The organism is Kitasatospora sp. NPDC048715 (assembly GCF_043198905.1).
Taxonomy (GTDB): Bacteria; Actinomycetota; Actinomycetes; order Streptomycetales; family Streptomycetaceae; genus Kitasatospora; species Kitasatospora lactacystinica.
On record NZ_JBICVH010000001.1, the window covers coordinates 268682 to 381221 of the forward strand.

Below are 112540 nucleotides of genomic sequence, written 5' to 3' on the forward strand. Positions count from 1 at the left end.
GCTGATGGAACAGCTGCTGGTCGCCTTCGTCGCCCCGGCCGGAGTGGCCGCCTCGGTACCGTCCCCGGCCGCCCGCGCCGGGCGGAAGGAAGGACGACCCGCATGAGGATAGCCACCGGCGCGTACGCCGAACCCGCCGTCACCATCGGCTCAGGCGGCCCCGACGGTGATCCCGGTCTGATCGGCTTCGAGGAGCGACTCGGCAGCATCCCCGCGATCGCGGGCTGCGGCTGCCCGAACTGCGTCGTCCGGCCGCGCACCGCCCGCTCCGCGGCGGCGGCCGGCGGCAGCCGAATACACCGGGCCGTGCGGAGCACCTGTCTGGCCACCACCGTGCTGGCGGGCGCCGGCGTCGTCGGCCTGACGGCCGGCGCCGGATCCGCGCACGCCGCGGCCGGGAAGCAGGGCTGGGACGGGTCCAAGTACTGGTTCAAGAACGGCTCCGGCGAGTGGCGTTGGACCAGCCACTACGACGTCTACACGAGCCGCACCGGGCAGTCCGCCGGCTCGGCCGGCGCCACCGCCCAGGCCGCCTCCAACGGTTCGGCCTCCTCCGCCGGGATGCGCCAGGGCTGGGACGGGTCGAAGTACTGGTTCAAGAACGGCTCCGGCGAGTGGCGTTGGACCAGCCACTACGACGTCTACACGAGCCGCACCAGGCAGTCCGGCGGCTCGGCCCAGGCCCCCGCGCAGCCCGCGGCCCCCGCGAGCCGTCCGTCGGCCAAGTCCTCGCCGGCCCCCGGAAGCATGGAGGCGGCCATCGACTACGCGCTCGCCCAACTGGGCAAGCCGTACGTCTGGGGCGGCAACGGCCCGTCCGGCTACGACTGTTCGGGGCTGGTCCAGCAGGCCTACCGGCGCGCGGGGATCAGCCTGCCGCGGGTGGCCGACGACCAGTACGCGGCGACCACGCCGATCAGCGCCGGGCAACTGCGCCGCGGCGACCTGGTGTTCTGGTCCGACAGCGGCCGGGCCTCGGGGATCCACCACGTGGGGATCTACCTGGGCGGCGGCACCTTCGTGGAGGCGCCCCGGCCGGGGACGACCGTCCGGATCTCGACCCTCAGCCCGGGCTACTACCCGACCCACTTCGGCCGGCCGTAGCCGCGGAACCCGAACGCGGTCCGGGCCCCGACAGCGCGCCGCTGTCGGGGCCCGGACCGCGTCCAGGGCGGCTGCGGGGCGGAGCAGCCGTGGCGCCGGGCGGGCTCAGGCGGAGGCGGCGTCCAGCAGGGCGGTCTGCTCCGGGGTGAGCTCCAGGGTGGCGCCGGCCAGCAGCGGCGGGAGCTGCTCGACGGTGCGGGCGCTGGCGATCGGGGCGGCGACCGTCGGACGGGCGGCGAGCCAGGCCAGGGCGACGGAGGCGAGCTCCACCTCCAGCTCCGCGGCGACGGAGTCCAGCGCCTCCAGCACCTTGGGGCCGCGCGGCTCGGCCAGGTAGCGGGCGGCGCCCTCGGCGCGGGCGCTCTCCACGCCGTCGACCCCGGGACGGTACTTGCCGGTCAGGAAACCGGAGGCCAGCGCGTAGTACGGGACGGTGGCCAGACCGTGCTCGGCGACCACGTCGGCCAGCGGGCCCTCGAAGGTGCCGCGCGAGACCAGGTTGTAGTGCGGCTGGACGGCGACGTACTTCGCCAGGCCCTCGCGCTCGGCGAAGGCCAGCGACTCGGTGAGCCGCTCGGCGGAGATGTTGGAGGCGGCGACCGCCCGGACCTTGCCCTCGCGGACCAGCTCGTCCAGCGCGGTGACGAACTCCTCGACCGGGGTGTCGTCGTCCCGGTGGGTGTAGTAGAGGTCGATCCGCTCGACCCCCAGGCGGCGCAGCGAGTCCTCGGCCGCGGCCTTGACGTTGGCGGCGCCCAGGCCGCTGCGCTCGGCGTGCATGCCGACCTTGGTGGCGATCACGATGTCCTCGCGGTTGCCGCGGCTGCGCAGCCAGTTGCCGAGGACGGTCTCGGACTCGCCGCCGGTGTTGCCCGGGGCCCAGGCGGAGTAGACGTCGGCGGTGTCGACGAAGTTGCCGCCGGCTGCCGCGTAGGCGTCCAGGACGGCGAAGGACTGCTGTTCGTCGGCCGTCCATCCGAAGACGTTGCCGCCGAGGGAGAGCGGGAAGACGGACAGGTCGGAGGTGCCGAGGCGGACCCGGCTGTGGTTTCCGGTCATGGGAGAAGTCAACCGGATTGCGCGGCTGGGCATTCCGTGAACCGCGCGGTCTTCACGGAGCCGTCGTACCGCTGTCGCACGTGGGGGTGGTGTGTTCCGCGCGACGGGGGTCCGGGGTGTGCCCGAGGTGGGCGGATTCGTTAGAGTCCGTGCCATGGCTGACAACGACTACGACCCCGCCGGCAGCACCCAGATGTTCCGGGCGTTCGTCGACGAGAGCCCGGCGCCCCAGGCCCCGGGCAACGTTTCCACCTACGGCAGCAGCAAGAGCGGCAGCCGCACCGGCGTGATCGCGCTGATCGCCGTCGTCGTGCTGGTCGCCCTGGGCGGCGTGATCTGGCTGGCGGTCAAGTGACCCTCGCGCGGGTGACCCTCGTCCGGGTCACCCGCGCGACGGGAGCCGAGCTCCTCAGCAGGGCTTGCGCCAGGCGTCCAGTTCGAGCTTCTTGCGCATCGAGCTGAACCCCAGCGACTTGGCCTTGCCGCAGAACCGGTCCGTGTCGAGCTTGTACTCGACGTGGAAGACCGCCTTGCCCGCCTTGACGAAGGGGGCGACACGGTCGCACTCGTCGAACTGCGAGCACTCCTCGTTGACCGCGAAGTCGAAGTCCGCGAGCAGTGCCGGGATCTGGTCCAGGTCGTTCTTCAGGCCGATGGCCAGGCCGCGTTCGTGGGCGAGCTGCGCCAGCATCCGGTTGTACTTGAGCTGGTCGTCGGCGGTCAGCGGGAAGCCGCTGTTCTGGTTGTAGGCCTCGATGGTGTCCGGCTCGATGGCGTCGAAGCCCTTGCTCCGGCACATGTCGAAGCGGGCGGCCATCAGCGGCCTCAGCTGGTCGAGCTTGCGGATGTCGAACCACTTCTCGCCCTTCCAGCCGGTGTCCGAGCCCTGGAGGGACTTGGCGAAGGCGGCGGAGTCGGGGCGGAAGTTCTCCCAGGAGCCGGCGTTGATGTAGCAGATCACCTTGCGGCCCTTGGCGTGCAGCGCGGCCACCACCGAGGCGTCGTTCTCGAAGCCGTCGATGTCGTAGACCGGGACGTCCACCGACTGGTCGACGGCGCCGCCGAGTTGCCACTGCCAGGCCAGGCCGGGGGTGGGCTGCCAGCGGGCGCCGGCCGGCGGCGGTGCCGGGTTGCCCGGCGGGGTGCCGGTGCCCGGAGGGGTCCCGGGCGGCGGGCTGCCGGCGGGCGTTCCCGGGGCCGGCGCGCCGGGACTCGGGGTGGTGGGCCCGGGGGCCGGGGTGTCCGGGGCGGTGGTGGCCGCGTCGGGGGTGCCGGGGGTGCCGGGGGTGCTCGGCGCGGTGGCCGCGGGGGAGTTGCTCGGGGTGCCGTCGGCCGAGTCCTGGTCGTCCTCCGATCCCGAGCTGCTGCACGAGCTGACCAGCAGGGCGGTGGCGGTGGCGAGGGCCAGGGTGGCCGGAAGCAGCCGGTTGCGACGGTTCACGGTAGTCGAACTCCGGATCGGGTCAGGTCAGTTCAGCGGCGTTCAGGCCGTACGGCAGGGTGCGCCAGGGGTTCTCCCCGGCCCCCGGTACGGCGCAGCCGACGCCGGCTCGCCGGGCGGCGATCAGGGCGGCGGCGTCCTGGGCGTTCTCGGTGGGGACGTCGTAGACCAGGTGGCAGAAGCGGGAGGCCGCGTGCCGGCCGGTCCACAGCGGCAGCGTCATGTCGCGGTAGGCGTCCCAGTCGCCCTCGAAGGTCACCAGCAGGTCGGCCAGGCCGACCTCGGCGTAGCCCGGGTCCGGGTGCTCGCCGTGGCCGAACACCACGGTGCCGCAGCCGGCCGCGCGGGCGGCCGTGGCCAGCCGCCGGTAGTGCGCGAGCGCGCCCGGGTGGGTGGTGACCTGGTCGAAGTAGACGCCGGTGATGCCGTGGCGCTGACGGTACGTCAGGATGTCGGCCACCACGGCCGCGTGCGGGCGGCGGCCGTAGTCGGTGTCGGTGTAGCCGACCAGCGGCAGGCCGGCGGCGCGCAGTCGGTCGGCCGCCTCGGCGAAGACGTGGTCCGGGACCTCGCCCGGACCGTCGGCGAGGTTGAGCACGACGGCGGCGATCCGGGCGGGGTCGGCGGCGGCGACCGCCTGCCAGGCAGCCGGGTCCACCGCGGGGTGGACGTACAGCGGCACCAGCAGGCGGCCGTCGGGGGTCTGCCCGGTGGTCATGCGACCACCGGGTCGGGCGTGGGCCCGGCGGTGCCGAGCCACAGGTCGCGCAGGGTGTCGGCGAGGTCCGTCTCCGGGCGCCAGCCGAGTTCCCGGGCGGCGGCCGACACGTCGGCCTGCTGCCAGGAGACCGCGGCCGAGCGTTCGGAGCCCGCCCCGCTCTCGTCGATCCGGCCGGTGAAGCCGGCCGCGGCGACCAGCCCGTCGGCGATCGCCCGGACCTGCCGGGCCCGGCCGGAGGCCAGGTTGAGCACCCGGGGCAGCGGACGTCCGGCGGTGACGGCCAGGCCGACCGCCCCGGCCACGTCCCGGGCGTCGACGAAGTCGCGGTAGGCGGAGAGGTCGCCGACCGTGATCACGCCGTCGGCGCCCTCGGGCGCCACCCGGCGCAGCTCGGCGGCCAGCCGGCCGGGCAGCGAGCCCGCCGGGGCGCCCGGGCCGACCGGGTTGAACACCCGCAGCACCACGGCGTCCAGCGGCGAGCCGGCCACCGCGAGGGAGCCGGCCAGCTTGGTCGCGCCGTACACGCCGACCGGGCGCGCGTCGGCGTCCTCGGTCAGGGACTCGCCCTGCCCGCAGACGCCGTACTCGCCGGCCGAACCGATGTGGACCAGGCGGGCCTTCGGGGCGCCGAGGGAGAGCGCCTCGCAGAGCACCGCCGGGCCGCGGGCGTTCACCTCGGCGAGCTTGACCGCGCTGCCGGCCACCGCGCCGGCGAAGTTGACCACCGCGTCGGGGGCCAGCGCGGACAGTTCCTCGCCGAGCGGGCCGGCCTGGGCGGTGGCCAGGTCCAGCCGGAGATCGTGGGCGGGCCGCCGCCCCGCGGTCAGCACGGTGGCACCGGGCAGTGACCGCAGGACGGCGGTGGCGTGACGGCCGAGGAAGCCGTCGCCGCCGAGGAGCAGAATTCTCACGCGGCCCGTCCGTCGCTCTCGGCGCCCGCGGTGGCGGGCTCGGCGTGCTCGTCGTCCGGGGCGGTGCGGGCGGCCGGGATCGGCAGTTCCGCGACGCTCGGCGTGGTGGCGGTCGACTCGAAGGGCATCAGGACCGGGCGGATGGTCGAGAACTCGGCGTTGGCCCGGTCGTAGTCGTCGGGCCGGCCGATGTCCAGCCAGTAGCCGCCGAACTCGTACGCGGACGGCGGGGTCCCGGCGGCCAGCAGGTCCAGCACCAGCTCGTCGAAGCCCAGCGGCAGGCCGGGGGTGTACTTGGCGAGCGCCGAGCGGGAGACGCCGTACACGCCCATCGAGACGCGGTAGTCGATGCTGGGCTTCTCCTGGAAGCCGGTGATGGTGCCCTCGTCGGCGGTCAGCACGCCGAAGTCGATCTTGACCTGGCGGGCATAGGTGGCAATGGTCAGCGGGGCGCCGGACGCCTCGTGGTGCTTGAGCACCCCGGCGAAGTCCAGGTCGGTCAGGATGTCGCCGTTCATCACCAGGAAGTGCTCGGGCAGGCGGTCCTGCATGGTGAGCAGCGGGCCCATGGTGCCGAGCGGGCTGTCCTCGACGGCGTAGCCGACCCGCAGGCCCCACTGGGAGCCGTTGCCGACGTAGGCGCGGATGATGTGGCCGAGGTGGCCGATGGCCAGGGTGACGCTCTGGAAGCCCGCGGCGGCGAGCTGGCGCATCACGATCTCCAGGATCGCGTGCTGGTCGCCGATCGGAACGAGCGGCTTGGGAAGCGCGGTGGTGTACGGGCGGAGACGGACGCCCTTACCGCCGGCCAGGATCACTGCGTGCATGGTGTTTCCCCCACGGAAAGGATGTGCAGGACACGAACCTTGGTTACCAGGACGAGCAAGATCGGTTACGGCGGGTCAGACGTTGTAGATGTCGGTCTTGTAGCGGGCCAGGTTGGCCGGGTCGCGGAAGAACTCGATGGTCTGCTCCAGGCCCTGCTCCAGGCTGAACTGCGGGGCCCAGCCGGTGGCCGCGCGCAGCCGCGACGCGTCCGCGACCAGGCGCATGACCTCGGAGTTGGTCGGACGGATGCGCTGCTCGTCCTCCTTCACCACCAGCTCCACGCCCATCAGCTTGCCGACCAGGGTGACCAGGTCGCCGACCGAGATCTCGCCGCCGGTGCCGGCGTTGAAGGTCCGGCCGACCACCGACTCGGCGGCCGCGGTGCCCACCGTGCGGAAGGCGTTGGCGGTGTCCTTGACGAACGTGAAGTCGCGGGTCGGGCGCAGGTCGCCGAGGGTGATCTCGGTCTGGCCGGCCGCGACCTGGGCGATCACGGTCGGGATGACGGCGCGCATCGACTGGCGCGGGCCGAAGGTGTTGAACGGGCGCAGGGTGACGACCGGGGTCTCGAAGCTGGCGTGGTAGCTGTCGGCCAACCGGTCCCCGCCGGCCTTGGAGGCGGCGTACGGGGACTGGGTGTTGATCGGGTGGTCCTCGGTGATCGGCACGGTCTGCGCGGTGCCGTAGGTCTCGCTGGTGGAGGTGTGCACCAGGCGGGGGATCTCCAGGTGGCGCACCGCCTCCAGCACGTTCAGGGTGCCGGTGACGTTGGTGTCGACGTACGAGTGGGGGGCGCGGTAGGAGTACGGGATCGCGATCAGGGCGGCCAGGTGGTAGACCGCCTCGGTGCCCTTGACCAGGCCGTTGACCGAGCCCGGGTCCCGGACGTCGCCGAGGACGATCTCGACCGAGTCCAGCACCTCCTCGGACAGGGTCTCCAGCCAGCCGAAGGACGAGAAGGAGTTGTACTGGACCATCGCGCGGACGTGGTGCCCGTCGGCGACCAGGGTCTCGACGAGGTGGGAGCCGATGAAGCCCTCGGCTCCGGTAACCGCGACGCTGCTCATGCGGATTTCGCTTTCTCGATCTGCCGGGGCGGCCGGACGCTCTGCGGTGGCCGGCCGCCGCAGGCCCGGTGGGTGTCTCAGGTGAAACGGGTACGGCGGTGCACGCGAATGGAGGCGTGCGGGATATTCGATGTGTTCAGCGGTGCTGGGTGGTGCGGCCGAGCGCGGGCCCGGCGAGTGCGGTGAGGACGGTGGCGGCCGCCCCGCAGCCGATCAGCTGCAGGACGATCGGGTCCGCACCTGTCAGCAGCCCGGCGCTCTCGGCGACCGCGGCGGCCAGACAGACGAGGGCGGTGCTCCAGCTGAACCCGAAGGCGTTCAGCAGCAGCGCCAGCCAGAGCGAGCCGCCGAGGAGCAGCATCGCGCCGAGCTGCGGCACGCCGAGCGCGGGGGCGCCGGGCCACAGCACGGTCGCGGCGGCGTCCAGCGCGGCCACGGTGGTGAGGTAGATGAACAGGCAGCCGAGCAGGATCGCGCCGGTGCGGCGGGAGAACTGGCCGCTGGTGTGGCTGGTGCGCAGTGCGGCGACCGCCAGTGCCCGGTAGCGGAAGAGCAGCCACTCGGCGAGGCCCAGGCTGAGCGTCAGCGCGATCATGGCCGGTCCGGTCGGGGTGGTCGAGGTCTCCTGCGCGGGGTGGCCGCCGGACTGCACGGCCTGGTGGATGGTCCCGCCGAGGCCGGCGATCAGCGTGAGCGCGCCGCAGGCCAGGCCGAACAGCAGGTGCGGGACCTCCTGGCGGACCGGCAGCCTCAGCTCCACGGACTCGCGCTCGCCGCCGCGGATGCAGACCAGCAGCTCCCGGGCGGCCAGTCCGACCGCCAGCGCCACCGAGGCGAGCAGCACGACCGTACGGACCAGCTGCGGAACGTCCACCGCCAGCACCACGCCCGCGCCGACCGAGGCCGGGGCCAGCGCCAGCAGCAGGAACTTCTCCCGCCCGAGCACCAGCAGCACGGTGGCCGCGCCCAGGTAGCAGGACTGTCCGGCGGCGAAGGACAGCGCGCCGAGCGGCCCGCCGACCACGTACGCGGCGGCGGACGCGACCAGCGCGCCGACCGGGGCGCCGACGGCCAGGCAGACCGCGGCCTCGCGGCGGCGCATCCGGCCCAGCCAGCGGTAGGAGCGGTGCGCCAGCGCCTGGTTGAAGCCCCAGCTGACCAGCGTGGCGACGGACAGCGCGAGCATGCCCGAGGGCAGGCCGAAGCGCATCCGGGTGGTCGCGAACAGGCTGGCGCCGAGCAGGTAGCCGAGCCCCGGCAGGGCGAACACCAGGCCGCGCACCACGCAGCGCCAGGGATCGGCCCGCCAGGGGTTGGCGAACTCGGAGCTCGGGCCGGGGTAGCGGCGCTGGACCTTCTCGAACAGCTCCTCGGCGACGGTGAACGCGTCGGGGCGGCCGTACAGCAGGGCGGCCTGCTCGTCCGAGAGGCCGTCGGACTCCAGGAAGGCCGCGATCTCGTACGGGTGGACGGCGTCGGCGCAGACGTCGCGCAGGCGCTCGGCGAGTTCGTCCAGCGGGTCCGCGGAGAGGTAGAGCGACTCCTCGGGCTCCGGCTCCTGCTCCGGCTGGGCGGGGCGGCGGCGCTTGAGCGGCAGGGTGCGCAGCTGCATGGTGTGCTCGGGTCCGGCTTCGTCCGGAACGAGTCGCAATGGACCGCTCATGCTCCGACCTCGTTGTGCTCGGCGGCCGCTTCGCGGGACACGCGCTTCTCGACGGTTCTCTCTCCCCCGGCCGCCGGCCGGGGGTGCTCCGGGCGCCGGTTCACGCTCCGACCTCGCTCGGCTCGGGGCGGGCGGCGGAGGCCAGCTGCTGGTCCCAGTCGGGGCTGGGGACCTGGTCGGTGACGGCGACCATGCCGCCGGGCATCCAGCGGGCGGTGCCCAGGAGTTCGGTGTAGATCCCGCGGAAGCCGTCGATGTTCTGGCGGAGGGTGAACTGCTCGATCACCCGCAGCCGGGCGCCCTCGCCGAGCCGGGCGCGCCGTTCGGCGTCGCGCAGCAGCTCGATCGCGGCGGCCGCCATCGGCTCGGGCTCGCGCGGCGGGACGACCAGTCCGGTGTCGCCGACGGCCTCGCGCACGCCGCCGACGTCGGTGGAGACGGTCGCGCGGCCGCAGGACATCGCTTCGATCAGGGTGAACGGGAAGCCCTCGCTGATGCTGGAGAGCATGACCACGTTGCCCGCCGCGTACGCGTCGGTGATGTCGGCGACGCGGCCCTCGAAGGCCACCGACTCGGCTATGCCGAGCTCGGCGGCCAGGGCTATGCAGCGGTCCCGGTACGCCTCGCCGCCCTTGGGAGTGCCGCCGAAGAGCCGCAGCCGCGCCTCGGGGATCTCGCGCTGCACGATGGCGAAGGCCTGGATCAGCGTCTCCAGGTCCTTGATCGGGTCGACCCGGCCGGCCCAGCTGAGGGTCGGCGTCTCGGGCTCGGGACCGGCCGGCGGGAAGGCGGCCGGGTCCACCCCGTTGTAGACGGTGCGGATGTGCGAGGACGGCGTGCCGCCGCGTTCCTCCCAGCGCCGGTTGTACCGGTTGCCGGGGGTGACCAGCGCGGCCTGCCGGTAGCTCTCCTCGGCGAGCATCCGGTAGAAGCCGAGCAGCAGTGCCTTGACCGGCCAGCGGTACGGGCCGGTGCGGTAGCCGAGGTAGCGCTCGCGCAGGTAGATGCCGTGCTCGGTGAGCAGAAACGGTACGCCGTACTGCTGGGCGGCGATCAGCCCGGGCAGGGTGGCGAGCCCGCCACTGGCCGCGTGCGCGACGCCCTCCTTCGGCGGCTCGACCGAGAGCGGCCGCAGGGCGTGCTCCAGCAGGTCGGTGGCGTTCAGGGCGTCGTGCAGGGTGGGGCGGGAGACGGCGGTCGGCAGGTAGTCGCGGGTCCAGACGTGCTGGAGGGTGCGCAGCGCGCGCTCGCTGCGCAGCGCCGGGCTGAGCAGCCCGTGCCGGGCGAGGTCGGCGAAGTTGTACAGCTCGGTGCCGAAGTGGGTGGTGTAGACCGGGTCGAGGATGGAGTGCAGGAAGCGCTCGTACGCGTTGAGGAAGCGCCGCATCTCCTTGCCGCGGGGCGGTCGGCCTTCCGAGGCCGGCCCCCACAGCGGTGCGGTGGTGACCGACCGCACGTTGGCGGGCAGCTCCCAGGCCAGTGGTTCGTGCCCGGTTCCGGTGACGGCGATGACGTCGAACTCGACGTCCGGCATGCCTTGAACGAGCTGGTCGCACCAGACGCTCACGCCGCCGTGCTGGTGCGGATACGTCCCCTCGGTGAGCAGGGTGACGCGCATTCCTGTCCCCCCTCCTGTTCTTGCGTCGGTTCCGGCCTGGATGGCCGGAACGGGAGCCGTGGCGGGGTCGGGCCGGGTGACCGGCCCGACCCCGCCGGCGGCGGATCGTACCGGTTACCGGTTGCCGGAGCGTCCGGTGGTGCTGCTCGGCGTGGCCGTCCCCCCAGACGGCTTGCCGTTCTTCGTCGCAGCGGTGTTGCCGTGGTGGCCGTCGCCGCCCTGACCGATGGTGCCAGCGGTGACGTCCTTGCCCGGCACCGGGGTTCCGCTACCCGGGACCAGGGACGGAGCGGGCTTGCGCGTGGTGTCGCTCGGGCCCACCGGGACGGGGGTCGCGACGCCCTGCGGCACGACCTTCTTGTCCGCCGGCACCGGGGCCGGGACGGACTTGGCCGCGACGCTCGGGGCGACGGCGGCCGGGGCGGCCGGCGCGGACGGCAGCTGCAGGGTGACGCTGCTCTGCAGCGCGCCCGGGGACACCCAACCCGAGAGCGTACCGGCGTAGGACGAACCGAACCCGCCCGTTCCGATGGCCAGCTTCTGAGCAGTTCCGGTCGGCATGGTGGCCTGGACCTGAACGCCCGACGGCGCGTTCACGGTGATGGTGCTGCCGACCCGGTAGGCGGTGACCTGGCCGGCGGCGAGCGCGTTGTTCCAGGCCGCGCGGCGCTGGAACTCCTGGCCGATCTCGCGCTGGCTCAGGTTCACGATCGGGGCGCTGTCCGCGTGCAGCGAGCGGTAGGTGCCGAGGATCTTCTCCAGCACCGGGTACAGGATGCGGTCCTCGGACAGGTTCGACTGGTGCACGAAGTGCGGACGCGGGTCGTTGTTCAGCACGTGGCCGAGGTCGATCCGGGCCTCCAGCGGCACGATGTACGACTGGTAGCCGGTGTTGACGTCGAGCGGCTGCGGCAGGCAGGTCGAGTTGGCGTTGTTCTCGCAGACGCCGCTGCCGCCGTTGGCCTTGCTGGTGTAGATCCAGTTGTACTCGTCGGTCTCCTCCTTCGCCGTGGCGGCGTTGTAGAAGACGTTCATCGGGTACCGCGGCACGGTCAGCACGGACGAGCCGACGGCCCGCTGGCCGGTCTCGCGGGAGGCGTCGCTGGCGGTGAACTTGATGCCGTTGGCGGCCAGTGCCGGGGCCAGGTACGGGTTGTCGCTGGTCTCCTGCGGGGCGGTCAGCAGCCCGGAGTGCTCACCGGTGACCAGGGTCTGCGCGTCGAACTGGAGGCCGCGCGCGGTGGCCCAGTCGGCGTTGTTCTTGATCTGGGTGGAGATGGTGTTCTGGTCGACCCAGACGGTGCCGCCCGCGCTGTTCTTGGAACAGACCCACGGCACCACGGTGACGTTCTGGACGCAGCCCAGGTACGGGTGGGTGTAGGTGTGGTTGACCCACCGGTAGCTGCTCTGGTCGGCGATCATCCGGTCCGCCGTGGGGTCGGCGGTGGTCTCGTGGTCGGCCTTCCAGTCCTCGCTGCCGCCACCGTTGAACACCATGTCCAGGGTGAAGTTGTTGGCGGCCTGCCACTGCTTGAGGTGGTCGGCGTCGTCGACGGTCATCCGGATCGGGCTGGCGGTGTCCGGGGTGCCGGGCGGGCAGGTGACGTCGCCGGGGGTGCACTTGAGCGTGGTGTCCCAGCGGTCGTCGGCCAGGAAGACGTCGTCCACGTGGGTGGCGAAGTAGTTGCGGTCGTAGCCGAGGTGGACGCCCTGGGTGAGCCAGTCGACCATGCCGCGGGCCAGCAGCCGGTACTGCTGCTGGTACTGGTTGTAGACGAACGTGACGACCAGTTCCTTGCGGCCGTCGTGGGTGTACTCGCCGACCAGGGAACCGCGGGCGGTCGCATTGGGTATCGGCGCGTCGACCAGCGGGACGAACGAGGCGCCGGCCGGCAGGCTGGCGAGCGGGGTCGCCAGGTAGCCGTAGCTCTCGCTGACGTTCGTGTCGTTGTCCTCGAACGGGACGCTGCCCTTGAGGTACCCGAACGGGCCCGAAGTGCCGGCCGCGGTGGTGGCGCCCTGGAATCCGTCGAGAGTGCCCACGAATCCGGGATTCTGAGCGTAGTTCAGACCCACTGCGGGGTTGGCCCACGTGTACGCGTCGATCTGACGGACGTTGAATGCGGCTTCGTAGCTCGCGATCGCCGTCATCTCGGCGGCACTGTTGGGGAAGGGGTTTTCGTTGGGCAGCACGATGCCCTGGAACTTCCCCCGGGGCAGGCCGTTCACCGTGTCGCTCAGGAAAGCGGAGTTGATCACGGGACGGTTGGGGTCATTGAGGCTGACGACCTTGTAGGGCGTGCCCTGGCTCTTCAGCTCGGCGGTGATGGCGGCGACGGACGGGCCGCCGTCGTCGACGACCAGGACGGTGAGGTCGATCCTGGGCGGCGTGGTGTCGCCGTGGGCCAGGGTGGTCTGCAAGCCGCTGGCCAGCAGGACTGCCGCCGCGCACGCGGCGACTCTTCGGGTCGCTCGACCCATGGTGATCCTCCCCTTGGGGCCGGCGCGGCGCTCCTCGGCGCTCGCCTGCCCGTGTAGCTGTTCGCGGGCAGCAGGCTGCCCGGGCCCATCCTGGTCGAGGGACGGCGGTGCGAGGGACCAATTGGGCGAGAGTGCAGCGAACCTGTTACCAACGTTCATGGCGAAGCCATGAAGGCGCTGATTGTGACCGGAACCGTACCGGCGGCGCAAATAGTGAATTGAAAATGAAAAACCGGAAGCTGAGTGCTACACGTGGTTACCGAGGGTGTGCCCGGTGGGGTGGGCGGGGCACCTACACTGTCGTCGTTGCGCATGACACTCTTGCACATCCCACCGCCCCGTTGGGCAGGTTCATGCAATATCGGGCACCGCTGTGCCATGTGACAGTCCGAATATGCAATGGAGGCGCTCGCGTGGTCGATCAGCATACCGAGCCGGAGGGATTCCTGAGCGTACGGAATGCGTCACCGAAGCCCGCCGGAACGCCGCTGGTCGGACGCAGTCTCGGTTTGCGCGGTGCGTTGAATGCCCGGGATCTGGGCGGGTACCGCGCGGCTGACGGGCGGATTCTGCGGCGCGGGGTGGCGCTGCGCAGCGATGGCCTGAACCGTGTCACCGCCGAGGACCTCGGCCCGCTCGGCGCGCTCGGCCTGCGCAGCGTGGTGGACCTGCGGAGCATGGACGAGGTCCGCGGCGCCGGACTGGACCGCCTGCCAGGCGGTGTGACGCTGCATCATCTACCGCTACTGGCAACGGACTTCGACATCTCGCTGCTGGTCCGCGACGCGCTGGCCGACCAAAGTCCGCAGCGCCAGCGGGCGTTGCTCGGCGACGGCCGGGCAGCCGCCCTGATGACCGGCCTCTACCGATGGTTCGTCACGGATCCGGTGGCGCGCGAGCGCTTCGCGGCCCTGCTGCGCCTGCTGGCCGCCCCGCAGGGCCCGCCACTGCTGTTCCACTGCTCGGCGGGCAAGGACCGCACCGGCTGGGCCGCCGCGCTCCTGCTGACCGCCCTCGGGGTGGACCGGGGGACCGTCCTGGCCGACTACCTGCTCACCAACGAGCGCTCGGCTCCGGTCGTGCGCGGGGTGCTGGGCGACTTCGCCGCCCGTGGCCTGATGCGCGAGCCCGAGCTGCTCCTGCCGGTCTTCCGGGCCGACGGCGGCTACCTGGACGCGGCCTTCGCGGAGGTCGAGGCCGGCTGGGGCGGTTTCGACGCGTTCTGGCGGGACGGGCTCGGGCTGGACGACGAGGTGCTGGCCGGGCTGCGCGCCAACCTGCTGGACGAGCCGGGGGCCGGGCGGGGCCCGGCCCCCGGAGGCGGGCTCAGCCCTCGTTGATCAGCCCCTCGCGCAGCTGGGTGAGCGTCCGGGTGAGCAGCCGGGAGACGTGCATCTGGGAGATCCCGATCTCCTCGCCGATCTGCGACTGGGTCAGGTTCCCGAAGAACCGCAGCATGATGATCCGGCGCTCGCGCGGCGGCAGCTTGGCCAGCAGCGGCTTGAGCGACTCCCGGTACTCGACGCCCTCCAGCGCGAGGTCCTCGTAGCCGAGCCGGTCGGCCAGCGGCCCGTCGCTGTCCTCCTCGCCGGTGCTGGAGTCGAGCGAGCTGGCGGTGTACGCGTTGCCGACCGCCAGGCCCTCGACCACGTCCTCCTCGCTGACCCCCAGGCAGGCCGCCAGCTCGGCGACGGTGGGGGAGCGGTCCAGCCGCTGGGAGAGCTCGTCACCGGCCTTGGTGAGGGCCAGCCGCAGCTCCTGGAGCCGCCGCGGCACCCGGACCGACCAGCTGGTGTCCCGGAAGAAGCGCTTGATCTCGCCCACCACGGTGGGCATCGCGAAGGTGGGGAACTCCACCCCGCGCTCCGGGTCGAAGCGGTCGATCGCCTTGATCAGGCCGATGGTGCCGACCTGGACGATGTCCTCCATCGGCTCGTTGCGGCTGCGGAAGCGCGCCGAGGCGTACCGGACCAGCGGCAGGTTGAGCTCGATCAGGGTGTCGCGGACGTAGGTGTGCTCGGCGCTGCCCGGGTCCAGCGCGGCCAGCCGCAGGAACAGCGAGCGGGAGAGCGTCCGGGTGTCCAGTCCGGCGCCGGGCGGCGTCTGCGTTCCCGCGGCGGGGCCGGGTGGCCGGACCGTCTCGACCCGCTGCAGCGGGACCAGGTCCTCGGCGACGGCCGTGCCGGTGGCCCGGCCGGCGTGGATCTCCGCAGTGCCCAGCTCTCCGGACATGCACCCACCCCCTTGTGACTGTCGGTTGAACGGGGGCCGTCGCGCGGTGGTTCCCGGCGAGGGCCTTCCCCCTCCATACCGGAACACGGTCCACGGCAAACCCGAACGTCGCAAGATGTCACGCCGGGGTAACTGGCTGCAATCTCACTCTTCCCAGGAGTTGCCGGTCCGAAGCCTGGTCAGGATCCGTGAGAGCAACCGGGACACGTGCATCTGGGACATCCCCAGCTCGGTGCTGATCTGGGACTGGGTCAGGTTGGCGAAGAACCGCAGCATCACGATCCGGCGCTCCCGCTCGGGGAGCTGGACCAGCAGGTGGCGGACCATGTCCCGGTGCTCGACCTCGGCCAGCGCGGAGTCCTCGTAGCCGAGCCGGTCGAGCAGGGCGAGCCCGCCCTCGTGCTCCTGCGCGGCCTCCAGGGAGGCCGCGTTGTAGGCCCGTCCGGCGTCCAGGCAGGCCCGCACGTCCTCCTCGGGGATCCGCAGGCTGGCGGCGATCTCGGGCACCTTGGGCACCCGCCCGTGCAGCACCGTCAGCTCCTCCATCGCACCGCTCACCTGGACCCACAGCTCCTGGAGCCGGCGCGGGACGTGCATGGTGCGGACGTTGTCCCGGAAGTAGCGCTTGATCTCGCCCAGGATGGTCGGCAGCGCGTAGGTGGGGAACTGGACGCCGCGGCCCGGGTCGAAGCGGTCGATCGCGTTGATCAGGCCGATGGTGCCGACCTGGACGACGTCCTCCATCGGCTCGCTGCGGCTGCGGAAGCGGGTGGCCGCGTAGCGGACCAGCGGGATGTTCACCTCGATCAGGGCGGCCCGCACCCGCTCCCGCTCGGGGGCGTCCGGGGGCAGCTCGGCGAGCCGCTCGAACAGCACCCGGGTCAGCGTCCGGACGTCCACGGCGGGGCGGCCGCCGGGGCCGCGCAGCCGGTCCGGGCGGAGCTCGCCGGCCGGGCTGGTGATCGCAGCCAGCACTTCGTCCACGGACACCTCACCCCTCCCAAAGTCGTCAACGGCGGGCCCTGCGGATCGGGTGTCGCGGCTGGCTCGGTATCTCGCCATGTCCGGCAAAACCGGTCATAGCATCACAAGGTGGGCACACATCGGGCAAGCACCCGACGGAGGTGTGTTGGTGGGGTGTTCAACCTTTCCCGGGCCGGCCGGCGAAGTGCCGCACGGATCGTTCCGGGACGGAGCAGGGGCGCCCCGCCCGGAGGACGGGCGGGGCGCGGCGGTCCGTCCGGGGGACGCGTCCGGGGCGGGTTCCGGACGGGCGGGGTGGGACGGACAGGGGCCGGACGGGTGCCGGACGGGTGCTCAGACCTCGATGTCGGCGATCACCCAGGTGGCGAACTCGCGCCAGAGGCCGGCCGCGGCCTGGTGGTCCGGGTGGGTCAGGTAGGCCTGGAGGGCGTCGCGGTCCTCGACCAGGCTGTTGATCGCGTAGTCGTACGCGATGTCGCGCTCGGTGGTGTTCCAGCCGCACTCCCACTCGCGCAGCTCGGGGATCACCGCGCCGAGCGCGTCGAAGGCCTTGGCGCCGGCGAGCACGCGCTCTTCGTCCTTGCCGACGCCTTCGTTGAGCTTGAACAGGACCAGGTGGCGGATCACGATTGCCGCTCCTCGCGGACGGGGACAGAGGGTCCCGCTCACCGTAGCCGGTGCGCCGGGGCCGGTCGCGGGCCGTCCGTCACTTGATCAGACCGGTCATGAAGGTGCCGACCGCCTTGGCGGCGTTCGAGATCCCCTCGAACCCGAGCTGCACCAGCTCCGCCGACCGGGAGGGCGAGGTGATGATCGAGTAGAGCACGAAGATGAGCAGGAGGGCCATGCCGATCCTCTTCGCCTGCGCCATCGGGTGACCTGCCTCCCAGCCGTGGGCCGCCGTCTTCCGGTCCCCGAGCGGCCTGCAGGGGGCAGCTTATCCACCCGGACGGGCTATCAAGTGTGCGACGCGTTCGGCCGGCGGGACGAAGGTCCCCGCGAGTGGGGCCTTTCTCCGGATGCCCCGTCGCGGGCCGGGCGGCAGGATGGAGGACGTACCGAGGATCTGGCAGGAATCCCCGGTGCGTGGATCCGGAGCTCCCCGCTGTGGGACCGGTCGCCGCGGCTTCCCCCGACGCGGCGCCGGTTGTGGGACTCCGCCGGGGGAGCGGTCAGTCCCCCCGAGCCGCTCCCCCTCCAGGCTCCGTACGGACCGGGCACCGGTGGTCATCGGCCCGGGGTACGGGGCCGTTTTTCGTGCCCGGACACCGGCCGGACAAACGCCGAGGGCCCGTCCGGATCGGACGGGCCCTCGGGCTTTCGAGCGGTAGCGGTGGGATTCGAACCCACGGTGGAGTTGCCCCCACACACGCTTTCGAGGCGTGCTCCTTTGGCCGCTCGGACACGCTACCGAGAGGAACTCTACCGGAGGGGTGGCGCAGTCACGAAATCCGTATCGCCACGGCGGTCGGCGGGCTCTCGGCGGCGGGCTCTCAGCGGTGGGTGTCGAAGAAGGCGCGCAGCTGTTCGCCGCACTCGTCGGCGAGGACGCCCCAGATCACCTCGGGGCGGTGGTTGAGCCGGCGGTCGCGCATCACGTCGAAGAGCGAGCCGGCCGCGCCGGCCTTCTCGTCGAGGGCGCCGTAGACCACCCGGTCGATCCGGGACAGCACGATGGCGCCCGCGCACATGGTGCACGGCTCCAGGGTGACGACCAGTGTGCAGCCGCTCAGCCGCCATTCCCCGGTCTTCTCGGCCGCCTGCCGGATCGCGACCACCTCGGCGTGCGCGGTCGGGTCGCCGACCGCCTCGCGCTCGTTGTGGCCGCGTCCGATCACCTCGCCGTCCGGGTCCAGGACGAGCGCCCCGACCGGCACGTCCCCGGTGGCCGGCGCCAGTGCGGCCTCGGCCATGGCCAGGCGCATCGGAGCCGCCCAGCGGTCGCGGACCGGGTCGGGGCGGACGGGTGCGGGCAACGGGGGGACGCGCGGAACGGTCAGCGGGGTGGATGCGGGCTGCATGGCATCCAGTGTCGGGTATCCGGCGGCGGACACCGGTACGACCGACCGCTCTACCGGACGGCCTCCAGGACCTCGCCGCAGCCCAGGGCCTCGGCGATCTCCTCCAGGGCGTCGCCCGGCACCGCGCCCTCGCCGCTGAGCGCGAGCAGGTCCTCGGAGGCGAGGCCGAACTCGGTGAGCAGATGGGCGTCGCCCAGCGGGCCGACCGGGACGCCGCCGCGGGCGTCGGCGTCCTCCTCGTCCTGCTCCCCGGCCTCCTCGGTCTCGTCCAGCAGGTGGTCCAGGTCGCCGAACTCGCTCTCGCCGGCCTGGTCGACCAACTCGTCGGTGAGGACGGACCCGTAGGAGCTGCGGGCGGCGGCGGCGCCGTCCGACACGAAGATCCGCGGGTCCTCCTCGCCGTCCACGCGGACGACGGCGAACCAGGCGTCCTCCTGTTCGATGAAGATCAGGACGCTGTCGTCGTCCTGGGCGGAGTCGCGGGCCAGGTCGGCCAGATCGGCCAGGGTTTCGACGTCGTCGAGCTCCGTCTCGCTCACATCCCACCCGTCCTCAGTGCGAGCAAGCACTGCAGCGAAGTACGCCACCAGGGACACTCCCAAGATCATCGGTCTCGGCTGCCGGCGCGCACGGGCGACGCGAAAATCTGGCCGCCCCCGCGCCAGGGGCGGTCCGCTTGTTCGGACCGTCCCATCGGAATCGTGACAGAAAGCCCGCCCTCGCGGGGGGTGTTCGGCAGCGCGTCTTTGCAGGTCGTGTCGGAAGGGCCGGGTGGCGGACGGCGAAGTCGGGCGTGGCGGTCCGAAGCCGGTCGAAATTTGCTCCGAACGCCCGCCGGGGGTCGCCTCGGGCCGTTTCCGGGTCCGCGCCCGGGGTCCGCCCCCGGGCGCGCGGCGCGGCGGCGCGGGGCCGTCCGGGCCTTGTCAGATCCGGAAGGTTCGCATCCGCATGGCCTCGCGCATCCGCCGCTCCTTGGTCCGCCGGGGCTGGACCCGCTCCCGCAGCTCGCGCGCCTCGGTGAGTTCGCGCAGGAAGACGGCCCGCCGCCTGCGGCGCTCCGCCTCGGTCTCGGGGTGGTCGTACGGCGGGCCCGGGCTCCGGCCCGACCCGTCGACGGGCTCGTCCATCGAGCCGTCCCCGGCGTTCGGGTTGCTCGTCATAAGACGTGACATTCCCAGAACGGCCCGGTTGATACCACAGGAGGCACTTCCGTCCGGACATTCGCGACAGGTCACGGCGTGTCACGGGCGTGTCACCCGACCCGCCGCCCGGCTGGGGCACGGCGGGTCGTACACCCGTCCAGACCCGGGCTAACCTCGACACATGCGTCTCCACGTCGTCGACCACCCCCTGGTCGCCCACAAGCTCTCCACCCTGCGCGACGAGCGCACCGACTCGCCGACCTTCCGTCGCCTGACCGACGAGCTGGTGACCCTCCTCGCCTACGAGGCCACCCGCGACGTCCGCACCGACGAGGTGGAGATCACCACGCCCGTCGCGGTCACGCTGGGTACCCGGCTCAGCTACCCGCGCCCGCTGGTGGTCCCGATCCTGCGGGCGGGCCTCGGCATGCTGGACGGGATGACCCGCCTGCTGCCGACCGCCGAGGTGGGCTTCCTCGGCATGGTCCGCAACGAGGAGACCCTGGAGGCCTCCACCTACGCCACCCGGATGCCGGACGACCTCTCCGGCCGCCAGGTCTACGTGCTCGACCCGATGCTGGCCACCGGCGGCACCCTGGTCGCCGCGATCAGGATGCTGATCGAGCGCGGTGCCACCGACGTCACCGCCGTGGTGCTGCTGGCCGCGCCGGAGGGCGTCGAGGTGATGGAGCGGGAGCTGGCAGGTCTGCCGGTCACCGTGGTCACCGCCGCCGTGGACGAGCGTCTCAACGAGAACGGCTACATCGTCCCCGGCCTGGGCGACGCGGGCGACCGGCTGTACGGCACGGCCGGCTGAGCCCCCCAGCCCGAACCACCCGGACCACCGAACACCGAGAGCCCCCGGCACTGCGTCTGCCGGGGGCTCTCGGTGTTCGGTGGTCCGGTGTCCGGTGGCGGTTCAGCAGCTGCCGGTGGCGGTCGGGGCGGGGGAGGGCTTGGTGGCCAGGGCGAGGGCGGCGGCCGCCTGGGTCTCGTCCAGCAGGGCGTTGTAGCTGTCGCCGATCACGAAGTCCACGGTGGTGTCGGTGCGGGCGTCGGCGGTGACGGCGGCACCGGCGATCTGCGAGCCGACCAGGGTGCCCGCGCCGGCACCGGCCGGACCGGCGATCACCTGGGCGGTGCCGGGCACCTTCTTGTCCAGTTCGGCCGGGGCGTTGCCGACCTTGCCGATGACGAAGCCGCGCTTCTTGAGCTCCTCGGCCGTCCGGCCGGCCAGACCGGCCTTGGTGGTGGCGTTGTAGACGTTCACGGTGACCGCGGTGGCCTGCGGGACGGCGTGCGGGTCGCCCTGCGCGGCGGCGGGCGCGTCGGCGGCGCCCGGGGTGGCGCCCGGCGTCGGGGCTGCCAGCGCCTTGCCGGACGGGGTCGCGCAGGCCTGGGCCGAGGCGTTCTTGTTCCTACCGGTGAAGATGTCGTACAGCTGCACGCCGCCGAGCGCGATCAGGGCCAGGGCGAGCAGGCCGGCGAGCGCGGCGATCACCTTGCGGCTCTTCTTCGGAGGCCGGCCCAACCGCGGGTAGGTGTTGCCGGTGACGCGGTACTGCTTCCCCTTGAGGCCTTGGGGAGTCAACATGCTCACGGTTTGTCTCCCCCTCGTGCCAGGGCGGGGTCGGGATGACGGATCGGCCGGGTGGGGACTTCCCCCGGTGCGGGCGGAATCCCCTGGTCGCGGCCGTAGTCAGCAGCGTAGTGCCGTACGGCCTCGAAGGTACTAAACGATCATCATCTGGCGTACCCCGGTACCCGAAAGGGGGTACCGGGGTACGCGCGGACCGCCCTCCGCCGGATGGCGAGGGGGCGGTCCGGAAAGCCCGTGGCGGCCCGACGGCCCGGTGACCGGGTCCGTCACTCCATTTCGAGGACGCGGGCGTGCAGCACCTGGCGCTGCTGCAACGCGGCCCGGACGGCCCGGTGCAGGCCGTCCTCCAGGTAGAGGTCGCCGTGCCACTTCACCACGTGGGCGAAGAGGTCCCCGTAGAACGTCGAGTCCTCGGCCAGAAGGGTTTCGAGGTCGAGTTGGCCCTTGGTGGTCACCAGCTGGTCGAGCCGCACCGGGCGCGGGGCGACGTCAGCCCACTGGCGGGTGCTCGTCCGGCCGTGATCCGGGTACGGCCGCCCATTGCCGATGCGCTTGAAGATCACACGGAAAGCCTACCGTTCGGACGGCGGATGGCGCAGCAGCCGCGACGCCGCCACGCGCGCCGGTGTGAACTGCGCATGGACGAATGCAGCTGTTTGATGGGAAATGTCGCGAACATCGCCCGGTGCCGATCGGGTTCCGCGCCGATGCAGAAGCGTTCCGAAGCGTTCCGATCCGCTCAGGAGTGTGCACCGATGTCCTCCGACCCCACCCCGCCGGCCGTCCGGGAGATCGCCGACGGGTACGCCTTCACCGGTCCCGCCCTCGACCTCGGCGCCGTGCTGCTGGACGGCACCGCGTACCCGGACGCCCAGGTGCGCATCCCGCTGGGCGTGCTCAACCGGCACGGGCTGGTCGCCGGGGCCACCGGCACCGGGAAGACCAAGACCCTCCAGCTGATCGCCGAACAGCTCTCCGGGCAGGGCGTGCCGGTGTTCCTCGCCGACATCAAGGGGGACGTCTCCGGCATCGCCGCGCCCGGGGCGCCGAGCGAGCGGACCGGCGCCCGGGCCGCCGAAGTGGGGCAGCGGTGGTCGCCGCAGGGCTGCCCGGCCGAGTTCTACTCGCTCGGCGGACAGGGCGCCGGCATCCCGGTCCGGGCCACCGTCACCAGCTTCGGACCGCTGCTGCTGGCCAAGGTGCTCGACCTGAACGAGACCCAGGAGTCCTCGCTCAGCCTGGTGTTCCACTACGCCGACGGCAAGGGCCTGGAGCTCTACGACCTCAAGGACCTCACCGCCGTGATCGCCTTCCTCGCCTCGCCCGAGGGCAAGGAGGAGCTGCGGACCATCGGCGGGCTCTCCGCGGCCACCGCCGGAGTCATCCTGCGCGCGCTCACCGTGCTGGAGAACGAGGGGGCCGGGGCGTTCTTCGGCGAGCCCGAGTTCGACACCGCCGAGCTGCTGCGGACCGCTCCGGACGGCCGGGGCGTCGTCTCGGTGCTGGAACTGCCCGCCGTGCAGGACCGGCCGCGGCTGTTCTCCACCTTCCTGATGTGGCTGCTCGCCGACCTCTACCAGGAGCTGCCCGAGGTGGGCGACCTCGACAAGCCCAAGCTGGTGTTCTTCTTCGACGAGGCTCACCTGCTGTTCAAGGGCGCCTCCAAGGCCTTCCTGGAGGCGATCACCCAGACCGTGCGGCTGATCCGCTCCAAGGGCGTCGGCATCTTCTTCGTGACCCAGACGCCGCGGGACGTGCCGTCCGACGTGCTGGCGCAGCTGGGCAACCGGGTGCAGCACGCGCTGCGCGCCTTCACCCCGGACGACGCCAAGGCGCTCAAGGCCACCGTTTCGACCTTTCCGCGCTCCTCGTACGACCTCGGCGCGGTGCTGACCTCGCTGGGCACCGGCGAGGCCGTGGTCACCGTCCTCTCCGAGAAGGGCGCACCGACGCCGGTCGCGGCGACCAGGCTGCGGGCGCCGCAGTCGCTGATGGGGCCGATCGGGGCGACGGCCCTGCAGGCGGTGGTGGACGCCTCGCCGCTGACGGCGCGCTACCGGGACGCGATCGACCGGGAGTCGGCGTACGAGAAGCTGGCGGCGCGTGCCCCGCGGCCCCAGGCGGCGCCCACCGGTCCTTCTCCCTCGGCGCCTGCTGAGCGGGCGCCGGGGCGGGAGGCGCCGAGGGAGAAGGAGGGTGCGGGCGGGCTGCTCGGATCGCTGCTGAGCAACCCGACCGTGAAGTCCTTCGCGCGCTCGGCCGGGAAGCAGCTCGGGCAGGAGATCTCGCGCAGCCTGTTCGGGACGTCCAAGCGGCGGCGCTGACCGGTCGGGCGGGGCGCCCGTCGGTGGGGCGGTGCGCCGGCCGGTCAGGCGGAGAGTGCGGCGCCGATCCGGTCCAGGGAGGACAGCCGCATCAGGCCGTAGTTGTAGAACTCCACCTCGGGGACGCCGAGTTCGCGCAGGATGGTGATCTTGGCGGCGAGGTTCTCCGGGCCGTCGCAGTCGGAGGACATCGGGCGCAGGATCACCGCCAGGGACTGCGGGCGGACGCCGTGCAGGGCGAAGGCGGCGACCTTCTCCCGGACTGCCTCCGGGGTACTCGCGTAGCCGAGGGTCTCGATCCGGTCGACGGCCCCGGCGAGGGCGGGCAGGTCGATGCCGGCGAGCCAGCCCGTGCCCGGGCCGCCGCCGTCCATGAAGGTCAGCCGCATGCCGTGCCGCCGGGCCTGCTCGGCGAGGTCGGAGGCCAGCGCGGTGACGGTGGTGGCGGAGGCGTCCACGTAGGCGGCGAAGGCGCCGTCGGCGAGGGTGCTCAGGTCGGCGGGCTCGGCGGCGGCGGACTCGTCGGCCAGCCGGCGGCGCAGCTCGGCGCGGACCGCCGCGGCCACCGCCTCGGCCGGGACCCCGGCGCGGGTGGCGGCGGAGCGGCAGTGCGGGCAGAAGCAGACCCCGAGCAGGGCCTCGGCGGTCGGGCCCAACTCCTCGAAGTAGCGCTCGTGGTGGTAGCCGTGGCGCAGTCCGTGGAAGTGCAGGGACTCGGCGCGGATCGCGTCCACGCCGTACCGGGCCAGTTCGGCGACCAGGGTCAGCGCGTACTCCCGGACCTCCGGGTGCGCCGGGCAGAGTTCGGTGAGGTGGCGGTCGCCGAAGGCGTTGGCCGGGGCGCAGTCGGGGTGGGTGAAGCCGAGCCGGTCGTTGTGGCAGAAGACCGTCCAGGCGTGCAGCTTCAGCCCGCGGCGGCGGGCCTCCTCGGCGGCCTCGGCGAAGGGGTCGCGGTCGCCGATCGCGGTGGACGGCGCGGGGGCCAGCCGTCGGCCCCGCCAGGCGGCCGGGTCGGGGCGGAAGTACGCCGCGCCCGGCTCCAGGTAGCGGACCACCCGGCGGGGGTTGTGCGGGAAGACGTCGCGGGCCTCGTGGTAGACCGAGGCGAGGGTGACGCCGCCGACCCCGGCGCGGTCGGTGAGGTTGCCGAAGAAGGTGTCGGCGCCCTCGTCGAGCAGGTCGGTGGCGAAGGCGAGGACGGACGACTCCATGGTGCGGCTCCGGAGCTGGGGGAGGGTGAGCCGTCCACGCTAGCCGCAGGGGTGGGATTGGTCTATACCTGATGGTCCGGACGGGAATCGCCGGACACGCCCTACAGGCCGAGCTCGTCCAACTGCTTGAGCAGGGCGGATCCGGGGCCGGTCGGGGCGGTCCCCTGCGGCGCGGCGGGCTTCGCGGCCGACCGGTCGCGGAGCAGGACGGCGGCGGCCAGGCCGCCGATCAGCCCGCCGAGGTGGCCCAGCCAGCTGACGCCCGGGGTGACGGGCAGGACCCCGATCAGGATGGTCGAGTAGACCACCGCGACGACGATGCCGACCACCGCGTCCAGCACGTTGCGGTCCAGGAGCCCGCGCAGCACCACGTAGCCGAGGTAGCCGTAGACCATGCCGCTCGCGCCGGCCGTCACCGTGTTCGGGCTCTCCAGCAGCCAGACCAGCAGCCCGCCGGACACCGTGATCACCAGGCTGGCCAGCAGGAACTTCCTCATGCCCCGGTAGGCGGACAGGAAGCCGAGCACGAACAGCGGCCAGGAGTTGGCCTCGATGTGGCTCCAACTGAAGTGCAGGAACGGCGAGGTGAAAATCTCCGGGAGGTCCCCGACCTGCTCCGTGCGCAGGCCGAACTCCCGCGACAGCCCGTAGTCGTCCAGCCAGTTGAGCACCTGCACCGACCAGATGACGGCCTGGATGCCGAGCATGGTGAGCAGCGCGCGGCGGGAGTCGGCGAACAGCTGGGCGATTTTGGCGGCCATGCCCCGACTCTAGGGGCGCCGGAAGCGTACGTGCACCCCATTACAGTGACTCGTGTCGTTCCGACCGTGAGATCCGATCGTGGGATCCGACCGTGAGAGGTGACCAGCCCATGAGCAAGCGCGCGCCGCTGCCGTACGAGTTCCTTCCGCAGGTGCCGTCCTTCCCGCTGAGCAGCCAGGACATCACCGAAGGCGCCACGCTGGGCCGGGAGTTCATCCACGCCGGCGGCAACCTCTCGCCGCAGCTGGCCTGGTCGGGCCTGCCGGAGGGCACCCGGAGCATCGCGGTCACCTGCTACGACCCGGACGCGCCGACCGGCTCCGGCTGGTGGCACTGGCTCGCCCTCGGCCTGCCCGCCGACACCACCGGGCTGCCGCGCGGCGCCGGCTCCTCCGACGCCGACCTGCCCGGCGAGGCCTCCTTCCACGGCCGCAACGACTTCCCGGGCAACCAGTACGACGGCGCCGCCCCGCCGCCCGGCGCCCCGCACCGCTACGTCTTCGCGGTGCACGCGCTGGACGTCGAGAAGCTGGACGTCGCCGCCGACACCCCGCCCGCCCAGGTGGGCTTCCACCTCACCTTCCACACCCTGGGCCGGGCGCTGCTGACCGCCGAGTACGGGGTCTGACCCTTGGCGATATCCGATCGTCCGGTCGAGGTCTGGCGGCTGCCCGAGGAGGAGTGGAAGGCCGGCCGCCGGGCCGTGACCTGGACGGTGGGGCCGGACGGGGAGCTGGCCGTCCTGGTGGTGCCGGAGCAGTGCACGGCACCGGCCGGGTCCTGGCCGGAGGTCCGGTTCCCGTACGAGGCCGAGGTGGTCGTGACGGGCCCCCGCGGGGAGTGGCGGGTGCCGCTGTCCGGGGTCGACCGCTCGCCGGACCACCTTGCGCTGCTGCCGGGCGGCCGGCTGCTGCTGGTCGAGGCCCGCGCCGAGCAGGACGGGGAGGAGTGGCGGCCCAACGGCTTCGTGTACGGGCCCGACGGGACCCCCGGCCGGGAACTCCTCCTCGGCGACGACACGCCCGTGCTGGTGACCGACCGGGACGGCCGGATCTGGATGGCCTACGGGGACGAGGGCATCTACGGCGACCACCCGATGTCCTGCGCGGGACTCCGGGGCGCCGACACCCACGGCCGGGTGGTGTGGAGCCCGGACCACCCGAAGGACCTGCCCGGGTACCCCCTGGAGGGCCTGGCCGGAGCGACCGAGGGACGGTGCGCCTGGCTGGCCTGGTACCCGGGCTCCTCGGGCAGCTACCTCACCCGGATCGAGGCGGCCGACGGGACCTCGTCCACGGTGCCGTGCCCGGTCCGGCTGCCGGTCGGCTTCGCGGTCCGCGCCCGGGAGGGCGTCTTCCTGTCCCGGGGCGGGGAGCTGACCTGGCACCTGCTGGTCGGCAAGCAGTGGAAGCAGACCGGGAAGCGCAGGCCGGACGTGCCCGGCGAGCTCGACCGCCGCCGTGCCTACGGCCGGGACGGCGTGCTGTGGTTCCGGTCCGGCAACGGCTGGTACCGGGTCGAGGTCTAGGACCGGCCCTGGGACCGGCCCTGGGCCGGGTCCGGACCGCCCCCGTCCGGCGCCCCCGCCGCGTGCTCGGCGCGGGCCGCCAGTTCGCGCAGGTGCTCGCGCAGCGCGGGCGGCTCGTGCACCTCGAAGGCGCAGTCCAGCGAGAGCAGCCGCATCGCCGTCCACTCCAGGGAGTCGGTGCGGGAGCGGAGCCGGCAGCTGTGCTCGTCGATCGGCTCGACCTCGGAGTCGCCCGGCCGGAGACTGCGGCGGACCCGCTCGGCCGGGGCGTGCACGGTGGCGACCACGGTGCCGCTCGGTGACGGGCGGTGCAGCTTGCCCGCCACGTAGGCGGCGGCGTCCTCGGCGGGGAGCGGGCGCGGGGTGAAGCGGACGCCGGTGGCGGCCGGGCCGCTCAGCCGGTCGACCCGGAAGAGCCGCCAGTCCTCGCGGTCCAGGTCGTAGCCCACCAGGTACCAGCGGCGGCCGACCGAGACCAGCCGCTCGGGCTCGACCTGCCGCCTGGTCTCGGCCCCGTCGTACGCCCGGTAGCCGAAGCGCAGCCGCTCCCGGGCGGTGACGGCGCGGGCGAGCACGGTGAGGTCCTCCGGGTCGACGGTCGGGCCGTCCCCGGTGAGCAGCGGCACGGTGGCGGAGTTGAGCGTCCCGACCCGCTGCCGCAGCCGGCCCGGCAGCACCTGGAGCAGCTTGCCGAGCGCCCGTACCGAGGCCTCCTCGATGCCGACCACGGCGTGCCCGGCCGCGGCGCGCAACCCGACCGCGATGGCCACCGCCTCCTCGTCGTCCAGCAGCAGCGGGGGCATCGCCGTGCCCGCGACCAGCCGGTAGCCGCCGTCCGGGCCCATGCTGGCCCGCACCGGGTAGCCGAGCTCGCGCAGCCGGTCGATGTCGCGCCGGATGGTGCGGGGGCTGACGCCGAGCCGCTCGGCGAGTTCGCTGCCGGGCCACTCGCGCGGGGTCTGGAGCAGGGACAGGAGGCTCAGCAGCCGGGCCGGGGTGTCGCTCATGGCGTCCAGCATGCCCGACCAACTGGGACAGGTTCTGACCTACACGGCCGTTACTGTCGCGGACGTGGAGAAGAGCGGCGTGGACGTGCAGAAGAAAAAAGAGGAGACCGCAATGAGCACCGCGGCAGCGGACCGGCGGAGGTGGATCGCGCTGACGATCGTGATGGTGGCCTCCTTCATGGACCTGGTGGACGTCACCATCGTCAACATCGCCATCCCGAGCATCCAGCAGGACACCGGCGCCTCCTTCAGCGCCATCCAGTGGGTGACCGGCGGCTACGCGCTGGCCTTCGCGATCGGGCTGATCACCGGCGGTCGGCTGGGCGACATCCACGGCCGCAAGCGGGTGTTCCTGATCGGGATCGGCGGCTTCACGCTGGCCTCGGCGCTGTGCGGGCTGGCCTCCGGCCCGGAGATGCTGGTCGCGACCCGGCTGCTCCAGGGCGGGACGGCGGCGCTGATGGTGCCGCAGGTGCTGTCGATCATCCACGCGACCTTCCCGGCGGAGGAGCGCGGCAAGGTGTTCGGCCTGTTCGGCGCGGTGGTCGGGCTGGGCGCGGTCTCCGGCCCGCTGATCGGTGCGCTGCTCACCGAGTGGGACCTGTTCGGTCTGGCCTGGCGGCCGATCTTCCTGATCAACCTGCCGGTCGGCATCGCCGGTCTGCTGCTCGGCCGCCGCTTCATCGACGAGTCGAAGGCCGACCAGGCGCTGAAGCTGGACCTGGTGGGCGTGGCGCTGGCCAGCCTCGGCCTGCTGATGCTGATCTACCCGCTGACGCACGGCCGGGAGGCCGGCTGGCCGCTGTGGGGCTACCTGTCGATGGCCGGGAGCCTGCCGGTGTTCGCGCTGTTCGTGGTGTACGAGAAGGTCAAGACGCGGCGGGACGGCTCGCCGCTGGTGGAGCTGGCGCTGTTCCGGGTGAAGTCCTTCGCGGCCGGCATCTGCGTGCAGCTGGCCTTCGGCGTGGCGCTCGGCATCTACTTCCTGGTCTGGACCCTCTACATGCAGGTGGGCCTGGGCTGGAGCCCGCTCAAGGCCGGTGCGACCGGCATCCCGTTCTCGATCGCGGTCTCCACGGCGGCCGGACTGTCGGTGCAGAAGCTGGTGCCGCGGTTCGGCCGGAAGGTCCTGCAGACCGGCGCGCTGGTGATGGCGGCGGGCGTGCTCGTCTACATCTGGGAGGCGGACCGGTACGGGACGGCGATCACGACCTGGCAGATGGTGCTGCCGCTGGTGGTGATGGGTCTCGGGATGGGTCTGATCGTCGCGCCGATCACCGACGCGGTGCTGGCGGAGGTGCCGCGCGAGCACGCCGGTTCGGCGTCCGGGCTGATCAACACCGTGCAGCAGGTGGGCAACGCGCTCGGGCTCGGCCTGGTGTCGGTGGCCTTCTTCGGGGCGATGGACGACGTGGTCGCGCCGCAGGCGGTCGGGGCGGCGTTCGGCGGGGCCTTCGTGAACGCGATGTGGTGGGTCGCCGGGGTGCTGCTCGCCGTCTTCCTGCTGATGTTCGCGCTGCCGCGGCGGCGCAAGGCGGCCGGGGCCGTGGCCGGCTCCACCGCCGAGGAGCGGGAGCCCGTCCTGATCTGACGGAGCGCTCCCGTTCGCGGGCCCCGGTCGCGCGGCGCGGCCGGGGCCCGCGTCGCGCTCCGGGAGGGCCCGGCCCCGACGCGGTCGGCCGGGTGGGTCGACCGTTGGCACGGGCGGCCGGGCCGTCGGTCAGCGCGCACCGGTCGGGGCGGGGGCGGCGGTCGTACGGGTGGTGGTGCGCGGCTTGGCGGCGGCCTTGGCCTCCTTCGCGACGCGCTTCATCTCCTGCTTGAACTCACGTACCAGGGTGAGGGATTCGGGGCCGGTGATGTCCGCGACCGAGCGGTGCGCCCCCTCCTCGCCGTACGCCCCGGCCGCCTCGCGCCAGCCCTCCGGCCGCACCCCGTACTGCTTGCCGAGCAGGGCCAGGAAGATCTGCGACTTCTGCTTGCCGAAGCCGGGCAGGGCGTTGAGCCGGCTGAGCAGCTCCTTGCCGGTGCGGACGTTCTTCCACAGCGCCGCGGCGTCGCCGTCGTACTGCGCGACGAGGAACTGGCAGAGCTGCTGCACCCGTTTGGCCATCGCGGCCGGGTAGCGGTGCACCGCGGGCTTCGCGGAGAGGAGCGCGACGAACTCCTCCGGGTTGTAGGTGGCGATCTCGTGGGCGTCCAGGTCGTCGTGGCCGAGGCGCTGCGCGATGGTCAGCGGGCCGGTGAACGCCCACTCCATCGGGACCTGCTGGTCCAGCAGCATGCCGACGAGCGCGGCGAGCGCACTCCGTCCGAGCAGTTCGTCGGCCTCGGGCTGTTGTGCGAGCCGAACGGTGACGTTCACGGGCTTGCCCTCCTCGGAGTTGACGTCTGGTCGGCGCCCAGTCTGGTGGACGCGGCGTTGGCGTAGAGGATCAACACGCCCGTAGCCGGGGAAGTCGTCTCTGTTCAAGGCCTTGTCAGAGCTGCATTGTTCGTTGGCGGAGCGGTTGCCGGGGGTGGCGACGGGGTGTCGCGGACAATTATTTGCCCGCGCCTGTCACATCCGGCGGATGCCCCGGGTCAGGGGAGTGTCGAACCGAACAGCCGTCGAATGGGAGCGCTCCAATGTCCGTCGCCCACACCGTCGTCACCGTCCTCGCCGCCCTCATGGTCGGCTTCTCGGCCTACTCCGTCTTCGCCGGCGCCGAGTACGTCGTGAAGCCGCTCGCCGACTACGGCGTCCCGCGCGCCTGGTGGACCTGGCTCGGCGTCGCCAAGGCGGCCGGCGCCCTCGGCCTGCTGGCCGGCCTCGCCGTCCCGGCCGTCGGCTACGCGGCCGCGGTCGGCGTGATCCTCTACTTCCTCGGCGCCGTGATCACCGTCCTCCGCGCCCGCGCCTACGCCCACGTCCCGTTCCCCCTCGTCTACATGGCGCCCACCGCCGCCTCCCTCGTCCTCGCCCTCGCGGCCTGAGCCGGGGCCGCCCGGCCCGGTGGGGCCGCCGGGCCCGCCCCGCCGCCCGGTGGAGGCGGCGTGCACGGGGAGGAGTGCGCGGGGCGGGTGTGGGGGCGTGCGTGGTGGGGGAGGGCGCTCGGCTGGGCGGGTGGCTTCGAACGGGGGGAACGAGTCATTTCATATGACTGTTTCTGTTGTGCCGGTGCGGCGAGCTGACGACGGGTCATTCTTGGTCCAATCGACGCGTCCAGAAAGGCTCGCCCGCCGTGACCCAGCCGTTCGAACTGCCGTCCTTCTACGTGCCGCACCCGGCACGCCTCAACCCCCATCTGGACGAGGCACGGGCCCACTCCACCGACTGGGCCCGGGAGATGGGGATGCTGGAGGGTTCCGGAATCTGGGATCAGGCCGACCTGGAAGCCCACGACTACGGCCTGCTCTGCGCGTACACCCACCCCGACGCCTCCGCCGAGGCGCTGTCGCTGGTCACCGACTGGTACGTGTGGGTCTTCTTCTTCGACGACCACTTCCTCGACATGTTCAAGCGCACCAACGACCGCGGTGCGGGCAAGGCCCACCTCGACCGGCTGCCGCTGTTCATGCCGGCCGACCCGGCCACCGAGCTGCCCGAGCCGGAGAACCCGGTCGAGGCGGGCCTGGCCGACCTGTGGCGGCGCACCGTGCCGGCGATGGGCGAGGACTGGCGGATCCGGTTCGCCGAGAGCACCCGGAACCTGCTCAACGAGTCGCTGTGGGAGCTCGCCAACATCAACGAGGGCCGGGTGGCCAATCCGGTCGAGTACATCGAGATGCGCCGCAAGGTCGGCGGCGCGCCCTGGTCCGCGCAGCTGGTCGAGTACGCGGCCGGCGCCGAGGTGCCGAAGGAGGTGTCGGGTTCGCGGGCGCTGCGGGTGCTGATGGACGCCTTCTCCGACGGGGTGCACCTGCGCAACGACATCTTCTCGTACCAGCGGGAGGTGGAGGACGAGGGCGAGCTGAGCAACGGCGTCCTGGTGCTGGAGCGGTTCCTGGAGTGCTCCACCCAGGAGGCCGCGGACGCGGTCAACGACCTGCTCACCTCGCGGCTCCAGCAGTTCGAGAACACCGTGTTCACCGAACTGCCGGTGCTGTTCGCGGAGACCGGGCTGGACCCGGTGGGGCGCGCCCGGGTCACGGCGTACGTCAAGGGCCTGCAGGACTGGCAGTCCGGCGGGCACGAGTGGCACCTGCGGTCCGGCCGGTACATGAACGGCGGTGGGGCGGCCGCGGGTTCGGGCGGCTCCGGAGGCGAGGTCGCTCCCGGCTCGGGCGGCGGGCCGGTGGGCCTGCCGGGCCTGCCGGGAGGGCCCGGGGGCGGCAACTGGTGGGACCAGTACGCGATCGGCGGCATCGGGACCTCGGCGCTGGACATCCTGCGCAGCACGGCCGCCGGGGTTTCGGCGGCCACGGCGGCCGTGACGGAGGGGGGCTCGACGCCGGCGGCCAAGGGCGCGGCGGGCCCGGCCGCGCGGCGGGCGCGGTCGCACGGCCACGTGCCGTACCAGGCCGTCGGGCCGTCCCTGCTGCCGGAGTTCAAGCTTCCGTACGAGCTCCGGCTGAGCCCGCACCTGGACGGTGCCCGGGAGCGCGTGATCGCGTGGGCCGAGCGGATGGGACTGCTGGCGGCTGAGCCGGGCGTTCCCGGATCCGGCATCTGGGACGCCGAGTCGATGCGCGACTACGACCTCCCGCTCTGCGCGGCCGGCCTCCACCCGGACGCCACCGCCGACCAACTCGACATCTCCTCGGCCTGGTTGGCCTGGGGCACCTGGGCCGACGACTACTACCCCCGGGCCTTCGGACGCACCCGCGACCTGGGCGGCGCCAAGGCCGCCAACGCGCGGCTGTCCCTGTTCATGCCGGTGGACGGCGCCCCCGTGCCGGAGCCCGTCAACGCGCTGGAGCGTGGCCTCGCCGACATCTGGGAGCGCACCGCCGGCCCGATGACCGTCGAGGCCAGGGGCCGGTTCCGGGTGGCGGTCGAGGCGATGCTGGACAGCTGGATCTGGGAGCTGAGCAACCAGATCCAGAACCGGATCCCGGACCCGGTGGACTACCTGGAGATGCGCCGCTCCACCTTCGGCTCCGAGCTCACCGCGAGCCTCTCCCGCCTCGGCCACGGGCAGACCGTGCCGCCGGAGGTGTACGACCACGGGTCGATGCGCGCGCTGGAGAACTCCGCGATGGACTACGCGTGCATGATGAACGACCTCTTCTCGTACCAGAAGGAGATCGAGTACGAGGGCGAGCTGCACAACGCCGTCCTGGTGGTGCAGAACTTCTTCGGCTGCGACTACGAGTCGGCGGTCCGGATCGTCGACGACCTGATGCACTCGCGGCTGGGCCAGTTCCAGCACGTGGTGCAGAAGGAACTCCCGGTCATGTACGAGGACTTCGGGCTGGAGCAGGCGGCCAGGGAGATGCTCGACGGGTACGTGGGGGAGCTGGAGAACTGGCTCGCGGGCATCCTGAACTGGCACGGGGGCTGCCTCCGGTACGCCACGGCCGACCTGGACCGGCACTTCGGCGCCGAGCGGGACCTGGTGGAGGCCTCGCAGGCCCGTCGGGCGGCCACGGCGGCGGCCGCCGAGGCTCCGGCGTCCGCCACCGCGCCGGTCCCGTCGGTCCCGTCTGTTCCGACGGTCCCGCCGCCCTCGGTGCCGCTCGGCCCGACCGGCCTGGGGACGGCCTCGCTGCGCCTGTCGGCGGGCGGCTGACGTCGGAGGGCGGCTGACGTCGGAGGGTTGCTGACGTCGGCGGGCGGGTGACGTCGACGGGCCGCACCCGCGCGGGTCCAGACCGCGCGGGTGCGCCGCATCGTGGCTAGGCTGGCGAACCGGGGGCCGGCGCGCGCCCTCCGGCGCGCGCACTTTCGCCACACACGAGGGCAGAGAGATGGCTGCGCTACCTGAGGGCACACCCTGTTGGGCCGACGCGATGTTCACCGACCTGGAGGGCGCGAAGGCCTTCTACGGCGACGTGTTGGGCTGGACCTTCGGCGAGAGCTCGTCGGAGTTCGGGAACTACACCCAGGCCTACTCGGACGGCAAGGCGGTCGCCGCGATCGTGCCGCCGATGCCGGGCGCGGAGGCCCAGTCCGCCTGGTGCCTCTACCTGGCCTCGCCCGACGCCGGTGCCACCGCGACGCGGATCCGCGCCAACGGCGGCGAGGTGGTCATGGGGCCGATGCAGGTCGGCGACTTCGGCACGATGGTGATCGCCAAGGACCCGGCCGGAGTGGTGTTCGGCGTCTGGCAGGCCGGCCGGCACGAGGGCTTCGAGAAGCAGGGCGAGCCCGGCGCCTACACCTGGGCCGAGCTGGTGACCCGCGAGCCCGCGAAGGCGGACGCCTTCTTCCCGGCGGTCTTCCCGTTCGGCGTGAAGAAGATGGCGGGCGGGGACTTCGACTACCGGATGTTCCAGGTCGACGACCGGCCGGTGCTCGGCCGAATGGGCGCGGAAGGGGACTTCCTGCCGCCCGAGGCGCCCTCGTACATCAGCGTCTACTTCGCGGTGGACGACACCGACGCCGCGATCGGCCGGCTGACGGCCCGCGGCGGCAAGGTGTACTTCGGGCCGATGGACAGCCCGTTCGGCCGGTTCGCGGCGGTCGGCGACCCGCAGGGGGCGGCCTTCGGGTTGATCGACATCGGTCGGCGGGTAGGGGAGCAGCCGGAGACGGTGGACATCTGATGCGTCCGACGGGACGACGAGCGGCAGGGGTGGCCGATGGGTGAGCGCGAGGAACTCGTCGAAACGCTGGACAAGCACCGCGAACTGCTGCGGCGCACCGTACGGGACCTCACCGACGCGCAGGCGGCCGAGCGCACCACGGTCAGCGAGCTGTGCCTCGGCGGCCTGGTCAAGCACGTGGCGGCGGTCGAGGCGCGCTGGGCGCGGTTCATGACCGGCGGCGCGGAGGCGATGCGGCGCGGGGACGGGGGCGCCGCCGACCCGGACGCCTGGGCGGCCCAGTTCCGGATGGCGGAGGGCGACACCCTGGCCGGGCTGCTCGCCGAGTACGAGCGGACGGCGCGCGGGACGGACGAGCTGGTCCGGACCCTGCCCGACCTCGACCTCGCCCACGAGCTGCCGCCCGCACCCTGGTTCCCGCCGGGCACGGCCTGGTCGGCCCGGCGGGTGCTGCTGCACCTGATCGCCGAGACCGCGCAGCACGCCGGGCACGCGGACATCATCCGGGAGTCGCTGGACGGGGCGAAGTCGATGGGCTGAGCGGCGGCTCGCCCGGCAACCGAGCGGCGGTTCGAGCGGCGCATCGAGCGGCGGTTCGCCCGGCACATCGAGCGGCCGTTCGAGCGGCGCCGGGGACGGCCGTCAGGGCAGCTCCACGCCGAGGAGCTCGCGCAGCGCCCGGCCGCCGTCCGGGGTGACCCGAAGGGCCCGGCCGGAGCCGATCCGCTCCACCCAGGCACGGTCCAGGGCGGCCCGGCAGAGTGCCGCGCCGAGTGCCCCGCCCAGGTGGGTGCGGCGTTCCGTCCAGTCCAGGCAACCGCGCACGACCGGGCGTCCGCCCCGGCGGCCCGCGCGCGGCGGCAGCTCGATCGCCTGCGCGGCCAGCCAGTCCTGGCCGTGCCCGGTGACGGCCAGCCCGCCCTCCTCGGTGACCAGGCCGCGGGCGAACAGCGCGTCCGACACGGCCACGCCGAGGCGTCCGGCCAGGTGGTCGTAGCAGGTACGGGCCCGGGCCTCGGCACTCAGCCGGGTGGCCTCGGTCAGGTTGCGCGGCGCGGTCGCGGGGCCGGTGCCGGGGCCGGTGCCGGACTCGGCGAAGACGGTGAGGTCCTCGATCAGCGTGGCCACCGCGGGCGTGGCCAGCCGGACGTACCGGTGCCGGCCCTGTCGTTCCTCGGCCAGCAGCCCGCCCGCGATCAGCCGGGACAGGTGCTCGCTGGCCGTGGACGGCGCCACGCGCGCGAGGCGGGCCAGCTCACCCGCGGTCCAGGCGCGACCGTCGAGCAGCGCCGTGCAGATGGCGGCGCGGGTGGGGTCGGCGAGCAGGGCGGCGAAGGCGGCGAGCGTCATGCCTCCATGGTCGGGGCACGAGGGTGCGGGCGGGCGCCGAGTCGCGTACCGGGGCGGAGCGGCGCACGGAGGACGGGGCGGTCGCGGCGGCGGGGCCGCGTGGGGGAGCGGAGCCGGGGACATGCCGTCATCGTCACCCCCGCACGGTTCGGCCGGGGCCGAAACGACCCGGGGCCACGATGACGGCATGAGCGAAACCACGGTGGTCTCCGGCCCCGCGACGATGACCTTCTCCCGCTACGAGGACGTGACGGCGGCGCTGGCCGACCCGGCGCTGGTCCCGCCGCCCGCCGGGCCGGCCGTGCCCGGAGCGCCCGGCGCCGCCCCCGGCACGGTGGCCTGGCTGCGGTCCGCCGTCGCCCGGTTCAGTTCCGGCGAGCCGCACGCCCGGCGCCGGGCGCTGGTGCTGGCGGACCTGGAGCGGCTGGACCCGGACCGGCTGCGGGTGGCCGCGGCCGCCGGCTTCGAGTCCGACGTCCGGCTGCGGGTGGTCCGGGTGCTCGCGGCGGAACTCGGCCTGGCCGACCCGGAGGCCGTGGCGCGGGACGTCGCGACGGTGTCCCGGGCGTACTTCGCAGATGCGCAGGCCGACCCGGTGGCCGCCGACCCGGTGGCCGCCGACCCGGCGGCGGACGCGGCGGTGGCCCGGCTGCTGTCCCTGATGGCGGACCGGGACGAGGCGGCGGGGGACCGGGACGAGGAGACGGCCGCGAACCGGATCGGCCTGCTCGTCCAGGCCTGCGACGCCACCGCCGCGCTGGTCGAGGGCGCCCGCCGGCACGAGGACGGTCTGGCCGGCGTGCTGCGTGCGGACCCGCCGGTCCGGACGATGCGTCGGCTCGCCGCCCGGGCGACCGAGGTCGGCCGGGTCGCGGTACCGGCCGGGACGCTGGTCCTGCTCGACATCGCGGCGGCCCAGTCCGGGGCGCCGGAGGGCGTCGCGCTCACCTTCGGCGCACCGCCCCGGAGCTGCCCGGGCCGCTCGCAGGCCCTGGTCATCGCCGAGGGCATCCTGTACGGCGCCTCCGATCCGGCGGACACCGGGGCGCCGGACATGCCGCCCGCGCCGGATCGGGGGAAGGTCGAACTCGCCTCCCTGGTACCGGAGATGGTCGAGCGCGTGCTCGTCCTGGCGGCCGGCTGGACGGCCTGGGGCGGTCGCCCGATCCTCAACGCCGACGGCCGAACCTACACGCCGCACAAGGCTGTTCGCCGTATCTCCGACCATCTCGTCGACCACCTCGCCGAGTTGGAGGCCCGGGTGGTCGGTGAGCCGACCGAGCCCGACCGCTGGCACGCCTCCGGTGTCACCACCCCGGCCGACCTGGCCCCGTTCACCACCGCCGACCTGGACGAGGCCCGCAGCCGGCTGACCCGGCTGGCCGGGATCTGGTCCCGGCGGATCACCGCACTGCCGGACGAGTGGTTGGACGACTCGCCGGGGACGGGCTGGAGCTTCCGGCAGATCGTCCGGCACGTCTCCGGGGCCGGGTACTACTACGCGGACTCGGTCGGCGCGCTCGGCAGCCCCGCGGGTGCGACCGACCACTCGGAGGGTGCGACCGACACCCCGGAGGGTGCGACCGACACCCCGGCGGACGCGGCCGGAAACCTCACCAACGACCCGACGGAGCCGACCCGATGACCCCCTTCGCCGCCCTGCACCACCGCCCCGGCCGTCCGCTGCTGCTCCCCAACGCCTGGGACCACGCCTCGGCCGTCGCCCTCGCCGCCCAGGGGCACCCCGCGATCGGCACCACCAGCCTGGGCGTGGCGGCCGTCGCCGGCCTGCCCGACGGTGCCGCCGCCACCCGCGCGGAGACCGTACGGTTGGCGCGCCGGCTCGGGCGGGTCGGCTTCCTGCTCAGTGTCGACGCGGAGTCCGGCTTCAGCGACGATCCGGACGAAGTCGCCGAACTGGCCGTGGAGTTGGCGAAGGCCGGAGCGGTCGGCATCAACCTGGAGGACGGTCGGGCGGACGGTTCGCTGACCCCCGTCGACCGCCATGCCGCCAAGATCGCGGCGGTGAAGGCGGCCGTGCCGGAGCTGTTCGTCAACGCCCGCACCGACACCTACTGGTGCGGGCAGGACGCCCCCGAGGCGGGGGCGCTCCGGCGCCTGGACGCCTACCAGCAGGCGGGCGCGGACGGCGTGTTCGTCCCCGGGCCGGCCGATCCGGCGGCCATCGGCCGGCTGGTCGGCGCGCTCTCCGTCCCGCTGAACATCCTCTGGACGCCGGCCGGCCCGGGCCTCGCCGAGCTGGCCGCGCTCGGGGTGGCCCGGGTCAGCCTGGGCTCGCTGCTGTACCGCGCGGCACTGGCGGCGGCGGTGGCCACGGCGGCGGCCGTCGCGGCGGGCGAGCCGGTCGGTCGGGTGCCGGGGTACGCGGAGGTGCAGGCCCTCAGCGGGAGTTGAGCGTCTCCGGGGAGCGGTCACGGGCGGCCCCGGGCCGGCGCCCCAGGGCCGGCGCCCTCAGGCCCCGTGGCGGGCGGTGCGGGCCGCCTCGATCCCGTCCAGGATGACGTTGACGCCCCGGGCGAAGCTGCTGTCCCGGCCCGCCTCGACCTCGCCCGGAACCTCGGTGGTGTACAGCCGGTGCAGTCGCGGGAACTCCTTGGTGGCCTCGATGACGGTGGGCAGGAGCCGGTTGATCCACTCCTGCTCGTCGTGGCCGCTGCGGGCCAGCGAGCTCACCCAGGAGGCCTCCACGCAGGCGGTTCCGATGGTGTAGCCCATCACGGCGCTCATCGCGTCGTTCGCGTCGCCCATCTCGAAGCCGGCCGTGTCCAGGACGGCCAGCAGGGACTCGGAGATGCGCATCCAGTTGGGGCCGAGGTAGATCATCCCGACGTCGCCGATCACCGAGACCATCCACGGGTAGCGAATGATGGTCGCGCGCATGCTCTCGGCGCACTCCATGACCTTCGCGCGCCAGACCTTCGGGTCCTCGGAGCCCTCGGCCTCCGGCTGGGGGAGGGTACCGAAGACCTGGTCGACGACCAGGGCGAGCAGTTCCTCCTTGTTGGCGACGTGGGTGTAGAGCGAGGTCGCGCCGGCGTTCAGCCGGGCGGCGAGCTTGCGCATGCTCAGCGCGTCGATGCCGTCGGAGTCCAGCAGTGCGAAGGCCTCGGCGACGATCTGCTCGCGGCTGAGGGAGGGCTGCTCCCGCCGTCGTTGGGGGCGGTTCCACGGCAGGGGGATGCCCGGGGTCGTGCCGTCCTCTGATTTGGCCGCCATCGGGCCCTCCTCGCCAGTCGTCGATCGCCGGACCCGGTCCGGTGCGGCGCAGCTTGCCACAGGTCGCTGCGAACAGTGTACGGCCCAGCGAACGGTGTGCGGAGATCGAACGGCGTACGGCATTGCGAACAGTGTGCGGTGTCCGTACAGTGTTCGGAGCGGCGCACACCGTACCCCTGGGGACGGAGGGCGGTGTGCCCGCGACGACTTCCGCGCGGCTCCGGCCGGCCACGGCCACGGCTCGCGCGCTCATTCCGAAGCCCGAAGCCCAAGCCCGAGCCCGGGTTCGCAGCGAGAAGTTCAAACCCGGGTTCGACGCGAGAAGTTCAAAGGGGGAAAACGCCGTGCAACGTCATCCGCAGCGCTGGCTCATTCTGGTCGTGCTCTGTCTCAGCAGCCTGGTGCTGGTGATCGACAACATGGTGCTCACGGTCTCCATCCCGCCGATCGCGGAGGACCTCAAGGCCGGGGCGCAGGACATCCAGTGGATCATCGACTCGTACATCCTGGTCTTCGCCGGCCTGCTGCTCACCTCGGGCAGCCTCTCCGACCGCTTCGGACGGCGGAAGGTGATGATCGTCGGACTCGCGCTGTTCGGCGCGGCCTCACTGGTCGCGGCCTACGCCGGCAGCTCCGGTGAGCTGATCGCCGGGCGCGTCCTGATGGGCGTCGGCGGCGCGCTGGTCATGCCGAGCACGCTCTCCATCCTGATCACCGTCTTCGACGACGAGGAACGCCCGAAGGCGATCGCCGCCTGGACCGCCGTGGCCATGATCGGCCTGGTCGGCGGTCCGGTGCTGGGCGGCGCGCTGATCGCGCACTTCTGGTGGGGCGCGGTCTTCCTGCTCAACGTGCCGATCGCGGCGGTCGCCATCATCGCCGCGGTGCTGCTGATGCCGGAGTCCAAGGGGCCGTGGCGCCGACCCGACCTGCCGGGCATGGTGCTGTCGATGGTCGGCATGACGGCGCTGGTCTGGTCGATCATCGTGCTGCCCCGGGACGGCTTCACCAGCGCGAGCACCCTCGGCGCGCTCCTGCTCGCGGTGGCCTCGCTGACCGGCTTCGCCGTCCGGCAGGTCCGCACCGACTCGCCGATGGTCCCGCTCAACCTGTTCCGCAACCGGGTCTTCACCGGCGCCAGCTTCTCGCTCGTCCTGCTGACCTTCGCCACCGGCGGGCTGATGCTGGTCCTCACCCAGTACCTCCAGTTCGTGCTGGAGTTCTCGCCCACCGACACCGGCCTCGCCTTCATCCCGCTGGCCATCGCCTCGCTGGTGTTCAACGCGCTCGGCGCGGTGCTCGGCAAGAAGGTCCCGGCGCGGGTGCTCACCTCGATCGGCATGCTGATCATCGCGGGCGGCTTCTGGCTGCTGGCCACCCTCTCGGTCGGCGACGGCTTCACCAAGGTCGCCCTGGCCATGCTGGTGCTCGGCGTCGGCTCCGGCCTCGGCATGCCGGCCGCCGCCAACGCGCTCATGGGCGCCATCCCGAGCGAGCACGCCGGCGTCGGCTCCGCGCTCAACGACACCATCCAGCAGTCCGGCGCGGCGCTCGGCGTGGCCATCCTCGGCACCGTGCTCTCCAGCACCTACACCGGTGCGATGCCCGACGCCGCCCCCGCCGCCGCCCGCCACGACATCACCGGCGCGCTCGCGCTGGGCGGCTCCACCGGGGACGGCGGACTGGTCGCGGCCGCCCGGGAGGCGTTCAACACGGCCACCTCCACCACCTTCACGGTGGGCGGCATCGCGGTCGTCGCGGCCGCGGCGCTCACCCTGGTGCTGATGCGCGACGGCCGGAAGACCGCCGACGGGACGGCCGGGGCCCCGACGGAGCCCACGGCCGAGCGGGCCGGCTGACCCCCTCCGGGCCGATGGCCCCGACCGCCCCGCGCGGCCGGGGCCATCGACGCCCGCGCGCTCGCCTCCCGGGACGCGTAGCCTCACGTCATGGACCCGTCCTCCCCGTACCTGGAGCGCGCGTCCCGACTGCCCGGCGCGGTCGTGTGGACGAAGCGGGCCCCCGGCCGTACGGATGCCGGACGCACGGGCGATGCCGTGGCCGGGGCCGTCCTGCCCGACGGCTGCATGGACCTGCTGTGGACGGAAGGCCGGCTGCTGGTCGCCGGACCGGACACCCACGCCTTCCGCCCCGGCCCCGGACTGCGCGGCCCATGGGTCGGCGTGCGCTTCCGCCCCGGTGCCGCCCCCGCCCTGCTCGGCGTCCCCGCCCACGAACTCCGCGACCGCCGCGTCGAGTTGGCCGACCTGCGGCCCGCCGCCGAGGTCCGGCACCTCACCGAACGCGTCGACGCGGCCCCCGACCCGGCCGCCGCACTGGAAGCCCTGGCCCTGCGCCTGGCGGCCGAGGCACCGCCCGAGGACCCGCTGATCCGCGCGGTGGCCGCCTCGCTGGCCGCAGGGCGGTCCGTCGCCGCGACGGCCGGGACGGTCGGCCTCGGCGCGCGCCAACTCCACCGCCGCTCCCTGACCGCCTTCGGCTACGGCCCCAAGACCCTCGCCCGGATCCTGCGCATGCAACGCGCCCTGGCCCTCGCCCGGGACGGCGTCCCACTGGCCGAAACGGCCGCCCGCGCCGGCTACGCGGACCAGGCCCACCTGGCCCGCGACGTACGGGAGTTGACGGGCATGCCGGTCACCGCGCTACTGCTCCCCTAGCCTCCCCCTACAGCGGCGCGAGCAGGTCCACCCCGTTGCCGTCCGGATCGTGCACCACGGCGTACCGCTGCCCCCAGAAGGCGTCCCAGGGCTTCAGCTCCCCGTGGTACCCAGCGCCGGTCAACTCCTCGTACACCGCGTCCACCTGCGCGGGACTCGCGCAGCGGAACGCCAGCGCGGAGCGCGTACCGCCGCTCGGAGGCTGCCACGCGGGATGGAACGACCGGATGGTGGCCTCGGCGTCGAGCACCAGCAACGGCCCGCCCGGCAACGTGCCCTCGACGTGCGGCTCCCCCTCGACCCCTGCCGGAAACTCCACCCCCAACCTCCGGTAGAAGGCGACCGAGGCGGCCATGTCCGAAACGGCCAGGCCGACGAAGGCGAACTGCGGTGCAGATGTGCTGTTCATGCCTGCCACGCTAGACACCCCCGCGCACCCGGTCTTGAACGAATCGGACACCCGGGGCCCGCCCGGGCCGCCCGCCCGGGCCGCCCGCCCGGGCCCGCCCCGAAGCGGCACCGACACCCCGACGCGCTCGCTCCCCGCGCGGGTCGCGGCGCCGGATCAGAATGGGTCATGCCCACACCGGACTCCTCGGGGCCGCCGCCCGAGCACCCATCGCCCGGCACGGCCCCCGCCCGGGCCGGAGAGCGGTGGTGGCCGGTCGTCTCCGCGGTGCTGATCGCCGCCCTGCTGCACGTCCTGCTTCCCGAGACCTATCGGGAGAGTCCCCCGTGGGTGCTGCCGGTGGTCCTGTTCGTCCTGCTCGCCGTGCTGGTCGTCGGTGATCCCGGCCGCATCGACCGCCGCCGGCGGTGGCTGCGCGTGGTCACCGACCTGGTGATCGCGTTCGTGACGCTGGCGAACCTGTTCGCCGCCGGGCGGCTGGTGGCCGACATCCTGACCGGCAACAAGATCTACGCCGACAACGCCACCGGCCTGCTGGCGACCGGCGGCGTGGTCTGGGCGACCAATGTCATCGCCTTCGCGCTCTGGTACTGGGACCTGGACCGGGGCGGGGCGGCCGCACGGGCGTACCGTCCGTTCGCCGACCCCGCGTTCGTCTTCCCGGAGATGCAGCACCCGCGCCACGCACCGCCCGACTGGGTGCCGATCTTCGCGGACTACCTCTCGCTGTCCTTCTGGACGGCCACGGCCTTCAGCCCGACCGACGTCTCCGCGATCCGGAGGTGGGCCAAGGCGCTGATGATGGCCCAGGCCGCCGTCTCACTGATGGTCGGAGCCCTGGTGATCGCCCGCGCGATCAACATCCTCCAGTAGCCCGCGCAGACCCGCGGGCGGTACCCGGGCGGGCCGCCCGGGTACCGGCCGAGGCCGCTGCCGGCCTCAGCCCTTCTTCCGCAGCACCATGAACTGGTCCGGCTTGATCAGGTCCATGCTGTACCGGAGGGTGTTGTCCGGCAGCATCGTGATCGCGGGATAGACCACCCCGTGGTCCTCGTCGGCGAGGCACTTCGTACCGGGGGAGGAGCCGGTCACCCGGTGCGCGTAGGTGATCCGGTTCTCGTTGGCCTGGGAGAGCGTCCACGCGCCCTCGCACCAGGTGCCGGACTGCGGCCTCTCGGTGCGGATCCTGCTCTTCTCCTCGCTCTCCGCCGACTGGACGACGGTGAGGACGACGGTGGTGACCTCCCCGCCGGCGGCCGTGCGTTCGCCGACCCACGTCCCGAGGAACTTCGCGGGGACGACGCCCGGCCCCGAGTCCGAGGGGGGTGCGCCGGGCGAGGGGCTGTCGTCGGCCGGAGCGGAGGCAGCGCCGGTCGGTTCCGGGCCCTTCGGATCCGGGCTCTTCGAAACCGGGGCGGTGGGTGCCGCCCCACCCCCGGTCGGGGCGGTCCGCCCGGCGTTCGATGCGCCGGTGTCCCCGTCGGTCTTCCGTAGTTGTTCGACCATCAGGTACCCGCCGCCCAGCAGCAGTGCGCCGACCAGCACGGCCGTCAGCGCGCCGTACCTCCGTCGGCCGCCTGGCCGCGGCGGGTGCGGCCCGTAGCCCGGCACCGCCGTCGGCGCCGTGAGCGGTGCCGGTGGCACCGGGACCGGTGCCGGGGCCGGGGCCGGCGTCCAGGGCTCGACGGGCGGGACGAGCCCTACGGGCGGTGGGCCGAAACCCGGCGGGGCCGGCATCCCGGCCCCGGCTGCACCAGCCGTACCGGGCACCCCAGCCGTACCGGGAACCGCGTACACACCGCCGCCCGGTACGACCTTCGCGGCCTCGCCCGTTTGCGCCCTCGCCACCTCGGCGACCACCGAGCGCCCGGTGGGATCCGGTGCCGCGACCACCGGCTCCGCACCGGGGGCGGCGGTCCTCTCCTCCGCGGCCGTCCCCTCCCGGGCCTCCCGCTCCCCCTCCAGGTCCAGCAGCTGCACGGCGCTGCGCCCGACCGCCGCCGCCAGGGCCGGCGGCAGCCAGTGGCCCTGCCCCAGCCGGGCGGCGGCCGTGCCGTCGCCGTCCAGCCGTTCCCGGAGCCGTTCGGGCGTCGGGCGGCCGGACGGGTCCTTGGACAGGCAGTCACGGACGATCGAGTGCAGCGGGCCGGGCAGTCCGGAGAGGTCGGGTTCCTCGTGCAGCACCCGGTAGAGCAGGACGGGCGCGCTCACCCCGGAGCCGAACGGCAGCCTGCCGGTCGTCGCGTACGCGAGTACCGCGCCGAGTGAGAAGACGTCGCCGGCCGGCCCGGCGGGCAGCGCGTTGACCTGCTCCGGCGACATGAAGCCCGGCGAGCCGAACACCTGGCCGGACTGGGTGAGCACGGTGGTGGCGTCCAGCGCGCGGGCGATGCCGAAGTCGATCAGCCGGGGGCCGTCCAGGCTGAGCAGCACGTTCGACGGCTTGACGTCCCGGTGCACCAGGCCGAGGCGGTGCACATGGGTGAGCGCCTCGGCGAGACCGACTCCGAGGGTTCGCACGGCCGGCTCGGGCAGCGGCCCGAACTCCCGTACGGCGGCGTTGAGCGCGGGGCCGGCGACGTAGCCGGTGGCCACCCAGGGGCGGTCGCCCTCGGTGTCCGCGTCCAGGACGGGTGCCGTCCACGTGCCGCCGACCCGTCGGGCGGCCGCCACCTCCTGGCGGAACCGGGCCCGGAACTCGGGGTCCCCGGCGAGGTCGTGACGGACCACTTTGACGGCGACGGTCCGCCCGCCCGACGTCCGGCCGAGGTAGACCCGGCCCATCCCGCCCGCCCCGAGCTGCCGCAGCAGCCGGTACTCGCCCACCCGCCGCGGATCGTCCGCTGCCAGCGGCTGCATGCCCACGCTCCCCTCGACGCCGGGCGCGGCCGTCCCCACCCCTCGCGTCCGGAGCAGACGCTATCGGTCCGGGACCACCCGTGGGACGGGATCACGGTCACGGAATCATCATCAGACGATCACACCGCCCCTGGCTTTCACGGCCCACGGCCCCGCGACAGCCAGCCCACCCGTCGCGCCCACCCGTCGCGCCCACCCGTCGCCCCTCTCGGGACCGAGCGCCGCCCAACCGCTGGCCTCCGCCAGGCGGGTGCGGGAGGCGCCTCCGACCGCAACCGGAACGGCAACCGCGAGACGACGAAGGCCCGGACCGCTGAGCGGTCCGGGCCTTCTGCCGGCGGAGGATACGAGATTCGAACTCGTGAGGGGTTGCCCCCAACACGCTTTCCAACTGTTCGTCCGGGCGTTCGGCGGCGGTTGTAGGCGTCCTGGCCTGCGGCGGAGCGATCCACCGGCTGGGCTCTGAACGGCGTTGGACGAGGGTGAATGCAACCAGAACTGCAACCAGGGCGACCTCAGCCACGGGGAGGATCGCTGAACCTGGCTGGACCATTTCGCGCTCTGTCTCTGCGATGGCCGCCGGTTCCGGGTCGCGGGGCCGGGCAGGTGGCAGTGCGGCCGGAGGCCATATGGTGGGGCCCGGCATGAGGGAACGTGTTTATGGGGGCGCTCGTGGATCTGCGGTTGGCTGTGGAGGGCGATGACTCGGTCGAGGGGCTGGCCGAGCTGTCGGACTGGCTGGGCCAGGAGCCTGGGCTTCGTGGTCTGGTGACGCCGGCGGATGCGGTGCCCGGACCGGGGGAGCTGGGGGCGGTGGCTGATGTCCTGGTGGTCGCGCTCGGGGCCGGCGGGGCGGTCAGCGTGCTGGCTGCGTCGTTGCAGGCGTTCCTGGCCCAGCCGCGCCGCTCCGATGTGCGGATCGTGGTCTCGGTAGCCGACGGGCGTCAGGTGGAGGTCGATGCCAAGCGGGTCGACGACGTCGAGGCACTGCTGCGTCAGGTGCTCGGCGAGACGGAGTGAGCGCTCGGGCCGTGGACCCGCAGCGGTCCCGGATCGTCCTGGTCGGTACCCCGGCCTACACCGATCCCGGGCTGCCGGACGTGCCGGTGGTTGCCAACAACGTCACCGACCTGGCCGCGGTGCTCACCGATGCCGAGTTGGGCGGCTTCGACCCGAAGCACTGTGCGGTGGCGCCGTCGACGGCCAGTGTCGAGCAGGTGGGCGATCTGCTGGTGCAGGCCGCCGAGGAGGCCGAGGACCTGCTGCTGTTCTACTACAGCGGACATGGGCTGCTCGGTCCGCGACGGCGGGACCTGTACCTGAGTCTGGCCGGCACTCGACCCGGCCGGCTGGCGTTCACCGCGCTGCCGTTCGACGCGGTGCGGGACGCCTGCCTGGGGAGCCGGGCCGCCAGCCGGGTGGTGATCCTGGACAGCTGTTTCAGCGGGCGAGCCATCGGCGACACGCTGGCCGACGACGCGGTCCTCGGTCAGCTCGAAGTCGCCGGCACTTACACGCTGACCTCAGCCCCGGCCAACCGTACGGCGCTGATCCTGCCCGGGGAGCGGCACACCGCGTTCACCGAGCGCCTGCTGCACCTGTTGCGTACCGGGACTCCAGCCGCCGGGCCACTGCTCAGCCTCGGCGACATCTACCGGCACCTGCACGCCAGACTCCGTTCGGAGGGCCTGCCCGAGCCGCAACAGCGAGGCACCGCGACAGCGGACCTGCTCGGGCTGGCCCGCAACCGCCGGTTCGGCGCAACTGCGGACACGACACTCGGAGCACCGCCTGCGGTGGACCTGGCGAAGCTTCTCGAGGGACTGCACGCCGGACTGGACAGTCGATACCCGCGGCCACGCGCGGCAGCCGTCGAAGAGTTGGCCGACTGGCTGACACTCGGCGGCCCCGGTCGGGTGCAGGCCGCCCGGATCGCACTGGAGAGGGCTGCCGCCAACGGCCTGCCGGTGGTGGCCCAGACAGCACGTGCGGCACTGGGACGCCACTCGTGTTCGCTGCCGGCACCGGACCGCTCGGCAGCAGCCCCCGCGCTCCCTCCAGACCGGCTCGGTGCCGTTCGTCATCACCAGGGCGCTGCTGTGGTGTTGGCCACCGCCGAGCGTGTCGCCGGGAGCATCACCGACGAGTCCTCCAGGGCGCGGGCATTGGCGGGCATCGCGAAGGCGTGGGCGGGTACCGACCCCGACCAGGCCGAACGGGTCGCCGGGAGCATCGCCGACGACTCCCGGAAGACGGAGGCGTTGGCGGGGATTGCGGCGTCGTTGGCGGGTACCGACCCGGATCGGGCCCAGCGGCTGAGTGGCGAGGCCGAGCGGGTCGCCGGGAATATCGGCGACGGGTCCCGGAAGGCGCAGGCGTTGACGGGGATCGCGAGGGCGTTGGCGGGCGTCGACCCGGACCGGGCTGAGCGCGTCGCCGCCGGCATCATCGCCAACGCCAAGAAGGCGCAGGCGTTGGCGGCGATCGCCGGGGCGCTGGCGGGGACCGACCCCGACCGGGCCGAGCGGGTCGCCAGGAGCATCACCGCCGAGTCGATGAAGGCGCAGGCGCTGGCAGGGGTCGCGAGGGCGCTGGCGTGGACCGACCCCGACCGGGCCGAGTGGGTCGCCAGGAGCATCACCGACGACTCCCGGAAGGCGCAGGCATTGGCGGCGATCGTGAGGGCGCTGGCCGGCACCGACCCGGACCGGGTCGAGCGGCTGAGCGGCGAGGCCGAGCGCGTGGCGGGGCGCGTCAGCAGCGAGTCGTACAGGGCGGAGGCGTTGACGGCGATCACGAGGGCGTTGGCGGGCGTCGATCCCGACCGGGCCGAGTGGGTCGCCGGAAGCATCGCCGACGGGCCCCGGAGGCGGGAGGCGTTGGCGGCGGTCGCGAGGGCGTTGGCGGGCGTCGATCCCGACCGGGCGGAGCGGGTCGCCGGGAGCATCACCGACGAGTACCACAAGGCGTGGACGTTGGCGGCGATCGCGGAGTCGTTGGCGGGTACCGACCCGGACCGGGCCGAGCGGCTGAGTGGCGAGGCCGAGCGGGTCGCCGGGAGCATCGCCGACGGGTCCCGGAGGGCGCAGGCGTTGGCGGGGATCGCGAAGCTGTTGGCCGCCACCGACCCCGACGGGGCCGAGCGGGTCGCCGGGAGCATCGCCGACGAGTACCACAGGGCGCAGGCGTTGGTCGGGATCGCGACGGTCTGGATGGGCGGTGATTGATAAGCCGTTGTCTTACCGCACTTGATCGCCGAGTTTCTGCTGGTCGGGCAGGGGTTCCGGTGTCGTGCAGGAGAGTTGACGCGTCGTGTCGTCTCGATCGAGGTGCTCGGGTGCCGTCGGTGGTGGGGCTGCTGGAGGAGCGGGAGTTGGCCGCCCGGCAGCGGATGGAGAGTCTGCGGGAGGAAGCGGACCGGATCCAGGCCGCGCTGTCGGAGGCGGAATTGGACTGGGAGCGGTGGGTGATCGCCCGGAGAGGGTCGATAGGTCCTGGCCGAGCCTGCGGGCACGAGACAAAGGTGACCGGCCTCAGCCGGGGCACGGGCAGCAATCCCCTACGCGCGGGTGAGGTCGGTCTCGGGCTACTCGTGTTCTGTGGCAAGTTCGAGCGTGTTGCCCTTCGAAGGGCATACCGCTGGCTCGGCCGCCACTGGTTGGCTCAGTCCGGAGCCCGAGTGAATCCCAGGCTGCTTGTGCAGGCGAGCGATCGGCGGCGTCGCGAATCGCAACCGAGACCAGAACTGCAACCACATAACGACGAGGGCCCCGACCGCTGAGCGGTCGGGGCCCTCGTCTGCCCTGGCGGGCGGAGGCGGAGGATACGAGATTCGAACTCGTGAGGGGTTGCCCCCAACACGCTTTCCAAGCGTGCGCCCTAGGCCTCTAGGCGAATCCTCCGTGGGAGAGCTTAGTACATGTTTCGGGGTGGTCGCGACCACCTGTCCCGCAGGCGGAGGGATGGGGTGGCCTGTGGATCGTCGGGGCCGGGATCCGGTACTGTGGGGGTCAGCCCCTCGTGTGGCGTCATCTCTCTGAACCCCCCCAGGGCCGGAAGGCAGCAAGGGTAGGAGGGCTCTGGCGGGTGCACGGGGGGTCTTTGCGTTCCCGGGGCCGGGGTGAGGGGTGAGGGGCGACGCGTTTGTCGGTCCGTCCCGATATCGTCGGGGGTGTGTCCCTAGCCCTGTACCGCCGCTACCGCCCCGAGACCTTCGCGGAGGTCATCGGGCAGGAGCACGTGACCGCTCCGCTCCAGCAGGCCCTGCGCAACAACAGGGTCAACCACGCGTACCTGTTCAGCGGGCCGCGTGGGTGTGGAAAGACGACGAGCGCGCGCATCCTGGCCCGTTGCCTCAACTGTGAACAGGGGCCGACGCCGACGCCCTGCGGGGAGTGCCAGTCCTGCCGGGACCTCGCGACCGGCGGGCCCGGGTCGATCGACGTGATCGAGATCGACGCCGCCTCGCACGGTGGTGTGGACGACGCGCGCGAACTGCGCGAGCGGGCGTTCTTCGCGCCGGTGCACAGCCGGTACAAGATCTTCATCCTGGACGAGGCGCACATGGTGACCTCGGCCGGCTTCAACGCGCTGCTCAAGGTCGTCGAGGAGCCGCCGGAGCACCTCAAGTTCATCTTCGCGACCACCGAGCCGGAGAAGGTGATCGGGACGATCCGGTCCCGGACGCACCACTACCCGTTCCGGCTGGTCCCGCCCGGCACGCTGCGCGACTACCTGGCGGAGGTGTGCGGCCGGGAGGGGATCCAGGTCGAGGACACCGTGTTCCCCCTGGTGGTGCGGGCGGGTGCCGGGTCGGTGCGTGACTCGATGTCGGTGATGGACCAGCTGCTGGCCGGGGCCGCCGAGGGCGGCGTCACGTACCAGATGGCCACGTCGCTGCTCGGCTACACCGACTCCGCGCTGCTGGACGAGGTGGTGGACGCCTTCGCCGCGCACGACGGGGCGACGGTGTTCCAGGTGGTCGACCGGGTGGTCGAGGGCGGGCACGACCCGCGTCGCTTCGTGACCGACCTGCTGGAGCGGCTGCGCGACCTGGTGATCCTGGCCACCGTGCCGGACGCCGGGGAGAAGGGGCTGATCGACGCCCCGGCCGACCGGGTCGCGGTGATGCAGGCCCAGGCGGACGCGTTCGGCGCGGCCGAGCTGAGCCGGGCCGCCGACATCGTCAACACCGGGCTGACCGAGATGCGCGGCAACGCGGCGCCCCGGCTGCAGCTGGAGCTGATCTGCGCCCGGGTGATGCTGCCGGGCGCCTACAGCGACGAGCTGTCGCTGCAGGCACGGCTGGACAAGCTGGAGCGACGGGCGGCGGCGGGCGGGTTCGCCGCGACGGTGGCGGCCCCGGTGGGCATGCCGATGACGGCCCCGGCGGCGGTTGCCCCGGCGGCGGCCGCGCCGGTGGGCGAGGTGCCGGTGGCGCCCGCCCCGGCCGCGCCCCAGACGCAGGCCGCTCCCGCCCCGGCCGCGCCCCAGACGCAGGCCGCTCCCGTCCCGGCCGCGCCGCCCGTGCAGGCCGCGCCGCCCGCCGCCCCCGCCGGGTCGGCGCCGGGTGCCTGGCCGATCCCGCGCAGCTTCCCGCCCGCCGGTGGCGCCCCCGCCGCGGCTCCGGCGACGCCCCCCGCGGCGCAGCCGCAGGCGGCCCCGGCCCCGGTCCAGGCGGCTCCCGCTCCCGTGCCCGCTCCGGCCCCCGCCCCGGCGGCGGCTCCCGGCGGGCAGCCGTCGGCGTCCGCGCAGCAGGGCGCCGCGCAGGTGCGGCAGCTGTGGCCGCAGATCCTGGAGGCGGTGAAGAACCGTCGCCGCTTCACCTGGATCCTGCTCAGCCAGAACGGCCAGGTGGCCGGGTTCGACGGCAGCGTGCTCCAGGTGTCCTTCATCAACGCCGGTGCCCGGGACAGCTTCGTCGGCAGCAACAGCGACGACGTGCTGCGCGCCGCGCTGGCCGAGGCGCTGGGTGTGGACTGGCGGATCGAGTGCATCGTCGACCCGTCCGGCGGTGCCGGCGGCCCGGGTGGCGGGGCGCCGAGCGGCGGTGCCCAGGGCGGCGGGGGCTGGGGAGCCCCGGCGCGCCCGGCGGCGGCCGCGCCGTCGATGCCCGCGCCCGCCCCGGCGCCCGTGCAGGCTCCGCCGGTCCAGGCCGCGCCGGCGCCCGTCCAGGCGCCGCCCGTGCAGCCCGCGCCGGTGCAGGCTCCGCCGGTCCAGGCCGCGCCGGCCCGTCCGGTGCGGTCGGTGGCCCCGGAGGACGACATCCCGGAGGCGGACGATCCGGACCTGAAGGAGGACGTGTTCTCCGGGCAGGAGCTGATCATCCGCGAGCTGGGCGCGACGGTGCTGGAGGAGATCCACCACCAGGGCTCCTGAGCCGGGCCCCGGACCCCGCCCGCGTGCAACGGCGCCGTCCCGGGCCTGGGCCCCGGTGCCGACCCCGGGCCTGGGCCCCGGTGCCGACCCCGGGCCGACCCTGAGCCGCCCCGGAGCCGGGCCCCGGTCCGGGCCCCGGAGCGGTGGGCAGCACGTAGGCTCGGCGGTGACGAACGAAGCACCGCAAGACAGCCGTGACAGCAAGGAGACAGCCGTGTTCCCCGGTGGTGGCCAGCCCAACATGCAGCAGCTGCTGAAGCAGGCGCAGAAGATGCAGCAGGATTTCGCCAAGGCCCAGCAGGAGCTGGCCGAGACGAAGGTGAACGGTTCGGCGGGCGGCGGCCTGGTCGAGGCGACGGTGACCGGTGCCGGTGAGCTGGTGGCGCTGACCATCGCCCCGGCGGCCGTGGACCCGGAGGACACCGAGACGCTGGCCGACCTGATCCTGGCGGCCGTCCGGGACGCCAACCAGACCGCGCAGAAGATGCAGGCCGAGCGCATGGGCCCGCTGACCCAGGGCCTGGGCGGCGGCATCCCGGGCCTGCCGTTCTAGCGTCGGCCGTTCTAACGTCGGCTCTACGTTCCAGAAGGTCTGAAGTTCAGACGACAGACCTATGTGATTTATGTGGGAGTCGGGCGTCGGGCGCTGTGTCCGACGCCCGATTCGTTGGATGATGGCACCGGAGCACCACCGGCCGTCCGGTACCACCGGTCGTCCACTACCCGGCCGTCAGGCCACCACCGGCCGCCAGGCCACCACGGACCAGCAGGCCGTCACCGGTCACCACCGGCCGTCACCGGCCACCACCGGGCATACGGCACCATCGACCATCCGAGGGAAGGCGCGACGTTGTACGAGGGCGTGGTTCAGGACCTGATCGACGAACTGGGCAGGCTGCCCGGCGTCGGGCCCAAGAGCGCCCAGCGGATCGCCTTCCACGTGTTGCAGGCCGACCCGACCGACGTGCGCCGGCTGGCCCACGCGCTGCTGGAGGTCAAGGACAAGGTCCGCTTCTGCGCGGTCTGCGGCAACGTCGCGGAGGCCGAGCAGTGCCGGGTCTGCCTGGACCCGCGCCGCGACCTCGCCGTCATCTGCGTGGTCGAGGAGTCCAAGGACGTCGTCGCCATCGAGCGCACCCGCGAGTTCCGCGGCCGCTACCACGTGCTGGGCGGCGCGATCAGCCCCATCGAGGGCGTCGGCCCGGACGACCTGCGCATCCGCGAACTGCTGTCGCGCCTCGCGGACGGCACGGTCACCGAGCTGATCCTGGCCACCGACCCCAACCTGGAGGGGGAGGCGACCGCCACCTACCTGGCCCGGCTCTGCAAGCCGATGGGCCTGAAGGTGACCCGTCTGGCGAGCGGCCTGCCCGTCGGCGGGGATCTGGAGTACGCGGACGAGGTCACCCTCGGTCGCGCCTTCGAAGGGAGACGACTGCTCGATGTCTGACCGGACGATCAACCAGCAGCCCCACACCCCCCACCAGCAGTCCCACGGGGAACCGGGGGCGCACGCCCCGCACATCCACGGTCACGGCTCGGAGCCGGACGACTTCGCCGTGCAGATCGCCGACTCGGTGGAGAGCTTCGTGCTCGCCGTCACCGAGGTCGCCAAGGGCGACGAGCCCGGCAGCGCGGTCTCGCTGCTGCTCCTGGAGGTCTCGCAGCTGCTGCTGGCCGGCGGCCGGCTGGGTGCGATCGAGGACGTCGTCCCGGAGGACCGCTTCGAGCCCGACGCCGGTCCCGAGCCGGACGGCGAGCAGCTGCGCGAGCGCCTCGCCGAGCTGCTCGCGCCGATCGACGTCTACCACGAGGTCTTCGACCCGTACGGCCCGCCGGAGAAGCCCAACGCCTTCCGGATCTCGGACGACCTGGCCGGCGTGGTCAGCGAGCTCCAGCACGGGCTGACCCACTACCGCGAGGGCCGGATCAGCGAGGCGCTGTGGTGGTGGCAGTTCTCGTACCTCTCCAACTGGGGCACGACCTGCACGGCGGTGCTGCGGGCCCTGCAGTCGCTGATCGCCCACGTCCGGCTGGACAGCCCGCTCGGCGCGGTGCCGGACGGCGCGGACACCGACGACGACGGGCTCACCGACGAGCAGCTCGAACAGCAGGCGGGCGACCTGATGGCGGCCGAGCTCGGCCTCGGGCGTTAGGCGGTCGGCGGCAGCCGGTGGGCGGTATTCCGCGACGGCCCTCTCGGATTGTGACGAATGCCTCAGCGTCCCGGCCGGAAAAGAAATCCGGCCGGATCGCCGTCCCCCGATCCGGCGATTCTTCGGAGCCGTACCGAATCGCCCGCAGACCTGACGGCGGAGCCACCCGCACGGCCGCTCACGTGCTGAAACTACCGTCTCACCATATGGAAAGCGCCGGTCGGAGCACCCCTGCTCGGTAGACTGACGACGACCGCACCCCCCTCTTCCCAGGGGGGTACGGGGGCCCGGAGCCCCCGGAAAAGACTTCGAGTCGAGGAGCGCACGTGGGCCTTGTCGTGCAGAAGTACGGCGGCTCATCCGTTGCGGATGCCGAAGGCATCAAGCGCGTGGCCCGCCGGATCGTTGACACCAAGAAGGCCGGCCATGAGGTCGTCGTCGTGGTGTCCGCGATGGGCGACACGACGGACGAGCTCATCGAACTCGCGGAGCAGGTGTCACCGCTGCCTGCCGGCCGTGAGTTCGACATGCTGCTGACCGCTGGAGAGCGCATCTCCATGGCGCTGCTGGCCATGGCGATCAAATCCCTGGGGCACGAGGCACAGTCCTTCACGGGCAGCCAGGCCGGTGTCATCACCGACTCCGTCCACAACAAGGCGCGCATCATCGACGTGACGCCCGGCCGCATCCGCACCGCCCTGGACGAGGGCAACATCGCGATCGTGGCCGGTTTCCAGGGCGTCTCCCAGACCAGCAAGGACATCACCACGCTGGGCCGGGGCGGCTCGGACACCACCGCCGTGGCGCTCGCCGCCGCGCTCAGCGCCGAGGTCTGCGAGATCTACACCGACGTGGACGGCGTGTTCACCGCCGACCCGCGCGTGGTGAAGAAGGCCCGCAAGATCGACTGGATCGCCTACGAGGACATGCTGGAGCTGGCCTCGTCGGGTTCCAAGGTGCTGCTCGATCGGTGTGTCGAGTACGCCCGTCGCTACAACATCCCGATTCACGTACGCTCGTCCTTCTCGGGTCTTCCCGGGACGATCGTCAGCAACGACAACCCGAACAAGCCCGAAGGGGGCGAGATGGAGCAGGCCATCATCTCCGGAGTCGCCCACGACACCTCCGAGGCCAAGGTCACCGTCGTCGGCGTGCCCGACAAGCCGGGCGAGGCGGCGCGCATCTTCCGCGCCATCGCCGACGCCGAGGTCAACATCGACATGGTGGTGCAGAACGTCTCCGCCGCGTCGACCGGCCTGACCGACATCTCCTTCACCCTGCCCAAGACCGAGGGCCAGAAGGCCATCGACGCGCTGGGCCGGGTCAAGGCGGGCATCGGCTACGAGTCGCTGCGCTACGACGACGCGATCGGCAAGATCTCGCTGGTCGGCGCCGGCATGCGCTCCAACCCGGGCGTCACGGCGACCTTCTTCGAGGCGCTGTCCGCCGCGGGCGTCAACATCGAGCTGATCTCCACCTCGGAGATCCGCATCTCGGTGGTCACCCGTGCCGACGACGTGCCGGAGGCCGTCCGCGCCGTCCACAGCGCCTTCGGCCTGGACAGCGAGAGCGACGAGGCCGTCGTCTACGGCGGCACCGGGCGATGACCCGGACGCGGGGCCGGGCCACCGGGTCCTGCCGGGGCGCCGGGCGATGACCCGGCGTCCGAACCTCGCCGTCGTCGGCGCCACCGGCGCGGTCGGCGAGGCGCTGCTCGGGCTGCTCTCCCTCCGCCAGGACGTCTGGGGCGAGATCCGACTCGTCGCATCCCCGCGCTCGGCCGGCCGCAAGGCGGTGGTGCGCGGGGAGGCCGTCGAGGTCGTCCCGCTGGCCGAGGAGGCCTTCGCGGGCATCGACGTGGCGGTGTTCGCCGTCCCCGACCCGGTCTCGGCGCAGTGGGCGCCGATCGCGGCGGCCAAGGGCGTCGTGGTGATCGACGGCTCGGCCGTCTTCCGCACCGCCGAGGACGTGCCGCTGGTCGTCCCGGAGGTCAACGCGGCCGCGCTGCGGATCCGCCCGCGCGGCATCGTCGCCAGTCCGGCCGCTACCGCCCTCGCGATGATCGCCGCGGTGGGGGCGCTGCACGCCGAGTACGGGCTGGCGCAGCTCGTGGTCGCCTCCTACCAGGCCGCCGACGGCGAGGGCCGCGACGGCGAGGCGGCGCTGCGCGCGCAGACCGGGCTGGTGGCGGGTGCCGCCGTCGGCCGGCAGACCGGTGACCTGCGCGCGCTGATCGCCGATCAGGGGCCGTTCGCCGCCCCGCTGGTGCTCAACGCGGTGCCCTGGACCGGCGGGCTGCGCGAGGGCGGCTGGTCCGCCCAGGAGACGGGCATCCGCGACGAGTCCCGCAAGGTCCTCGGCCTGCCCGCCCTGAAGGTCTCGGCGACCTGCGTCCACATCCCGGTCGTCCGCACCCACGCGCTGGCCGTGCACGCGCGGTTCGAACGCGAGGTCACCCAGGAGCACGCGCAGGACATCCTGCGGGACGCGCCCGGCGTGGTGCTCTACGACGACCCGGCGGCCGGCGAGTTCCCCACGCCGAACGACGTGGTCGGGACGGACCCGGTCTGGGTCGGGAGGGTCCGGCGGGCGCTGGACGAGCCGGACGCGCTGGACCTCTTCCTCTGCGGGGACAACCTGCGCAAGGGGTCGGCGCTCAACCTGGTGCAGCTGGCCGAGCTGGTGGCGGCGGAGCTGACGGCGGGCGAGCCGGTGGACGCGGAGTTGGACGTGGAGCCGGACGCGGCGGCGACGGCTGAGCCGACGGGGCCGACGGGGCCGACGGGGCCGACGGGGCCGACGGGGGCGACGGGGCCGGAGAAGCCGGAGTACTAGGTCCCGGGGCCCTCGCGCGTTCCGAAGTGCCCGCTTGTGTCCACAGCTGTGTCCATACCTGTGTTCGCTCCTCGACACAATCTGTCCGGAATCCCGGGGGAATCCCCTGGAGGCCTCTTCCGCCGATGCGGAAGAATGGGCCCCGAGCCGGGCAACCATGACAGGGGATCGAGTGTCCAACGTGCGTGGCGAACGTGATGGTGGGGGCAAGGGCGGGCATCCCGGCGAGAGCCGCGGTGCCCTTCCCGTCGCGCGCCCCGTGGCCTGCGAGTAGGCCGGAAGAAGACCAGATGACGGCGGCCGCACGCGGTGCGGCGGACTCCGGCGCCGGTACCGACGCGGGTACCAGCGAGGACCTGCTCACCGAGACCTACCAGGCGCACTACCGCTCGTTGCTGCGGCTCGCGGCACTGCTCCTGGACGACCTCTCCACGTGCGAGGACGTCGTCCAGGAGGCGTTCATCCGGGTGCACGCCGCCCGGCGAAGGGTGCGCGAGCCCGAGAAGACCCTGGCCTACCTGCGGCAGACGGTCGTCAACCTGTCCCGGTCCACGCTGCGCCGCCGCATCCTCGGGCTGCGACTGCTGCCGAAGCCCATGCCTGACATGGCCAGTGCAGAAGAAGGTGCCTACGATGCCCTGGAGCGCGACCAGTTGAAGGCCGCGCTGCGTGGTCTGCAACGCCGTCAGCGGGAGGTTCTGGTGCTGCGTTACTTCGTGGACATGACGGAGGCGCAGGTCGCCGAGACCCTGGGCATCTCGCTCGGCTCGGTGAAGGCCTACGGCTCCCGCGGACTCGCCGCCCTCCGCGTCCAGATGGAGGCCGGACATGGCTGAGGCGGACGACGGCCGTCGGCGACCGGTCGACGGGGCGTCCGAGCCGAACGTGCCCGAGCCGACGGCGCCCGAGCAGCACGCGCCCGAGCCGACGGCGCCCGAGCCGAACGCGTCCGAGCCGACGGCGCCCGAGTCGAAGTCGCCGGGTGCGCGCGCACCGAGTCCGGACGCACCGAGTCCGCACGCGTCCAGTCCGAACGCGGCCGGGAAGCCCGGTGCGAACGGCCCCGCGGGTGAGGTCCCGGAGCTCCTGGACCTGTCCGCCGACGAACGGGCGCTGCGCGAGCGGCTGCACGGCGCCGTCTCCGGCATCCAGCCCGCCGTGGGCGGGCTGCCGCGGATCCGGCGGGCCGTGCCCCGCCGCCGGGCCGCCCGGCGCGGCGCCTGGACCGGGGCGGCCGCACTCGCCTTCGCCGTCGCGATCGGCCTGCCCGTCCTGCACGAGGGGGAGCACCTCGGGCTCTCCGGCGGTCCCGGCTCGGCCGACGCCAAGAGCCCGGCCGCCGCGTCCCCCAGCGGTGCCGCCGGTACCGCCGGCGGCACCGGGGCGGCCACGCAGACGGGCGCGGGCGGCACCGGCGCCGCCACCTCGCCGACCGGTACGGCCGCGGCCCCGCATACCCCCGGCGGCGGGCTGATGCAAACCGACGGCGGCGTCGCGCCCTCCGGGACCTCCGGGGCCGGCGACGGCGGCATCGTCCCGCTCTGCACCCGGACGGACCTCGGCGAAGGCGTCGCGCAGGTCGGCACGGCCGACGGCGACGGGCGGATCTACGGCTCGTTCACCGTCTACAACGTCTCCGTGCGCAGCTGCCGGCTCGGCGGGCCGGGCTCGGTGGCGGTCACCGCCGTCAGCGGCGGCGACCGCGGCCGCATCCGCACCGCCGACCACGCGCCGGGCGACCCGGCGGCCGGCCTGCCCGCGATGGACGGGGAGCCCCCGGTGCTCGCGCCGCGGGCCGGGTACCGGGTGCCGTTCGCCTGGGTCCCCGACCGGACCTGTACCGGCTCCGGCACCCTGACCACCCCGTCGAGCGGCGTCAACCAGGCGGCCCTGCGCTCGGACGTCCCGGCCATCGAGCCCGGCGCCCCGGCCTCCGTCCCCTCCAGCGAGCCCAGCGCCAACCCGCCGGCCTCCTCGTCCCCGTCGGCGGGCCCCAGCACGGCTCCCAGCCCGACCCCGACCCCGACCGGCGGTCCGACCGCCGCACCGTCCACCGTGACCATCGCCCACACTCCCGCCCCCGGCAGTCCGGCGGCCGCCACGGCGACCCTGCCCGTGGCGTGCAGCGGCACCGTCTACCGCGGCGGCGTCCAGAACCTGGGCGGTTCGGTGCCGCAGCCGTCGGGCTCGCCGACGGCGGGGTGACCGCGGGCGGCGGCGACGCGGTGACGCCGGACAGCGGTGACGACGGGCGGCCGCGACGCCGGACAGCGGTGACGACGGGCGGCCGCGGCGGGCCGGCGGCCGCCGTGGCCGGGGCCCGGGGGCCGGGCGGGTGTGAGGAATGGTTACCGTGGGGGTGTGTACCGGTTCCTCCTGACTTCGCGCTGGCTCGGCGGCACCGTCGTGGCCGTGGCCGCCGTGGCGGTGTGCCTGTGGCTGGGCTCCTGGCAGCTCGGCCGGTTCGAGGACCGGGTGTCCACGCACCAGGAGACCAAGCAGGCGGTCACCGCTTCGAGTGATGCCCGGCCGATCGACGCGCTGCTCAACCAGGCGACTCCGCAGGTGAGCACGGAGACCGTCGGCAGGACGGTCACGGTGACCGGCACCTACGACAGCGAGCACCAACTGCTCGTCCCCAACCGGGTGGTGGACGGCAAGCAGGGTTACTACGTGCTCACCCCGCTGCGCACCGCCGACGGTCACGCCGTCGCCGTGGTGCGCGGCTGGGCGGGCGGGGACCCGGCCGCCGCCGGACCGCCGCCGGGCGGAGACGTGACGGTGACCGGGCGCCTGCAGGCCAACGAGGCCGTGGGCAGCAACGGCGCGGTGGCGGGCGGTCTGCCGACCGGGCAGCTCGGCATGATCAACCGGGCGTCGCTGCTGAACGTGCTGGAGTACGACGGCTGGTACGACGGCTGGGTGGCCGCCGACGACGCGCCCGCCGGACTGGCCCCGGTACCGACCGTGCAGCCGCAGGGCGGCGACGGGCTCACCCTGCGCGCGTTCCAGAACCTGGGCTACACCCTGGAGTGGTTCGTCTTCGCCGGGTTCGTCGTCTTCATGTGGTTCCGCCTGGTGCGCCGCGAGGCGGAGGCGGAGCAGGACCGGGCCCTCGGGCTGGACCCGGTCCTGGACTGACCGGCGCGTCCTGCTCCGACCCCGCTCTCAGCGCTTGGTCGGCGGGGCCGGTGCCGCTGTCGGCTTGACCGCCGGCGGGGGCGCTGTCGGTGTCGGCGCCGCCGGTGTCGGCGTCGGGAGCGGCTGCTGGGTCGGGGAGGACGAGCCGGTGGGCAGCGGCGTCGGGTCGCTGTGGCAGTGGCCGTTGCCGTTGCCGCTGCCGTTGTGGTCGTCGGAGTCGTAGTGGTCGATGTGGTGGTGCACGGTGCGACCGGTCTTCGACCCCTTGGAGCCCTTCGAGCCGGAGGAACCCGAGGAACCCGAGGAGCCGCCGGACCCCTTCGAACCCTTGGCGAGCTCGACGGTGCCGTCCGGGTCGGTCGACTCGTACGCCGCCGTCAGGACGGCCGTGCCCGCGACCCCGCCCGCGGTCCCCGTGCCCGGTGCGCTCGCCCTGGTCGCCGTGGCGAGCGGCGTGGCACCGGCGGGCGGTACGGCACCGGTCGGCGGGACGGCGCCGGAGGGCGGGACGGCACCGGTCGGCGGTGCGGTGGTGGTCGGCACGGCCGGCTTGGGCGCGACGACCGAGGAGCTCGGCACCGGCGGGCCGGTCGGAGGCGGGCAGGAGGCGACCTCCGGCCGCGACCCCGAGCAGCCGCTGAGCACCAGGGCCCCGGCCACCGCCACCCCCGCGAGCAGCAGCGGACGTCTCACGCCGCTCCTCCGTCTGCGTCGCTCCCGGCCGCGCCCAGGTGCCGCCGGACGAACTCGATCTCCAGCCGCAGCTGCTTGATCCGCTCCTCCACCACCAGCGAGCCGTGCCCGGCGTCGTAGCGGTACACCTCGTGCGGCTTGCCGAGCTGCTCCAGCCGCTCGACGTAGTTGTCGATCTGCCGGATCGGGCAGCGCGGGTCGTTGACCCCGGCGCTGATGTAGACCGGCACCCGCACCTGCTCGACGTAGGTCAGCGGCGAGGAGGCGGTGAACCGCTCCGGCACCTCCTGCGGGGTGCCGCCGAAGAGCGTGCGGTCCAGCGACTTGAGCGCCTCCATCTCGTCGGCGTACGCGGTGTGGTAGTCCGCGACCGGCACGGCGGCGACACCGAGGGCCCAGCTGTCGGGCTGGACGCCGAGGCCGAGCAGGGTCAGGTAGCCGCCCCAGCTGCCGCCGGTGAGCACCAGTCGGGCCGGGTCGGCGAGGCCGCTGTCGACGGCCCAGGCGCGGACCGCCGCGATGTCCTCCAGCTCGATCAGGCCGACCCGCTCGTGCAGCGCGTCCGTCCAGGCCTGGCCGTAGCCGGTCGAACCGCGGTAGTTGACCCGGACCACCGCGAAGCCGTGGTCCAGCCAGGCGGCCGGACCGGCGGCGAAGGAGTCGCTGTCGTGGTGGGTCGGGCCGCCGTGGATCTCGAACACGGTCGGGTACGGGCCCGGGGCGGCCGTCGACGGCCGCTGCACCAGGGCGTGCACCCGACCGCCGGGCCCGTCCACCCAGACGTCCTCGACCGGCACCGAACCGGGCGGCACCGCGCCGGGCGCCCGCAGCACGACCGTCCCGGCGGTGGAACGGACGGCGGAGGGCTCGGCGGCGGAGGACCACAGGTACTCGACGGTGCCGTCCGGACGGGCGGTGGCGCCGCCGACGGTGCCGCGCGGGGTGTCCAGGCGGGTCAGCCGGCCGTCGGCGAGCCCGTACGAGAACAGCTCGCTGCGCGCCTCGTACTCGTGCTCCACCAGCAGCTCACCGGCGCCGGGGCGCCACTGCGCGGAGACGTCGCCGGGCAGTTCGCGGCCCTGCTCGTCGCGCAGCGGGAGAGCGGTCTCGGCGCCCGTGGCGACGTCCCAGATCATCGGCTCCCAGCGGCCGGTGCGCTGGTGGGCGACCAGCAGCCGGGTGTCGCCCTCGACCGGCGCGAAGCCCAGGCAGGCGACGCCGCGCGGCTCGTCCCGGCCGGTGACCTCGTCCAGCTCGGCGACGGTCTCGACGCCGCCGTCCCCGGTGACGCGGACGACCCGGATCGCGGAGTGCATCGCGTCGCCGTGCTCGGTGTGGTCGATGGCGAGCAGGGTGCTGTCGTGACTGAGGTCGCCGATGCCGCCGTACTCCTCGTGCCGGTAGATCTCGACCGGCTCGGCGCTGCCGGGGCGGCGCAGGTGCAGGGTGGTGCCGTCCTCGTCGGTGGAGCGGCCGACGACCACGGTGCCGTCGCGGCCGAGCGCCAGGCCGGCCGAGTAGGAAGCGGCGAGGCCGGGCACGGCCTCCTCGTCGGGGCCGCCCGCGAACGGCTGGCGGCGCCAGACGCCGAACTCGTCACCGTCGTGGTCGTCGAACCACCAGACCCAGTCGCCGTCGGGGGACAGCTCGGCGTCGGTGGTGCCGTTCGGACGGTCGGTCACCCGGCGGTGGGCGCCGGTGGCGCGGTCCCAGGCGTAGACCTCGTAGGTGCCGGTCGCGTTGGACACGTACAACGCCCGGTCGGGGGCGTCCTCGGCCCAGTCGGGCAGGGACACCCGGGCCGCCCTGAACCGCTGCTCCCACGCCGGAACGGCGCTCTTCTCCTCGCTCATCCGACCATCCAACCCGATCGGGGGGAGGGAAGGGAACGGGCGGGTGGGCTTCGGCCACCCGCCCCGCGTGCCGGGATCCCGCCACGGCCGCTCCGGGGCGGGCGGGGACCGGCCCCCGGGCGGCGTTCCCAGCGGCAGGAACCGGACCAGGCCCACGGGCACCGGCCCCGGCGACGCCGGGGCGAGGACGCTGCGGCCTACGGCGGCGGTCGGCCGCCGGCGCCGCAGTGGACCAGGCCGATCAGCGCGATCCCGGGCGCCGGCCACCGGACACTGCCGTCCGCGGCGCCGTACGCGGCGAGGGCCAGTCCGGCGCCGAGGGGCAGTCCGGCGCCGAGGGGCAGTCCGGCGCCGAGGGGCGGGCGCGGTGGGGGCGGCCCGCCTCTCGGGCGGCGCGGCGGTCTGCGGCTCAGGTGCCCGGCACGCGGTTTGCGGCTCAGGCGCCCGGTACGCGGTCGAGGAAGCCGTACACCGCGCCGATCCGGCCGTCCGGGGTGGCCGCCAGCACGTCGAAGCCGATCACCACCGGCTCCGCGCCGGCCGGGCCCAGGTTCCAGGTGAAGCGGGCGATGTCGTGGTGGGCGTCGACCGGGCCGAGGGTGAACTCCAGCCCCGGGAACTGGGCCTGGGCGGCGCCGATCAGCGCGTCGACGGCGTCCCGGCCGGTGACGGCGGCCAGCGGGTCGGTGTAGCGGCCGTCCTCGGCCCACACCTCGTCGACCAGCTTGCGGCGGGCCGCCGGGTCGGTCTCGTTCCACACCGCGAGGTAGCGCTCGGCGAGCTGCTGGAGGGCGGCGGTGGTGATCTCGGTCATCGTCATCTCCCGTGTTCCGGTGGGTGGTTGGCCCGGTCGTTCCCGGTGCTCACCACGGTACGGACGGGCGGCGGGCGGCGAATCCGTCACGTATGGGCATGGGGTACGTAGCCTCCGCCGGGGTGTGCCGGGGTGTGCCGGTACCGGTGCCGGTAGTGGCGTCGCTGCCGGTGCCGACGGCGGTGCGGGCCCGGGTGGGTAGGGTCGGGGGCATGCTGTACGGGAGGGAAGGCGAACAGGCCGCCGTGGACGGCCTGTTGGACGCGGCGCGGGCCGGCCGCAGCGGGGTGCTGCTGTTCCGGGGCGAGGCCGGCATCGGCAAGACCGCGCTGCTGGACGACGCGGTGGCGCGGGCGGGGGAGTCGTTCCGGGTGATCCGGGCGGCCGGCGTCGAGTACGAGGCCGAGCTGCCGTACGCCGGGCTGAGCCTGCTGCTTGCACCCGGCCTGGACCGGCTGGACGCCCTGCCCGGGCCGCAGCGGCGCGCGCTGGAGGCGGCGTTCGGGCTCTCCGACGAGGGCCGGCCGGGCGGCCACGGGGCGGACGGCGCTCCGGTCGACGGCGTGCCGGTCGACGGCGGCTCGGCTGCCGGTGGCCCGGCCGCCGATGGCCCGACCGCCGGTGCAGGGCGCGCCGACCGGCTGCTCGTCGGACTCGCCACGCTCGGCCTGCTCGCCGAACTCGCCGCCGACCAGCCCCTGCTGTGCGTCATGGACGACGTGCAGTGGCTGGACCGGGCCTCACTGGACGCGCTGCTGCTGGCCGCCCGACGCCTCCAGGCCGAGGGGGTGGCCCTGCTGCTCGCCGCCCGCACCGGTGGTGCCCCCGGGGCCGACGGCGGCGCGGCGGAGCGCCCGCTGGGACTGCCCGAACGACAGGTGACCGCACTGTCCGAGGCCGACGCCACCCGGCTGCTGGCCCGGCGGGCCGGCCCCGGCCTGCCCGCCGCCGCGCGCGACCGGCTGCTCGCCGAGGCGGCCGGCAACCCGCTCGCGCTCACCGAACTCCCGGTCGCCGCGGGGCCGCACACGTCGGCGTCGGGCGGCCTGCCGCTCACCAGCCGGCTGCTGATCGCCTTCCACGGCCAGGTCACCGGCCTGCCCGCGGCCTCCCAGACGCTGCTGCTGGTCGCCGCCACCGAGGAGAGCGGGGCGCTGGACGTCGTCCTGCCCGCAGCGGCCGCCCTCGGCGTCACCGCCGAACACCTCGCTCCCGCCGAGGAGTCCGGCCTGGCGACGGTCACCGCCGACCGCCGGATCGCCTTCCGGCACCCCCTGCTGCGCTCCGCGATCCTCCAGCGCGCTCCGCACCACCAGAAGACGAGGGTCCATCAGGCCGTGGCGCGGGCCCTGCCGGACGGCGACCGCCGCACCTGGCACCTCGCGCTGGCCGCCACCGGTCCCGACGCGGGCCTCGCCGACGCGCTGGAGCGTGCCGCCGTCCGCGCCGAGCGCCGCGGCGGCCACGGCGGGGCCGCCGCGTACGAGCGCGCCGCCCGGCTCACCCCGGACCGCGACAGCGCCACCCGCCGGCTCGTCCTGGCCGCCGAAGCCGCCACCGAGGAGGGCGAGTTGGCTCGCGCGGAGGCGCTCGCCGACGAGGCCTCCGGCCGGACCGACAACGTCCTGGCGCACGCCCTGCTCGACCAGGTCCGGGCCACCGCGCACTTCTGGCGCGGCGCGCACCCGACCGCCCACCGGCTGCTGCTCGACGCCGCCGGCACCGACATCGACCCGATGTACGCCGCCCGGATGCTGCTCCAGGCCTTCCACGCCGCCTGGTACGCGGGGGAGGAGCCGGTGGTCGCCGTCCTGGACCGCCTGGCGGTCCTGCCGCTCGCCGCCGACGACCCCCTCGCCCCGCTCGCCCGCCACCTGCCCGCGGCCGTACTGCCCGCGCTCGGCCGGCCCGCCACGCCGCTCCGGCCCGTCCGGGAGGCCGTGGAGGCCGCCCGCCGGGCAGGGGCCGACAGCCCGGTCGACCTGGTCCAGCTGTGCGGCGCCACCCTGGTCCTCGGGCGCGACGAGGAGACCGTCGAACTTGCCGCCGAACTGATCGCAGAAGCCCGCGCCAAGGGCACCGTCGGAGTGATGCCCACCCTGCAGTTCTTCCTGGCCGAGGCCGAACTCTTCCACGGCCGGCACCGCGACGCCGAACTCACCGCCACCGAAGGCCTCGGCCTCGCCCGGGACACCGGCCAGCACCAGTGGGTCAGCCAACTCACCGCGCTGCTCGCCTGCCTGGCCGCGCTGGACGGCCGCGCCGACAGCTGCGCCGAACTCGCCGCGACCGCCCTCGCCACCACCGGCCCGCAGACCGCCGCCCCCGCGGCCGGCCTGGCCTGGGTCCAGTGGGCGCTCGCCCTGCTCGACCTCGGCCAGGGCCGCGCCGGCGACGCCGCCGACCGGCTGCACACCCTCACCACCGGCCCGCACCGGCACCACATCAGCGCCACCCGGGCCGTCCCCGACCTGGTCGAGGCCGCCGTCCGCCTCGGCACCCCCGAACGCGCCGCCGAACCCTACGAGCGCTTCGCCCGCTGGACGGCCGCCGCCGACCGCCCCTGGGCCGAGGCCCTCCGCCTGCGCTGCCAGGCCCTGCTCGGCCCCGACGAACTCGCCGAGACCGCCTACCGCGGCGCCCTCTCCCGGCACGCGACGGCCCACCGCCCCTTCGAACAGGCCCGCACCGCCCTCCTCTACGGCGAATGGCTGCGCCGCACCCGCCGCCGCACCGACGCCCGCCCCCACCTGCGCGCTGCCCTGGAGACCTTCGACCGCCTCGGCGCCCACCCCTGGGCCGCCCGCGCCCGCACCGAACTCTCCGCCACCGGCACCCCCGCCCCGGCCACCCCCACCGGCACCCCGCAGTCCCCCCTGACCCCCCAGGAACTCCAGATCGCCCGCCTCGCCGCCCAGGGCCTCACCAACCGCGACATCGCCGCCCAGCTCTTCCTCAGCCCCCGCACCGTCGCCCACCACCTCTACAAGGCCTACCCCAAGCTCAACATCACCTCCCGCACCGAACTGACCACCGTCCTCTGACAGCGGCCCCCCGAAACGCCGAGGGCCCTGCCGGAGAGTGCGGCAGGGCCCTCGCGCTTCAGTCCTTGGTGTCGTGCTTCCAACCTTCTGAATGGTGCTCGCGGTGATACGCCAGGTGAGTCCGGTCTATCCGATGGTTAGGTGCCTCCCGCAGCTTTCCGATCTCGGTACCCGTAGCGCGGTCAGTGATCGTCAGATCGTCTGCGATGGTCAACATGCCGAAGTCGAACAGGGTGTGGTGGTTGGGGCACAGGCACAGGACGTTCCCTGCAACATCGGGACCGTTGTGCGGCCTTCCAAGCGCGCGGACATGAGCGGCCTCCGCGTAAGCACCTGTGGGGGTAGCGAGCCGGATGCCGCACACCTGGCAAGTGAACCGGTGGGCGCGCTTGACGTGGTTCGCGACCTTGGTACTTCGGACGACCCGCTGAATCGTGACTTCCAAGCGGGTCGGGGCGTCCTGTCCGGCTGGTTCCTCAAACTGTGCTTCCTGACTACGTGACTCGTCGGTGGAGAGCTTCACTAGTCGGTAGCGCCACACAAGGAAGCCGGACTTACCGGTAGCGTGCCAAAATTCCACGACCCGAAAGAGCCCGTCATAGCGGTAGATCATGCTGCCCGAGCGCCCAGAGCCGTCTGGTTCTCCCCGGATGACCCGCACTGGAGCACCGGTAGTCATGCTGGTGACCAGGGCAGCGTTGCCACGAGTGAGGGGCTGGTCGAAGGTCTGTTTCCGTTCGTCCTTCTTGCGGCCGCCCTGCCCCGTGTAGACGATGACGTCACCGTGGTCTTCGTCGTCCTCGTAGCCGCCGGACAGGACGATGGATTCGGCTCCGAGACCTTTGGTGCCACAGATGCCCGCCTGATTCGGCCGGTGCACGAGTGCCTCGCTCAGCCCCTGCCGACTTGCGAAGACGTGACCGATCTTGATCCCTGGAACAGTCCCATAGACCTTACGACCGCGGCCAGGCCGCTTGATGTCCTTGAGCAGGGCGGTGGGCTTCTCCTCGTCGAAGAAATGGCTTACCAGTGCATCGACCACCCGCCCTCGCGCTACGGGGTCAGCTGCCATGAGTTCGTAGAAGTCGTGCTCCAACCCGCCCAGTGGGTCATGAGCATCGAGCCACTGCTTCAGCGCCGAGCCCCGGGCAGTTGGAACCTCGCTTTCGTAACCGTCCAGCTCCCACAGCCTCGACCGACTCAAGGCTACGAAGGGGTACTCCGGAGAGGGGTCTGAACCAGGACGCCCGTACTTCTTGAGCAACTGCTGGAGTCCGTCCTGTGCGACAGACCACGGGACCATCCTTGGCTCCTGCATCGCAGCCCGCTTGATTGCCCACAGCAAGGTGATGGGCTGGTGCCTGGCGGGCTGCCCGGAAGAGCGGTCAACGCGCAGTGCGGCAATCGAAGCGCAAAGATCATCTACATGACTTGTCTCTTGCATCGGGCCCCCGTAGAGCTGCTGGGTGATCTCTGTAGCCCGAAACGCACACCCGCCGGCCGCGGTTCCACCGGCTAAGGACAGGTCAGTCGCGGCCCAGGGCCCAGGAACTTCTCTCGGGACTCTCCCGAGCCCCCCCCGGAAAGCCAGTCAGGGCCGGTCTCCCTTGCGGGAGACCGGCCCTGAGCTGGTCTTACTGGGTCGGGGTGGCGGGATTTGAACCCACGGCCTCTTCGTCCCGAACGAAGCGCGCTACCAAGCTGCGCCACACCCCGGTCTTGCGGTTTGTCGCTCCGTCTCCTTCGCGACGAGTAGAACTCTACCGGACGCTCGCCGAGACACGAAATCCGGTTTCGGGCGGGCGTCCGGCGGGGGTCAGCGGGGGGCCGGGACGAGGGTGAGGAGGGTGACCTCGGGCGGGCAGGCGAAGCGGACGGGGGTGTAGCGGTTGGTGCCGCAGCCGGCCGAGACGTGGAGGTGGGAGCGGTGGCCGCCGGCGGTGTGGGTGGAGAGGCCCTTGACCCGGCGGGTGTCGATGTCGCAGTTGGTGACCAGGGCGCCGTAGAAGGGGATGCAGAGCTGGCCGCCGTGGGTGTGGCCGGCCAGGATCAGCGGGTAGCGGTCGGCGGTGAAGGCGTCGAGGACGCGCAGGTAGGGCGCGTGGACGACGGCGAGGGAGAGGTCGGCGTCGGCGGAGGGGCCGCCGGCGACGTCGCTGTAGCGGTCGCGGCGGATGTGGGGGTCGTCGAGGCCGGTGAACTCCAGGTCGAGCCCGTTCACGGTGAGCCGGCCGCGGGTGTTGGTGAGGTCGAGCCAGCCGGCCCCGTCGAAGCCGTCGCGGAGCTTCTCCCACGGGTTGTGGACGGCTCCGGTGATGCCGCGGCGGGCGGTGCCGTCGGGGTTGTTCATGCCGTGGGCGCCGCTGCGCATGGCCTGGAGGTAGCGTGCCGGGTTCTTGCGGGCCGGGCCGTAGTAGTCGTTGGAGCCGAAGACGTAGACGCCGGGGAACTCCATGAGGGGCCCGAGCGCGTCGAGGGTGGCCGGGACGCCGAGCGGGTCGGAGAGGTTGTCGCCGGTGTTGACCACCAGGTCGGGGCGCAGGCCGGCCAGGCTCTTCAGCCAGCGCTGCTTCTTGCCCTGCCCGCTCACCATGTGGATGTCGGACACCTGGAGGACCCGGATCGGGCGGGCGCCGCGCGGGAGGACGGGGACCTCGATCCGGCGGAGGCGGAAGGCCCGGACCTCGTACCCGACGGAGTAGGCGAGGCAGGCGGTGCCGGCGGCGGCGATGCCGAGGGGAACGGAGTACAGCGGTCGCATCAGCCCATGCTCTCAGACGGTGGATCAGCGGGCGCACGCCCGGAGTCGGCGGGGAGGGCGGCGGCCGGGGGCGTCTCCTCGGTCTCCCGGCGGGCGCGCAGGGAGCGGACCTTGTGGCGGTTGCCGCAGCGTTCCATCGAGCACCAGCGCCGGCGGCCGGGGCGCGAGGTGTCGACGAAGATCAGTCGGCAGTCGTGGGCGCCGCATTCCCGGATCCGGTCCGCGTACGGGCCGGTGAGCAGGGCGATGGCGTCCCGGGCGAGGGTGGAGGTCAGCTGGGCTCCGTCGGCGGGTGGCGGGGCGGCCGCGGTGCCGTCCGGGGCGATCCGGGGGACCAGTGGCGGGTGCTCGGCGGCCCGGTTGAGGACGGCGTAGTCCTCGGGTTCGCCGGGGCGGCCGTGGGCGCGGGCGGCGGCCAGGTGCCACAGGGCGTCGCGGAGGGTGCGGGTGGCGGTGAGCTCGGTGGGGGAGATCCGTACGGCGTCGGCGGGCAGCCGCAGCCGGGACGGCGGGAGCCAGGCGGCGAGGTCGGCGGGCCGGTGCAGCACCTCGTACCGGGCGTACGGGCCGGGTCCGCCGGTGGTGAGCAGTTCCAGGCAGAGGGCGCCGGGGTCGAAGTGGAAGCGGCTGCCCCCGGGGGTGGTGAGGACCAGCCCGGGCGGGGTGCGCCGTACGGCCGGGTCGGCAGGGCCGGTCGCGTTCCGGGGGACCGGGTCGTCTCCGTCGGTCATGCGCCCCAGGATAGGTGTAACCGGGAAGACGGGTTACGAAGAGGGGTTACGAAGACGGGTTACGAAGAGGGGTTACGAAGACGGGTTGCGAAGACGGGTTACGGGGCCGGAGGGGGAAGGAAGGGGGAAGGAAGAGGGGTGGGCCGCTGCGGGGCGGAAGGGCTGACCCTTGCTCAGGAGGCCCCTCCCCGGAGGCGTGGAGCACCCCGTCGCCCGGCACCCCCGTCGTCCGGAGCGGCACTCCGGGCGACGGGGGCGCGGGCCGGCCTCAGGCCGGAATGGCGTTGACGTACTCGCGCATCATCCGGGGGACCCGGTACGCGTACTGGTGGCCGCGATTCACCTGGACAACGGAGAAGTCGACCAGTTCGGCCAGGACGTCGAGGTTGCGGGAGGGCTCCCGGCCGGCCGGGCCGCCGCCGTCGACGGGCTCCTGCCGGATGTCGTCGATGGAGAACTCCTCGGGGAACCGGGAGAGCCGTCTGAGTGCCCGGCGCTGCCGTTCGTCGAGCAGTCCGTACGCCCAGGCGAGGCTGCGGTGCAGCGAGCGGTGGTGGGAGAGCCCGCCGACCTCCTCCTGGCCGAGGATCGGCAGCACCCGGCACTCGTCCACCAGGACGTGCAGGGGCACCGAGCGCATCCGCACGGCGGCGTTCTCGATCGCGAGCGCCAGGCCGCCGAGGCGTCGGCAGAGCTCGACGACCTGCGGCATCTGGTCGCCGAGGTCGAGCGTCGGGGCGACCGAGTGCACCCGGTGGCAGAACAGCTCGGCGGCCGGCGGGCAGCCGTAGGGGCCGTCCGGGTGGTCGACCGACAGCGGTGAGACCTCCCACAGGTCGGCGGGGACCCCGGCGGGCGCCCGCAGCGAGGTGATCATGATGTGGAGTGCCGGGTGCCGCGCCAGCAGTGTCCTGACCTGCCGGGCCACCGTGTCGATGACGTGCTCGGCGTTGTCGACGACCAGCAGCAGCTGCAGCTCGGGGCCGGTCCGCGGGTCGCGGCCGAAGCCCCGGAGGAGGGTGTCGAGCGCGCGCTGGGCCTGGGCCGAGGCGGCCGCCGGGTCGACGGCCTCGGGGGTGACCGAGCCGAGTTCCAGGACCACGACGCCGTCCCGGAAGCGGTCCAGCAGGTGGGCGGCCGAGTCCAGCGCCAGCCGGGTCTTGCCGACCCCGGCGGGTCCGGTGAGCACCAGCGGACGGCCCGGTCGCAGGGCGGTCACGACGTGCAGCAGGTCGGCCCGTCGGCCGACGGTGATGTCCGTCTTGGGTCGCAGTCCCCGCCACCGCGCGTTGTCCGGGAGCTCGGCGACGCGGGCCGGGAATCCGGGTTCCGGCCGGGTGGGCGGCAGCCCGGCCGGGGCGCCCGCGTGAACGACCTGGGAGAGCAGGGTGTCGTCCCGGTTGGTCGCCGCGGCGAACAGCGCGCCCACCAGGAGTTCCACGGAACTGCGGCGCGGATTCTTGATGGCTCCGGTTTCCAGGTTGCGAATGGTGCGGACGCTGACAGTGGAGTGTTCGGCTAATTGCTCCTGGCTCCAGCCGACCATCTTCCGTTGGGTCACCAACATCGATCGAAGCTGATTGTTGTCCATTCCCCCGCGCTTCCTGCTGTTGTGAGCAGAATAAAAGTCAGAACTCGATGCGATCGCTTTTACGGCGCCCATCGCTCCGAAAAGCGATCACTGTCGCCGGGCGGTCGGGCAGCCGGGCGGAGCGCGGGCGTGCGCGCTCGTTCCGGCAGGGGGCGCAAGGGACCCGGGTCGCCAGGTGTCAGGGCCGCCAGGTGCCTGGGCGGCAGTGTGCCAGTGCCGTGGAATAATGAATCGGGGACGTGATGACGGGTTGTCGCAGTTGTTCGTGGCGGTCTTCGGCGATGATTCGACGGTGATTCGAGGTGAGGTGATCGCCGCCATCGGCTGCTCAAGCGACGCGCGAACGAGTGTACTACGCGGACTATTTTCGGCGAAGCGGTCACAGCGTTCGATTTGCCCCTCCGGGACCGGCAACTTCGCTCCGGATCCGGCAATTTTCGGCTTTGCGGCCGATATTGTGCAAGCATTATCGGCCACCGTGGCCGAATCCCGTCGCTTGTTCCCGGAGCCGGGCATCGATTGTTCATGGAATCGACCGCCGCCCGTTCCCGGGTCGGATCGGCGCCGTCCGGCGGGCTGTCGGGCGCCCTCGGCCGGGGTTGTCGGGGATGCCGGCCGGGGTTCTCGGGGGATACTCGTTCAACTGCGGAAACCCCGGTGGACGCCCGGGGAAACCCGGTTGAGCCCACCCACAGCCGAAGGATAAGAAGAGGAAATGACAACGCTCAAGGAGCAGCTGCACGAGAACCTCACGGCTGCCATCAAGGACCGGGACGAGCTGCGCGCGTCCACCATCCGGCTCACGCTGGCGGCCGTCACCAGCGAGGAGGTGGCGGGCAAGCAGAAGCGCGAGCTGTCCGACGCCGATGTGCTGAAGGTGATCGGCCGCGAGGCGAAGAAGCGCCGGGAGGCGGCCGAGGCCTTCGACACGGCGGGCCGGACGGAGCAGGCGGCCCGGGAGCGGGCCGAGGGTGAGGTGCTGGCGACCTACCTGCCCAAGCAGCTCTCCGACGAGGAACTGGCCGCGATCGTGGCGGCCGCCGTGGCCGAGAGCGGTGCGAGCGGCCCGCAGGGGATGGGCGCCGTCATGAAGCTGGTGAAGCCCAAGGTCGACGGCCTGGCCGAGGGCGGCCGGGTCGCCGCGGCCGTGAAGGCCGCCCTGGCCTGAGCCGGGTGCCGGACGCCCCCGTGGGCGCCGGTCCGCCGGTCCGCTGGTCAGCCGGCCCGCTGGTCCGCCGGTCCCGACCCGTCGCCCAGGTGACGCCCCCAGGTGACGCGCCGCCCCGGTGACGCCCCGCCTCGGTCATGCGCCGCCCGGCGATGCGCCGCCCCGGCAACACGCCGAAGGGGCGCCCTCCGCACTGGAGGGCGCCCCTTCACCGTGTCGGCCGTTTCGCGGCCCGGGACGGGTCAGCCGTTCCCGTTGCCGCCGCCGTGCCGGCCGCCGTTCCCGTTCCCGTTGCCGGGGAAGGGCGGGAAGGTGAACCCGCCGGGGAAGCCGCCGGGCAGTCCGCCGGGGAGCCCGCCGGGCTGCCCGCCGGGCTGGCCGGGGTTGCCGCCCTGCTGCGGCGGCGGGGGGTTGCCGCCGGGCTGCGGAGCGTTCGGGTCGGTGGCCGGTGCGGTGGCGCCCGCCGGGGGAGTGGCCGGCTGCGGGTCCGGGATGTTGGCGGTCTGGATCGGCTCCAGCGGCGTTCCCTTGAGCGCCTGGTTCATCGCCATCGCCCAGATCGGGCCGGGGCCGTCGGCGCCGAACACCTCGGGGTAGTACTTGCCGCCGATGGTGATGTTCTTCATCTTGACGCCGCCGGCCGGGCCGCCGAGCCAGACCGCGGCGGCCAGCGACGGGGTGTAGCCGCTGAACCAGGCGGCCTTCTTCTCGTCGGTGGTACCGGTCTTGCCAGCGATCTTGCGGCCGTCGTCCATGGTCAGGGCGGCCGCGGTGCCCTTCTCGGTCACGTTGAGCAGGACGGCGTTCAGCGAGTCCGCGGTCTGCTCGGAGAAGGCCTGGCTGCACTGGGACTGCGGGACCGGGATGTCCTTGCCGTCCACCGTGGTGATCTTGTTGATCGCGATCGGGGTGCAGTACTTGCCGCGGGCGGCGAAGGTCGCGTAGACGTTCGCCATGGTCAGCGGGGAGAGCTCCAGGGTGCCGAGGACCATCGAGGGCACCTCCTGGAAGGCGTCGCCCTTGGCGGACTGGGTGATGCCCAGCTTGTTCGCCATCTGCTTCATCGCGCAGAGGCCGACCTGCTGCTCCATCTGCACGAAGTAGGTGTTGACCGAGCGGGCCATGGCCTCCTTCAGCTGGTACGGCCCGACCTCGCTGTCCTGCTCGTTCTTCACCGTCTCCTTGGGCTTGACGGTGTTCTTCCAGGTGCCCGAGCAGGTGGACATCTGCGGGTACTCGATCTTGTTCTCGGACGGGAACGCCTGGGTGTTCGACATGCCCGACTCCAGCGCGGCCGCGGCCAGGATCGGCTTGAAGGTCGAACCGGTCTGGAAGCCGTTGCCGCCGCCCATCGCGGCGTCCACGTTGAGGTTGACGACGGTCTGGTTCTTGTTCGGGTCCAGGCCGTACGGGCGGGTCTGGGCCATCGCCAGGATCTTGCCGCTGCCCGGCTCCATCATGGTCGCGGCGGCCGACACCGTGTCGGTCACGTTGACCTTCTTGGTGACGGCGTTCTGCGCGGCGGCCTGCTTGTCCGGGTCCAGCGTGGTGTAGATGTTCAGGCCGCCGGTGTTCCACACCTTCTTGCGCTCGTCGGCGTTCTTGCCGAAGGCCGGGTCCTGCTTGACCACGTGGCGGACGTAGTCGCAGAAGAAGCCCATGCCGGCCTGGGCGGTGATGCAGCCGTTCTGCGGGTCCTTGTACTTCAGACCCAGCGGGGCGGCCTTCGCCTCCTTCGCCTGGTCGGCGGTGATGTGCTTGTTCTCCAGCATCTTGTCGATCACGACGTTGCGGCGCTTGACCGTGTTCTCGGGGTAGCGCACCGGGTCGTAGGACGACGGGTTCTGCACCATGCCGGCCAGGGTGGCGGCCTCGGCGACGGTCAGGTCCTTGTTGCTCTTGCTGAAGTAGCGCTGGGAGGCGGCCTCGACCCCGTAGGCCTGGTGGCCGTAGAAGGTGATGTTGAGGTAGTTGGTGAGGATCTGGTCCTTGGACAGGTCCTCCTCCAGCTTGATGGCGACCTTGAGCTCCTGGATCTTGCGGCCCAGGGTCTTGCGCTGGGCCTCCAGGACGGCCGCCTGGTCGTCGCCGGCCTTCTCCACGTTGACGTTCTTCACGTACTGCTGGGTCAGGGTGGAGGCGCCCTGGGAGGCGGTACCGCTCTCCGCGTTCTTGCTGACCGCGCGGAGGATGCCCTTGAGGTCGACGGCGCCGTGCTCGTAGAAGCGGGCGTCCTCGATGTCCACCTGGGCGTGGCGCATGAAGGGCGACATCTGATCGGCGGTCAGGACCGTGCGGTCGCGCTCGTAGACCTTGGCGATCAGCCCGCCCTTGGCGTCGAAGATCTGGGTGGCCTGGGTGAGCGGCGGGGTCTTGAAGTCGTCCGGGATGTTGTCGAAGCTCTCCGCCGTGTCCTTGGCGGTCAGCCCGATGGCGCCGACGGCGGGCAGGGCGAGACCGGCCAGCAGGACTCCGGAGAGCACGCTGACGCCCAGGAACTTCACGCCGTTGCCGGCGTGCTCCAACGGTGATCCGCCGGTCCTGCCGCGCGGAGCTCCGGTGTTGCCTGGGGGCTGGGGTGCCTGTGGGCGCTTCGGTGCCATGGGGAGAACCCTACGTCGCGGATTCCCGCACACAGCGGCAGGCGTTCGCCTAGGCTTGTCACAAGCTTGCGACAGCTTCGGTGCGTCAACATCGCTCACTCTTGTGGGCGAGGAGACTTGCCCGAAATGCCCTGTGATGTCCGGGTTTTGAGGCAGCTGTGGCCTGCTGTACCCGTGTGTTCAGTCACGCTCCGTGGTGACTCCTGTGGCGAGAGTGCGGGCTCCGCTTTTGGCAAGGCGTGCGACCTGCGATCACTCCAACGAGTGAGCTGATCGATACCCATAGTCCAATCGGGTCATTCGAGATTGAGCCCGAAGGGGCTGTTGCAAGCTGTCGTTCTTCCGTAACGTCCTCAACTGGCAACGGTGAATATGCCGTTGCCGCCGTGGGGGAGCCTCGAAACGGGAGAGGACGGCGCCGGCATGGGCTGGGTTGACGACTGGAGTGCGCAGGCCGCCTGCCGCACGAGTGATCCGGACGAACTGTTCGTCCAGGGGGCGGCGCAGAACCGCGCGAAGGCGGTGTGCAGCGGCTGCCCCGTCCGGACGGAGTGCCTCGCGGACGCCCTGGACAACCGGGTGGAGTTCGGGGTGTGGGGCGGGATGACGGAGCGCGAGCGCCGTGCGCTGCTGCGCCGCCGCCCGACCGTCATCTCGTGGCGGAGGCTGCTGGAGACGGCACGCACCGAGTACGAGGAGTCCCTCGCGACCGGAGTGATACTGACGGACTACGCCCAGGCGGGCTGAGCCCGGCCGCACCGCGCGGTCCGGGCCGGTCGGCCCTCGGGCACGGGCTACACCGCGCCGTTGAGCCGGTCCCCGATGGCCCGGAGCCCGTCCAGGTCGTGCACGTCGCCCGGCAGCGCCGGCACCTCCACGATCGGCACGTCCGGGTACACCGAGACGAAGCGGTCGCGGGTGCGGCGTTCGCGCCCCATGATCTGCATCCGCTCGGCGTGCAGTCGCAGCAGCCCGGCCGCGAGCAGTTCCGCAGCGGGCGAGGCGTGCTCCGATCCGTTCTCCTCCAGGGCCTCGGCGGCCGCCAGCGCCCGCTCCGCGGTGAGCTGCGGTGCCCCCGTGTCGTGCACCCGGTTGAGCACCAGCCCGGCCAGCGGCATCCGGTCCGCGGCCAGCCGGTCCACGAAGTACGCCGCCTCGCGCAGCGCGTCCCGCTCCGGCGCGGCCACCACCAGGAACGCCGTGCCCGGCGCCTTGAGCAGCTGGTACGTGCGGTCCGCGCGCTCCCGGAAGCCGCCGAACATCGAGTCCATCGCGCTGACGAAGGTCTGCACGTCGGTCAGCAGCTGAGCACCGAAGATCTTGCCCAGGGTGCCGGTGAGCAGTCCCATCCCGACGTTCAGGAAGCGCATCGCGCTGCGCCCGCCGACCTTGGCCGGGGCGGTGAGGATCCGGATCACCCGGCCGTCCAGGAAGGACCCGAGCCGGTTGGGCGCGTCCAGGAAGTCGAGCGCCGAGCGGGACGGCGGGGTGTCCACGACGATCAGGTCCCACTCCTCGGCGGCGCGCAGCTGCCCGAGCTTCTCCATCGCCATGTACTCCTGCGTGCCCGCGAAGCCGGCCGACAGGGACTGGTAGAAGGGGTTCTCCATGATCGCCTTGGCCCGCTCGGGCTCGGCGTGGGCCAGCACGACCTCGTCGAAGGTCCGCTTCATGTCCAGCATCATGGCCTGGAGCTCGCCGTCGCCGGTGACCCCCTTGACCACCCGGGGGGTGTTGTCGAGCTCGGTCAGGCCCATCGACTGGGCGAGCCGGCGGGCCGGGTCGATGGTCAGCACCACGACCTTGCGGCCGCGCTCGGCCGCCCGCAGGCCGAGCGCCGCGGCGGTGGTGGTCTTGCCGACGCCGCCGGAACCGCAGCAGACGATGATCCTGGTCTTCGGGTCGTCGATCAGCTCGTCCACCGCGAGTCGCCGCCCGGTGCTCCGCACCCCGCTGTTCGAGGTCATGCCGCCCCCTGCCGCTTCAGTTCGCCCGCCAGCCGGTACAGCCCGCCGAGGTCCACGCCCTCGCCCAGCAGCGGCAGTTCGTACGTCGGGAGCCGCAGCTGCTGGATGTCGGCGCGCTGCGCGCGCTCCAGCTCGACCCGCTCGGCGTGCTCCCTGGCCTGCGCCAGCAGGGGGTCGATCAGCGGCTCCACCGCCGCCCGGACCTTCTCCGCGGCGCGCGTGCGGCCGCCGAGCCCGGCCTCGCCGAGCGCCACGGCGACCTCCTCGCGGTGGTCCCCGTCCACCGCGGCCACCGCCGCCGCGTCCAGCACCGGCGGCCGGACCATGTTGACCATCACCCCGCCCACCGGGAGCTTCGCCTCGCGCAGCTCCCCGATGCCGTCGACCGTCTCCTGCACCGGCATCTCCTCCAGCAGGGTGACCAGGTGCACCGCGGTTTCCGGCGACTTCAGCACCCGCATCACGGCCTGCGCCTGGGTGTGTATCGGGCCGATCCGGGCCAGTCCGGCGACCTCCGCGTTGACGTTCAGGAACCTGGTCAGCCGCCCGGTCGGCGGGGCGTCCATGACCACCGCGTCGTAGCGCCGCCGGCCGTCCGGGTCCTTGCGCCTGGTCGCCTCGCAGGCCTTGCCGGTGAGCAGGACGTCCCGCACACCGGGCGCGATGGTGGTGGCGAAGTCGACGAAGCCGACCTTCTGGAGCGCCTTCCCGGCCCGGCCGAGCTTGTAGAACATCTCCAGGTACTCCAGCAGCGCCAGCTCGGTGTCGATCGCCAGCGCGAAGACCTCGCCGGGCCCGCCCCCACCGGCGGCCAGCCCCAGCTGGGCGCGGGAGACCGAGGCGATCCGGCGCTCCTCGTACGGCAGTGCGGCGATCCCGAACAGCTCGGCGATGCCCTGCCGGCCCTCGACCTCGATCAGCAGCACCCGTCCGCCGTCGGCGGCGAGCGCCAGGGCCAGCGCCGCGGCCAGCGTGGTCTTCCCGGTGCCGCCCTTGCCGCTGACCACGTGCAGCCGGACGCCCTCCCAGTCGGGGTCGCGCCGGGCCGCCTGGCCGGGGGTGCGTGCCACGCTCCGTCTCCGTCCGTCTCCGTCCTACGGGCGTCCCCTCCTGACGAGGGTGCCCCTCACCAGGGTCCCCTCCCGACGGGGGTGCCCTTCACCAGGGTGCCCTCTCGCGAGGGTAACCAGGGAGCGCACCGGATGCCCGGAGCACCTGGGCCGTCAGGCCGGATCATGCCCTCTTTGTGCCCCACCTCACACGCCTCGCGGCCGTCGGAGCGGATCACCGCGACGGCTCGTCTAGAGTCTGGCCATGACCAAGTGGGAATACATGACGGCGCCCCTGCTGGTGCACGCCACCAAGCAGATCCTGGACAACTTCGGCGAGGACGGCTGGGAGCTCGTCCAGGTCGTGCCCGGCCCGAACCCGGAGCAGCTGGTGGCCTACTTCAAGCGGGAGAAGAACGCATGAGCAAGGTCGAGGAGAAGCTCGCCGAGCTGGGTCTGACCCTGCCTCCGGTGGCCGCCCCGGTCGCCGCCTACGTGCCGGCCGTGCACTCCGGCGACCTCGTGTTCACCTCCGGCCAGCTCCCGGTCGTCGGCGGCAAGCTGCCGACCACCGGCAAGGTCGGTGCCGAGGTCTCCCCGGAGGAGGCCAAGGACCTCGCGCAGATCTGCGGGCTGAACGCCCTGGCCGCCGTGAAGTCCGTGATCGGCGACCTCGACCGGATCGAGCGGGTCGTCAAGGTCGTCGGCTTCGTCGCCGCCGCCCCCGACTTCATCGGTGTCCCGGCCGTCGTCAACGGCGCCAGCGAGCTGCTCGGCAAGGTGCTGGGCGACGCGGGCGTGCACGCCCGCAGCGCCGTCGGCGTCGCGGTGCTGCCGCTGGACGCCCCGGTCGAGGTCGAGCTCGTGGTGCGCCTCAAGACCGTCTGAACGTGATCGCGGGGGCGGGGCCGGGCCTGTCCGGCCCCGCCCCCGTGTGGCCGGAGTGTGTCCGATCGATCGGTGAGCCTGGCGGGAATCGCCGGGCACGCCCTAGCATCCGGGCATGGACCATCGAGCGACGACGCTCCCGATGCCGCCCGGCTGGCCCGCCCGGATCCGGGCGGTCGCATCCGGCGCGGTGACCCCGCCGGTGCCCAGGCCCGCCGCCACCGTCGTGCTGCTGCGCGACGCCGCCGGGGGGCCGGAGGCCTACCTGCTGCGCAGGCGCACCTCGATGGCTTTCGCGGCCGGGATGTACGCCTACCCCGGCGGCGGGGTGGACCCGCGGGACGCCGAGGTCGAGCCGGGCTGGGCCGGGCCGACGCCCGGGGAATGGGCGCGACGGCTCGGGGTGGACGCCCGGACGGCGCGGGCGGTGGTCTGCGCGGCCGTCCGGGAGACCTTCGAGGAGGCCGGCGTGCTGCTGGCCGGCCCGGACGCCGACAGCGTCGCCGCGCCGCGCGACTGGTCCGCCGAGCGGGCCGCGCTGGAGGCGCACGAGCTGTCCTTCGCCGAGTTCCTCCGCGACCACGGCCTGGTGCTGCGCAGCGACCTGCTGGGCGGCTGGGCCCGCTGGATCACCCCCGAGTTCGAGGAACGGCGCTACGACACCTGGTTCTTCGTCGCCGCGCTGCCGGCCGGCCAGCGCGCGGCCCTGGAGGTCGGCGAGGCCGACCGGGTCGCCTGGCTGACCCCCGCCGAGGCGGTGCGCGGCCACCGGGAGGGCCGGTTCGGCATGCTGCCGCCGACCGTGACGGTGCTGCGCGAGCTGTCCTCGGCCCGGACCGCGGCCGAGGCACTGGCCGCGGCCGCCGACCGCCCGCTGACGCCGGTCCTGGGCCGGGCCGAGATCCGCGGCGACCGCCTGACGGTCCGCTGGCCCGGGTACCAGGAACTGACCATCGACGGGGAGTTCCCCGAGGGCTCCTGACCGTTCCACCGGTGGGGCCTCCCGGGCCCCCGTACCGGCTGCGGGTCGTACACCCCGCAGGACGCGACCATCCCGTACCGACGCAGAGAGAGGACCGACGCCCGATGACCCACAACGACGTGGCTCGCCGGACGGCGCCCGAGATGCCCGCCCGCCGTCTGACTCCCCGTGACCCCGCCTGCGTGAGCCAGGTCCCGTTCGTCGAGGTGGCGCAGCGCGCCCTCGTCCGGGCACTGCCGCTGCGGGCCCTGCACCGAGACGGCGGAGGCGGCCGGTGAGCGGACTCCTTCCGGGCGACCCCGCCGCCGCCGTCGGCGGCGAGGCCACCCCTCGGGCGCTGTGCGTGCTGGCACCGAACCCGTCGCCGATGACGCTGGACGGCACCAACACCTGGCTGCTCTCCGAGCCCGGCTCGGACCTCGCGGTGGTGATCGACCCGGGCCCGCTGCACGAGGGCCACCTGCGCCGGGTGGTCGACCTCGCGCGGGAGCGGGGCAAGCGGATCGCGCTGACCCTGCTCACCCACGGCCACGCCGACCACTCCGAGGGCGCGGCCCGCTTCGCCGAGCTGACCGGCTCCGAGGTGCGGGCCCTGGACCCGGCGCACCGGCTGGGCTCGGAAGGCCTGGTGGGCGGCCAGCGCCTGGACGTCGGCGGTCTCGACCTGCGGGTGGTGGCCACCCCGGGGCACACCTCGGACTCGCTGACCTTCCACCTGCCGGACGACGGCGCGGTGCTCACCGGCGACACCGTGCTCGGCCGCGGCACCACGATGGTCGCGCACCCCGACGGCCGGCTGGGCGACTACCTGGACTCGCTGCGCCGGCTGCACACCATGGCCTCCCAGCACGGCGTGCGCACGGTGCTGCCCGGCCACGGCCCGGTGCTCGGGGACGCGCTGGGCGCCGTCGACTTCTACCTGGCCCACCGGGCCGCCCGGCTCGCCCAGGTGGAGACCGCGGTCGAGGCGGGCTGCCGGACCGCGCCCGAGGTGGTGGCCCGGGTCTACTCCGACGTGGACCGGGCGCTGTGGCCGGCGGCCGAGCTGTCGGTGCGGGCCCAGCTGGAATACCTGGAGGACCACGGGCTGATCCCGGGCGCCGAGTGATCCCCTGAACGCTGGAACGCGGGGGTGAACGCGGAGGGGCCCGTCCGGATCGGACGGGCCCCTCCGCGTTCGCGGGCGTCAGCGGCGTTTCGCCGGCGTCAGCGCGAGCGGCGCGACAGCCGCTCGACGTCCAGCAGCACCACCGCGCGGGCCTCCAGCTTCAGCCAGCCGCGGCCGGCGAAGTCGGCGAGCGCCTTGTTGACCGTCTCGCGGGAGGCGCCGACCAGCTGGGCCAGCTCCTCCTGGGTGAGGTCGTGGGCGACGTGGATGCCCTCCTCGGACTGCACGCCGAACCGGCGGGAGAGGTCCAGCAGGGCCTTGGCGACGCGGCCGGGCACGTCGGAGAAGACCAGGTCGGACATCACGTCGTTGGTGCGGCGCAGGCGGCGGGCGATGGCCCGCAGCAGCGCGATGGAGACCTCGGGGCGGGCGTGCAGCCAGGGCTGGAGGTCGCCGTGGCCGAGGCCCAGCAGCTTGACCTCGGTCAGCGCGCTGGCGGTCGCGGTGCGCGGGCCCGGGTCGAACAGCGACAGCTCGCCGATCATCTCGCTGGGGCCGAGCACGGCCAGCATGTTCTCGCGGCCGTCCGGCGAGGCTCGGTGCAGCTTGACCTTGCCCTCCGCCACGACGTACAGCCGGTCGCCCGGGTCGCCCTCGTGGAACAGCGACTCCCCACGGGCGAGGGTGACCTCGGTCATGGAAGCGCGCAGCTCGCCGGCCTGTTCGTCGTCGAGTGCCGCGAAGAGTGCGGCGCGCCGCAGAACGTCGTCCACGTGCTTCCTCCTTCTCGGCCGTACGGCGGGTGGGCCGTCCGGCGCAAGTTCCGTTCAGTGTTCTGCATCACCAAGCATGGCGCATGTCGCTCCGATCATATGAGGAGGGGGTGTGCCGAGGTGCGCCGTGCGGGGCCATTCGTACCGGTGGGTCACCGGCCGGACCCGGTGACGGGAGCCCGGGGAAGGCCATCGGTCGAACCTTTGTCCATTCGATTCGAACAGGGAAACGGCCCCTGCCGTGCGGGCGTGTCCCGCCGCCGGACCGCCCGGCGACGAGTGCCGGCGGAGCCCCTCGGTCCGCCCGGCTCCGGGGCCGGGCGGACCGAGGAGCGGACCGGGGGCGGACCGTACCGGAGCCGGGCGATCAGCCGGTGAAGCCCAGCTCGGCGAGGGCCCGGTCGATCCGGGCGCGGTGCGCGGCCTCCCAGTCGTCCAGGGTCTCGGCCGCCTCCTTGGCCAGCTTCGCCCGGGCCGCCTCCAGGACCCGAGCCCGCTCGGCGGCGGGCACCACCACGACGCCCTCCTCGTCGGCCACCACGATGTCGCCGGCCGCCACCGACACCCCGCCGCAGGTCACCGGGGCGCCGTGGGTGCCCAGCCGCTCCTTCGCCCCGGGGATCGGGATCACCCCGCGGGCGAAGACCGGGAAGGCCAGCTCCCGCACCTCGGCGAGGTCCCGGATCAGGCCGTCGGCCACGAAGGCCGCCACGCCCCGGCGCTGCGCCACCGCGCAGACGTTGCCGCCGGCCAGCGCGTGGTCCAGGTCGCCGGACTCCACCACGATCACCGAGCCGGGCCCGGCCCGGTGGATCGCCGCGTGCAGCATCAGGTTGTCGCCGGGCGGGCACCGCACGGTGAAGGCCGGCCCGGCCACCCGGGGCATGCCCGTCCACAGCGGTCGCAGGCCGGCGTCCATGACCTGGGCGCGGCCCAGGACGTCGGCCAGGGTGGTGGTGGGGATGTCCTTGAAGTCCTCGTCCATGCTTCCTCGTCCGTCGTTGGTTGTCCGTCGTTGATTGTCCGTCGGTGGTCGTCCGCCGGTGGTCGTCCGTCGGGTGGGTGCGCGCCGGAGAGACGACGCCGGTGATCGTCGGAAGACCAGGCGGTGCCCCCGGGCCGCGCGTCAGGCGTAGAACTTCAGCAGTTCCGGCGCCAGCACCTCGGCGGACACCTCGTGGGTCTGGCCGTCCAGCGTCCGGTACTCGGCGTCCGGCACGGCCGCCGCCACCGCGCGGGCCGGGGCCCGCAGCGTCTCCGGGCTGGCGCCGCCGTCCAGGACCAGGGTCGGCACGGCGATCGTGGCCAGCAGGTCGACCGGGACGACCGCGCCGGTCCGGTCGCCGAGCGCCGCCGCGTCGTACGCCAGGGTCGGTGCGACCGCCTCGAACAGCGGCCACACCGGCGCGCCGCGCATCCCGTCCACCATCTCCGCCGGCGTCCCGGCGTAGACCATGAGGGCCGCGACCGCGTCCCCGCGGCGCCCCTCGGCGAGCGCCGCCGTCAGCTCGGCGACGTACTGGCGGAAGCGCTCGCTCTGCGCCTCCCCGGTGCTGAACGGCGGCTCGTAGACGGCGAGTCGGGTGATGCCGGTGCCCGCGGCGGCGGCCCGCAGCGCGAGTGCGGCGCCGGAGGAGTGGGCGAGGACGTGGGCCGAGCCGCCCGCCGCCGCGATGACGGCGGCCAGGTCCTCGATCTCTCGCTCCACCGCGAAGGGCGGGGTGTCCCCGCTGTCGCCGCGACCGCGCCGGTCGTAGGTCCACACGGTGTGCCGCGCCGCCAGCTGTTCGGCGATCGAGGCGCTCGGCCCCATGCCGCGGTGGCACAGTGCGCCGTCGACCAGGACGACGGCGGGGCCGGTCCCGGTGACGGAGCAGGCGAGGACGGTGCCGTCGGTGGAGACCACGGTGTTCATGGGTGTTCCTTGCTGTCGTACGAGTCGGTCGTGGAGGTAGACCGGGGTTCGCCGCAGAACTCATCGCTCCGGCCGAAATTTTCTTCCGGAGCTTCCGGACCCTCCGGGCCTCTGTGGCGGGGTGTCCGGGCGTATATGTTTCACAGGTAAATTACCTGCTAACCTTTTTTGCATGGTCACAACCGCCCAGTTCCGCCAGGCACTTCGGGTCGGTCCGGCCGGGGACGGCTGGCACAAGCCCGCGCTCAGCGCCGTGGTCACCCTCGGCGCGCTCAACCTCACCCTGCTCGGCCTCGGCCGGCTCGACCTCGCCCTCTACACCTCGGCCGGCGGCCTGGGCGCGCTGTACGGACACGGCCTGCCCTACCGGGCCCGGGCCCGGACGCTGGCCGGCGTGCTGCTCGGCACCGTGCTCAGCACCGGCGCCTCCCTCACCGCCGCCGCACTGACCCGCGACGCCGCCGTCCTGGTCGCGGTGGCGGCGGTGCTCGCCGCCCTGCACAAGCTGCTCTGCGACGCCGCCCGGATCGGCCCGCCCGGCAGTCTGATCATCACTTTCACCTCCGCCAGCTGCGCCTTCCTCCCGCAACGGCTCGCCGAGGTCCCGCCGCACCTGGCGCTCACCGCGCTCGGCGCCGCGCTGGCCTGGGTGGTCTGCATGGCCCCGGCCCTGGTGCGCCCGTACGGGCCCGAGCGGATCGCCACCGCCCGCGCCCTGGAGGCCGCCGCCCGGCTGCTGCGGACCGGGCCCGGCCGGCCGGAGCCGGACGCCACCGCCCGAACCGCCCTGGTCGGAGCGGTCGAGGCGGCCTGGCAGAGTCTTGCGCTCTCCACCCCGTCCCGGCGGCGCGCCCTCGGCGACGCGCCCGAGCGGCTGCTGGTGCGCGCGGAGGCCGCACTGGCCGGACCGGCCCGGCCCGAGGACGCCGCGCGGTACCTCGACCTGGCCCGCGACCTGCGGCGCGGCCGCCCGCTGCCGTCGCTCGACCTCACCGAGGCGGAGGCGGCCGAGCCTTCCGTCCGCCGTCCCGGCCCCCGACCGCCGCTCCGGCGGGCGCTGCGGCCCGGCTCCGCGCTGCTGCCGATCGCGCTGCGGGTCGCCGTCGGCTGCGCCGCTGCCGGGTGGATCTCGCTGGCGCTCGGCGTCGGCCGGCCGTACTGGGCGGTGGTCACCGCGGCCTCGGTGTTCCAGGCGAACAGCACGCTGTCCTGGCAGCGCGCACTGCAGCGGGTGCTGGGCAACCTGCTCGGCCTGCTGCTGTTCACCGCCGCGCTGCCCGTCGCGCACACCGGCCCGGTGGCGCTGATCGGACTCGGGCTGGTCTGCCAGTTCGGGGCGGAGGCGACGATCGCCCGCAGCTACTGGCTGGCGACGGTCTTCGTGACCCCGATGGCGCTGCTGATGACGGAGTTCGCGGGCCCGCAGCCGGCCGGGGCGCTGATCGCCGACCGCTGGCTGGACACCTGCGTCGGGGCGCTCGCCGGCCTCGCGGCCTGCCTGCTGGTCACCAACCGCCGTACCGCCGCCCGGCTGACCCGCGCGCTCGCCGGAGCGGAAGCGGCCGGCCACCGGGCGTCGGCCGCCGTCCGCGCCGCCTCGCCCGCCTCGTCCGCCCTGTCCGTCGCGGACGTGAGCACCCCGGACGCCCTCGCCGCCCGTACCGGCCTCGCCGCGGCCCTGCTGGAGCTGCGCGAGGCCACCGACACCGCCGCCGGCGAGTGGCGCCGACCCGCCATCCCGCACCAGCGCGCCACCGCCACCGAGCGGCAGGCCCACCACCTGCTGGCCGCGCTGCTGGAACACCGCGGCCACGACGGCCCGTCCGATCCCGGCCCGGCGCTGCCGGACACGGCCCGGGCCGCGACGGGCACGGCCGGGGCCGCGACGGGCACGGCCGGGGCCGCGACGGGCACGGCCGGGGCCGCGACCGGCACGCCCTAGGATCGAAGCCGAACGGCAGGCCGCAGAACGGGAGCAGCACACGTGGAGGACGTCGTCGCAGGTGTGCTGCGCCAGTGGGAGCGGGCCTACCCGGGGCTGGACACCGGTCCGATCGCCGTCCTCGGCCGGATCAACCGCTGCGCCGCGCTGCTCCAGCAGACCCCCGACCCGCTCACCCGGGCCGGCCTCACCCGCGCCGAGTTCGACATCCTCGGCGCCCTGCTCCGCCTCGACCGCGAGCTGACCCCCACCCAGCTGGCCCGGGAGAGCTTCGCCTCCGGGGCCGCCGTCACCAAGCGCCTGCGGCTGCTGGAGGAGCGCGGCCTGGTCAGCCGCCGCACCGACGACCGGGACCGCCGGGTCGCCCACCTCGCGCTCACCGAGGAGGGCCGGACGCTGGTGGACGGTCTGATCCAGGAGCTCGTCGCCTACGACCGCGCCCTGCTGGCCGGACTCACCCCCGCCGAGCAGGACCGGCTCGCCGAGGCCCTCAGCGGCCTGCTGAACAGCCTTGAGGGGACGATCGGCCGCACCCCGGCCTGAGCCGGCGAACCGTGGCGGAGCGTCAACGGTGCTGCTCCGGCGGGAAACTATGCTCGGGGTGCGGGCGTACGGGGGCGCCGGGTGCGCGGCGGGCTCCCGCTGGGCGCGCGGTGTGTCGAGCCGTCTACCGGGAGTTCCCCTTGGGCCACAGCGCGGACCGAACCGACGCCGATCGCTCCCGTCCGAAGCACCCCGGCGGCTTCGGGCGCTTCGGCGGCTCCGGCGGCTCCGGTGACCCGCTCGCGCGGCTCACCCGGGGCATCGTGGTCATGGTCGCCGTCGGCTTCTGCGCCGCCTCGGTGGTGGCCACGGTCCGCAACCACGACGGCCTGGCCTACCAACTGCCCGCCGTCGCGCTGCTGCTGGTCCTGCTCGCCCTGCAGATCGGGCACGCCGGTCCGTGGCGTCTGGCGCGGCGCTGGTGGCCGTGGAGCCTGGTCGTCCACGGGGTGCTCACCTACCTTCCGTTCCTGTTCTTCGACGGGGCGTGGGTCGGCATCCCCGGGTCGTTCGCCGGTTCGGTGCTGCTGACCGTCGCGCTGCCGCGTTCCTGGGTGCTGTTCGTCGCACTGGTGGCCGCCCAGTACCCGCTCTGCGCGGCGCTGGGCGGGAACCCCGGCCAGTGCGTCAATGCGTCGGTGTCCACCGCCGTGGGCGGCATCGTGGTCTACGGCGTGGCCCGACTCGCCGACCTGACAGCCGAGTTGAGGGCGGCCCGGACCGAGCTGGCCGAGCTCGCGGTGGACCGGGAGCGGCTGCGTTTCGCGCGCGACCTGCACGACCTGCTCGGCTCCAGCCTCTCGGTGGCGGCGCTGAAGTGCCAGCTCGCCGAACGGCTGGCCGCGGACGAGCCGGAACGCGCCCGCGCGGAGATCGCCGAAGTGCTGGCACTGGTGCGGCAGGCGATGGCGGACACCCGCCGGCTCCCCAGCGGCGACCTCGGGATGTCCCTGGCGCGGGAGGCGCGTTCGGCGGTCTCGGCGCTGCGGGCGGCCGGGATCGGGGTCGAGGCCGAACTGGACTGCGAGGGGCTGCGGCCCGAACTCGACGCGGTGCTGGCCACCGTGCTGCGCGAGGCGGTCACCAACCTGCTGCGGCACAGCGCGGCCCGGCGCTGCGGGATCCGGGCCGGCCGGGACGAGCTCGGCACGGTGCGCCTGGTGGTCTCCAACGACGGCGTGCCGCGCGAACCGGGCGGCGCTCCGGGTGAGCCGGGCGGTGCTCCGGCATGCGAACCGGGCGGCGCTCCGTGCGAGGAGGGTGGCGGGCCCGGGTCGGAGGGTGGCGGCCACGGCATCGGGAACCTCACCGAGCGGCTGCGGGCCGTCGGCGGCCGGCTGACCGCCGAGCGGGACGGAGCGGGCTGGTTCCACCTCACGGCCGTCGTCGAGGCCGAGCCCGCCCGGGAGGCGGCCCGCGCCGCCTGACCGGGGCCCGGGCCGCCTGACCGGGCCCGGGCCGCTACTCGCGCATCCCCATCGTCTCGACCGGCTTCCGGCGCAGCGCCAGCCGGGTGGTCAGCAGGACGGTGCCCATCCCCAGCAGTGCCGCCCCGCCCAGTACCGCGGCCACCCAACTCCCGGGCGGCGCGGGCCAGGCCGTCCCGGTGAGCGCCAGGCTGACCGGGACCAGGACGGCGGCGGTGACGGCCGCACCGAGGGCGAGAGCCACCGCGACCGTGATCCCGCCCTCCCAGGCCGCCATCCGCAGCACCTGCGGCCGCGTGGTGCCCACCAGCCGCAGCAGCGCGAACTCGCGCCGCCGCTCGCCGATGGCCATCACCAGGGTGTTGACCACGGCGATCGCGGTGAACAGGCCGATCATGCCGAGCAGCAGCCGTCCGACCGCCGTGGCGGACTCCTGCCGCTGTCTGCGGGCCGCGTCGTACTCGGCCCGGTCGCCGACCCGGGCCATCGGGTAGGCCGCGGTGAGGTCGTGGAGTTCCCGGCCGACCTGCCGGGGGTCGGTTCCGGGGGCGGTACGGACCAGGACGGTCGGCGTGAGCGGGTCCGGGGCGTGGGCGGCTGCGAAGGGGGCGGGCAGCAGGGCGTCCGCGAACCGCACGTCGCGGTCGTACACGGCGGCCACCGTCGCGGTGCTGCCGGTGCCGTCCGGCCATTCGATCCGGACGGTGGTGCCGACGCCGGCCTTGAGCGCGGCGGCCGTCCGCTGCCCCAGCGCGATGTCCGCGTCGCGCAGCCCGTCCAGCGAGCCGGCCGTCACCCCGGGGTCGACCAGCTCCGCCAGCCCCTGCGGCTCGACGATCCGGGCGTTCAGCCCGTACTGGTCGACGTCCCCGGCGGAGACCCGGACGGTCGTGGAGACCGTGCCGTCGGCCGCCGCGACGCCCGGCAACCGCCGTACCGCGGCGGTGAATTCCGGCGGCAGGCCGATGCCGACGGCCTGGACCACGTGGTCGGCCAGCAGCCGTCGGCCGTCCTCGGCCGCGGTGGCCCGGGCCTTGACCACCGGGACGAACAGCACCGTGCCGGTGAAGGCCACCGCCAGCACCAGCGGGGTGACGGCGGCGGCGAAGCGGCGCGGCTGGGCCCGCAGCGCGGCCGAGGCGAGGAAGCCGGCCGCCGGGAAGAGCCGGCCCACCGGCCCGCCGATCGCCACGCTCGCGACCCGGCCGATCAGCGGTCCGAGCAGGGCCACCCCGAGCAGCAGCACCAGCACCATGCTCTCGGCCGTCCCCGCCCCGCGGTGGTCGTCGGTCGAGTCGGCCAGCACCGCGCCGGACCCGGCGAGCGTCACGAGCCCGAGCCCGGTCCGGATCCAACCGATGCCGGGCGGCGGCGCCGAGGCGTCGCGCAGCGCCCGGGTGGGCTCGACCCGGGAGGCCCGGCGCGCGGCGGCCGCGACGGCCAGCTGCGCGGTGACGACGACGCCGCCGAGGACGATCAGCGGGGCGGTCGGCCCGATGTGCAGCGGCACGTCCGAGCCGACCACCCCGCGGTCGACCAGTTCGCCCCGCAGCAGCGCGGCGAGGCCGGTCCCGGCGGGGAGGCCGACGACCGCGGCCGCGAGGGTCAGCACCAGCGTCTCCAGGGCGATCATCCGCCGCACCTGTCCGGTGGTGGCGCCGACCGCCCGCAGCAGGGCCATTTCGCGCAGCCGCTGCTGGACGGAGAGCGCGAGCGCCCCCGCGACCACGAAGGCCGCGACGAACAGCGACAGCACGCCCGTCGTCCCGGCCAGCGAGGAGAGGCCGTCGCCGGGCCCGGGAGCGCCGGAGAACTCCAGCTCGCCCCGCTCGTCGCCGGTGTGCACCCGGGGCCCGGACCAGTCCGGCACGCCGGCGCGGTCCCGTGCCGCGGAGAGTGCCCGCCGGGCCTGCTCGGCCGGTGCCCGCAGGTCGGTCCCCTCCCGCACGGTGAGCCCGATCGCGTCCGCGCCGGCCGCCGTCCCGGCGAGCTCGGCGGCCTGCCCGGGGCTGAGGAAGAGCGCGCTCTGACGGGCCAACTCCTGTGGTGCCGCGGCCAGTCCGGCCACGGTGTAGCCGCGCGGCGCCTCGGTGGTGGCCAGCCGTACGGTGCCGCCGACCGTGACCCCGGCGCGGGCGGCCGTCGCGGTGTCGAGGACCACCTCGTCCGGCCCGGTCGGGGCGCGGCCGGCGGTCAGCCGGAACGGGGTGAGGGCGGCGCTCGTCCAGGAGTGCCCGAGCGAGGGGCCGCCCTGCGGTCCGGTGAGGACCTGCCCGGAGGCGGTGACCACGGCCGCCGGGAAGGAGACCTCCGGGACTGCGGCCGTGACGCCGGGCAGCCGGGCGAGTTCCGCGGTCAGCGGTCCGGCGTCCGGGATGCGGGTGCCGTCGCCGACCACCACCGGGGCCCCGGCCCAGCGCTCGGTGGGGGTGCCCGCGCGCAGGGCGGACTCCAGCAGGACCCCGCAGGCGACGGTCAGGACCAGGGCGCAGACGAGCGCGGTGAAGGCGCCGGCGAAGCCCGCCTTCCGGGCCCGCACCGTTCGCCAGGCCAGCTTCAACACGCGGCTCGACCTCCCGGTGGTTCGCCCTCGATGACATCGCGAGCGTAGTTCCGGGGGCATCGGCCGGATTTCGGTTCGTCGACGAAGGGAGGCCTCGTTGAGAGGGTCCGTGCGCCTTCCACGGGCGGATCCATGCGAAACGCACGGTCCGTCGAACCGGCGGGGCCGTACTGCCCGGGTGTCGGGGTGTCGGGGTGCCGGTCGCCGAAGCCGAAGCCGAAGCCGAAGCCGTGGCGCGGGGCGCGGGGCGCGTGGCGCGGAGAGTGCCGGGGGCTACGCCGTCGGCAGCCAGCCCATCTCCTCGGCGATCCGGATCGCGTCGACCCGGCCGCGGCCCCCGGTCTTGGCCACCGCGGCGGCCAGGTGGTTGCGCGCGGTGCCCGTGGAGATGAACAGCCGGCCGGCGATCTCGGTGGCGGAGTCCCCCTGCGCCGCGAGCCGCAGGACCTCCGACTCCCGGGGCGTCAGCGGGTTCTCCCGGGTGTCCAGGGCGGCCAGCGCCAGCTCCGGGTCGACGACGCGCTCGCCGGCGGCCACCTTGCGGATCGCCGCCGCCAGCTCCTGCGCCGGGGCGTCCTTCCCGAGGAAGCCGAGCGCGCGGGCGGAGAACGCGGCGCGCAGGTTGGCGGGTCGCACCAGCCCGGTGAGGATCAGCGTCCGGCACCCGGGGAGCTTCTCGTGCAGTTCGGCCGCCGCCCGCAGCCCGTCCAGTCCGGGCAGGGCGATGTCGAGCACCGCGACGTCCGGGCGCACCTCCAGGGCGGTCGGCACCACCAGGTCCCCGCGCTCCACGTCGGCGACGACCTCCAGGTCCTCCTCGTACGCGAGGAGGGCCACCAGCGCGCCGCGCACCATGCTCATGTCCTCTGCCAGCAGGACCCTGATCATCCGTACTCTCCCCCTGTCAGGTGACGGCCACGGGCGGACTTCATTAGACAACAGGCCTTGCCAGGACCGGTTTCCGTGCTTGATCGGCCGCGAGCGGTCCGCCGGTCGGCGTAGCCTTCGTGCATGGCAGAGAGCAAGGTCCGGAAGGCCGCGGCGCAGGAGCCGGTGGCGAAGAAGGCGGCGGTGAAGCCGAGGAAGCCGGAATCGCGCCTGGCGATGGTGCGGCGGGCCCGGCGGATCAACCGCGAGCTGGCGGAGCTGTACCCGTACGCGCATCCGGAGCTGGACTTCGAGAACCCGTTCCAACTGCTGGTGGCCACCGTGCTGTCGGCGCAGACCACCGACCTCCGGGTGAACCAGACCACCCCGGCGCTGTTCGCGAAGTACCCGACGCCGGAGGACATGGCGGCGGCGAACCCGGAGGAGCTGGAGGAGATCATCCGCCCGACCGGCTTCTTCCGGAACAAGGCGAAGTCGCTCCTGGGCCTCTCGATAGCGCTGCGCGACGAGTTCGGCGGCGAGGTCCCCGGCCGGCTGGCCGACCTGGTGACCCTGCCCGGCGTCGGCCGCAAGACCGCCAACGTCGTCCTCGGCAACGCCTTCGGGGTCCCCGGCATCACGGTGGACACCCACTTCGGGCGGCTGGTCCGGCGGTTCGGCTGGACCACCGAGGAGGACCCGGTGAAGGTCGAGGCGGCCGTCGCCGAGATCTTCCCGAAGTCGGAGTGGACGATGCTCTCGCACCGGGTGGTCTTCCACGGCCGCCGGATCTGCCACTCCCAGAAGCCCGCCTGCGGCGCCTGCCCGATCGCGCCGCTCTGCCCCTCCTACGGCGAGGGGGAGACCGACCCGGAGAAGGCACGCAAGCTGTTGAAGTACGAGATGGGCGGCCGGCCCGGGCAGCGGCTGCGGCCGCCGGCCGACTTCCCCGGCGAGGCGGCCGCCCGCGCGGACGCCGCCGGCCACCACGGGCACGTCGCGGACCTGGCGGTGGACGCATGAGCGGGCGGTGGGGCCACCCCGGGCCGGAGGCCGGGGGAGTCGCGCGGGGCATCGAGCCGGACGGGCTGCCGAGCTGGCTGGAGCCGGTCCGGGAGGCGGCCGAGCGGGTGCTGCCGGAGCAGCTGAGCCGTTTCCTGCCACCGGCCGAGGGCGGCCGGCCGGCGGCCGTGCTGATGCTGTTCGGCGAGGGACCGGAGGGTCCGGACCTGCTGCTGATCGAGCGGGCCCGCTCGTTGCGCTCGCACGCCGGCCAGCCGTCCTTCCCCGGCGGCGTGCTGGACCCGGAGGACGGTGACCCGAACGGCCCGGGCCCGATCGCGGCGGCGCTGCGCGAAGCCTGGGAGGAGACCGGCCTGGACCCGGCCGGGGTGCAGGTGTTCGCGGAGCTGCCCCGGCTGTACATCCCGGTGAGCAGCTTCGTGGTGACCCCGGTGCTCGGCTGGTGGCGCGAGGAGACGCCGGTGCGCCCGGTGGACGCGGCCGAGACCGGCGCGGTGTTCCGGGTCACGATCACGGAGCTGGCCGACCCGGCGAACCGGGTGCGGCTGCGCCACCCGTCGGGGCACATCGGGCCGGCCTTCGCGGTCGCCGGGCGGCTGGTCTGGGGCTTCACCGCCGGGGTGATCGACCGGGTGCTGCACCACGGCGGCCTGGAACTGCCCTGGGACCCGTCCCGGATCGTCGACCTCTCGGACGACGCGCTGGCCCTGGTCCAGGGAGACCTCGAACACTCCCGGGTGCTGCCGGGCGGCGACGCCGACGCTTCGTGACCGGACGTCGGCGCGTGCGGCGCGCGGACCGTGGGAGGGTGTCCGAGTGAACGTCCTGGATGTGCTGCTGATCGCCGCGGCCGTGGCATTCGCCGTGTCGGGCTATCGGCAGGGCTTCGTGGTCGGCGTGCTCTCGTTGGTCGGCTTCCTCGGCGGCGGCCTGCTCGCCGTCGAGCTGCTGCCGCTGCTGGTGCTCGACCACATCGGCCCGGGCACCACGGCCTCGGTGGTGGCCGTCGTGGTGGTGATCGTCCTCGCCGCGATCGGCCAGGCGATCACCGCGCACTTCGGCTGGAAGCTGCGCGGACACATCGGGCGCCGCCCGGCCCGGGTGCTGGACGCGAGCGGCGGCGCGGTGGTGAACGTCGTCTCGATGCTGCTGGTGGCCTGGCTGATCGGTTCGGCGCTGGCCGGGGCGTCGCTGCCGACGGTCTCCAAGCAGGTGCGCTCCTCGGCGGTCCTCGGCGGGGTGCAGAACGCGCTGCCCGGCGACGCGCCGAACTGGTTCTCGGACTTCTCCAAGGTGCTCGCCCGCAACGGCTTCCCGCAGGTCTTCAACCCCTTCGAGCACGAGCCGATCACCCAGGTCGACACCCCCGACCCCGCGCTGGCCAACAGCCCGGCGGTGACGCGGGCCCGGCAGAGCCTGGTCAAGGTGGTCGGCACGGCGACCTCCTGCGGCAAGACCCTGGAGGGCAGCGGCTTCGTCTTCGCCCCGCACCGGGTGATGACCAACGCCCACGTGGTCGGCGGGGTCAACGAGCCGACCGTGCAGATCGGCGGGGTCGGCCAGCTGTACGACGCGACGGTGGTCCGCTACGACTGGCAGCGCGACATCGCCGTCCTGGACGTGCCCAAGCTGAACGCGCCCGCACTGGCCTTCGCCGGCGAGGCGAAGACCAACGACAGCGCGATCGTGGCGGGCTTCCCGGAGAACGGGGCCTTCAACGTCCAGCCGGCCCGCATCCGCGGCCGGATCCAGGCCAACGGCCCGGACATCTACCACCGCGGCCAGGTGGTCCGCGACGTCTACTCGGTGCGCTCGGTGGTCCGGCAGGGCAACAGCGGCGGCCCGCTGCTCACCCCGGACGGCGAGGTGTACGGCGTGGTCTTCGCCAAGTCGCTGGACAGCGCGGACACCGGCTACGTGCTGACCGCGGCCGAGGTGCGCGAGGACGTCGAGCAGGGCGGCGCCGCGACCGGCCGGGCGGACACCCAGGGGTGCGCGCTCTGACGGGTGCCGGCGGGGCAGGGCCGGGGTTGGGGTGGGGTGGGATTGGGTTGGGGCTGGGGTCGGGCCGGGGCCGGGCTGTGGTCGGGCTGTGGCCGGGCTGTGGCCGGGAAGGGCGCGCCGGGCCGGTCCGTCCGATATCCGTCGCCCCGTCAGGCAGCCCTGGTAGCCTCGGCCGCGCTCACCCGTTCGGCTCAACCGGGCGCCGTCCCGGCGTGGGCCCGACGAGAGGTCGTGGCAGTCCGATGATGGGTCACTCGCACGCGGTGAGCGGGGCGATGCTGTACGCGGCCTCGGCTCCCTTCCTGCCCCCGCTGCTCCTGCACACCACCCTGCAGCCGGCGGACATACTGATGGGCACGGTGCTGTGCGCGGGCGCGGCCCTGCTGCCGGACCTCGACCACCACGACGGCTCGATCGCCAACTTCCTCGGCCCCGTCTCCAAGGTGCTCTGCCGCTTCGTGGCGTGGATCTCCGGCGGCCACCGGCACGCCACCCACTCGCTGCTGTTCGTCGCGCTGATGGGCGCCGGCACCTGGGCCGGGGTCACCTACCTGGGGCGCAACTTCACCCTCGGACTGACCTTCTTCCTGCTGGCGCTCGCGATCCGGGCCCTGCGGCTCTGCCCGCCGGGCGACGGACCGGAGGCCTGGATCACCGTCATCGGCCTGGCCGCGCTCGGCACCTTCGGGATGAACACCTGGATGCCCAACTCGCCCGGCTGGCTGCCGTACGCGGTGGCGCTGGGCACGCTGGCGCACCTGCTCGGCGACTGCCTGACCAAGAAGGGCGCACCGCTGCTCTGGCCGCACAAGGAGCGCTACGAGGTCGTGCTGATCAAGCGCAGCGGCAACAGCGTCGAGACCAAGGTGCTGGTGCCGATCATGTCGGTGGCGACCTTCGTCCTGCTCTGGTTCACCGCGCTGTCGCCGACGATCGTGAACTGAACGGGCCCTGCCAGTCGGCCGGCACCGGGCGCATCGGTGCTCGGTGCGCCGGCACCCGGCGTACCGGTGCTCGGCGTATCGGCACCCGGCGTACCGGTGCTCGGCGTACTGGTGCTCGGTGCGCCGGTGCCCGCTGTGCCGGGCGATGAGATGCGGCGCGGGGCCTCAGGTCTCGCGCCGCAGCCGTGCGCCCACCCAGCGGGCGCGCCGGCCGAGGATGCGGGGGATGCCGAGCTGCCGCCGCTCCGTGCGCCGGCGGCCGTCGGGGCCGTCGAAGCCGAGGTCGTCCGCCCGGTCGGGCCGGTGGGCGGAGCGCTGGGGGCTGTTGTGACGTCGGCCGCGCGGGGCGCCGCCGCTTTCGGGCATCCAACTCATACCGGAATGGATGCCCCTGGGCCGGTGGAGGTAACCGCCCGGGCCTCGCCGAAATTGGCCTATGCGGTTGTCATATGAGCGTCAACATAAGGGAGTTGGGCCCGATAGCCCTTCCGGTCGCCCGAGCGTCCGACCGCACGTACGGCCGCTTCCGGCCGCGTACGGGATCCCCGGCTCCGCGTGGCCGTGCGGTTGCGTCCGGCCGCTTCCGGGGTCACTCCTTGTGGCGGCCGACCCAGTCCAGCAGCTCGGCGGTGAACTCCTCCGGCGCCTCCTCGTGCGGGAAGTGCCCGACGTCCGGCAGCAGCCGCCAGCGGTACGGCGCCGCCACGTACTCGCCGCCGCCGAGCGCGGTGTGCGACAGCAGCACCGGGTCCGCGGCGCCCTGGACGTGCAGGGTCGGCGCGGTGATCGGCTTCTTCATCCGCCGGGCGAACTGGATGCCGTCCGGCCGGGCCAAGGAGCGCAGCAGCCAGCGATACGGCTCGATCGAGCAGTGCGCCGTGCTGGGGATCTGGATCGCCTGCCGGTACGCGTGCAGCGCGGCCTCGTCCAGGCCGTTCGGACCGGTCCAGGAGGTCAGGTAGCGGCCGACCTGCTCGGCGTCGTCGGCGACCAGGCGGCGCTCCGGTATCCACGGCCGCTGGAAGCCCAGCACGTGCTCGAAGGCGGCGAACTGCCGGCGGTCGGTCAGCAGCGCCCGGCGCAGGTCCCGCGGGTGCGCGGCGGAGACCACGGTGAGGCTCTGGATGACGGACGGCCGCATCACGGCCGCCACCCACGCCAGGGTGCCGCCGGAGGCGTGCCCGACCAGGTGCGCCCGGCGCTCGCCGAGCGAGCGGATCACCCCGGTGATGTCCAGGGCGAGGTTGCCCGGGTCGTACCCGCGCGGGGTGCGGTCGCTGCCGCCGATGCCGCGCAGGTCGAGCGCCACCGCCCGGTAGCCGGCCTCGGCGAGCGCGGTCAGCTGGTGGCGCCAGGCCCACCAGTACTCGGGCCAGCCGTGCACCAGCAGCACCAGCGGGCCGGAGCCCAGCTCGGCGATGTGGAAGCGGGCGCCGTTGGCCGCGAGGTCGCGGTGCGTCCACGGGCCGGCCTGCCGGATGCTCCAGGCCTCCGCGTCGCCCGCGGCCGGGGCCCCGGAGGAGGCCGCCGCGAAGGCTTCCCGACCGGTCTCCCGCTCAGGCTTTCGCCCAGGCTTCCGCGCGGGTGCCGGGCCGGTGCCCCCGGGGGCGGCGCCGGGGTCTTCGGGACCGGCGGGGCCTTCGGGGGTGAGTCCGGCGCCGGAGTCGGGGCCGGATTCGGCGGACGGCTGCGCGGGCACGGGCTTCTGGTCAAGCGGCATACCGAGAGCGTGTCACATCCCGGCGCCGGACACGTGCCCGGCACTCGTGGTCGGCGGGTTCGGAGCCCGCCCGGGCAGGCCCTCCCCGCTCACGGCGCGGCGCCGTCCCCGCCCGCCCGGGCCGGTCACCGGCGCCCCGCCGACACCGGGTCGGTTACGGGATGCGGCCGAAGGCCCGGTCGATCTCCTCCTGGGTGGCCGGCCGCGGCCGGGCGTTCTTCAGCACGTCGGCGGTCTTCTGGGCACCCTCGATGGTGCGCACCGGCTTCTCGATCTTCTTGAACGACCGCCAGGCCAGCATCCCGAGCAGCACCGCGAGCAGCAGGTAGGCGCCCGCCACGACCAGGAAGGACCAGCCCAGCGACAGGCCCAGCGCGTGGATGCCGAAGGCCGCCGCGGCGCTCAGCATCGGGATGGAGAACAGCGCCACCACACCGGCGACGATCAGCGAGACGCCGCCGGAGACGCCGCGCTTGACGTCCGCCCGGATCTCGGCCTTGGCGAGCGCGATCTCGTCGTGGACCAGCGCGGACAGGTCGGCGGTGGCCGCCGCGAACAGCTGCCCCACCGAACGCTCGCCCTCGTAGGGCACCCGGCCGTTGCTGGACGGGTCTGCGGCTCCTGCGGGCATCAGCGGTTCTCCTCTGCGGCTGTGCGGCGTGACGCCGCCGCGGGTGTGCGGTTCCGGGGCCGGCGGGGGGTCCGGAGGCGTCTGTGGGTTGTCGACAGCTCAGAATCATGCCCCTACCGGTCAGTCGGACACCACTCCGGGGCCCCGCCGGAGGGATGTGTCCCGGCGGCGGGGGTGCTCCGGGCGCCTCCGCCGGGGCCTGCCGGAGGTCGTGGTCCCCGGTCCTCGGGTGCCTCGGTCGGGCCCGCCGGACCGTTCCCCCGCCCCGGTCCTCCGGGTGCCGGCCGAAGGGCCTTCCGGGGTCCCGGCCGGGAGGCCTCGGGCGGGGCTTCAGCCGGGGCGTCTCAGCCGGTGTGGCCGGGCCGGCCCTGGTGGCCGGGGCCGGGGTCGCCTTCCTCACCGGTCGCCGGGCGGGGCGACTCGCCGACCCTGGCCTGCCAGGCCGGGTCGTCCTCCTGGTAGATGTCGGGGATGCCGTCCCCGTCCACGTCCCGGTCCTCCTCCTCGCACAGCTCGCGGTAGTGCCGGTTGCGCAGTTTCAGCAGGACCGTGGCGACGACCGCGGCGAGCACCGAGCCCACCAGCACCGCCGTCTTGGCCCGGGCGGCGAGCGCAGGGTCGTCCGGGAAGGCCAGCTCGCTGATCAGCAGCGAGACGGTGAAACCTATGCCCGCGAGCACCGAGACCGCGACCATGTCGGCCCACTTGAGCCGCGGGTTCAGCTCGGCCCTGGTGAACCGGGCGGTCAGCCAGGCCCCGCCGAACACGCCCACCGACTTGCCGACCAGCAGGCCGATCACGATGCCCAACGGGGCGGCCTGGGTGAACACCTCGCGCAGTTTCGGGCCGGAGACGGCCACCCCGGCCGAGAACAGCGCGAACAGCGGGACGGCGAGGCCGGCCGAGAGCGGGCGGACCAGGTGCTCGATGTGCTCGCCGGGGGAGTGCTGCTCGTCGCCCTCCCGGTGGCAGCGCAGCATCAGACCCATCGCGACGCCCGCCACCGTGGCGTGGATGCCGCTCTCGTGCATCAGTGCCCAGGTCACGAAGGCCAGCGGCACGAAGAGGTACCAGCCGTGGACGCCGCGCCGGTGCAGGAACCAGAACAGCGCCAGCCCGACGAAGGCGAGGCCGAGCGCCCAGAACTTGATGCCGTGGCTGTAGAAGATCGCGATGATCAGGATCGCGATCAGGTCGTCGACCACCGCCAGGGTGAGCAGGAAGGCGCGCAGCGGGGACGGCAGGTGGCTGCCGACCACGGCCAGCACCCCGAGTGCGAAGGCGATGTCGGTGGCGGTCGGGATCGCCCAGCCACTGGGATGCCCGCCGCTGCCGGAGTTCACCAGGGCGAAGAGGATCGCGGGCAGTGCCACCCCGCAGACGGCGGCGACCACGGGCAGCAGCGCGGCACTGGGCGTGCGCAGCTCACCCGCGACGAACTCGCGTTTGAGTTCGATCCCGGCGACGAAGAAGAAGATCGCCAGCAGGCCGTCCTTGGCCCAGGTGGCCAGGGAGAGGTTCAGGTGCAGCGGGGCGGAGGGGCCGACGGTGTAGTCGAGCACGCTCTGGTAGGCCTGCGGCCAGGCGTTGGCCCAGATCAGTGCGACGACGGCGGCACCCAGCAGCAGCATGCCGCCGACCGTCTCGGTGCGCAGGGCGTCGGTGATGAAGGTGCGCTCGGGCAGTGACAGCCGGCCGAGGAACTGCCGGCGGCGGGTCGTCGGCTCATGAACGGGCGGCTGGTCGGTCACGCGGGACCTCCTGGGGCTGGGAGCGGCAAATGGATGCACGTGTGGTGCAGTTGCCGACCAGACTTCCCGGCGCGCCCTGTGACGCCCGCGACTCCCGTCAAGGGATCTTGATGCGTCCTTAATAGTCTAGCGGGACGTTTGGGTGACATCCGGATTGTCCTAACAAAGGACTTAATCCCTGCGGGCTGGTTTCGCACTCCGGAGGAGCAGCGGCCCGTACGCGGAACGGCGGCCGCGTACGCGGAGCGGCGGCCTGTACTCGGAAGGGCGGCCTGTACTCGAGCGGCGGCCGCGTGCCCGACGGGCGGCCCCGTGCTCGAACGGCGGCTCGGCACCGGACGGCGGCAGGGCCGCTGGGAGAAGGTGGGATGCCCGGGTGGCCCCGCTGTCCGAACGGGTGACTGACGGGACGACTGTGCCCCGGGCGGTGATCACCGCCCGGGGCACAGTCGTCGTCTCAGTGGCGCTCGGCGGTTGCCGGCGCCGTGGGCTCAGCCGTTGTCGTGGGCTCAGCCGTTGCCGTTGCTGTTGTCGGAGGGCGGCAGCTGGGCCTGGATCTGGCTCATCACCGTGCTGTCGGCCAGGGTGGTGGTGTCACCGACCTCGCGGCCCTCGGCGATGTCACGCAGCAGGCGGCGCATGATCTTGCCGGAGCGGGTCTTCGGCAGCTCGCCGACCACCTTGATCTGCTTCGGCTTGGCGATCGGGCCGAGCGTGCGGCCGACGTGTGCCCGCAGCTCCTCGACCAGCTCGGGGCTCTCGGTGACGCCGCCGCGCAGGATCACGAAGGCGACGATGGCCTGGCCGGTGGTGGCGTCGGTCGCGCCGACCACGGCGGACTCGGCCACCGAGGGGTGGCCGACCAGGGCCGACTCGACCTCGGTGGTGGAGATGTTGTGCCCCGAGACGAGCATGACGTCGTCCACCCGGCCGAGCAGCCAGATGTCCCCGTCCTCGTCCTTCTTGGCGCCGTCACCGGCGAAGTAGCGGCCCTCGAAGCGCGACCAGTAGGTGTCGATGTAGCGCTGGTCGTCGCCCCAGATGGTGCGGAGCATGGACGGCCACGGCTCGGTGAGCACCAGGTAGCCGCCGGAGCCGTTCGGCACCTCGACGGCGTTGTCGTCCACCACGGTGGCCGCGATGCCCGGCAGACCGCGCTGGGCCGAGCCCGGCTTGGTCTCGGTGACGCCCGGCAGCGGGCTGATCATGATGGCGCCCGTCTCGGTCTGCCACCAGGTGTCCACGATCGGACAGGTGCCGCCGCCGATGTGCTCGCGGTACCAGACCCAGGCCTCGGGGTTGATCGGCTCGCCGACGCTGCCCAGCACCCGCAGCGAGGACAGGTCGAACTTCGCGGGGATGTCGTCGCCCCACTTCATGAAGGTGCGGATCGCGGTCGGCGCGGTGTAGAGGATGGTCACGCCGTACTTCTGGACGATCTCCCAGAACCGGCCCTGGTGCGGGGTGTCCGGGGTGCCCTCGTAGATGACCTGGGTGGCGCCGTTGGAGAGCGGGCCGTAGACGATGTACGAGTGGCCGGTGACCCAGCCGATGTCGGCGGTGCACCAGTAGACGTCGGTCTCCGGCTTGAGGTCGAAGACCGCGTGGTGAGTGTAGCTGGCCTGGGTGAGGTAGCCGCCCGAGGTGTGCAGGATGCCCTTGGGCTTACCGGTGGTGCCCGAGGTGTAGAGGATGAACAGCGGGTGCTCGGCGTCGTGCGCCTCGGGGGTGTGCTCGGTGGACTGGCGCGCGGTGATCTCGTGCCACCAGACGTCGCGGCCCTCGGTCCACGGGACGTCCTGCTCGGTGCGGCGGACCACCAGGACGTGCTCGACGCCGTCGACCTTGGTGAGCGCCTCGTCGATGGCCGGCTTCAGGGCGGAGGGCTTGCCCCGGCGGTAGCCGCCGTCGGCGGTGATGACGAGCTTGGCCTGGGCGTCCTGGATGCGGGAGGCGACGGCGTCGGAGGAGAAGCCGCCGAAGACCACCGAGTGGGTGGCGCCGATCCGGGCGCAGGCGAGCATCGCGACGACCGCCTCGGCGATCATCGGCAGGTAGACGGCGACCCGGTCGCCCTTGCGGACACCGAGTTCCAGCAGTGCGTTGGCCGCCTGCGAGACCTCGTCCTTGAGCTGGGCGTAGGTGATCGAACGGCCGTCGCCGGGCTCGCCCTCGAAGTGGATCGCGACCCGGTCGCCCAGGCCGTTCTCCACGTGGCGGTCGACGCAGTTGTACGCGACATTGAGCTTGCCGTCGGCGAACCACTTGGCGAAGGGAGGGTTGGACCAGTCGAGGGTCTCGGTCGGCTCGACGGCCCAGGTGAGGCGACGGGCCTGCTCGGCCCAGAAGCCCAGACGGTCCTCGGAGGCCTGCGCGTACGCGGCCGCGGTGACGTTGGCGGCTGCGGCGAGCTCTGCCGGCGGGGCGAAGCGCCGCTCCTCCTTGAGCAGGTTGGCCAGGCTCTCGTTGCTCAACGCGCACTCCTCATCGAGTCATGATCGGGGGCGTTCCCGTGCGTGGGGATTGTCCCGTGTGTCCCAGCGCACAGCTCACCAGGCGAACGGGGCAGTTGACAAGAGGCTCCTGGGAATTGGTGTAGACCTTTGACCGATGGCCGGCCGGGTTCCGGTCCGATCCACCGCGGAGGACCGGACGGCCGTTCGGGGGTGGGTGGGCCCGTGCCCCGGCCCGCCCGGCGGGACACGGACACGGCTCTCAGGCGGCCAGTCGGGGGCCCTCCCCGCCGTCCCCAGCCGGAAGCCGATCATCCGCATTCACCCGTTCGGCCGATGCTGTGTCCGGCCGGTCCTCGGAGCCGGTCCCGGTGGGGTTCTCGGCGTGGTGTTCGATTCCGTTCGTGCGATCGCCGGTGCGGGCCTCGATCGGGCTGAACGTCCCGGCGGCCCGGTCCAGGACATAGGCCTGGGCCGTCGCGAAGTCGAAGTACATCCCGACCAGTCGCAGGGTGCCCTCCTCGACCCGGCGCTCCACCGCCGGGTTCGCCATCAACTGGTCCAGCTGCTGGACCACGTTGGTGATGCAGAGTTGCTCCACGACGTCCACCGCCGGCCGGGTGGCGAACTCCGCCGGGACGCGTCGGAGCCGGTCCAGCGAGCCGCGGCCGTTGCGCAACCAGCGGGCCAGGGGGGTGGGCGGCCCGGGGCGCTCGTGCACGCCGTCCAGCAGGGCCTTCATCGCGCCGCAGCCGGAGTGGCCGCAGACCGTGATCGAGCGGACCTCCAGCACCTCGACCGCGTACTGCACCGCGGCGGCCACCGAGTCGTCGGCCGCTCCGGGTTCGTGCGGGGCCGGCACCAGGTTGCCCACGTTGCGCACGGTGAACAGGTCGCCCGGGCCGCTGTTGGTGATCATGCTGGTGACCATCCGGGAGTCCGCGCAGGTCAGGAAGAGCTGGGAGGGCGCCTGCCCCTCGCGGGCCAGCCGCGCGAGTTCCGGCCTGATCAGCGGGGCGGTGTGCAGCTGGAACACCCGGACTCCGTCCAGCAGTCGGCCGTGCGGGTCCTCCTGCTGATCGATGCAGTGGTGGCCGACCCAGGGCGTCCAGGCCCGGCACCGGTGCGGGCCCGGTGAACTGCCCGCGCGCACGGTGCCGTCCGGGTCCAGCACTTCGTCGTCCTGGCGGCGCGTCACCATCGAGACCCGGCTGCCCGCGTCCTGGTGCGCGGCCCGCCAGGTGTGCAGCGTCTCGTACGCGGCGTGGTCCAGGAAGGAGCCGTCGTGGATCACCGTGACCTCGGCCCCGGCGGGGATGCCGGCCAGCGCCCGGCTGAGCCGGGGTACGGCGGTGAAGGTGAGCGGGCCGTGCGTCCGGACGGTGACCGTCCCGTCGGGGCCGGTCTCCACGTCCACGTGGGCGCGGGTCAGCCGGTAGAGCGCGAGCAGTACGGCGGTGCCGGCGCCGATCGCGACGCCCCACAGCACGCCGGCGGCCACCACGCCGAGCACGGTGATCAGGTAGACGGGGAACTCGCGGTGCCGGTGCACCCTGCGGATGTGCGCGAAGCTCACCATCTGCAGCCCGACCACCAGCACCAGAGCGGCGAGCGCGGCCAGCGGGACGTGGCGCAGACCGCCGGTCAGCGCCAGCGCGGCGGCCAGCACCCAGACGCCGTGCAGCACCGAGGCCCACCTGGTCCGGCCACCGGCCCGCACGTTGGCGGTGCCGCGCACCGCGCCCCCGGCGACCGGCAGCCCGCCGACCAGGCCGCTCACCAGGTTGGCGAGGCCCTGGCCGCGCAGTTCGCGGTCGAGGTCGCCGGTGCGCCGGGACATCCGGTCGATCGCGACGGCGGACAGCAGCGACTCCACGCTGGCCACGGCGGTGACGGTGAGGACGGCGGCGAGCAGCCCGAGGACCGGGCCGTGCGGAAGCGCGGGCAGGAGCGACTGCGGGCGCCAGGCGGGCAGCTCGATGTGGGCGAGCCGCAGGTCCAGGGCGAGGACGAGGGCGGTGGCCAGCGCGACCCCGGCCAGCGGGCCGGGCACCTTGGTCAGCCGGGCGCCGAACTCGCCGGCACGGCCGGGGAGTCGGCCGAGCCGGGGCCAGCCGACCAGGACGGCGACGGTCACCGTGCCGGCCAGCACCGCGGCCGGGTGCGGGCCGGACAACTGGCCGGGAAGGGCCAGGATGTCGGCGATCGCGGAGCTCTGCGGGGAGCCGCCGAGGACGACGTGGAGCTGCGCGATCGCGATGGTGATCCCGACCCCGGCCAGCATGCCGTGCACGATCGCGGGCGAGACGGCGAGCGCCGTCCGGGCCACCCGACGTGCGCCGAGGAGGAGTTGGAGCAGGCCGGCGGCGACGGTGATGGCGCAGGTGGCCTGCCAGCCGTACCGGGCGATCAGCCCGGCGGTGATCACCGTCAGCGCCGCCGAGGGGCCGCTGACCTGGAGCGGTGTGCCGCCGAACAGCCCGACCACGATCCCGCCCACGGCCGCGGCGGCCAGGCCGGCGGTGAGCGGGGCGCCGGTGGCGAGCGCGATGCCGAGGGAGAACGGCACGGCGATGAGGAAGACCACGAGGGACGCGGAGAGGTCCTGGGCCCACCGGATCCGGGGGGCCGGGCCCGGTGGCGCGTGGTCGGTGGTGTCGGAGGCGATGGGGGCGCTGGAGATGTCGAGGGTCATTGTCTTCCCGTCTGTCCGGGGGAGCGAACGCAGTCAGGTCCGGCGGTGAGTCCGGGGTGGGGCTCCGGGGCGGATCGGCTGTCGTGGGTCGCGACGGTGTGGCGGGATGGCGTGGGCGCGGCGGGGGAGTGCGGGTGTCACCGGCCGGCGTTGACCATCAGGCACGCCAGGGCTCCGGGCGAGGTGCGGGACGTCTCACCGGGGGCCGCCGGGCGAACCATCAAGACTCGGTAAACCGAGGGTAATGAAAGCTTTGCACAGCGTGGTTCCGGGAGGGAAGCGGAAAACCCTCTGGTTCACCCCAATGGGTGGTGGCCGAACGGTCGGGAATCTGCTGGTGGCAGGTGTCGTGGCACCGGCCGGCCGCGGACCGGCGACGGGAGCGGGGCCGGGGTCGGGAGCGGTCCCGGAGCGGGAGCACGCACGGCGAACGGGCCACGGCCTCCCGGGGCGGGGAGGCCGCGGCCCGTCCGGCTGCGGTGGTGCGGGTCAGGCGTGGGCGCCCGCCGGGGCCGCACGCCCGCCGTCGTCCGCGAACCCGCCGAGGACGAACTCCTCGTCCACCTGTGTCGCGAGGTCGATGCCGACCTTGGAGTTGGCCCAACTCTCCGCGTTGCGGCGGTGGAAGAGCACCGCCTGCTCGGTGTAGCGGCGCGCGTCCCGCCGCCCGTACGCCGCGTCGGCCTCGAACCGCAGCTCCTCCAGCACGGCCCGGTTGGCCGGCTCCAGGGACTTCAGCGGCGGTTCGGCGCCCTGCTCCAGACGGCGCACCCAGTCCGACTGCCCGAAGGTGGTGAGCAGGTCGGCGCCGACCTCGCGGCGCAGGAAGGCCAGGTCGTCCGGGCCCTGCACCTTGTTGCCGACCACTCGCAGCTGCACGCCGAAGTCGCGGGCGTAGTCCCGGTACTGGCGGTAGACGGAGACGCCCTTGCGGGTCGGCTCGGCGACCAGGAAGGTCAGGTCGAAGCGGGTGAACAGGCCGGAGGCGAAGGAGTCCGAGCCCGCGGTCATGTCGGTCACCAGGTACTCGCCGGGGCCGTCCAGCAGGTGGTTGAGCAGCAGCTCCACCGCGCCGACCTTGGAGTGGTAGCAGGCCACCCCGAGGTCCTCCTCGGTGAACGCGCCGGTCGCCAGCAGTCGTACCGAGCCCTCGTCCAGCGCGATCGGGCGGGCGCAGGAGGCGTAGACCGGGTTCTCCTCGACGATCCGCAGCAGCCGCGAACCGCGGCCGGGCGGCGTGGTTTTGATCATCTCGTCGGAGGAGCGGATCAGCGGGTTGCTGCCGCGCAGGTACTCCTTGATCTCCGGCAGGTGTCCGCCCAGCGGGGGCAGTTCGGCGGCCTGATCGTCGGTCAGCCCCAGGGCGGGGCCGAGGTGCTGGTTGATGTCGGCGTCCACGGCGACGACCGGCCGGCCCATGGCCGCCAGGTGGCGGATGAACAGCGCGGACAGCGTGGTCTTCCCGCTGCCGCCCTTGCCGACGAAGGCGATCTTCATCTGGGGACTCCGGCTCTCGCTCAGGGCCCTCGCTGCGGGCCGCCTGCCCGGGGTGCGCGCGCCGCGACCCCTAGTTGGAAATCGTTATCGTCTCCGATAGTGGCCATGCTAGCCGGGGTTTGGGTTCCGCCGCGGGCGGGAAGTGAGGATTGCCTCTAATGGGTGATGCGGGGTTGCTGTTCCGGGAGGGGCGGCCCGTTCATTACTCTCGGGTAGGTGAGCACTGGAACTGATCCCCTCGCCCCGCTGGCCCAGCTCCCCGGGGTGCCCGACGCGGTGGCCGAGGTGCGCAAGGCCGTCGACCGCCTCTACGGCCACCGGGTGATGCGCCGCCGGGCGGCCGAGGTCACCTCCGAATCCGCGCTGCGCGGCGCCCGCGCGTCGGCGGCCCTGGCCGGGGCCGACTGGCCGCTGGAGGAGGTCCGCCGCCGCAGCGACTTCGGCGCGGACCCCGAAGCCCGGACGGTCGGCGCGGCCCTGCGGATCGCCGCCGAGGCCGGCCAGCTGCTCAGCATCTGGCGGCACTCGCCGCTCCAGGTGCTGGCCCGGCTGCACCTGCTCGCGGCGGGCGACGGCGATCCGGCGGCCGGGCGCCCGCGACGGGCCGGCGAGGGCGCCGAGGAGCTGTTCCCGCTGGCGCTGGAGCCGGTGGAGAGCGTCGAGGTCGACGCCGTGGACGGGCCGCTGCCCGTGCTGCCGCCCGCCCCGGGCGCGGAGGAGGTCGCGGCCCGGCTCGACCAGCTCTCCCGGCTGCTGGTGGCGCGCGCGGAGGGCCAGGGGGTGGGCACGCCGGCCCTCGTCGTGGCCTCGGTGGTGCACGGTGAGCTGCTCGCGCTGCGGCCGTTCGGCACCCACAACGGGGTGATCGCGCGGGCCGCCCAGCGGATCGTGCTGATCGCCGAGGGGCTCGACCCGAAGTCGATCTGTCCGACCGAGGTCGGCCTGGCGGAGCTCGGCACCGCAGCCCACCGCCGGGCCCTGGCCGGCTACCTGGCGGGCACCCCCGAGGGGATGGCGGCCTGGATCGCGCACTGCGGCCGGGCGTTGCGGCTCGGCGTCCGGGAGAGCACGGCGGTCTGCGAGGCGATGCAGCGCGGGATGGTCTGAGCGGTCGGACCGGGGAGGCGCGCGCTCCGCGAGGGGGCGCGAAGACACGGATGCGGCGGCACCTGATCCTGCCGGGTGCCGCCGCTGGTGCAGATACCGGGTGACCATGCATGCACCGGAAGTGCCGATCAGACGGGGATCCTGCCCGTTCGTCTGGTCCGGCGGCCCGACAGCGGGTCGGCTGCATGTGGGTGCCCGGATATCTGTACGTGCGGTCCGTGGGGCCTGAACTGCGTTGTCGGTTTGACCTCTTAGGTCCTGACCGGGTCTCGCGGGCCGTGCTTCATTTGTATCGCGTTTCGGGCGAAAGGGGAACCCGAAACGAGAAGTCTGTCCCGGTTGACCGTTTTGTCCAAGGGGTGCCGGGCGGCACGGCCTCAGGCGGCGGGGCGCCGCCGGCGGGCCAGGTACCAGATCACCCCGGCGGTCACCGCGGCCGTCCCGACCGCCACGGCGGTCAGCACCGAGCCGCTCGGGGCGGAGAACTCGGGCAGCCGGCGCCGCAGTTCCACCGGCTTGTCGAAGACCAGCACCGGCCACTCCCGCGCCTGCGCCTCCTTCCGCAGCGCCCGGTCGGGGTTGACCGCCGACGGGTGGCCGACCGCCTCCAGCAGGGGCAGGTCGGTGGAGGAGTCGCTGTAGGCGTAGGACGCGGCCAGGTCGTAGCCCTCGGTGGCGGCCAACTCCCGGATGGCGGCGGCCTTGTTCTCGGCGTAGGCGTAGTACTCGATCTCGCCCGTGTAGCAGCCGTCCTCGACCTTGAGCCGGGTGGCGATGACGTGGTCCGCGCCGAGCAGCCGGCCGATCGGCTCGACCACCTCGGAGCCGGAGCTGCTGACGATCACCACGTCCCGGCCGGCCGCGTGGTGCTGCTCGATCAGCGAGGCCGCCTCGTCGTAGATGATCGGGTCGATCAGGTTGTGCAGCGTCTCGGCGACGATCTCGCGGACCTGCTGGACGTTCCAGCCCCGGGTGAGCGCGGAGAGGTACTCGCGCATCTTCTCCATCTGGTCGTGGTCCGCGCCGCCGACCAGGAAGACGAACTGGGCGTACGCACTGCGCAGGACGGCCCGACGGTTGATCAGGCCGCCCTGGTAGAAGGGGCGGCTGAAGGCCAGTGCGCTGGACTTGGCGATGATGGTCTTGTCGAGGTCGAAGAAGGCCGCCGTGCGCAGCCCGCCGGGTCGAGGGCGCACGGGCGGGCGGAGTTCTCCGGGCCCGGTGGTGTCGCCCTGGGACTCGTCGGCGTACTCGTCGGCGTTCTCGGTGGTGTCCACGGGAACCGAGGATAGAGGGAGCCGCAAAACACCCCGCCATTCGGCGTACTCGTGGGCGTGCGGGTTTGTGTTTCTGGCCGCTCGGGTACACCATGGAAGTCACGGATCGTTCGCGACCGTGCTAACCCGGTCCGGCTCCTCCCCCCCGAGCCGGGCTGTGGATAGACGACCCCCGCTCTCCCCCCCGGCGGGGGTCGTCGCACGTCCGGGGCCATTTTCAGGGCTTGAACGCCCCTCGCGGCGCGTTCGCCGCCGTTGTGCCGACGGCTTGCAGGGGGTGTCGTCACCTCGGCCCGCCGATCGACTTTCGTCACTCTGCGTTGCCATTTGCTCAGGTTCGTCGGAGATCGAACGGCTGGTTCCGATCGGTGCCGCGGGCCCGCTCGGAACCGGTGTCGGGAAGGTGTCGAGCACTCGTCGGGAGTGCCTTCGAACGGGATGCGGAGGGTCGCTGGTTCATCTCGGTGACCCCCTTTCGTCAATTCTTCACCGATTAGCCCCCCGCCCGGGTGAACGTTTTCCTCCACAGTCCACGAGTTATCCACAGGCAATCGGAACTCGGATGACGGAATCCGGATCTCCCCCCACCGTGATGTCCGGCGGCGGTCGCCGGACAGGGCCTCACCCCTTCCATCCCCAGAGGATCTGTCGGGCGGCCGTCCGCCGGAAACCGTCCGACGTGCGCCGCCGGCCACCCCGGTGGCCGGCGGCGCGGAGGGGAGAATCCATGTCGACGCCGATCGCCGACCACATCACCGCCGAGGGCCCCGCGGTCGCCGGGCCGCTCGTCGTCACCGAGGACGACGGCCTGGCCGAGCACCTGCTGCGGATCTGCGCGGCGGCGGGCACCGAGCCGAGGCTGGTCCGGGGCGCGCCGCCGACGCGGGAGCTCTGGGAAGGGGCCTCGCTGGTCCTGGTCGGGGACGACCAGGCCGTCCGCTGCTCCGGGCTGGGGCGGCGCGGCGGGGTGCTGCTGCTCGGGCTGGACCTGGACGACCCCGGGGTGTGGGTCAGAGCCGTCCAACTCGGGGCCGAGCACGTGCTGTTCCTGCCCGATGCCGAGGCCTGGCTGCTCGACCGGATCGCCGACGCGGCCGAGGGCGTCGGCTGCCCGGCGGTCACCGTCGCGGTGCTCGGCGGGTCCGGCGGGGCCGGAGCCTCGACCCTGGCCTGCGCGCTGGCGGTCACGGCCGCGCGGGCGGGCCGGCGGACGATGCTGCTGGACGGCGATCCGCTGGGCGGGGGCCTGGACATCCTGCTCGGCGGCGAGCGGGTCAGCGGGCTGCGCTGGCCCGATCTGGCCGGCTCCCGCGGGCGGGTCAGCGGGGCCGAGCTGGCCCGGGCACTGCCGGCGCTCAAACGGCTCTCCGCGCTGTCCTGCCTCTCCTGGGACCGCGGCGACACCCTGACGGTGCCGCCGGAGGCCATGCGCAGCGTGCTGGCCGCCTCCAGACGGCGCGGCGGGCTGGTGGTGGTCGACGTGCCCCGCCACCTCGACGCGGCCGCCGGACAGGCGCTGGAGCAGTCCGACCTGGCGCTGCTGGTGGTGTCGGCCGAGCTGCGCGCGGTGGCCGCCGCCGACCGGGTCGCGGCGGCGGCCCGGATGAGGCTCGGGGACGTCCGGGCCGTGGTGCGCCCGGCACGGGCCGGCGGGCTCCCGGCCCGGCAGATCGTCCGCGGGCTGCGGTTGCCGCTGGCGGGAGAGCTGGAGCCGGAGCCGGGCCTGGCCCAGGACGTCGTGAAGGGCGTCCCGCCCGGGAGCCGGGAGAGCGGCCCGCTCGCCCGCTTCTGCGCGAGCTTCCTGAACGAGGTGCTGCCGCCGGTGCCGGCGGTCGGGGGAGGTGTGTACTGATGGTCCGTCTGCGCAGAACGGTCCTCCGGACCGGCTCGCCCGAACCGGGCGGCGGTGCGCGGGAGCACCGGCCGCTGCGGAGCGTGCCGCCGCCCGGCGGGCCGCCCGGGCCCGCGCACGAGCCCTGCCCGTACGGCCGGACGGCCCGCGAGCAGCGCACGGCGGCCCTGGTGGACGCGGTCCGGCTGCGGCTGGCCGAGTCGGGGGCCGCCCCGACGGCCGGCTCGGTCGCCGCCGCGCTGCGGGCCACCCGCCCGCCGCTCGGCGGGGACGAGGTCCTGGACACCGTGCGCTCGCTGCGCGCCGAACTGGTGGGTGCGGGCCCGCTGGACCGGCTGCTGGCGGCGCCCGACGTCACGGACGTCCTGGTGAACGGTCCGGAGGAGGTGTGGGTCGACCGTGGCGGCGGCCTGCAGCGAGCCGACGGAGTCCGCTTCGCCGACGCCGCGGCGGTGCGACGGCTGGCCCACCGGCTGGCCACCGCGGCCGGCCGGAGGCTGGACGACGCCCGCCCGTGGGTGGACGCCCGACTGCCGGACGGCACCCGGCTGCACGCCGTGCTGCCGCCGATCGCGGCCGGCTGCACGCACATCTCGCTGCGGGTCTGCCGCCCCCGGCCCTTCACGCTCGACGAGTTGGTGGCGGGCGGGTCACTGCCACCGGAAGGCGCGCAGCTGCTGGCGGGCATCGTGCGGGCCAGGCTGTCGCTGCTGGTGTCCGGTGGGACGGGCTCCGGGAAGACCACGCTCCTGTCGGCCCTGCTCGGCCTCGTCGGGCCGGACGAGCGGATCGTGGTCGCCGAGGACTCCGCCGAGCTGCAGCCGGCCCACCCGCACGTGGTCCGCCTGCAGAGCCGGCCGCCCAACCAGGAGGGACTCGGCGAGTTCACCCTGCGGGACCTCGTTCGCCAGGCGCTGCGGATGCGCCCGGACCGGCTGGTGATCGGCGAGGTCCGCGGCGCCGAGGTGTCGGACCTGCTGGCCGCGCTGAACACCGGGCACGAGGGCGGCTGCGGCACGGTCCACGCCAACACGGCGGCGGACGTGCCGGTCCGACTGGAGGCCCTGGGCTCGCTCGCCGGTCTCGACCGGCCGGCGCTGCACAGCCAACTGCGGGCCGCGCTCGACGTGGTGGTGCACCTGGTCCGCGACCCGGGCTCGGGGCGGCGCCGGGTGGCGGAGATCCACACGCTGACCGGAGCCGGTGACGGGTCGGCCGTGACCATGCCCGCGGTGGCCTTCCCGGCGTCCGGCGGCCTGCGTCCCGGTGCGGGCTGGGAGCGGCTGATCGGACTGCTGGCGGCACGCGGGGTGTCGCTCGGGTCGGGGCGGCCGTGATCGCAGTGACGGTGACGGTGGCCGGGTCGGCGAGCGCGGACGCGCGAGCGGTGGAACTCGCCTTCGCCCTGCTGCTGAGCGGGTGCGCCGTGGGCGCCCTGCTGCTGCTCGGCGGTGCGGGGAGCAAGGACCGAGGAGGGCGGAGGTGAGAAATGTGACGCAGATTCAGCCAGCCTTCTGCTGGGCCGCGGTGCTGTGCCTGGTGGCCGTCGCGGCGTGGCGTGCGGTGCAGGAGCAGTTGCCGGGCGGGCGGCGCTCCAGGCTGGTGCTGGCGGGCAGCGGGCCGCCGGTGCTGGGCGTGGGCCCGGAGACGGCGGTGCGGGCCCGGGGTCGGCTGCCGGGGTTCCTGGCACCCGAACTGCTGCTCCTGCCGGCGGGACTGGCCGCCGGGCAGGCCACCGCCTCGCCGGTGCCGGTGCTCGCGGCGGCCCTGGCCGTCCTGCCGCTGCGCAGATGGCGGTCGCGCAGACGCCTGGCGGCGGAGGCCCGACACCGGTCCGCGGCCGTCGTGGAGCTCTGCGCCGGCCTGGCGGGGGAGTTGCGCGGCGGGGCGACGCCGGAGCAGGCGCTGCACCTGGTGACCGCGCGTCTCGCCGCCGACCCGGCGGGGCTGCGCGGGCTCGGCGAGGAGCCGGTGGCCCGGCTGGCTGCGGGCCGCTACGGCGGGGACGTGCCCGCCGCGCTGCACCTGCTGGCCGAACTGCCGGGCGGCAGTGGGGCCGCGGCCATCGCGGCCTGCTGGTGGGTGGCCGCCGACAGCGGGTCGGGGCTCGCCGCCGCGCTGGACCGGGTCGCCGAGGCGCTGCGCGGTGAGCGGGCGCTGGCGGAGGAGATCGCCGGGGAACTGGCCGGGCCGCGCGCGACGATCGCCGTCCTGGCCGCGCTGCCGGGCATCGGGCTGCTCCTCGGCGCGGCGCTCGGGGCGCACCCGTTGGAGGTCCTGCTGCACACCCCGGCCGGGCTGGGCTGCCTCGTGGCGGGGGCGGTCCTGGAGGGCCTGGGCGTGCTCTGGACGGCACGCATCGTCCGGGCGGCGGCCCACGGAGCGCTGGAGGCTTCTCCGGTGCGGCGCGAGCGAATCCGAGCCTCCGGCCGTACGGTGCCCGGCCCTTGGGCGAGCGGGCGGGTCTGCGGGCTGTCGCGGGTGCGCGGACGGGCGCTCGGGGCGGTGGTGAGGTGATGCGGGGCATCGAGTGGGTCGCACTCGCCCTTCCGGTGGGCGCGGCGGCTCTGGGGTGGACACGGGTGCGCGGCCGGGTGAGGCGCCGACGGGTGCTCGCCCGGGCCCGGGGCGGAAAGGGAACGGCAAGGCGAACCGGGCTGACGGCCAAGGACGTTGGGCGCCAACGCCGGGCGGTGACAGCGGCCGTCGCCGGGGTCGCTGCGGCGATGCTGCTCGGTGGTGGCACCGGACTGGCCGTCGGGGTGCTGCTGGCGGTGGGCGTTCACCGGTGGTCGGCCCGGGCACGGTCGCCGGTCGACCGCCGGGAGGCCCATGACGAGGAATTGCTGACCAGGCAACTCCCGCTG

Annotated in this window: 98 protein-coding genes, 3 tRNA genes, 1 other RNA gene and 1 pseudogene (2 of these 103 cut by a window edge); 51 read left to right on the forward strand and 52 right to left on the reverse strand. The window is 73.6% G+C overall.

Features of this window, described 5'->3' with window-relative positions; genetic code table 11:
• Both ACGFSC_RS01260 and ACGFSC_RS01265 read left to right on the forward strand, forming a co-directional pair.
• Positions 1 to 106 carry the final stretch of an SPFH domain-containing protein gene (locus tag ACGFSC_RS01260; protein WP_392862099.1) on the forward strand. The gene continues 1169 nt to the left of window position 1, outside the view, so only the last 106 of its 1275 coding nucleotides appear in the window; the start codon falls outside the window, past its left edge; it ends in the stop codon at positions 104 to 106.
• Complete coding sequence (locus tag ACGFSC_RS01265; RefSeq protein WP_359897809.1) at positions 103 to 1104, forward strand: C40 family peptidase; 1002 nt, start codon at positions 103 to 105, stop codon at positions 1102 to 1104. The genes ACGFSC_RS01260 and ACGFSC_RS01265 overlap by 4 nt, the downstream gene beginning before the upstream one ends.
• Positions 1105 to 1209: 105 nt before the next feature.
• On the opposite strand, the gene ACGFSC_RS01270 is transcribed toward ACGFSC_RS01265, so the two are convergent.
• Positions 1210 to 2163 carry an aldo/keto reductase gene (locus ACGFSC_RS01270; RefSeq protein WP_359913922.1) on the reverse strand — a complete coding sequence of 318 codons (954 nt, stop codon included), beginning with the start codon at positions 2161 to 2163 and terminating at the stop codon, positions 1210 to 1212.
• A 154-nt stretch (positions 2164 to 2317) separates the two neighbouring features.
• Between ACGFSC_RS01270 and ACGFSC_RS01275 the strand changes: the two genes are divergently transcribed.
• Entirely contained in the window at positions 2318 to 2518 is a 201-nt protein-coding gene (locus tag ACGFSC_RS01275) for a hypothetical protein (protein ID WP_359913925.1), read from the forward strand.
• Positions 2519 to 2572: 54 nt separating this feature from the next.
• On the opposite strand, the gene ACGFSC_RS01280 is transcribed toward ACGFSC_RS01275, so the two are convergent.
• The 8 genes and pseudogenes from ACGFSC_RS01280 to ACGFSC_RS01315 all read right to left on the reverse strand — a co-directional run bounded on the left by ACGFSC_RS01280 (position 2573) and on the right by ACGFSC_RS01315 (position 12893).
• Positions 2573 to 3604 (reverse strand): endo alpha-1,4 polygalactosaminidase, encoded by a 1032-nt coding sequence (locus tag ACGFSC_RS01280; RefSeq protein ID WP_359913928.1) that lies wholly within the window; start codon positions 3602 to 3604, stop codon positions 2573 to 2575.
• Between the two features lie 22 nt (positions 3605 to 3626).
• Positions 3627 to 4322 (reverse strand): spherulation-specific family 4 protein, encoded by a 696-nt coding sequence (locus ACGFSC_RS01285; RefSeq protein ID WP_359913931.1) that lies wholly within the window; start codon positions 4320 to 4322, stop codon positions 3627 to 3629.
• On the reverse strand, positions 4319 to 5236 hold the full coding sequence (locus ACGFSC_RS01290) for an NAD(P)-dependent oxidoreductase (protein WP_359913934.1): 918 nt from the start codon (positions 5234 to 5236) through the stop codon (positions 4319 to 4321). Before ACGFSC_RS01290 ends, ACGFSC_RS01285 begins: the two co-directional genes overlap by 4 nt.
• Before the next feature lie 125 nt (positions 5237 to 5361).
• Positions 5362 to 6063, reverse strand: a pseudogene (locus tag ACGFSC_RS01295) (NDP-sugar synthase); the annotation flags it as partial.
• A 75-nt stretch (positions 6064 to 6138) separates the two neighbouring features.
• Positions 6139 to 7131, reverse strand: coding sequence for an SDR family NAD(P)-dependent oxidoreductase (locus ACGFSC_RS01300; RefSeq protein WP_359913937.1), 993 nt, complete (start codon positions 7129 to 7131; stop codon positions 6139 to 6141).
• Positions 7132 to 7267: 136 nt separating this feature from the next.
• Positions 7268 to 8794, reverse strand: coding sequence for a hypothetical protein (locus ACGFSC_RS01305; RefSeq protein ID WP_359913940.1), 1527 nt, complete (start codon positions 8792 to 8794; stop codon positions 7268 to 7270).
• Between the two features lie 100 nt (positions 8795 to 8894).
• Positions 8895 to 10412, reverse strand: coding sequence for a GT4 family glycosyltransferase PelF (gene pelF / locus ACGFSC_RS01310; protein WP_359913943.1), 1518 nt, complete (start codon positions 10410 to 10412; stop codon positions 8895 to 8897).
• A gap of 114 nt (positions 10413 to 10526) precedes the next feature.
• Positions 10527 to 12893 carry a hypothetical protein gene (locus ACGFSC_RS01315; protein WP_359913946.1) on the reverse strand — a complete coding sequence of 789 codons (2367 nt, stop codon included), beginning with the start codon at positions 12891 to 12893 and terminating at the stop codon, positions 10527 to 10529.
• A gap of 353 nt (positions 12894 to 13246) precedes the next feature.
• On the opposite strand from ACGFSC_RS01315, the gene ACGFSC_RS01320 reads away from it, so the two are divergent.
• Complete coding sequence (locus ACGFSC_RS01320; protein WP_359913960.1) at positions 13247 to 14233, forward strand: tyrosine-protein phosphatase; 987 nt, start codon at positions 13247 to 13249, stop codon at positions 14231 to 14233.
• Here the strand turns inward: ACGFSC_RS01320 and ACGFSC_RS01325 are convergent.
• The 8 genes from ACGFSC_RS01325 to ACGFSC_RS01360 all read right to left on the reverse strand — a co-directional run bounded on the left by ACGFSC_RS01325 (position 14220) and on the right by ACGFSC_RS01360 (position 19257).
• Positions 14220 to 15125, reverse strand: coding sequence for an RNA polymerase sigma factor SigF (locus ACGFSC_RS01325; RefSeq protein WP_359913949.1), 906 nt, complete (start codon positions 15123 to 15125; stop codon positions 14220 to 14222). The genes ACGFSC_RS01320 and ACGFSC_RS01325 overlap by 14 nt on opposite strands.
• Positions 15126 to 15269: 144 nt before the next feature.
• Positions 15270 to 16187, reverse strand: coding sequence for an RNA polymerase sigma factor SigF (locus ACGFSC_RS01330; protein WP_380358919.1), 918 nt, complete (start codon positions 16185 to 16187; stop codon positions 15270 to 15272).
• A 255-nt stretch (positions 16188 to 16442) separates the two neighbouring features.
• On the reverse strand, positions 16443 to 16736 hold the full coding sequence (locus ACGFSC_RS01335) for a Dabb family protein (RefSeq protein ID WP_359913952.1): 294 nt from the start codon (positions 16734 to 16736) through the stop codon (positions 16443 to 16445).
• Positions 16737 to 16815: 79 nt separating this feature from the next.
• Complete coding sequence (locus ACGFSC_RS01340) at positions 16816 to 16956, reverse strand: hypothetical protein (protein ID WP_359913966.1); 141 nt, start codon at positions 16954 to 16956, stop codon at positions 16816 to 16818.
• Between the two features lie 478 nt (positions 16957 to 17434).
• Positions 17435 to 17521, reverse strand: a tRNA-Ser gene (locus tag ACGFSC_RS01345).
• Between the two features lie 81 nt (positions 17522 to 17602).
• Positions 17603 to 18130 carry a tRNA adenosine(34) deaminase TadA gene (gene tadA / locus ACGFSC_RS01350; protein ID WP_359913955.1) on the reverse strand — a complete coding sequence of 176 codons (528 nt, stop codon included), beginning with the start codon at positions 18128 to 18130 and terminating at the stop codon, positions 17603 to 17605.
• A 50-nt stretch (positions 18131 to 18180) separates the two neighbouring features.
• Entirely contained in the window at positions 18181 to 18738 is a 558-nt protein-coding gene (locus ACGFSC_RS01355; RefSeq protein ID WP_359913958.1) for a tRNA adenosine deaminase-associated protein, read from the reverse strand.
• A gap of 315 nt (positions 18739 to 19053) precedes the next feature.
• The gene (locus tag ACGFSC_RS01360; RefSeq protein ID WP_359913963.1) at positions 19054 to 19257 is read right to left on the reverse strand and encodes a hypothetical protein; all 204 of its coding nucleotides are present in this window, start codon (positions 19255 to 19257) and stop codon (positions 19054 to 19056) included.
• A 196-nt stretch (positions 19258 to 19453) separates the two neighbouring features.
• Here ACGFSC_RS01360 and upp point away from each other — a divergent pair, with 196 nt between their 5' ends.
• Entirely contained in the window at positions 19454 to 20089 is a 636-nt protein-coding gene (upp, locus tag ACGFSC_RS01365; RefSeq protein ID WP_049650159.1) for a uracil phosphoribosyltransferase, read from the forward strand.
• A 102-nt stretch (positions 20090 to 20191) separates the two neighbouring features.
• Here upp and ACGFSC_RS01370 read toward each other — a convergent pair whose 3' ends face one another.
• Together ACGFSC_RS01370 and ACGFSC_RS01375 are read right to left on the reverse strand one after the other, a co-directional pair.
• Positions 20192 to 20866 carry a LytR C-terminal domain-containing protein gene (locus ACGFSC_RS01370; RefSeq protein WP_359905715.1) on the reverse strand — a complete coding sequence of 225 codons (675 nt, stop codon included), beginning with the start codon at positions 20864 to 20866 and terminating at the stop codon, positions 20192 to 20194.
• Positions 20867 to 21138: 272 nt separating this feature from the next.
• Positions 21139 to 21435 carry a type II toxin-antitoxin system VapB family antitoxin gene (locus ACGFSC_RS01375; protein ID WP_030061387.1) on the reverse strand — a complete coding sequence of 99 codons (297 nt, stop codon included), beginning with the start codon at positions 21433 to 21435 and terminating at the stop codon, positions 21139 to 21141.
• A 192-nt stretch (positions 21436 to 21627) separates the two neighbouring features.
• Here ACGFSC_RS01375 and ACGFSC_RS01380 point away from each other — a divergent pair, with 192 nt between their 5' ends.
• On the forward strand, positions 21628 to 23196 hold the full coding sequence (locus ACGFSC_RS01380; protein WP_359905583.1) for a helicase HerA-like domain-containing protein: 1569 nt from the start codon (positions 21628 to 21630) through the stop codon (positions 23194 to 23196).
• A gap of 44 nt (positions 23197 to 23240) precedes the next feature.
• Here ACGFSC_RS01380 and ACGFSC_RS01385 read toward each other — a convergent pair whose 3' ends face one another.
• Both ACGFSC_RS01385 and ACGFSC_RS01390 read right to left on the reverse strand, forming a co-directional pair.
• Positions 23241 to 24407, reverse strand: coding sequence for a hypothetical protein (locus ACGFSC_RS01385; protein WP_359905586.1), 1167 nt, complete (start codon positions 24405 to 24407; stop codon positions 23241 to 23243).
• Positions 24408 to 24508: 101 nt separating this feature from the next.
• On the reverse strand, positions 24509 to 25168 hold the full coding sequence (locus tag ACGFSC_RS01390) for a rhomboid family intramembrane serine protease (RefSeq protein ID WP_359905589.1): 660 nt from the start codon (positions 25166 to 25168) through the stop codon (positions 24509 to 24511).
• A gap of 110 nt (positions 25169 to 25278) precedes the next feature.
• Between ACGFSC_RS01390 and ACGFSC_RS01395 the strand changes: the two genes are divergently transcribed.
• Positions 25279 to 25797 (forward strand): YbhB/YbcL family Raf kinase inhibitor-like protein, encoded by a 519-nt coding sequence (locus tag ACGFSC_RS01395; RefSeq protein WP_359905592.1) that lies wholly within the window; start codon positions 25279 to 25281, stop codon positions 25795 to 25797.
• 3 nt (positions 25798 to 25800) lie between these two features.
• Positions 25801 to 26697 carry a hypothetical protein gene (locus tag ACGFSC_RS01400; protein WP_359905595.1) on the forward strand — a complete coding sequence of 299 codons (897 nt, stop codon included), beginning with the start codon at positions 25801 to 25803 and terminating at the stop codon, positions 26695 to 26697.
• Here ACGFSC_RS01400 and ACGFSC_RS01405 read toward each other — a convergent pair.
• Positions 26694 to 27704 (reverse strand): YafY family protein, encoded by a 1011-nt coding sequence (locus ACGFSC_RS01405; RefSeq protein WP_359905598.1) that lies wholly within the window; start codon positions 27702 to 27704, stop codon positions 26694 to 26696. The genes ACGFSC_RS01400 and ACGFSC_RS01405 overlap by 4 nt on opposite strands.
• Before the next feature lie 112 nt (positions 27705 to 27816).
• Between ACGFSC_RS01405 and ACGFSC_RS01410 the strand changes: the two genes are divergently transcribed.
• Positions 27817 to 29295 carry an MFS transporter gene (locus tag ACGFSC_RS01410; RefSeq protein ID WP_359905601.1) on the forward strand — a complete coding sequence of 493 codons (1479 nt, stop codon included), beginning with the start codon at positions 27817 to 27819 and terminating at the stop codon, positions 29293 to 29295.
• Between the two features lie 129 nt (positions 29296 to 29424).
• Here ACGFSC_RS01410 and ACGFSC_RS01415 read toward each other — a convergent pair whose 3' ends face one another.
• A complete protein-coding gene (locus tag ACGFSC_RS01415) occupies positions 29425 to 30069 on the reverse strand; it encodes an HhH-GPD-type base excision DNA repair protein (RefSeq protein WP_359905604.1) in 645 nt (214 codons plus the stop codon).
• A 263-nt stretch (positions 30070 to 30332) separates the two neighbouring features.
• Between ACGFSC_RS01415 and ACGFSC_RS01420 the strand changes: the two genes are divergently transcribed.
• The 4 genes from ACGFSC_RS01420 to ACGFSC_RS01435 all read left to right on the forward strand — a co-directional run bounded on the left by ACGFSC_RS01420 (position 30333) and on the right by ACGFSC_RS01435 (position 34934).
• Positions 30333 to 30680, forward strand: coding sequence for a DoxX family protein (locus tag ACGFSC_RS01420; RefSeq protein ID WP_359905607.1), 348 nt, complete (start codon positions 30333 to 30335; stop codon positions 30678 to 30680).
• 248 nt (positions 30681 to 30928) lie between these two features.
• Positions 30929 to 33418 (forward strand): terpene synthase family protein, encoded by a 2490-nt coding sequence (locus tag ACGFSC_RS01425; protein WP_359905610.1) that lies wholly within the window; start codon positions 30929 to 30931, stop codon positions 33416 to 33418.
• Between the two features lie 178 nt (positions 33419 to 33596).
• Positions 33597 to 34394, forward strand: a complete 798-nt coding sequence (locus ACGFSC_RS01430; protein WP_359905613.1) for a VOC family protein — start codon at positions 33597 to 33599, stop codon at positions 34392 to 34394.
• Between the two features lie 36 nt (positions 34395 to 34430).
• Positions 34431 to 34934, forward strand: coding sequence for a DinB family protein (locus ACGFSC_RS01435; protein WP_359905616.1), 504 nt, complete (start codon positions 34431 to 34433; stop codon positions 34932 to 34934).
• Positions 34935 to 35036: 102 nt separating this feature from the next.
• Here ACGFSC_RS01435 and ACGFSC_RS01440 read toward each other — a convergent pair whose 3' ends face one another.
• Positions 35037 to 35744, reverse strand: a complete 708-nt coding sequence (locus tag ACGFSC_RS01440; protein WP_359905619.1) for a winged helix-turn-helix domain-containing protein — start codon at positions 35742 to 35744, stop codon at positions 35037 to 35039.
• Positions 35745 to 35931: 187 nt separating this feature from the next.
• Here ACGFSC_RS01440 and ACGFSC_RS01445 point away from each other — a divergent pair, with 187 nt between their 5' ends.
• Both ACGFSC_RS01445 and ACGFSC_RS01450 read left to right on the forward strand, forming a co-directional pair.
• The gene (locus tag ACGFSC_RS01445) at positions 35932 to 37389 is read left to right on the forward strand and encodes a hypothetical protein (RefSeq protein ID WP_359905622.1); all 1458 of its coding nucleotides are present in this window, start codon (positions 35932 to 35934) and stop codon (positions 37387 to 37389) included.
• Positions 37386 to 38159: an isocitrate lyase/phosphoenolpyruvate mutase family protein gene (locus tag ACGFSC_RS01450; protein WP_359905625.1), complete on the forward strand. Its 774-nt coding sequence runs from the start codon at positions 37386 to 37388 to the stop codon at positions 38157 to 38159. The genes ACGFSC_RS01445 and ACGFSC_RS01450 overlap by 4 nt, the downstream gene beginning before the upstream one ends.
• A gap of 57 nt (positions 38160 to 38216) precedes the next feature.
• Here the strand turns inward: ACGFSC_RS01450 and ACGFSC_RS01455 are convergent, their stop codons facing one another.
• Positions 38217 to 38981 carry a TetR/AcrR family transcriptional regulator gene (locus tag ACGFSC_RS01455; RefSeq protein ID WP_359905628.1) on the reverse strand — a complete coding sequence of 255 codons (765 nt, stop codon included), beginning with the start codon at positions 38979 to 38981 and terminating at the stop codon, positions 38217 to 38219.
• A 344-nt stretch (positions 38982 to 39325) separates the two neighbouring features.
• Here ACGFSC_RS01455 and ACGFSC_RS01460 point away from each other — a divergent pair, with 344 nt between their 5' ends.
• Positions 39326 to 40840 (forward strand): MFS transporter, encoded by a 1515-nt coding sequence (locus ACGFSC_RS01460; RefSeq protein WP_359905631.1) that lies wholly within the window; start codon positions 39326 to 39328, stop codon positions 40838 to 40840.
• Between the two features lie 90 nt (positions 40841 to 40930).
• Positions 40931 to 41659 (forward strand): helix-turn-helix transcriptional regulator, encoded by a 729-nt coding sequence (locus ACGFSC_RS01465; RefSeq protein WP_359905633.1) that lies wholly within the window; start codon positions 40931 to 40933, stop codon positions 41657 to 41659.
• A 7-nt stretch (positions 41660 to 41666) separates the two neighbouring features.
• On the opposite strand, the gene ACGFSC_RS01470 is transcribed toward ACGFSC_RS01465, so the two are convergent.
• Complete coding sequence (locus ACGFSC_RS01470) at positions 41667 to 42068, reverse strand: VOC family protein (RefSeq protein WP_359905636.1); 402 nt, start codon at positions 42066 to 42068, stop codon at positions 41667 to 41669.
• Positions 42069 to 42236: 168 nt separating this feature from the next.
• Here ACGFSC_RS01470 and ACGFSC_RS01475 point away from each other — a divergent pair, with 168 nt between their 5' ends.
• On the forward strand, positions 42237 to 42941 hold the full coding sequence (locus ACGFSC_RS01475; RefSeq protein ID WP_359905639.1) for a hypothetical protein: 705 nt from the start codon (positions 42237 to 42239) through the stop codon (positions 42939 to 42941).
• A 66-nt stretch (positions 42942 to 43007) separates the two neighbouring features.
• Here the strand turns inward: ACGFSC_RS01475 and ACGFSC_RS01480 are convergent, their stop codons facing one another.
• Entirely contained in the window at positions 43008 to 44927 is a 1920-nt protein-coding gene (locus ACGFSC_RS01480) for a serine/threonine-protein kinase (RefSeq protein ID WP_359905642.1), read from the reverse strand.
• 660 nt (positions 44928 to 45587) lie between these two features.
• Between ACGFSC_RS01480 and ACGFSC_RS01485 the strand changes: the two genes are divergently transcribed.
• Positions 45588 to 45947 (forward strand): hypothetical protein, encoded by a 360-nt coding sequence (locus ACGFSC_RS01485; RefSeq protein ID WP_359905645.1) that lies wholly within the window; start codon positions 45588 to 45590, stop codon positions 45945 to 45947.
• Positions 45944 to 48154: a caspase family protein gene (locus ACGFSC_RS01490; RefSeq protein ID WP_392862115.1), complete on the forward strand. Its 2211-nt coding sequence runs from the start codon at positions 45944 to 45946 to the stop codon at positions 48152 to 48154. The genes ACGFSC_RS01485 and ACGFSC_RS01490 overlap by 4 nt, the downstream gene beginning before the upstream one ends.
• 590 nt (positions 48155 to 48744) lie before the next feature.
• Here the strand turns inward: ACGFSC_RS01490 and ACGFSC_RS01495 are convergent.
• A tRNA-Ser gene (locus tag ACGFSC_RS01495) sits at positions 48745 to 48829 on the reverse strand.
• Between the two features lie 110 nt (positions 48830 to 48939).
• On the opposite strand from ACGFSC_RS01495, the gene ffs reads away from it, so the two are divergent.
• From ffs to ACGFSC_RS01545, 10 genes are all read left to right on the forward strand, one after another.
• Positions 48940 to 49030, forward strand: an RNA gene (gene ffs / locus ACGFSC_RS01500) — signal recognition particle sRNA small type.
• Positions 49031 to 49100: 70 nt separating this feature from the next.
• Positions 49101 to 51305 (forward strand): DNA polymerase III subunit gamma and tau, encoded by a 2205-nt coding sequence (locus ACGFSC_RS01505; RefSeq protein WP_359905651.1) that lies wholly within the window; start codon positions 49101 to 49103, stop codon positions 51303 to 51305.
• A 214-nt stretch (positions 51306 to 51519) separates the two neighbouring features.
• A complete protein-coding gene (locus tag ACGFSC_RS01510) occupies positions 51520 to 51858 on the forward strand; it encodes a YbaB/EbfC family nucleoid-associated protein (RefSeq protein ID WP_359905653.1) in 339 nt (112 codons plus the stop codon).
• A 297-nt stretch (positions 51859 to 52155) separates the two neighbouring features.
• A complete protein-coding gene (recR, locus tag ACGFSC_RS01515; protein ID WP_316522617.1) occupies positions 52156 to 52755 on the forward strand; it encodes a recombination mediator RecR in 600 nt (199 codons plus the stop codon).
• On the forward strand, positions 52748 to 53461 hold the full coding sequence (locus tag ACGFSC_RS01520; protein WP_359905656.1) for a DUF5063 domain-containing protein: 714 nt from the start codon (positions 52748 to 52750) through the stop codon (positions 53459 to 53461). Before recR ends, ACGFSC_RS01520 begins: the two co-directional genes overlap by 8 nt.
• A gap of 326 nt (positions 53462 to 53787) precedes the next feature.
• Positions 53788 to 55068: an aspartate kinase gene (locus ACGFSC_RS01525; RefSeq protein ID WP_359905659.1), complete on the forward strand. Its 1281-nt coding sequence runs from the start codon at positions 53788 to 53790 to the stop codon at positions 55066 to 55068.
• A 46-nt stretch (positions 55069 to 55114) separates the two neighbouring features.
• Positions 55115 to 56296, forward strand: coding sequence for an aspartate-semialdehyde dehydrogenase (locus tag ACGFSC_RS01530; protein WP_359905662.1), 1182 nt, complete (start codon positions 55115 to 55117; stop codon positions 56294 to 56296).
• Positions 56297 to 56586: 290 nt separating this feature from the next.
• Complete coding sequence (locus ACGFSC_RS01535) at positions 56587 to 57132, forward strand: SigE family RNA polymerase sigma factor (RefSeq protein WP_359905665.1); 546 nt, start codon at positions 56587 to 56589, stop codon at positions 57130 to 57132.
• Positions 57125 to 58501 (forward strand): hypothetical protein, encoded by a 1377-nt coding sequence (locus tag ACGFSC_RS01540; RefSeq protein WP_359905667.1) that lies wholly within the window; start codon positions 57125 to 57127, stop codon positions 58499 to 58501. Before ACGFSC_RS01535 ends, ACGFSC_RS01540 begins: the two co-directional genes overlap by 8 nt.
• A 156-nt stretch (positions 58502 to 58657) precedes the next feature.
• A complete protein-coding gene (locus ACGFSC_RS01545) occupies positions 58658 to 59437 on the forward strand; it encodes an SURF1 family protein (RefSeq protein ID WP_359905670.1) in 780 nt (259 codons plus the stop codon).
• A 27-nt stretch (positions 59438 to 59464) separates the two neighbouring features.
• Here the strand turns inward: ACGFSC_RS01545 and ACGFSC_RS01550 are convergent, their stop codons facing one another.
• From ACGFSC_RS01550 to ACGFSC_RS01560, 3 genes are all read right to left on the reverse strand, one after another.
• Positions 59465 to 60130 (reverse strand): hypothetical protein, encoded by a 666-nt coding sequence (locus ACGFSC_RS01550; protein ID WP_359905672.1) that lies wholly within the window; start codon positions 60128 to 60130, stop codon positions 59465 to 59467.
• Positions 60127 to 61983: a prolyl oligopeptidase family serine peptidase gene (locus ACGFSC_RS01555; RefSeq protein ID WP_359905675.1), complete on the reverse strand. Its 1857-nt coding sequence runs from the start codon at positions 61981 to 61983 to the stop codon at positions 60127 to 60129. Before ACGFSC_RS01555 ends, ACGFSC_RS01550 begins: the two co-directional genes overlap by 4 nt.
• Before the next feature lie 436 nt (positions 61984 to 62419).
• Positions 62420 to 62797: a nuclear transport factor 2 family protein gene (locus ACGFSC_RS01560; protein WP_359905678.1), complete on the reverse strand. Its 378-nt coding sequence runs from the start codon at positions 62795 to 62797 to the stop codon at positions 62420 to 62422.
• Between the two features lie 212 nt (positions 62798 to 63009).
• Here ACGFSC_RS01560 and ACGFSC_RS01565 point away from each other — a divergent pair, with 212 nt between their 5' ends.
• The gene (locus tag ACGFSC_RS01565; protein ID WP_359905681.1) at positions 63010 to 65841 is read left to right on the forward strand and encodes an AAA family ATPase; all 2832 of its coding nucleotides are present in this window, start codon (positions 63010 to 63012) and stop codon (positions 65839 to 65841) included.
• Between the two features lie 58 nt (positions 65842 to 65899).
• Here ACGFSC_RS01565 and ACGFSC_RS01570 read toward each other — a convergent pair whose 3' ends face one another.
• The 5 genes from ACGFSC_RS01570 to ACGFSC_RS01590 all read right to left on the reverse strand — a co-directional run bounded on the left by ACGFSC_RS01570 (position 65900) and on the right by ACGFSC_RS01590 (position 70894).
• Positions 65900 to 67105, reverse strand: coding sequence for a YDG/SRA domain-containing protein (locus ACGFSC_RS01570; protein ID WP_392862122.1), 1206 nt, complete (start codon positions 67103 to 67105; stop codon positions 65900 to 65902).
• A gap of 378 nt (positions 67106 to 67483) precedes the next feature.
• Positions 67484 to 67557, reverse strand: a tRNA-Pro gene (locus ACGFSC_RS01575).
• Between the two features lie 100 nt (positions 67558 to 67657).
• Positions 67658 to 68602: a metallophosphoesterase gene (locus tag ACGFSC_RS01580; protein ID WP_359905684.1), complete on the reverse strand. Its 945-nt coding sequence runs from the start codon at positions 68600 to 68602 to the stop codon at positions 67658 to 67660.
• Entirely contained in the window at positions 68602 to 69333 is a 732-nt protein-coding gene (locus ACGFSC_RS01585; RefSeq protein WP_359905687.1) for a CGNR zinc finger domain-containing protein, read from the reverse strand. The genes ACGFSC_RS01580 and ACGFSC_RS01585 overlap by 1 nt, the downstream gene beginning before the upstream one ends.
• Positions 69334 to 69601: 268 nt before the next feature.
• The gene (locus ACGFSC_RS01590; protein ID WP_359905690.1) at positions 69602 to 70894 is read right to left on the reverse strand and encodes a helix-turn-helix domain-containing protein; all 1293 of its coding nucleotides are present in this window, start codon (positions 70892 to 70894) and stop codon (positions 69602 to 69604) included.
• 745 nt (positions 70895 to 71639) lie between these two features.
• On the opposite strand from ACGFSC_RS01590, the gene ACGFSC_RS01595 reads away from it, so the two are divergent.
• Positions 71640 to 72092, forward strand: a complete 453-nt coding sequence (locus ACGFSC_RS01595; protein ID WP_359905693.1) for a GatB/YqeY domain-containing protein — start codon at positions 71640 to 71642, stop codon at positions 72090 to 72092.
• Between the two features lie 242 nt (positions 72093 to 72334).
• Here ACGFSC_RS01595 and ACGFSC_RS01600 read toward each other — a convergent pair whose 3' ends face one another.
• Positions 72335 to 74617, reverse strand: coding sequence for a transglycosylase domain-containing protein (locus tag ACGFSC_RS01600; RefSeq protein ID WP_359905696.1), 2283 nt, complete (start codon positions 74615 to 74617; stop codon positions 72335 to 72337).
• Between the two features lie 501 nt (positions 74618 to 75118).
• On the opposite strand from ACGFSC_RS01600, the gene ACGFSC_RS01605 reads away from it, so the two are divergent.
• The gene (locus tag ACGFSC_RS01605; protein ID WP_030240986.1) at positions 75119 to 75442 is read left to right on the forward strand and encodes a WhiB family transcriptional regulator; all 324 of its coding nucleotides are present in this window, start codon (positions 75119 to 75121) and stop codon (positions 75440 to 75442) included.
• Between the two features lie 47 nt (positions 75443 to 75489).
• Here the strand turns inward: ACGFSC_RS01605 and ACGFSC_RS01610 are convergent, their stop codons facing one another.
• Together ACGFSC_RS01610 and ACGFSC_RS01615 are read right to left on the reverse strand one after the other, a co-directional pair.
• Positions 75490 to 76662, reverse strand: a complete 1173-nt coding sequence (locus ACGFSC_RS01610; RefSeq protein ID WP_359905699.1) for an ArsA family ATPase — start codon at positions 76660 to 76662, stop codon at positions 75490 to 75492.
• Positions 76659 to 77732, reverse strand: a complete 1074-nt coding sequence (locus tag ACGFSC_RS01615) for an ArsA-related P-loop ATPase (RefSeq protein WP_359905701.1) — start codon at positions 77730 to 77732, stop codon at positions 76659 to 76661. The genes ACGFSC_RS01610 and ACGFSC_RS01615 overlap by 4 nt, the downstream gene beginning before the upstream one ends.
• A 244-nt stretch (positions 77733 to 77976) precedes the next feature.
• Here ACGFSC_RS01615 and ACGFSC_RS01620 point away from each other — a divergent pair, with 244 nt between their 5' ends.
• The 5 genes from ACGFSC_RS01620 (at position 77977) to ACGFSC_RS01640 (ending at position 80689) form a co-directional block, all read left to right on the forward strand.
• A complete protein-coding gene (locus ACGFSC_RS01620) occupies positions 77977 to 78135 on the forward strand; it encodes a DUF4177 domain-containing protein (RefSeq protein WP_094743074.1) in 159 nt (52 codons plus the stop codon).
• On the forward strand, positions 78132 to 78599 hold the full coding sequence (locus tag ACGFSC_RS01625) for a RidA family protein (RefSeq protein WP_359905704.1): 468 nt from the start codon (positions 78132 to 78134) through the stop codon (positions 78597 to 78599). The genes ACGFSC_RS01620 and ACGFSC_RS01625 overlap by 4 nt, the downstream gene beginning before the upstream one ends.
• A 115-nt stretch (positions 78600 to 78714) precedes the next feature.
• A complete protein-coding gene (locus tag ACGFSC_RS01630) occupies positions 78715 to 79581 on the forward strand; it encodes an NUDIX hydrolase (RefSeq protein ID WP_359905707.1) in 867 nt (288 codons plus the stop codon).
• A 104-nt stretch (positions 79582 to 79685) separates the two neighbouring features.
• Positions 79686 to 79859 (forward strand): hypothetical protein, encoded by a 174-nt coding sequence (locus ACGFSC_RS01635; protein WP_359905710.1) that lies wholly within the window; start codon positions 79686 to 79688, stop codon positions 79857 to 79859.
• Positions 79856 to 80689: an MBL fold metallo-hydrolase gene (locus ACGFSC_RS01640; protein ID WP_359905713.1), complete on the forward strand. Its 834-nt coding sequence runs from the start codon at positions 79856 to 79858 to the stop codon at positions 80687 to 80689. Before ACGFSC_RS01635 ends, ACGFSC_RS01640 begins: the two co-directional genes overlap by 4 nt.
• Positions 80690 to 80787: 98 nt before the next feature.
• Here ACGFSC_RS01640 and ACGFSC_RS01645 read toward each other — a convergent pair whose 3' ends face one another.
• The 3 genes from ACGFSC_RS01645 to ACGFSC_RS01655 all read right to left on the reverse strand — a co-directional run bounded on the left by ACGFSC_RS01645 (position 80788) and on the right by ACGFSC_RS01655 (position 83377).
• Positions 80788 to 81462 carry a Crp/Fnr family transcriptional regulator gene (locus ACGFSC_RS01645; protein WP_030288117.1) on the reverse strand — a complete coding sequence of 225 codons (675 nt, stop codon included), beginning with the start codon at positions 81460 to 81462 and terminating at the stop codon, positions 80788 to 80790.
• Positions 81463 to 81829: 367 nt separating this feature from the next.
• Positions 81830 to 82447, reverse strand: a complete 618-nt coding sequence (locus ACGFSC_RS01650) for an RraA family protein (protein WP_359901966.1) — start codon at positions 82445 to 82447, stop codon at positions 81830 to 81832.
• 141 nt (positions 82448 to 82588) lie between these two features.
• Positions 82589 to 83377: an alpha/beta fold hydrolase gene (locus ACGFSC_RS01655; RefSeq protein WP_359901968.1), complete on the reverse strand. Its 789-nt coding sequence runs from the start codon at positions 83375 to 83377 to the stop codon at positions 82589 to 82591.
• Between the two features lie 172 nt (positions 83378 to 83549).
• On the opposite strand from ACGFSC_RS01655, the gene ACGFSC_RS01660 reads away from it, so the two are divergent.
• From ACGFSC_RS01660 to ACGFSC_RS01670, 3 genes are all read left to right on the forward strand, one after another.
• Positions 83550 to 85319: an FUSC family protein gene (locus tag ACGFSC_RS01660; RefSeq protein WP_359901970.1), complete on the forward strand. Its 1770-nt coding sequence runs from the start codon at positions 83550 to 83552 to the stop codon at positions 85317 to 85319.
• 42 nt (positions 85320 to 85361) lie between these two features.
• On the forward strand, positions 85362 to 85862 hold the full coding sequence (locus tag ACGFSC_RS01665) for a MarR family transcriptional regulator (RefSeq protein WP_359901973.1): 501 nt from the start codon (positions 85362 to 85364) through the stop codon (positions 85860 to 85862).
• Positions 85863 to 86002: 140 nt separating this feature from the next.
• On the forward strand, positions 86003 to 87289 hold the full coding sequence (locus ACGFSC_RS01670) for a histidine kinase (RefSeq protein ID WP_359901976.1): 1287 nt from the start codon (positions 86003 to 86005) through the stop codon (positions 87287 to 87289).
• Positions 87290 to 87323: 34 nt separating this feature from the next.
• On the opposite strand, the gene ACGFSC_RS01675 is transcribed toward ACGFSC_RS01670, so the two are convergent.
• On the reverse strand, positions 87324 to 89852 hold the full coding sequence (locus ACGFSC_RS01675) for an FtsX-like permease family protein (protein WP_359901979.1): 2529 nt from the start codon (positions 89850 to 89852) through the stop codon (positions 87324 to 87326).
• A gap of 273 nt (positions 89853 to 90125) precedes the next feature.
• A complete protein-coding gene (locus ACGFSC_RS01680; protein WP_359901982.1) occupies positions 90126 to 90740 on the reverse strand; it encodes a response regulator transcription factor in 615 nt (204 codons plus the stop codon).
• 123 nt (positions 90741 to 90863) lie between these two features.
• Between ACGFSC_RS01680 and nth the strand changes: the two genes are divergently transcribed.
• The 4 genes from nth (at position 90864) to ACGFSC_RS01700 (ending at position 94690) form a co-directional block, all read left to right on the forward strand.
• Positions 90864 to 91742 (forward strand): endonuclease III, encoded by an 879-nt coding sequence (gene nth / locus ACGFSC_RS01685; RefSeq protein ID WP_380357878.1) that lies wholly within the window; start codon positions 90864 to 90866, stop codon positions 91740 to 91742.
• Complete coding sequence (locus tag ACGFSC_RS01690) at positions 91739 to 92512, forward strand: CoA pyrophosphatase (RefSeq protein ID WP_359901985.1); 774 nt, start codon at positions 91739 to 91741, stop codon at positions 92510 to 92512. Before nth ends, ACGFSC_RS01690 begins: the two co-directional genes overlap by 4 nt.
• A gap of 46 nt (positions 92513 to 92558) precedes the next feature.
• On the forward strand, positions 92559 to 93746 hold the full coding sequence (locus tag ACGFSC_RS01695) for a MarP family serine protease (protein ID WP_359901988.1): 1188 nt from the start codon (positions 92559 to 92561) through the stop codon (positions 93744 to 93746).
• Between the two features lie 242 nt (positions 93747 to 93988).
• A complete protein-coding gene (locus tag ACGFSC_RS01700) occupies positions 93989 to 94690 on the forward strand; it encodes a metal-dependent hydrolase (RefSeq protein WP_359901991.1) in 702 nt (233 codons plus the stop codon).
• A gap of 165 nt (positions 94691 to 94855) precedes the next feature.
• Here ACGFSC_RS01700 and ACGFSC_RS01705 read toward each other — a convergent pair whose 3' ends face one another.
• The 7 genes from ACGFSC_RS01705 to ACGFSC_RS01735 form a co-directional block, all read right to left on the reverse strand.
• The gene (locus ACGFSC_RS01705; RefSeq protein ID WP_359901994.1) at positions 94856 to 95065 is read right to left on the reverse strand and encodes a hypothetical protein; all 210 of its coding nucleotides are present in this window, start codon (positions 95063 to 95065) and stop codon (positions 94856 to 94858) included.
• Between the two features lie 214 nt (positions 95066 to 95279).
• A complete protein-coding gene (locus ACGFSC_RS01710) occupies positions 95280 to 96410 on the reverse strand; it encodes an alpha/beta hydrolase (RefSeq protein WP_359901997.1) in 1131 nt (376 codons plus the stop codon).
• Positions 96411 to 96564: 154 nt separating this feature from the next.
• Complete coding sequence (locus ACGFSC_RS01715) at positions 96565 to 97041, reverse strand: phage holin family protein (RefSeq protein ID WP_359902000.1); 477 nt, start codon at positions 97039 to 97041, stop codon at positions 96565 to 96567.
• Between the two features lie 344 nt (positions 97042 to 97385).
• The gene (gene nhaA / locus ACGFSC_RS01720; protein WP_359902003.1) at positions 97386 to 98792 is read right to left on the reverse strand and encodes a Na+/H+ antiporter NhaA; all 1407 of its coding nucleotides are present in this window, start codon (positions 98790 to 98792) and stop codon (positions 97386 to 97388) included.
• A gap of 509 nt (positions 98793 to 99301) precedes the next feature.
• Positions 99302 to 101266, reverse strand: coding sequence for an acetate--CoA ligase (acs, locus tag ACGFSC_RS01725; RefSeq protein WP_359902006.1), 1965 nt, complete (start codon positions 101264 to 101266; stop codon positions 99302 to 99304).
• A 241-nt stretch (positions 101267 to 101507) separates the two neighbouring features.
• Positions 101508 to 103940, reverse strand: coding sequence for a SulP family inorganic anion transporter (locus ACGFSC_RS01730; protein WP_359902009.1), 2433 nt, complete (start codon positions 103938 to 103940; stop codon positions 101508 to 101510).
• 489 nt (positions 103941 to 104429) lie between these two features.
• Positions 104430 to 105437 carry an ATP-binding protein gene (locus ACGFSC_RS01735; protein ID WP_359902011.1) on the reverse strand — a complete coding sequence of 336 codons (1008 nt, stop codon included), beginning with the start codon at positions 105435 to 105437 and terminating at the stop codon, positions 104430 to 104432.
• 216 nt (positions 105438 to 105653) lie between these two features.
• Here ACGFSC_RS01735 and ACGFSC_RS01740 point away from each other — a divergent pair, with 216 nt between their 5' ends.
• The gene (locus ACGFSC_RS01740) at positions 105654 to 106544 is read left to right on the forward strand and encodes an oxidoreductase (RefSeq protein ID WP_359902014.1); all 891 of its coding nucleotides are present in this window, start codon (positions 105654 to 105656) and stop codon (positions 106542 to 106544) included.
• Between the two features lie 377 nt (positions 106545 to 106921).
• On the opposite strand, the gene ACGFSC_RS01745 is transcribed toward ACGFSC_RS01740, so the two are convergent.
• The gene (locus ACGFSC_RS01745; protein ID WP_359902135.1) at positions 106922 to 107740 is read right to left on the reverse strand and encodes an HAD-IB family hydrolase; all 819 of its coding nucleotides are present in this window, start codon (positions 107738 to 107740) and stop codon (positions 106922 to 106924) included.
• Positions 107741 to 108548: 808 nt separating this feature from the next.
• Here ACGFSC_RS01745 and ssd point away from each other — a divergent pair.
• The 5 genes from ssd to ACGFSC_RS01770 form a co-directional block, all read left to right on the forward strand.
• Positions 108549 to 109673: a septum site-determining protein Ssd gene (gene ssd / locus ACGFSC_RS01750; protein WP_359902017.1), complete on the forward strand. Its 1125-nt coding sequence runs from the start codon at positions 108549 to 108551 to the stop codon at positions 109671 to 109673.
• A complete protein-coding gene (locus tag ACGFSC_RS01755) occupies positions 109673 to 111010 on the forward strand; it encodes a TadA family conjugal transfer-associated ATPase (protein ID WP_359902020.1) in 1338 nt (445 codons plus the stop codon). The genes ssd and ACGFSC_RS01755 overlap by 1 nt, the downstream gene beginning before the upstream one ends.
• Positions 111007 to 111159, forward strand: coding sequence for a hypothetical protein (locus ACGFSC_RS01760; protein ID WP_359902023.1), 153 nt, complete (start codon positions 111007 to 111009; stop codon positions 111157 to 111159). Before ACGFSC_RS01755 ends, ACGFSC_RS01760 begins: the two co-directional genes overlap by 4 nt.
• 5 nt (positions 111160 to 111164) lie before the next feature.
• Positions 111165 to 112190, forward strand: coding sequence for a type II secretion system F family protein (locus ACGFSC_RS01765; RefSeq protein ID WP_359902026.1), 1026 nt, complete (start codon positions 111165 to 111167; stop codon positions 112188 to 112190).
• A gap of 176 nt (positions 112191 to 112366) precedes the next feature.
• Positions 112367 to 112540 carry the start of a type II secretion system F family protein gene (locus ACGFSC_RS01770; RefSeq protein ID WP_359902029.1) on the forward strand. It continues 423 nt past the right edge of the window, so 174 of the gene's 597 nt are visible here — the first part of the coding sequence; the start codon lies at positions 112367 to 112369; its stop codon lies beyond the right edge, outside the window.

Bases quoted from the DNA above. Each gene is read 5' to 3' on its own strand.
- ACGFSC_RS01660 (WP_359901970.1), top strand. From the start codon at position 83,550: ATGGTCACAACCGCCCAGTTCCGCCAGGCACTTCGGGTCGGTCCGGCC.
- ACGFSC_RS01300 (WP_359913937.1), bottom strand. From the start codon at position 7,131: ATGAGCAGCGTCGCGGTTACCGGAGCCGAGGGCTTCATCGGCTCCCAC.
- ACGFSC_RS01370 (WP_359905715.1), bottom strand. From the start codon at position 20,866: ATGTTGACTCCCCAAGGCCTCAAGGGGAAGCAGTACCGCGTCACCGGC.
- ACGFSC_RS01330 (WP_380358919.1), bottom strand. From the start codon at position 16,187: ATGGCGAGATACCGAGCCAGCCGCGACACCCGATCCGCAGGGCCCGCC.
- ACGFSC_RS01710 (WP_359901997.1), bottom strand. From the start codon at position 96,410: ATGCCGCTTGACCAGAAGCCCGTGCCCGCGCAGCCGTCCGCCGAATCC.
- ACGFSC_RS01410 (WP_359905601.1), top strand. From the start codon at position 27,817: ATGAGCACCGCGGCAGCGGACCGGCGGAGGTGGATCGCGCTGACGATC.
- ACGFSC_RS01465 (WP_359905633.1), top strand. From the start codon at position 40,931: ATGGACCCGTCCTCCCCGTACCTGGAGCGCGCGTCCCGACTGCCCGGC.
- ACGFSC_RS01285 (WP_359913931.1), bottom strand. From the start codon at position 4,322: ATGACCACCGGGCAGACCCCCGACGGCCGCCTGCTGGTGCCGCTGTAC.
- ACGFSC_RS01585 (WP_359905687.1), bottom strand. From the start codon at position 69,333: ATGACCGACGGAGACGACCCGGTCCCCCGGAACGCGACCGGCCCTGCC.
- ACGFSC_RS01470 (WP_359905636.1), bottom strand. From the start codon at position 42,068: ATGAACAGCACATCTGCACCGCAGTTCGCCTTCGTCGGCCTGGCCGTT.
- ACGFSC_RS01635 (WP_359905710.1), top strand. From the start codon at position 79,686: ATGACCCACAACGACGTGGCTCGCCGGACGGCGCCCGAGATGCCCGCC.
- ACGFSC_RS01705 (WP_359901994.1), bottom strand. From the start codon at position 95,065: ATGAGTTGGATGCCCGAAAGCGGCGGCGCCCCGCGCGGCCGACGTCAC.
- ACGFSC_RS01305 (WP_359913940.1), bottom strand. From the start codon at position 8,794: ATGAGCGGTCCATTGCGACTCGTTCCGGACGAAGCCGGACCCGAGCAC.
- ACGFSC_RS01355 (WP_359913958.1), bottom strand. From the start codon at position 18,738: ATGATCTTGGGAGTGTCCCTGGTGGCGTACTTCGCTGCAGTGCTTGCT.
- ACGFSC_RS01715 (WP_359902000.1), bottom strand. From the start codon at position 97,041: ATGCCCGCAGGAGCCGCAGACCCGTCCAGCAACGGCCGGGTGCCCTAC.
- ACGFSC_RS01275 (WP_359913925.1), top strand. From the start codon at position 2,318: ATGGCTGACAACGACTACGACCCCGCCGGCAGCACCCAGATGTTCCGG.
- ACGFSC_RS01485 (WP_359905645.1), top strand. From the start codon at position 45,588: ATGGGGGCGCTCGTGGATCTGCGGTTGGCTGTGGAGGGCGATGACTCG.
- ACGFSC_RS01620 (WP_094743074.1), top strand. From the start codon at position 77,977: ATGACCAAGTGGGAATACATGACGGCGCCCCTGCTGGTGCACGCCACC.
- ACGFSC_RS01475 (WP_359905639.1), top strand. From the start codon at position 42,237: ATGCCCACACCGGACTCCTCGGGGCCGCCGCCCGAGCACCCATCGCCC.
- ACGFSC_RS01605 (WP_030240986.1), top strand. From the start codon at position 75,119: ATGGGCTGGGTTGACGACTGGAGTGCGCAGGCCGCCTGCCGCACGAGT.
- ACGFSC_RS01450 (WP_359905625.1), top strand. From the start codon at position 37,386: ATGACCCCCTTCGCCGCCCTGCACCACCGCCCCGGCCGTCCGCTGCTG.
- ACGFSC_RS01650 (WP_359901966.1), bottom strand. From the start codon at position 82,447: ATGGACGAGGACTTCAAGGACATCCCCACCACCACCCTGGCCGACGTC.
- ACGFSC_RS01560 (WP_359905678.1), bottom strand. From the start codon at position 62,797: ATGACCGAGATCACCACCGCCGCCCTCCAGCAGCTCGCCGAGCGCTAC.
- ACGFSC_RS01520 (WP_359905656.1), top strand. From the start codon at position 52,748: ATGTCTGACCGGACGATCAACCAGCAGCCCCACACCCCCCACCAGCAG.
- ACGFSC_RS01555 (WP_359905675.1), bottom strand. From the start codon at position 61,983: ATGAGCGAGGAGAAGAGCGCCGTTCCGGCGTGGGAGCAGCGGTTCAGG.
- ACGFSC_RS01755 (WP_359902020.1), top strand. From the start codon at position 109,673: ATGGTCCGTCTGCGCAGAACGGTCCTCCGGACCGGCTCGCCCGAACCG.
- ACGFSC_RS01735 (WP_359902011.1), bottom strand. From the start codon at position 105,437: ATGAAGATCGCCTTCGTCGGCAAGGGCGGCAGCGGGAAGACCACGCTG.
- ACGFSC_RS01700 (WP_359901991.1), top strand. From the start codon at position 93,989: ATGATGGGTCACTCGCACGCGGTGAGCGGGGCGATGCTGTACGCGGCC.
- ACGFSC_RS01440 (WP_359905619.1), bottom strand. From the start codon at position 35,744: ATGACGCTCGCCGCCTTCGCCGCCCTGCTCGCCGACCCCACCCGCGCC.
- nth (WP_380357878.1), top strand. From the start codon at position 90,864: ATGGCAGAGAGCAAGGTCCGGAAGGCCGCGGCGCAGGAGCCGGTGGCG.
- ACGFSC_RS01565 (WP_359905681.1), top strand. From the start codon at position 63,010: ATGCTGTACGGGAGGGAAGGCGAACAGGCCGCCGTGGACGGCCTGTTG.
- ACGFSC_RS01480 (WP_359905642.1), bottom strand. From the start codon at position 44,927: ATGCAGCCGCTGGCAGCGGACGATCCGCGGCGGGTGGGCGAGTACCGG.
- ACGFSC_RS01380 (WP_359905583.1), top strand. From the start codon at position 21,628: ATGTCCTCCGACCCCACCCCGCCGGCCGTCCGGGAGATCGCCGACGGG.
- ACGFSC_RS01270 (WP_359913922.1), bottom strand. From the start codon at position 2,163: ATGACCGGAAACCACAGCCGGGTCCGCCTCGGCACCTCCGACCTGTCC.
- ACGFSC_RS01445 (WP_359905622.1), top strand. From the start codon at position 35,932: ATGAGCGAAACCACGGTGGTCTCCGGCCCCGCGACGATGACCTTCTCC.
- ACGFSC_RS01430 (WP_359905613.1), top strand. From the start codon at position 33,597: ATGGCTGCGCTACCTGAGGGCACACCCTGTTGGGCCGACGCGATGTTC.
- ACGFSC_RS01340 (WP_359913966.1), bottom strand. From the start codon at position 16,956: ATGGCCCTCCTGCTCATCTTCGTGCTCTACTCGATCATCACCTCGCCC.
- ACGFSC_RS01455 (WP_359905628.1), bottom strand. From the start codon at position 38,981: ATGGCGGCCAAATCAGAGGACGGCACGACCCCGGGCATCCCCCTGCCG.
- ACGFSC_RS01535 (WP_359905665.1), top strand. From the start codon at position 56,587: ATGACGGCGGCCGCACGCGGTGCGGCGGACTCCGGCGCCGGTACCGAC.
- ACGFSC_RS01385 (WP_359905586.1), bottom strand. From the start codon at position 24,407: ATGGAGTCGTCCGTCCTCGCCTTCGCCACCGACCTGCTCGACGAGGGC.
- ACGFSC_RS01630 (WP_359905707.1), top strand. From the start codon at position 78,715: ATGGACCATCGAGCGACGACGCTCCCGATGCCGCCCGGCTGGCCCGCC.
- ACGFSC_RS01435 (WP_359905616.1), top strand. From the start codon at position 34,431: ATGGGTGAGCGCGAGGAACTCGTCGAAACGCTGGACAAGCACCGCGAA.
- ACGFSC_RS01595 (WP_359905693.1), top strand. From the start codon at position 71,640: ATGACAACGCTCAAGGAGCAGCTGCACGAGAACCTCACGGCTGCCATC.
- pelF (WP_359913943.1), bottom strand. From the start codon at position 10,412: ATGCGCGTCACCCTGCTCACCGAGGGGACGTATCCGCACCAGCACGGC.
- ACGFSC_RS01320 (WP_359913960.1), top strand. From the start codon at position 13,247: ATGCAATATCGGGCACCGCTGTGCCATGTGACAGTCCGAATATGCAAT.
- ACGFSC_RS01265 (WP_359897809.1), top strand. From the start codon at position 103: ATGAGGATAGCCACCGGCGCGTACGCCGAACCCGCCGTCACCATCGGC.
- upp (WP_049650159.1), top strand. From the start codon at position 19,454: ATGCGTCTCCACGTCGTCGACCACCCCCTGGTCGCCCACAAGCTCTCC.
- ACGFSC_RS01395 (WP_359905592.1), top strand. From the start codon at position 25,279: ATGAGCAAGCGCGCGCCGCTGCCGTACGAGTTCCTTCCGCAGGTGCCG.
- ACGFSC_RS01680 (WP_359901982.1), bottom strand. From the start codon at position 90,740: ATGATCAGGGTCCTGCTGGCAGAGGACATGAGCATGGTGCGCGGCGCG.
- ACGFSC_RS01540 (WP_359905667.1), top strand. From the start codon at position 57,125: ATGGCTGAGGCGGACGACGGCCGTCGGCGACCGGTCGACGGGGCGTCC.
- ACGFSC_RS01580 (WP_359905684.1), bottom strand. From the start codon at position 68,602: ATGCGACCGCTGTACTCCGTTCCCCTCGGCATCGCCGCCGCCGGCACC.
- ACGFSC_RS01315 (WP_359913946.1), bottom strand. From the start codon at position 12,893: ATGGGTCGAGCGACCCGAAGAGTCGCCGCGTGCGCGGCGGCAGTCCTG.
- ACGFSC_RS01325 (WP_359913949.1), bottom strand. From the start codon at position 15,125: ATGTCCGGAGAGCTGGGCACTGCGGAGATCCACGCCGGCCGGGCCACC.
- ACGFSC_RS01405 (WP_359905598.1), bottom strand. From the start codon at position 27,704: ATGAGCGACACCCCGGCCCGGCTGCTGAGCCTCCTGTCCCTGCTCCAG.
- ACGFSC_RS01610 (WP_359905699.1), bottom strand. From the start codon at position 76,662: ATGACCTCGAACAGCGGGGTGCGGAGCACCGGGCGGCGACTCGCGGTG.
- ACGFSC_RS01360 (WP_359913963.1), bottom strand. From the start codon at position 19,257: ATGGACGAGCCCGTCGACGGGTCGGGCCGGAGCCCGGGCCCGCCGTAC.
- ACGFSC_RS01530 (WP_359905662.1), top strand. From the start codon at position 55,115: ATGACCCGGCGTCCGAACCTCGCCGTCGTCGGCGCCACCGGCGCGGTC.
- ACGFSC_RS01390 (WP_359905589.1), bottom strand. From the start codon at position 25,168: ATGGCCGCCAAAATCGCCCAGCTGTTCGCCGACTCCCGCCGCGCGCTG.
- ssd (WP_359902017.1), top strand. From the start codon at position 108,549: ATGTCGACGCCGATCGCCGACCACATCACCGCCGAGGGCCCCGCGGTC.
- ACGFSC_RS01420 (WP_359905607.1), top strand. From the start codon at position 30,333: ATGTCCGTCGCCCACACCGTCGTCACCGTCCTCGCCGCCCTCATGGTC.
- ACGFSC_RS01690 (WP_359901985.1), top strand. From the start codon at position 91,739: ATGAGCGGGCGGTGGGGCCACCCCGGGCCGGAGGCCGGGGGAGTCGCG.
- ACGFSC_RS01625 (WP_359905704.1), top strand. From the start codon at position 78,132: ATGAGCAAGGTCGAGGAGAAGCTCGCCGAGCTGGGTCTGACCCTGCCT.
- ACGFSC_RS01655 (WP_359901968.1), bottom strand. From the start codon at position 83,377: ATGAACACCGTGGTCTCCACCGACGGCACCGTCCTCGCCTGCTCCGTC.
- ACGFSC_RS01730 (WP_359902009.1), bottom strand. From the start codon at position 103,940: ATGACCCTCGACATCTCCAGCGCCCCCATCGCCTCCGACACCACCGAC.
- tadA (WP_359913955.1), bottom strand. From the start codon at position 18,130: ATGCAGCCCGCATCCACCCCGCTGACCGTTCCGCGCGTCCCCCCGTTG.